Here is a 112,349-nt window from a genome sequence, read left to right as displayed (position 1 = left end):
GCGTGACAGGCACGCAACTTGGACGGATCGCGATGGAGCTTCTCAATCTCAATCCGACGCCGATCGCGTGGGAGGAGACCCTCGACGGCCTGAAACAGGGGCTTATCGACGGTGCTGAGACCTGGTCTTCGGCGGTTGCCTACGCCAACATGTCTCCTGTGGTCAGTCAGGTCATAGATCTGCGTTTCTTCTCTGGCTTCGAGCACACAGCGATGAATTTCGAAGTGTTCGAGGGACTTGAACCGCATCTGCAAGATGCGGTGATGGAGTCTGCCTATTTCACGCAGGCCCTGATCCAGGGTGCGCATGAGGCGGCTTTGGTCAACACGGTTGGCCATTCGGTGCCGCAGCTTCCCGGAACGATCTTTGTGAAGAACGGCACACGGTTTGTACCTCTCTCCGATGCAGAGCGCGAAAAGGCCGCCCGGATGTGTGCGCCAGAGCACGTTCCGGAACCGTGGGAGGCGTGGCGCGAGCGCATCAACGGTTGGGCCGGAGGTATTGACACCTACACAGAGGTTCACCGGATCGCGCGGGAAATCCCAAGCGATATACTGGTCGAAAATGTTGAGCCCCGCCGCTGGTGGCGTGGCTGACGGGCGCGGGGTCCTTGATTTGAGGTACCGCTACAGATCGGGGAGGGATGTTCTCAGAACATCTCTTCCTCCAATGGCCGCGCTATCGACCTTTGGAGTGGCAGGAAATTCGGTTTTCGTATCGCACTGGATGTCCGCCAACCCCGAACAGAAATCATGTTCGCGAAGGATCTTGTGATAGCTTCACTCATCATCGGACTGGCGCCAGAGACCTTTTAACCAATCGAACTACCGGTGTTTACCACTGAAGACCTATCTGAAAAGGACGACCCGCCTATGAGCACCGCGACGAAGATAGAGGCCGGAAAACCGCTTGAAACGCTAGCCCCGGAGGCGCTGAAAACGGCGCGGCGGTTATCTGGCACGATCCTGCTGGACGGAAAGCTAACCGGTGCCGCCACCGATCAGATGATCGAGGTGATTCACCCCGGTAATCTGCAGGTGATCGGTCAGGTGCCGCAATGTGGTGCGGCGGATGTTGATGCGGCGGTCCGGGCAGCAGCCACAGCGCTGACATCCTGGCGCCGCGTTCCAGCCCGCGACCGGGGACGGATGTTGCAAAAAGCAGCCGATGCCATCGAAGCAGAGGCAGAATTGGTCGCTCAGGTTCTGGCACTCGATACCGGCAATGCGCTGCGCACCCAGGCGCGCCCCGAAACCGCGTCCAGCTATGATTTGTTACGCATGTTTGGCGGGCTGGCGGGGGAACTAAAAGGCGAAACCGTACCCAACGCGTCGCCCGATGTGCTGCACTACTCCACCCGAGATCCGATTGGCGTCATCGCCGGAATTATTCCGTGGAATGCACCATTGTTTCTGTTCATGGCAAAAATCGCTCCAGCACTGACTGCGGGCAATACCATCGTCATCAAATCTGCCGAGCAGGCCCCGATCTGCGTGCTGTTTCTTGCTGAGATCATCAACAGGTTTCTGCCTGCTGGCGTGCTGAACGTCATTTCAGGGTACGGCGAAGAATGTGGCAAACCGCTGTGCGAACACCCAACCGTCCGCAAAGTTACGTTTACGGGCTCACTGCCTGTGGGACAGGCCATTGCCAGCTATGCCGCGCCCAAGCTGGCCACGGTAACGCTGGAGCTTGGTGGTAAGAACCCAAGCATCGTCTTGCCAGACGCCGATCTGGACCTGGCCATTCCCGGTATTATCGACGGCATGCGCTATACGCGACAGGGGCAGGCCTGCACGGCGGGGTCACGTGTCTTTGTGCATCAAGACATCTATGACCAGGTGATCGAAGGTGTGGTTGCCAGGCTTGGCGATATCAAACTGGGTAATCCGCTAGATGAAACAACCGATATGGGGTCGATCATTTCTGCAGAGCAGTTTGATCGCACCAAGAAATACATGGATATTGCACGGGTTTCTCCCGGGATGAGGGTTCTGTTCGGGGGTGAACTGCCAACAGACCCTTATCTTCGGGGAGGGTATTTCTTTCCACCAACGCTTCTTGATGGGCTGAGTCTGGACAATCAAGTCTGCCAGGATGAAATTTTCGGCCCGGTTGCAACGGTTCTACCCTTCACATCTTTTCACCAGATGATTGAGCAGGCCAATGATACCCCGTTTGGTCTGTCGGCAAATCTATGGACCCGCGATTTGAGCAGGGCACTGGAATATGTTGAACGTATTGAGGCCGGTTTCGTGCAGGTCAATCAATGCGCGGCACCGCGGTCCAATGTGTCCTATGGCGGCATCAAGATGAGCGGCCTTGGCAAAGAATATGCGCTCGACAGCATGTTGCACCACTTTACGAGTTCAAAAACCGTGTTGATCAACCGTGGCACATCGGCCCTCGGTGTCTGACACAACGCAAAAATCGGAGAATGTCATGAGCACGACTGTAGGTTTTATCGGGCTTGGAAACATGGGCATGCCCATGGCCGAACAACTGATCAGGGCGGGACACACCGTTCAGGCGCTGGATCTGTCCAAAGCGTTACAGGAAAAAGCGGGGGAATTGGGTGCCACGGTCGTGGGCAGCATCGCGGAGGCGGCGGACGGGGCCGATATGGTAATAACCATGCTCCCCGCAGGGCAGCATGTACGTAGCGTTTACTTGGATGAGGGCGGTCTGGTGGAAACGGCAGCGCCCGGAACGTTGCTGATCGACAGCTCGACCATCGACGTCGATACTTCGCGTGAGGTCGGCGCGGCCTCCGTTGCCAGAGGTCTTGAGATGATCGACGCTCCGGTCACCGGTGGTGTGATGGCGGCGCGCATTGGCAAGTTGAATTTCATTGTGGGCGGCACCGAAGCCTCTTTTGCCCGCGCGGCTCCTTATTTGGAGATCATGGGCGGCAACCTGCTTTATGCCGGAGAACAAGGCAGCGGCATTGGCGTCAAGATCTGCAACAACATGTCGCTGGGCATCTCGATGATTGCGGCAGCAGAAACGCTGATGCTGGCCAAGCGGTTGGGGCTGGACCTGAAACGGACATATGAAATTGTCACCAACGCATCCGGGCAGAATTGGGCGCTTAGCAACTACTGCCCACTACCGGGGCTGTTGGACGGAGTTCCCTCTACCAACGGATATATACCGGGCTTTTCGGGCGCGATGATGCGCAAAGACCTGCGCTTGTCGCAGGATGCTGCATTGTCGGTAAATGCCACCACGCCGCTGGCGGCACATGCTCTGGCGATTTTTTCGCACTTTTGCGATAGCGGACACGCAGAAACGGATTATTCAGGTATATCAAAACTTATTGGCGGTGATGCCTGGGACTACGAGGTCGATCCTTCAGTTCTTGGATGATCGAGTGAATTGCCAAATACGTATTTCTTGATTTTGAATTGCAGTCAAACTTTCGCAATGCTTCAGAAAGCAGCCATTTGCGCAAGCACAGCGAATTCAACCTTTGTCCACTTACCTTCATTCATCGATGACCGCCCCGGGCGCTTAATGAACGTCCATCACCCAGATTTCACAAAAGAACTCAGGCTCGGTTGTTGGCAACATTTGAAAGGAGTCACCACGGCATTTGACTGAAATCTTTCCCGCTGCTTCAAGCTCCGAAAGAACCTCCGCATAGCCACATTCCACCCACGGATCAGGGACGACGGCAAAGATGACATGACCGCCCGGGCGAACAATTCGGGCAAATTCCCGCAGACTGGCGCAGGGCATCTGAGAGGTTGTTCCGCAGGTTATGACGCAATCTATCGACCCGTTTTCAAAACTGGTCGGACGGCTAAGATCGCATTGGCGAACGGTCTCGTAGACCTGCTTCTTGCGGGCCACGTCCAGCATCCCCTCGGAATAATCAACTGCAATAAGTCGATGAAAACCCGCTTCCTTAAGTGCCTGCCCGACCAGACCAGTGCCGGCCCCGGCATCCAGAATAAGCGCGTCCTTTTCCAGAATCCGTGTTGCGACTTTGGTCGCCTCATATGGGACAAGATAATCCTCGTAAGAACCAACGTCGCCGTCGTAATCCTGTGCCCAAAGATCATAGCGGCGGCGCATTTCCTGATTGGTCTCTGCGCGAATGACCCAATCCACCCGCGCAGATTTGGTGTCGGGCAACTCGTTTCTGTCCATAATGACTATCCTTGCAAATGCGTTCACCAAATCCCGAAAACCGGTCCATCGGACGGTATAGGCTCTTGGCGGCGGCCCAACAACTCTCGGTTATCCATCAGGCCGGACTGCACAGGTGGCAACCGCCGCTTTGCCGGCTTCGCATTGATCTCCGATGCACCCGCCTCTCTTTCAAAGGCCGCGCACAGGTCAAAGATTTTTCTAAGACCGGATGAGGCTTCACCCCGGACGCCACCTGCCCCGGTGCCTGCTGACACCCGAGCATTTCGTCAAAATCGCCCCGGTTTATTGCGTCCGCTCTGTTAACCGCACGAAACACCGCTTTCGACACCGACGTAATACCGACAAAATACCGACGTTATACCGATTTTGATTTTTAAGCGTTTTCAGCGCGTTAACCCCGATTCTCCCGGATCAGCTGAATGCCGGGACTTTCGACAGGCAATCAACGCCGCTCAACTGCCACGATAGGTGGCATATCCGAAGGGCGATAGAAGCAGTGGCACGTGGTAATGCGCGGCCTCCGACATCCCAAAGCGCAACGGCACGATATCCAGAAACTTGGGCTCCTCGGGCGGCACACCCACCGCGTCCAGATACGCCCCGGCGTGGAACACCAACTCGTAGGTCCCGGTCTGGAATTCGGCTTCGGGCAGAATCTGCTCATCGGTGCGACCGTCATCATTGGTGGTCAGCGTACGCAGATGTTCACGGGCCTCGCCGTCGATCCGGAAAAGCTCGATCTTCAAACCCTCCGCCGGGCACCCCCGGGCGGTGTCCAGAACGTGTGTTGTCAGATATCCGGCCATGGTCTGCCCCCTGCACATATGTGTCGTCATTCAAGCGTTCCGCCCTTATTGCCGCGTTTGAACATGCGGGAACATGGGTTTCTTTCAAATAACTCTTTCAAGTAATTTTAGAAAGCTATTCGCATTGTTTTGTTCTAGAAAGAAATCAAAGGACAACCGGTCGGATGGGAGCCGTTTTTCGGGCAAATCCCTGCCTTTCGACCAGAAAACCGGAGGCATGCAAATGAAACGCTATCCCCGCAACCTGCGCGGATATGGGCAAAACGCCCCCGATCCCAAATGGCCGGATCAGGCAAAGATCGCTGTGCAATTTGTACTGAATTACGAGGAAGGCGGCGAGAATAACATACTGCATGGAGATGCGGCGTCCGAGGCGTTTTTGTCAGACATTCCCGGCACGGCCCCGTGGCCAGGTCAACGCCACTGGAACATGGAATCCATCTATGAATACGGGGCCCGCGCAGGGTTCTGGCGCCTGCATCGCCTATTCACCGGCGCCGATATTCCGGTGACAATCTATGGCGTCGCCAGCGCCTTGGCACGCAATCCCGAACAGGTTCAGGCGATGAAAGACGCCGGTTGGGAGGTCGCCAGCCACGGGCTGAAATGGGTTGAACACAAAGACATGCCCGAAGCCGACGAGCGCGCCGCCATCGCCGAGGCCGTGCGCCTTCATACTGAGGTTGTGGGAATGCCGCCGCGCGGATGGTACACCGGCCGGTGCAGCGCCAATACGGTACGTCTGGTCGCCGAACAGGGCGGGTTCGACTATATCTCGGACACCTATGATGACGACCTGCCCCACTGGATCGAGGTCGGTGAACGCAACCAGCTGATCATCCCCTATACACTCGAAGCCAACGACATGCGCTTTGCAACAAGCCCAGGCTGGATCACCGGCGAACAGTTCTTTCTTTATCTCAAAGACGCCTTCGATACGCTCTACGCCGAAGGGATGGATGGACAGGCCAAAATGATGTCCATCGGGCTGCATTGCCGCCTGATCGGACGGCCTGGAAAGATTGCAAGCCTCAAACGATTCATTGAATACATCCAAGGGTTTGACGGCGTCTGGTGCCCCCGCAGGATCGACATTGCCGAACACTGGGCCACATATCACACCCCGGCGCGTTTCGACCGTCCAAGCCAGATGGAAAGATCGGCATTTGTCGACCAGTTCGGCGGCATTTTCGAACATTCTCCCTGGATCGCCGAACGCGCCTTTGATCTGGAGCTTGGCGCCGCACATGACTGCGCCGCCGGTGTTCACAACGCGCTCTGCCGCATCTTCCGTACCGCAACCAACGACGAACGCCTTAGCGTCTTGATTGCCCACCCCGACCTTGCGGGCAAGCTGGCTGCGGCGGGCAAGCTCACTGCTGAAAGCACCTCGGAACAAGCTGGCGCAGGCCTTGACCTGCTGATCGACGCGGAACGTGAAACCTTCCAAGGCCTCAACGCGCAATATGTCGAGAAACATGGTTTCCCCTTCATCATCGCTGTACGCGATAACGACAAGGCGTCGATCAAAGCCGCGTTCGAACAGCGGATCAGCAACGATTCCGAAACCGAATTTGCTCAGGCCTGCCGACAGGTCGAACGCATTGCGCAACTTCGACTTCAGGACATGTTGCCATGACAAAGAAAAACCTGACGGTCAGCCCTTTGACGACAGACGCTTTTGCGCCCTACGGAGACGTCATCGAAGCGCGTGGCGAGCCAACGAAACTGATAAACCAGGGCATGTGCGGACGGCATCATGATCTGGCGAAACTGGATTTCTCTGACGGCCGGGCCGGGATCAGCCTTTTCGATGCCAAGGCCCGCCACTTGCCGCACCTTGTTGATATGGTCGAGCGTCACCCGGACGGAAGTCAGGCCTTCATGCCAATCTCCCAGGTGCAATTCCTGGTGGTTGTCGCGGATGATGACGCCGGAAAACCCATCAATCTCAAGGCCTTCGTGACGGCACCGGGGCAGTGTATCAACCTGCATCGCGGCGTATGGCATGGCGTGCTGGCCCCGATCGAGGCACCCGGACAGTTTGCCGTGGTGGACCGGATCGGCGACGGATCGAACCTGGAAGAACATTGGTTTGATGACCCTTACATCGTCGAGGCGCTATAGATGTAGGTCACATCCTACACATACCGCCGATTTTTCAGCAGGGAGTGGAGGAGACACCTATGACTGACACGTCAATCGGAACACCGGCGCAGCTGCGCGACCCGGATTATTTTCCTGGCCTTGGCCGCGCGATACCTTTGGGCATCCAACACGTTCTGGCGATGTTCGTCTCAAACGTGACACCGGCGATTATCGTGGCCGGGGCGGCAGGGTTTGGCTTTGGTTCCAATTCGCCTGATTTCCCCGAGCTTCTTTACCTGATCCAGATGTCGATGCTGTTTGCCGGTATTGCGACACTGTTGCAGACAATCACCCTGGGGCCTGTTGGGGCGGCCTTACCGATTGTGCAGGGCACCTCGTTTGCCTTCTTGCCGATCATGATCCCGCTTGTTGCGGGCAAGGGCGTTGACGGGCTGGCCGCACTCTTCACTGGCGTCATCCTTGGCGGCCTTTTCCATGCGGTGCTGGGTGCCTTTATTGGTAAGATCCGCTTTGCTCTTCCACCGCTGGTCACGGGACTGGTTGTTACAATGATCGGCCTGGCGTTGGTCAAGGTCGGAATCCAATACGCCGCTGGCGGGGTTCCGGCAAAACTGCAAGGCGCGGCTGAATATGGATCGTTGCTCAACTGGTCAGCGGCACTCGTAGTGATTTTCATCACCCTCGGCCTCAAGTTTTTTGCCCGTGGCATGCTGTCGATCTCAGCCGTTCTGATCGGTTTGGTTGCTGGTTATTTCTACGCGCTTCTTGTTGGCATTCTAAGCTTTGATACCATCGCCAGTTCGTGGTCTGGTGCCGCCGCTTTCGCCCTGCCCACACCGTTCAAATACGGCTTCGAAATCTCCGCCGCTGCTCTTATCGGGTTCAGCCTGATGGCATTTGTCTCGGCCGTGGAAACCGTCGGCGACGTGTCAGGCATCACCAAGGGCGGTGCGGGCCGCGAGGCCACGGATAAGGAAATCGAGGGGGCGACCTATGCCGACGGACTGGGGTCAGCGCTGGCCGGATGCTTTGGCGCGTTTCCGAACACGTCTTTCAGTCAGAACGTCGGCCTGATCGCCATGACCGGTGTGATGAGCCGCCACGTCGTTACCTGTGGAGCGATCTTTTTGATCATCTGCGGGCTGATCCCAAAAGTCGGTGGAGTGATCCGTACCGTGCCGATCGAAGTGCTGGGCGGCGGGGTTATCGTGATGTTCGGCATGGTCGTGGCCGCCGGTATCTCGATGCTATCGGACGTGGATTGGAACCGTCGCAACATGGTGATCTTCGCCATCGCGCTCAGCATCGGGTTGGGGCTGCAACTGGAACCTGATGCTGTGCAATATCTGCCGGACACCTTGCGTATCCTGATGACATCAGGCCTTTTGCCAGCGGCTTTCGTCGCCATCGCACTAAACCTTATCTTGCCCGAGGAACTGGCGGGTGAGTCGACCGAGGAAGTCTCTGGCGGGATGGCCGGACATGGCAAGGGATCTTTGCCGCAGGACGATAACTGATCACAAAAAAACGCGGGAACCAGGAAAGAAAAGCAAGAAGGGCGGTTTTGCCGCCCTTCTTTTGTGTCAGGCATCGCGTACCGGGCTGGGTTCTTCCATCGGTAGGTTGGTATTCTCCAACTCGCCCTCCTTGTGGAAGATCGGGTAGATGAACAGGAACGCCGCCGCGATCAGATACCCCATGCTGATGGCGCTGAGTTCGGGCCAATGCAGGCTGGCACCGTGGATGATCCCGAACATCGCCATGACCGACGCCGCAAGAGCAAAGCCACCGGCATTGCGGAAATCACCATCAATGATGCTGGCAACAATCGCACCCCAGATTAGCCCTGTCAGGATCGCCCCTTGGGACAGCGCCAGATGGCCGCTGTAATGTGCACCTTGCTGTAGCAATGCGGCAGTCAGCGCCGGATCACCAAGCTGGGGCATGCCTTCGATGCCCGACGCCCCAAGCGCACCCATCAATGATCCCCATTTGATCACCAGAAAGGCCGACACATGCGGCATCATCGCAATCGTAACAGCCGCCATATGGTCGGTCTTGACCGAATGCGCAGTGTTGGTGATCAAGCTGAGCGCCACGAAAACCAGCACCGGTGCAGCAGCCGCCACAGGGATCAGGTTGTTGAGGAACGCAAGCAGGCCGAAAAAGGCGGCTATGGGGATGACCAGGCCTACACCAATGACATAACCCGCATGTGCCCCCATACGCTTATAGGCCGGGTGCCCGATATAGGCGGTCGTTGGAAAGGGTGACCCAAAGATCGCCCCGATCATGGTGCCCGCACCGTCCGTCACCTGGCACAGTGCCACGGGGTAATGATCGCCTGCCGCCTCGGCACTTTCGACGTTATTCATGGTTTCGATGAAGTTGTAGATTTGCACTGGCACCAGCACGAGGAACAACTCGGGGTTCGCAAAAAGGTGCTGGATACCCGCAATAAGGTCACCGAAATAGGGCAGAGGCGGATAGAATCCGACGCCTTCAAAACTGAAGGACGCTTTGCCGATTACCAGCGCGACCAATGTGCCAACCCCGAGGGCCAGCAAACCAGCCGGAATGTTGTATGGCAAACGGAAACGGCCCACGAGCCCCCAGAGGATGATGATCATCGAAGCGAAGCCGACGAACGGATCTTCGAAAATCGTGGCCAGAGGCACGGTGCCGATGAATACCAGCGCAATACCGCAAAGCGTGCCCAGCATGCCGGCCCGTGGTGTGACTCTTTTCAGGAATGGCCCGATGATAGCGCCAAGCCCCGCGACGATACCGCCCATGAAGCCCGCACCGATGCCGACTTGCCACGCCAGCATCGCATCTTGTGTCGACCAGTAAATCGGCCCGATCACACCAAAAAGATAAACGAACATCACCGGTGTCGAGATCCCATAGGGCAAGGCCGTGACATCCCTGCCCTCTTTCTCGGCCACGCGTTTGGCAAGCCAGGTGTAGACGATGACACCCGCCAGAATGGCCACCGCAGCACCGGGCACGATCCGGCCAAAAACGATCTCGGCGGGCATCTGGAAAACGAATTGGCAGATGCCCGAAAGCACGATCAGGTTGATCAGGTTGTCGGTGAAAAGTGCCCAGAACGCGCTGAAGTCATTGCGCGCAAATAGTCTGTAGGAATAGCTCCCTTCCTGCATAGCAGGTCTCCTCTAGATTGGGTGGCCGGATCGGTGATCTCCCTCATCACCGGTCGGATCCGACCAGGTCCTTACCTTGCGTCGTGCAAGGCTTTTGCCGCCAAAGGGGCGGAATTCTCTGTGTCGCATGTCAGCGCTGTCATCACTTCGGCTACGACGAAGGCTGCGATGATTTCGGGGCGTTTATCGCTGCTTCCATTCACACCAATTGGGCAGGTTAACCCGTCGATGGTTTGCCCTTCGCAATGATCACGGCACCAGTTGCGGAATTTCACCCGCTTGGTGGCCGATCCGATCATCCCGACATAAGCAGCATCACCGCGCGACAGCGCCTGCGCCGTCAGCAGAAAATCCAGCGCATGATCATGGGTCAACACGATGAAGGCACTGCCGCTTGGCGCGGCTTCAATTTCTGCTTCCTGAAGCGCGGAATTGCGACGCTCAACCGCCGCGGTACAAAGCGCCAACTCCTCTGCCCGCGTGTCCGAAAGGATCGTACGCACCGGTAATTGCGCAAATAACCCCGCCAAGGCACGACCAACATGACCCGCCCCCATGATATAGACATGCGGCAAGGCGTTATCTGCGCATTCTGCCTCAGATAATGCCATGTCCCGGTCAGCTCGGCTCATACGGCTTATTTCCACCGCGACCCGCCCCCCACAGCACTGTCCGATTTCGGGCCCAAGCGGCACATCTTTTGTGGCCTTTTCATATCCCTTGGCCAGTAACGCGCGGGCCTCATCAATCATCATGTATTCCAGCTGCCCACCGCCAATCGTGCCCAGCGTCTCATTCAAGCCCACAAACATCTCAGTTCCGGAGTTGCGCGGCGCAGACCCGCGCACATGTACCAAACGCACCAACGCTACCTGTGTGTTTCGCTCAAGAAAGTCCTTCAATGGCAAGGCAGAACTCATGACGCCCCCCTCCCTTTCAACCGTTCAACCGCCATCAACACACATTCAGGTGTTGCGGGTGCATCCAATCGCGGGCATTCGCGGTAATCCGCCACGCTGGCAACGGCCATCGACAGTGATTCGAAGACGGATATTCCCAGCATGAAGGGCGGTTCCCCCACGGCCTTAGAGCGTTTGATCGTCATCTCACGGTTTTCAGACCAGTCCGCCAGCTTGACGTTGAAAATCCGAGGTCGGTCGGACGCCAGCGGGATCTTGTAGGTCGAGGGTGCATGGGTTCTGAGCCGCCCGGCATCATTCCACCAAAGCTCTTCGGTCGTCAGCCAGCCCATGCCCTGAATGAACGCGCCTTCAACCTGTCCCTTGTCCAAAACCGGGTTAAGCGAACGCCCCACATCGTGCAGGATATCTGTGCGCAACACCCGGTATTCACCGGTAAGCGTGTCAATCTCGACCTCGGAACAGGCGGCACCATAGGCGTAGTAATAAAACGGCCGCCCCTTGCCCGAGGCACGATCCCAATGGATCTTGGGCGTCTTGTAGAACCCCGCAGCCGACAGATGCACCCGTGCCATATAGGCTTGCTTGATGAAGTCGTTGAAGGCGATCACTTCGTCGCGGATTTGCACCCGATTGGGCAGGAACCGCACCTCTGATGGTTCAGCCTGCCAGCGTTCAATCGCGAAATCGACCAGCCGCGCCTTGATCTGTTCCGCCGCGTCCAGTGCGGCCATCCCGTTCAGGTCCGACCCGCTTGAGGCCGCCGTAGCCGAGGTATTGGGTACTTTCTCGGTCGTGGTGCCGGTGATCTTGATCCGGTCGACATCCACCTGGAATGTGTCCGCCACCACCTGCGCCACCTTGGTGTTGAGGCCCTGCCCCATCTCGGTGCCGCCGTGGTTTAGATGAATTGAACCGTCATTATAGACATGTACCAAAGCGCCCGCCTGATTATACCAGGTGGCGGTGAAAGAGATGCCGAATTTCACAGGCGTCAGTGCGATGCCCCGACGGATGACGCCACCCTTGGCATTCTGATCCAGAACCGCCGCACGACGCGCCTGATAGTCAGCGCTCGCTTCCAGTTCCTCAACGACACGACCAATGATGTTGTCTTCGACCTTCTGGTGATAAGGCGTCAGGTTACGGCCGTCGCCGCTGTAGAAATTGGCCTTGCGCACCTCCAGCGTGTCCTTGCCAAGCGCATAGGCGACCTCTTCGATGATCCGTTCAGCCGCGATCACCCCCTGTGGTCCGCCGAACCCGCGAAAGGCAGTATTGGAGACCGTGTTCGTCTTCATCGGGTGGCTTTCCAGCCGCACATGGGGATAGAAATAAGCGTTATCCGCGTGAAACAACGCGCGGTCCGTCACCGGGCCGGAGAGGTCAGATGAAAAACCGCAGCGCGCGGCAAAGCTGCCATCGACAGCCTGGATGCGACCGTCATCGTCAAAGCCTATATCGTAGTCGATGACGAAATCGTGCCGTTTACCGGTGGCGGTCATGTCCTGATCGCGGTCAGGGCGTATCTTGACCGCACGCCCCCATTTCTTGGCCGCAATCGCCGCAACCGCGCAAAAGAGGTTCATCTGGCTTTCCTTGCCGCCAAACCCGCCGCCCATGCGCCGCACATTAACCGTCACCGCATTGGACGGCACACCCAGAACATGGGCCACCATATGTTGCGCCTCGCTGGGGTGCTGGGTCGAGCAATGAACGATCACGTCATCATCTTCACCGGGAATGGCAAAAGCGATATGGCCTTCAAGATACATGTGATCCTGACCACCCACGACCAACCGCCCGGCAATCCGGTGTTCAGCCGCATCCAGTGCCGGCCCGGCATCGCCACGCGACAGGGTCAGCGGATCGGTGATATGGGGGTATCCGGCCTCCTGCGCAGCGACGGCATCAAGTGCGTGTGGCAGCGTTTCATAATCAATCTTCGCCAATTCCGCTGCGCGTCGCGCCATATCGCGGGTCTCGGCGATTACGGCAAACAGGGGTTGGCCGTTGAACTCCACCTTGTCGGTCGGGAAAACCGGTTCGTCATTACGCCCGGTCGGGCTGATATCGTTATGGCCGGGGATGTCTTCGGCGGTCAGCACACCCACAACACCCGGAACCGCGAGGACGGAGGAGAGGTCCATATTGCGGATCCGGGCGTGGGTCTCGGTTGAAACACCGAGATAGGCGTGGAGCGTGCCAACAGGTTCGCCGATGTCGTCGGTGTAAGTGGCTCTGCCCGTGACATGTTTGATTGCACTGTCATGTTGCAGGTCGGTGTGGACCGCGCCGTGGATTGTGGTTTCGTCTTTCATCATGACCTCCCTCACGCGCTCAGCCGGACAGACAGATCAGCGGCACCATCATGTTCCAGAAAGAAGCGGCGCAAGAGGTTTTGCGCCGCGCGCATACGGTAATTGGATGACGCCCGCCAGTCGGACAGCGGGGCGAAATCCCTTGGCAGCGCTTCGGCTGCGGTGTCAAACGTTGCTTCGCTCCAGGGTTGGCCAACCAGTGCAGCCTCCGCACTTGCCGCGCGTTTCGGCGTGGCCGCCATTCCGCCAAATACCACGCGTGCTTCAGAAATCCGGTCGCCCTCAACCTTCACACTGATACCGACAGCCACCGAGGAGATATCCTCGTCCCGGCGCTTGGAAATTTTATAGGCCGCATCAAGCTGACCTGAATGAGGAAGCGGAATACGGATGCTCTCGACAAATTCGCCAGCGGCGCGATCCTGCTTGCCATAATCGACGAAAAAATCTTCCAGCAGCAGGGTGCGTCGGTCACTGCCCCGGCGCAATGTAACCTCGGCACCAAGAGCGATCAGTACCGGTGGGGTGTCACCAATGGGCGATCCGTTGGCGATATTCCCGCCAATCGTGCCCATGTTGCGGACCTGCCATCCGGCGATCCGGTTCCAGTAGTCGCTCAGAAAGGGGAAGTGTTTTGCAACCAACGGCCCAAATTCGGAATAGGTCACACCAGCACCGATTATCATGTGAGTTTCGCCAATTTTTGTGGTTTTCAGATCATCCAGGTGGCCAATGAAGATCGCGGGGCTTATCGGACGCAGAAATTTGGTGACCCACAATCCGACATCCGTGGCACCTGCGACGATCGTGGCATCCGGATGCTCAACAAGAAGCGCTGCGAAATCATCCGCATTCGCGGGAAGAATGGCCCGGTTGTCCTTCGGACCAGTCACAACACGGCTGCCATCGCGAAGTGCTTTAAGCATTGAAGTGTTATGGCTGCGCTCCCGGTTCAGATGATCCGAGGCCGGTGTGCCATGTTGGCTGACAGCCTGAGCGGCGCGAATAATTGGCTCATATCCGGTGCACCGGCACAGGTTGCCTTGCAATGCGGTTTCGATTTCTCTCTCACTGGGGTCAGATATTTCCATCCACAGCGCATAGAGCGACATCACGAAACCCGGCGTACAAAATCCACATTGACTACCGTGATGCTCGACCATCGCCTGCTGAACCGGATGCAGCCGCCCCTCCGGACCGACAAGATGTTCGACAGTTACGATATGGCATCCATCCAGTGACGCCAGAAAGCGGATACAGGCGTTGACCGCCTCGTATTTCAGAACACCGTCATGCAAGCGTCCCACCAAGATCGTGCAAGCACCACAATCGCCTTCGGCGCATCCCTCCTTGGTACCGGTCAGGCGCTGATCCAGCCGCAGGTAATCCAGCAATGTCTGAGAGGCACTGACATTCGCCACTGACTTCTCTGTGTCATTCAGAACGAATCGAATTTCGTGGCGCGTTTCCATCAGGCCTCCTCCTGCGTGATGTTTTTTGCAATTTCTTCTAAAGACTACCGCAATTTACTATCAATGAATACGGTCGGAGTCGGCAAATACTTTATACGCTACGTTGAAAATAGAAGGTGATTGCTGTCTAATTGATGCGTCCAACATAAGCCGTCACGCGTGGAGAAAACTCATGCCCTACATTGAAAGCTTACGCGTTTTTACCCGTGTCCTTGAACTCGGCAGCATTACATCGGGTGGGCGTGATTTACGGCTGACGCCCGCCGTCGCCAGCAAGCGTATCAAAGAGCTTGAGAAACGCCTGGGCGTCCGTCTTTTCAACCGTACAACGCGAACGATTACACCAACCGAGGTTGGGCGCGTTTTCTATGATGAAGCAAAGAAAGTGCTGGGCTCACTTGATGATGCAGAATCCGCAGTTGCCAACTTCTCCGATAAGCCACGCGGCGTGATCCGGGTGACCGCACCGTTGAGCGTGGGCCGTCGCATCATCGCGCCATTGGTGCCGCAGTTTGTAAAAGCGTTCCCGGAAACACAGGTACAGATGCGATTGTCAGATCGGGCGATAGACATTTTGGCAGAGCGCTTGGATGTGGCTTTCTTCGTCGGAACGCCAAAAGAGTCAAATCTGAAACTGAAGAAATTGGCGGAATGCGATCGGGTTTTATGCGCCGCACCCAGCTACCTTGACCGTCATGGCACGCCCGAAACGCCCGGTGACCTTATGAGTGACGATCATAACTGCCTGCTACTCCGCTATCCCCGGTCACCCGAATATTTCTGGGTGCTGGATACTGAAGACGGTCCCAAAAAACTGGATGTCGCCGGGAAATTCGATGCTGACGATTCTGACGTGCTGACGCAATGGGCGCTCGACGGGCATGGCATCGCGAACAAACCGCGCTTTGACGTGGCGCATCATCTGGCAGCGGGCACGCTGATCGAAATTTTGCCCGACACACCCCCGATGCCCTCGCTCTTCGGCTGCCTCTATCCGCATCGCAAGTTGCAGGACCCGAAGATTCGGCATTTCGTGGACTTCATGGGCGCACAAAGCCGAAAGATGTTGGATCTTGCCGTCTAGAAGTCAACTTCGACTGCAATGCCCTTTTCGACAGCGCGTTTCACCACCGCATCGGCGACGGCCAAGTCCTGCAAACCTACACCTGTGCCATCAAATAGGGTGATTTCGTTATCCGAGCTGCGCCCCGGATGATCACCGTTGATTACGGCACCTATTTCATTGACCTGGTTTTTTGTGATCAAACCAGCCGCGATTGCATGCTGGCATTCACCAATACTGATGGATTGCGCGATTTCGTCGGTAAAAACCGTTGCCCGAGCCACAAGTGCAGCCTCCACCTCTTGCTTGCCCTTGGTATCGGTGCCCATGCAGGCAATATGCGTGCCACCCGTGACATCTGCGTCCCTCAGGATGGGGTCAAAACTGGACGTGATGGAAATGATGACATCGGCCTCTGCCCCCAATTGGTCCAATTCGACTTTCTCGAAGGGTAGTCCGGCTTCGCTGGCCACATCCTCCAAGCGGCTCAGCATTTCGGGATGGTAGTTCCAGCCAATCACCTTTTCAAAGGTGCGTTGCTCTAATGCAGCGCGCAACTGGAAAGCAGACTGATGTCCCGCGCCGATCATGCCGATCACGCGCGCGTCTTTCGGGGCGAGGTGTGAGATTGAGACCGACGAAGCCGCCGCCGTCCGCAAAGCGGTCAGTAAATTTCCACCAACAACGGCGCGGCACCTTCCGGTGTCAGCATCGAACAAGAACACCGTGGATTGGTGATTGGTCAATCCTTTGCCCTCGTTTCCAGGCCAATATCCTCCTGATTTCAAACCCAGATTAAGTCCATCTCGGTCAAAGCCGGACTTGAAGCCATAAAGCGCATCGGCATGGCCTATCGCCTCGCGGATCACCGGAAAGTTGCAGGCCGAGCGTTTCGACATGGACGCGAACACCTGCTCGACAGCGTTGAAACTATCCTCACGCGAAACCAGGTCGGCGATGGCGCCTTCGGGGACAATATACATATTCACCTCTTTGAAAAAAACGGCGAGAGCGGCCACGCCTGCCCTCGCCAGTTCAGGAAGAAATCAGTAAGCCTTACCACGCGCTGAAACCGGCCAGAGTGTTTCGACCTTGCCGTTGCGCACGCCCACATACCAATCATGGACGTTGCAGGTTGGATCGCAGTGACCGGGCACAAGGTGCAGCTTGTCGTTGACTTTGAGGACACCTTTGGGATCAGCGACGACGCCGTGTTCGTCCGAGCACTTCAGATACTCCACATCATCACGACCAAAGACAGTCGGTAGACCGCTATCAACGGATTGCGCCTTGAGACCTGCGTCAACTATGGCCTTGTCAGCCTTGGCGTGACTCATAACCGTAGTCAGGATGAAAAGCGCATTCTCCCATTCGCCCTCATCAATTCGCTTGCCATCCTTATCTAGAATACGCCCATAGTCGGCGTCCATGAAGGCGTAGGAACCGCATTGCAATTCGTTGTAAACCCCTGAACCACCTTCGAAATAATACGATCCAGTGCCACCGCCACCAACTATGTCACATTCCAGCCCCTGTGCCTTGAGGCCCTGTACCGCATCCGCTACCTGCGCAATGGCGATATCGAGTTTCTCTTGACGATCCTCGAATTTGTCCATGTGTTGCATGGCACCCTGATAGGCCTGAATACCGCTGAACTTCAGCCCTTGAGCGGCGTCTATGAGCTTGGCGATATTCACAACTTCTTGCGTGGTCACAACACCGCAACGCCCGGCGCCGCAGTCGATCTCGACCAGGCATTCGATTTCGGTGCCGTGTTTCTGCGCCGCTGCGGACAGGTCAGCCACGTTCGCCGGGTCATCGACACAGACCAGCGTCCGGGCACTCAATTTGGGCAGGCGTGCCAGGCGATCTATCTTGGCCGGATCGGTCACCTGATTGGATACCAAAACGTCCTTGATACCGCCACGGGCGAAAACCTCGGCCTCAGAGACTTTCTGACAGCACACACCGCAACTGCCGCCCAACTTTTCTTGCAACAGCGCTACATCGACCGATTTATGCATTTTTCCATGCACTCGGTGGCGCATACCGTGCGCCTTGGCCCAGGCACCCATCTTCGTAATGTTCCGCTCAAGCGCGTCCAGATCCAATACCAGCGCAGGTGTCTGTATATCGGCTGCATCCATCCCCGGCAGGGCCGGAACATCGTAGCCCACTTCGAGTTTCGAGATATCGGTTTGTGCGTTCATCGTCCTTTTCCTCTTCTCAATTAGCTGTTCATCCAGGGCAGTTTGTCCAGATCGACATTGCCACCGGTGATGATGACGCCAACGCGTTTGCCCGCGAAGACGTCACGATTCTTCAGAATGGTCGCCAACGGCACCGCCGATGAGGGCTCCATCACGATCTTCATCCGCTTCCAGATCAGTTTCATCGCATCCACGATCTCATCCTCGGTCGCGGTCAAAATATCGGTCACGTGGTTTGACACGAAATGCCAAGTCAAATCCTTGAGCGGAACTTTCAACCCGTCGGCCACGGTCACCGGCGCATCATCTGCAATGATGTGACCCGCCTTGAAGCTGCGATAGGCATCATCGGCCTGTTCCGGCTCCGCGGCATAAATTTCAACGCTCGGCGCTAGGTTCGAAAGCGTCAGACAGGTGCCCGAAACCATTCCCCCACCGCCGATGGGCGCAATCACAGCATCAAGCTTTTTGACTTGTTCATACAGCTCTTTCGAACATGTGCCCTGTCCCGCGATCACCCGAGGATCGTTGTAGGGATGCACGAACTCTGCCCCTGTTTCAGCGACTACCTCGGCAAAAACTGCCTCGCGACTTGTTGTCGAGGGTTCGCATTCCACAACGTGCCCGCCATATCCGCGCACGGCGTCCTTCTTGGCCTGAGGCGCAGTGTGCGGCATGACGACAGTACACGGGATACCGCGACGCCCGGCTGCATAGGAAAGGCAGGTGCCGTGATTGCCGCTGGAATGCGTGGCGACGCCCTTGGCGGCCTGCTCGTCATTTAGACCAAACACCGCATTGGATGCTCCGCGCGCCTTGAATGCACCCGCCTTTTGCAGGTTTTCACATTTGAAAAACAGCTCTGCCCCGGACAGCTCATTGATGAATTGCGAGGTCAGCACTGGCGTGCGGTGGACATAGGGTTTGATCCGCCCCTCTGCCGCCAGCATGTCTTCGATTGTCGGGATATACATCGTTTCGAAATCCTTCATCACGCCGCTTTCTGCAAAGCAGTGCCCGCATGGGAGCGATAATAGTCCTGCGCTGCCGCAACGCCTGAACCCAATTGGATATCAAGGCCAAGATCGACCATCACCATTTCAGCCGTAGCGATCCCCGAAAGCGCGAGAACGTCGGTCAACTGACCCAGATGTCCGATGCGGAAAACCTTGCCCGCAACCTCACCCAACCCAACCCCGAAAGCGACGCCGTATTTCTTGTCGGCATGTGTCACGATATCCGTGGCGTCGAAGCCATCGGGCGTGCGAATGGCGCTGACGGTGTCCGAATAGAGTTCGGGGCTTTGCGCACAAAGCTCCAGCCCCCAAGCTTCGGTTGCTGCACGTACACCTTCTGCGATGCGATGATGGCGGGCAAAAACGTTTTCAAGCCCTTCCGCCAGCAGCATTTCAGTGGCCATTTTCAGGCCGTTCAGCAAACCAACTGCCGGGGTGTAGGGATAAGCATTTGCGGCATACCCTTTCGCCATATCGCGGATATCGAAAAAGGTACGCGGTAGCGTCGCATTTTCTACTGCCGCCATCGCCTTGGGTGAGAATGCGATAATCGCCAGTCCCGCTGGCAGCATGAAACCTTTCTGGCTGCCGGTCACGGCAATATCTACACTCCATTCGTCCATGCGAAAATCCATTGACGCGATGGAAGACACGCCATCGACAAAAAGCAGCGCGGGGTGGCCAGCAGCATCCAATGCGCGGCGCACGGCGGCAATGTCGGATTTCACACCGGTCGCCGTCTCGTTATGAGTGGCCAGAACGACCTTGATCTTATGCTCTTTATCGCCGCTCAGGATCTCCTCGTAGCGATCAGCAGGCAAACCCTGGCCCCAAGGGGTCTCGACGATTTCGACCTCTAGTCCATGACGTTGGCACATGTCGATCCAACGGTGCGAAAACATCCCGTTGCGTGCTGCAAGAACCGTATCCCCGGGGGAAAGGGTATTCGACAACGCAGTCTCCCAACCACCTGTGCCGGTAGACGGAAAAACAAAAACCTCCGCAGTTTCGCTTTTCAGGATTTTCTTAACACCCGACAAGGCCGGATGCAGGATTTCTCCGAAAACAGGCGACCGGTGGTCGATTGTCGGCATGTACACTGCTTTGCGCAATTCCTCTGGCATATTCGTCGGGCCAGGTATGAAGACGGGATTCTGAAAGCTCATTTCGGTGCCCTCCTGTGGCGAGTCCGAAGAAACTTAACCCATGCAGCATCGTCAGGAAATTTTTTTGAAAAAATTTTTCACTTTTATCAAGACTACTTTTATATTATATATTTCATCAACTTATGTTTTTTCACTAGTCAAAAGATATTTTCATAACTAAAAAAATATAGTAACATTTCTTCCCGAAGGATGCTAAAATGACCCAACAACCGCGCCGGAAAGGCCGCCCCAAAGGCTTTTATGCAAAGCCCGCCCAATCCACGATTCAGTCGCTGGATCGGGCGCTAGATGTGCTTGACCTCTTGGCAACGAGCACAGGGCTTACATTGACTGAAATTGCCACTGCGCTTGACCAATCCCCTGCAACGATCCACCGCGTGCTTGCAACGCTAGAGGCGCGCGACATTGTCGAAATGGACCCGCAAACCCAAAGCTGGCACATCGGCAGCGCGACCTACCGCCTTGGCTCGGCCTTTCTGCGCAGAAGTGGGGTGGTGGAACGCAGTCGCGCTGCAATGCGACGATTGATGGAACAGACCGGCGAGACATCAAACCTGGGGATAGAAATGAATGGGAACGTGATGTTCATCAGTCAGATCGAAACCAATGAGACCATTCGTGCCTTTTTTCCACCTGGTACAATATCGCCGATGCACGCCTCGGGTATCGGTAAGGCGCTTCTCAGTCGCTATTCGGAAGATCGCATTAATACGTTCGTGCATAATCAACACTTCGAAGTTTTCACCGCCAAAACAGTTGTAGCGCCCGATGCCTTAAAAGATGATTTGCGCGCCGCGCGCGACAAGGGCTGGGCTTTTGACAACGAGGAAAAGACAACCGGCATGCGTTGCGTTGCGGCACCCATCCTGAACACATTCGGCGAAGCCATTGCCGGGATTTCCGTTTCCGGGCCAACCAGCCGAATGTCCGAAGACAGGATCGAGGAAATCGCAAGGCTGGTCTGCGCCGCCGCAGATGAGGTTTCGCGCGGTATGGGTGCGCCGCCCATTTCCGAAGATTAACGTGCGGTCAAAGCCATGTGCCTGTTGACGTCCTTGTAGAGCAGATACCGAAACGGCCCGGGCCCACCTGCATAGCACGCTTGCGGGCAAAACGCGCGCAGCCACATGTAGTCGCCAGCTTCGACCTCGACCCAGTCCTGATTGAGCCGGTAAACCGCCTTGCCCTCCAACACATAGAGCCCGTGTTCCATGACATGGGTTTCTGCAAATGGAATAACCCCGCCCGGCTGAAACGTCACGATCGTTACGTGCATGTCGTGCCGCAAATCCACCGGGTCGACAAATCGTGTCGTGGCCCAGACACCATTGGTGTCCGGCATTGGTGTTGGGGTGATGTCATTTTCATTTGTGACGAAGGCGTCAGGCGCATCCAACCCCTCAACCGGTTGATAGGCTTTGCGAATCCAATGAAAGCGGGCAGCCAAATGACCATTGTTGCGCAACTTCCATTTCGTCATGGGCGACAGATAGGCATAGCCGCCGGTCTCCATTTGATGGGGCGTCCCGTCGATTGTCAGTGTGACAGCGCCCTCGACAACAAAGATGACCGCCTCTACCCCGGATTCGGTCTCTGGCCGTTCGCTGCCCCCACCCGGTTGCACTTCGGCGATATACTGCGAAAAGGTTTCAGCAAATCCGGACAGTGGGCGCGAAAGCACCCAAAATCGCGAGTCTTCCCAAAACGGCAAGAAGCTGGTGACGATATCACTGAACGTGCCCTTTGGTATCACCGCATAGGCGTCAGTAAAAACCGCCCGGTCTGTCAAAAGCTGCGTTTGCGGTGGCAGGCCGCCTGTTGGTGCGTAATAGGTGCGGTTGCTCATCTCAAAGCCTGCTCTTTAGGGACAATTCCTGATCAATAAGAGACCAAGCCGTGATGTGTTCCAACAGAATTCGTCACTTGTAAGTGCTGAAGGTTTCTCAGGATTTTTTTGAAAACCCCATTCTGTCGGCCTGACTCTGTCAACGTCTTGACCGAAGTCGAGAGGGCGTCGCACCAAATTGCCGTTTAATGGCCCGGGTAAGAGCTGCCGGGGATTCATAGCCGCAGCGCACCGCAATTTCGGCCACACCGAGGTTTGTCCCCTCAAGCATTTTGCGCGCTGACGCCAAGCGCAGATGGCGATAAACCGTGCCTGGCGGGGCCCCCAGACCAGCCCGAAACCGGCGATCCAAGGTGCGCGGCTGGCAAGAAAGGCGACCTGCAAGCGTCTCCAGCGGCAAAGGTCGCTCCAGATTGTCACGCATGACGCTCATCGCCCTTCGGACCAACGGATCGCGTACGGATTTCTGATCCCGGCTTATGCCGACGGGCGGATCTTTGTGTATAAAGAGCGCCTCGACATCCAATCGCGCGGCGATACCCTGATGGTCGCTGATCAGATCCAGCGTCAGATCTAGCGCCGACATGGCCCCGGCGCAGGTCATCATCGGGCCGTCTCGGGCAATTCGCGACTGTTCGGCTGCAACCTCAAGAAAATGCTCGGTAAATCCGTCCAGCAAATCCCAATGAACGGTTGCACGCCTGCCGTTCAGCAGCCCGGCCGAGGCCATCAACCAAGGCCCGGCGTCCAACCCCACGGTCACCTGCGCCAACTGCGATGCATGCCGCAAAGCCCGTCGGGTCACAGCAGTGTCATGCTTCTGGTGATCGTAGCTGGCTGTGACAAAAAGATAATCGCACGGGGTCAGCGCCGAAAGCGGTGCGTGTGGCAATACCTGCATCCCACTGGAAGACAGTACCGGCGCGCCGTCCGGCGTCAGAATTTGCCAGTCGAACGCCAGCGACAACGTTTGTGTATTCGCGGCCCGTAATGGTTCAAGACAATTCGCCAGACACAGGTTTGAAAACTGATCGAAGATCAGAAAGGCGATGCGCACAGGCGTTGGCGATGTTTTTGTCCATTCATGCATATTTTTTGACCGATACAGCAAACTATTTCCGGCTATCACGGCAGTACGCTTTCGCCAAGTTCTTATCAGGGAGACTCAGATGCCGCTTGCCATGAACCGAGAGGTTTTCATCACCTGCGCCGTTACTGGTTCGGGCTCCACCCAGGATCGTAGCCCCCATGTGCCACGTTCGCCCCAACAAATTGCTGACAGTGCGATCGCTGCGGCCAAGGCGGGGGCGGCGGTGGTGCATTGCCATGTGCGCGACCCGGAAACCGGGGTGCCGTCACGTGATCCCAAACTTTACCGTGAACTGACCGACCGTATCCGGGATGCCGAGGTGGATGTCGTGCTGAATCTGACGGCAGGCATGGGTGGCGACATGGTGTTTGGCGGCGTGGAAAAGCCTCTGCCCGTGGTGGAGGGCACCGACATGGTCGGCGCGACGGAGCGAATGGTGCATATCGCTGAATGTCTGCCGGAAATCTGCACGCTGGATTGCGGCACGATGAATTTTGCCGAAGCCGATTACGTGATGACCAACACGCCCGGCATGCTGACCGCCATGGGCAAGATGATGACTGATCTGGGTGTAAAGCCCGAGATTGAAGCCTTTGACACCGGCCATTTATGGTATGCAAAACAACTGGTTAGCGATGGCATTCTGGAACCCGATGCGCTGGTGCAGCTATGCATGGGTGTGCCGTGGGGGGCGCCGAATGACCTCAATACCTTCATGGCGATGGTCAATAATGTGCCCGCCGACTGGAACTGGTCGGCCTTCTCGCTGGGGCGCGACCAGATGGCTTATGTTGCTGCCTCGGTCCTGGCGGGGGGCAATGTGCGCGTCGGACTTGAGGATAACCTGATGCTGGATCGCGGCGTGCTGGCCGAAAACTGGCAACTGGTCGAGCGCGCCCGTGAGATCATCGAACGGCTGGGCGCGAAGGTCATCGGCCCCGAAGAAGTACGCCAGAAACTGCGCCTGACCAAACGCGCACCGGCATGAAAAACACCCCAAATCGGCACGTCGGTATAACGTCGGTATTACGTCGGTATTACGTCGGTAATTCCACAGCCTTATGCGCGGCGCCGGGATGAGCGCGCAACGGGTTCTGATCACCGCCGGGGCCTCGGGCATCGGGTTGGGATTGGCACGGCGCTTTGCTGAACGGGGTGACTGCGTGGCCATCTGTGATGCGGATGCGGACGCCGTGGCGCAGGTTCAGGCCGAATTCCCCGGTTTCATCGCCCGCCAGGCAGACGTGACCGACGAAACGCAGATGAATGCGTTTCTGGGTCAGGTCGAGGACGCCTGGGGCGGAGTCGATGTGGTCTGCGCCAACGCAGGCGTCGGCGGACCCGCAGGCCGGATCGAGGATCTGGAATACGGGGCCTGGCGCGATTGCGTGGCGGTGAACCTTTTCGGCGCCTTCCTGACCTGTCGCTGGGCCGCGCGGGTCATGCGGACGCAGGGTTCGGGGCTGATCATCCTCACTTCCTCAACCGCGGGGATGTTTGGCTACCCGTTGCGCTCACCCTATGCCGCCGCAAAATGGGGCATCGTCGGCCTGACCAAAACGCTGGCGATGGAACTGGGCCCCGCAGGCGTGCGGGTAAACTGCATCTGCCCCGGCGCGGTCGAGGGTGACCGGATGGAGCGCGTGCTGGCAAACGAGTCGGCGGCCACGGGCACACCGGTAGAAGAGTTGCGCGCCTCATATGTGGATTGTACCTCGCTCAAAAGCTGGGTGAGCGTCGACGATCTGGCGGATATCGCGCTGTTTCTGGCCTCCCCCGCTGCGGGCAAAATTAGCGGTCAGATTCTGGCCGTGGACGGACATACGGAGAGCATCAACTGATGACCAATACAGCGGCAATAATCGGCGGTGGTGTGATTGGCGGCGGATGGGCCGCGCGATTCCTGCTGAACGGATGGAACGTGCGTGTCTTTGACCCCGATCCCGAAGCTAAACGCAAGATTGGTGAGGTGCTGGCCAATGCGCGCCACGCGCTGCCAATGCTTTACGACTACGCGCTGCCGGCTGAGGGCATGTTGAGCTTTCACGACACGATCGCAGAGGCGGTTGCAGGGGCGGCGTGGATACAGGAAAGCGTGCCAGAGCGCCTTGAGATAAAACATAAGGTATTTCAAGAGGTTCAGACGCATAGCTTATCTGATGCTGTAATTGGATCATCAACCTCGGGATTCAAACCTTCTGAGTTGCAGGACGACGCTGCGCGACCCGAACAGATCCTGGTAACGCACCCTTTCAACCCGGTCTATCTGCTGCCGCTGATCGAAGTTGTGCCAACTGATAAGAACACGCCGGAAGCCATTGAAAAAACACAAGAGATTCTTTCAGGTCTTGGCCTCTATCCGCTGCTTGTCCGCAAAGAGATCGACGCCCATATCGCCGACCGTTTTCTGGAGGCGGTCTGGCGTGAGGCACTGTGGCTGGTCAAGGATGGGATTGCCACCACCGAAGAGATCGACAATGCGATCCGCTATGGGTTTGGCATCCGTTGGGCGCAGATGGGTTTGTTCGAAACCTATCGCGTGGCGGGGGGCGAAGCGGGCATGAAGCATTTCATGGCGCAGTTCGGCCCCGCGCTGAAATGGCCCTGGACCAAGCTGATGGATGTGCCGGAATTCACAGATGAGCTTGTCGATCTGATCGCCGGGCAATCGGATGATCAATCCGGACATCTGAGCATTCGGGAGTTGGAGCGCAAGCGTGACAACAACCTGATCGCGATGATGCGGGCGCTTAAGCAACAGGGTAATGCGGCGGGACGCCTGATCAAGGACCATCAGAAATCGCTGCGTCCAGTGCTGGACGATGCCAACCCGATTGTTTCGATGCGCCGCACTGTCCCCGTGGACTGGACCGACGTGAACGGGCACATGAACGAGGGGCGGTATGGGCAACTCTTCTCGGACGCGGCTGAGGAAATCATGGCCCATGTGGGCGCCGATGATGACTATATCGCGGGCGGGCTGAGCTATTTTACCGTTGAAACCACGGTAAAATATCTGGCTGAAACCCATGCCGGCGAAGAGATCGAGGTGCATACCCGCATCACCGAAGGCAAGGGCAAGAAACTGCGCTGTTTCCACGAGATGAAGCGCGCAAGCGACGGTGAATTGATGGCGACCTGCGACCAGTTCATGCTGCATGTCAGCCTGGAAACCCGGCGCACCTGCGATCCGGCAGATCACGTACGCGAAAAAGTCGAGGCGCTGGCCGCGCTCCACAAGGAGGATTGAGATGCAGTTTGGATTGACCGAAGAGCAGGACATGATCGTCTCGACCGTGCGCAGCTTTGTCGAGAACGAGATTTATCCGCATGAGGCCGAGGTGGAGCGCACCGGCATCGTCCCCGAAGATGTCGCCGAGCGCATCAAGCAGAAGACGATTGATCTGGGGTTCTATGCCTGCAACTTTCCCGAAGAGGTGGGTGGCGCGGGGCTGAATCATATGGAATTCGCACTGGTCGAGCGCGAGTTGGGGCGGGGCTGCATGGCGCTCAACCATTTCTTTGGCCGCCCGCAGAATATCCTGATGGCCTGTCAGGGTGAACAGCGTGAACGCTACCTGCTGCCTGCCGTGCGCGGTGAACGGATGGACGCGCTGGCCATGACGGAACCGGGGGCCGGGTCGGACGTACGGGGAATGAAATGCTCGGCCCGGCGCGATGGCGGTGATTGGGTGCTGAACGGCACCAAGCACTTTATCTCTGGCGCGAATCATGCTGATTTCATTATCGTTTTCGTGGCAACCGGTGAAGATGACACACCGCGTGGTCCGAAAAAACGCATCACCACTTTCCTTGTTGATCGCGGCACGCCGGGCTTTACCATTCGGGACGGGTACAACTCTGTCAGTCATCGCGGTTACAAGAATTGCATCCTTGAATTCGACGATTGCCGCCTGCCCGATGCACAGGTTCTGGGTGAGGTTGATGGCGGGTTCGCGGTGATGAACGAATGGCTTTATGCCACGCGGATCACGGTTGCCACCATGTCCGTCGGGCGCGCGCGGCGCTGTTTCGACATGGCGCTAAGCTATGCCGCTGAGCGCGAACAGTTCGGCCAGGCCATTGGCAAGTTCCAGGGCGTGAGTTTTCAGATCGCGGACATGATCACCGAAATTGACGCCGCCGACTGGCTGACGCTTTCGGCCGCCTGGCGGCTGGACCAGGGATTGCCGGCGAACCGCGAGATCGCCTCGGCCAAGGTTTATGCGTCCGAAATGCTGGCGCGGGTCACGGATGCGACCTTGCAGATCTATGGCGGTATGGGGCTGATGGACGATTTTCCGATCGAACGTTTCTGGCGCGATGCGCGGGTCGAACGGATCTGGGACGGCACCAGCGAAATCCAGCGTCACATCATCAGCCGCGAGCTGTTACGGCCCTTGGGTGCCTGAGACATGGCCGCACGATTTGCCCCAAGCGACAAGGCGCGGGCCTTTCTGGCCGATCCCGCGAACCGCATTACGTGGGATTTCAATGCCGAAGAGCTGCCTGCGATGCGTGCTTCTGACCGGGCAGAGGCCGAAAAGCGTGCGCCACGTCTGGCGGAACAACATGGTGTAACGCTCGGCTGGCAGGACATTGCCGGGGTTCCGTCGCTGCTGATCACGCCCGAAAAGCGGTGCGGCGACGATCAGGTGCTCTATCTCTTTGGCGGTTCGTTCATCATGGGCGGCCCACTGGAGGATCTGGTGATCAGCGCAACGCTTGCCGGACAAAGCGACATGCAGGTAATCTCACCCGCCTATGCGCTGGCCCCGGAAGCCCCCTTTCCCGCGGGGTTGAACGATGTGCTGAAAGTGGCGCGACATGTTCAACCAAGGGCAGTTGTCGGCGAATCTGCGGGCGGTAATTTCGCGCTATCAGTGGCCCGACAGCTTGTGGACGACGGTGCCGGGATCGCAGCACTTGCCCTGTTGTCGCCCGCCGCAGATATGTCGCCGGCCTTCGACCCCGATGATGCAGCCGATGATCCGACGCTTTATCCGCCATTGGTTGCGACGATGCCCGGCATATATGCGCCCGAGACCGACCCCTTTGATGACCGACTGTCGCCACTTTACGGCAATTTCGGTCCCGATTGGCCGCCCTGCCTGATCACGACCGGAACACGGGACAGGTTTGCCGGCCCCTGCGCACGACTTGCGCGCGCCATGCGAGAGGCGGGCGCCGAGGTGGACCTGCGGCTGTGGGACGGAATGTGGCATGTCTTTGAATATTATGAGGGCATTCCGGAAAGCGCTGCATCTCTGCGAGAAATCGCCGCCTTCCTTTCCGCGCATTGCAGGACGGAACGATGACCCGGCTGGTTTGCAGGACTATGGCGATAGGGGGTCGACAATTCTCCGGAGGTGGCGATGCGTGATCTGTCGCGGTTGCTACGCCCCAAATCCATCGCCGTCATCGGCGGGGGTGCGTGGTGCACATCGGTGGTCGAGCAATGCCTGAAAATGGGCTTTGCCGGGGAAATCTGGCCAGTGCATCCCAAGCGGGCCGAAGTTGGCGGTGTCGCCGCCCTGCCCGCGCTTGCCGACCTGCCCGGGGTTCCCGATGCCAGCTTCATCGGCGTCAATCGGCACCTGACGATCGAGACCGTGCGAGCGCTGCGCGAGATGGGTGCCGGGGGCGCGGTGTGCTTTGCCAGCGGTTTTCGCGAGGCGCAGGCTGAAACCGGCGATGGGGATAGCCTGCAAGCCGCCCTGCTGGAAGCGGCGGGTAATATGCCCATCGTTGGTCCCAATTGTTACGGGTTCATCAACTATCTGGATGGTGCACTGTTGTGGCCGGATCAGCATGGCGGATTACGCACGGAAAATGGCGTGGCGATCCTGACTCAAAGTTCGAACATGGCGATTAACCTGACCATGCAGGCCCGTGGGCTGCCGCTGGCCTATGTTGTCACCGTCGGAAATCAGGCCCAGATCGGGCTGGCGCAGATTGGCCGGGGCTTGCTGGCTGACCCGCGCGTGACCGCGCTTGGCCTGCATATCGAGGGCATCGGAGATTTACGCGCATTCGAAGCTTTGGCGGCTGAGGCGCACCGGCTGGGCAAACCGCTGGTTGCGTTGAAAGCGGGAAAATCCGAGCAAGCGCGCGCTGCGGCGGTTTCACATACCGCGTCACTGGCCGGGAGTGATGCGGGCGCACGGGCATTGCTGACGCGGCTTGGGATTGCACAGGTCAACAGCCTGACGGCGCTTCTGGAAACGCTCAAGCTATTGCATTTCGCCGGGCCGTTGCCTTCCTCCCGCATCGTTTCAATGTCTTGCTCAGGCGGCGAAGCCAGCCTGATGGCCGATAGCGCCGTGGGGCGCGAAATCAGCTTTCCCCCCCTTACGAAGGATCAGCATGACGGCCTGCGCGCGGCGCTTGGCCCGATGGTAGCACTGGCCAACCCCTTGGATTACCATACGTTTATCTGGGATGACACCGAAGCGATGGCCGCGACATTCACCGCCGCCCTGTCTGCGGATATCGCTTTGGGCTGCCTGATCACGGATTATCCGCGCTCCGACCGGTGCGACACTGCGGCCTGGAACTGCACGATCGCTGCAGGGCAGCGCGCCAGCCAGGCCGCCGGAACGCCACTGGCCATCGTATCGACCTTGCCCGAAGCCCTATCCGAAGATGTCGCGGCCCGCATGACCGAGGCGGGTCTGATTCCGATGCATGGGCTAGACGATACATTGACGGCGATCGAGGCGGCAGCTTTTGTTGGCCGCGCCGCGCCCTGCCCCGATCCATTGCTATTGCCCGGTCCTGTGACAGAACCGCGATTGCTGAACGAAGCCGATGCCAAGGCGGCGCTGGCCGAGTTTGGCCTGGAAACGCCCAGATCCGCGCGCGCAGCCATGCGAGAGGCCCTGCCCGACGCGGTGGCCGGGCTGTCGTTGCCCGTGGTTTTGAAAGCCGAAGGGTTGGCACACAAGACCGAGACAGGCGGCGTGGCCATCGGACTGCAAACCGCCGAGGCGGTCATCGACGCGGCAGCAAAAATGCCGGCTGAGAGTTTCCTGGTGGAAGAGATGATCAGCGGAACGGTTGCCGAATTGCTGATCGGTGTTGTGCGCGATCCGGCGCATGGCTTTGTCCTGACGCTGGCGGCGGGCGGCACCCTGACCGAGATTTTGCAGGACAGCACATCGCTGTTGCTGCCCACGACCGAAGACGAGATTTCCAACGCCCTCGACCGATTGCGCATCGCCCCACTGCTAGCTGGGTATCGCGGAAAACCCGGGGCGAGCCGCGCAGCGATCATCACGTCGGTGCTGGCGGTGCAGGCCTATGTCAGCGCCCATGCCAAGTGTCTTGACGAGGTCGAGATAAACCCGCTTATCTGCACGCCAACCCGGGCGGTTGCTGCGGATGCCCTGATCAGGATCGGAGAAGACGAATGACAGACAGCCCCATCAAGACCGAACGGCGCGGCGCGATTTTCGAGGTGACGCTGGACCGACCCAAAGCCAACGCGATTGATCTGAAAACCAGCCGGATCATGGGGGATGTGTTTCAGGAATTCCGCGATGACCCGACCTTGCGGGTGGCAATCATCACCGGCGCGGGCGAGAAGTTCTTTTGCCCCGGTTGGGATCTGAAAGCTGCTGCCGATGGCGATGCGGTGGACGGGGATTACGGCGTTGGCGGGTTTGGCGGCATCCAGGAAATGCGTGCAATGAACAAGCCGATCATCGCCGCCGTGAATGGCATCTGCTGTGGCGGCGGGCTGGAACTGGCGCTGAGTGCCGACATCATTCTGGCCGCGGATCATGCCAGTTTTGCCCTACCGGAAATTCGGTCTGGCACGGTTGCCGATGCGGCGTCAGTCAAGTTGCCCAAGCGCATCCCCTATCATATCGCGATGGAAATGCTGCTGACCGGGCGGTGGATCGACGCCGAAGAGGCCGCACGGTGGGGCATGATCAATCGCATCCATTCGGGGGCGGAATTGCTTGAAGAAGCGCGCGCGCTGGCCGATCATCTGGCCTCGGGCCCGCCGCTGGTTTACGCCGCGATCAAGGAAATCGTGCGCGAGGCCGAAGCGATGACATTTCAGGATGCCATGAACCGCATCACCCAGCGCCAGTTCGGCACGGTCGATGTGCTTTATGCGTCAGAGGATCAGATGGAGGGCGCGCGCGCATTTGCCGAAAAACGAGATCCCGTCTGGAAAGGCAAATAAGCGGGCCTTGGCCGGCCCTCTGGGTGCAACCCAGTGGCCGGGCTTATCTGTGGCCGTTCTGAAGCTGGCCTGAGCGCATGTTGCCCTTGCCCCGGTTACTGCTTCTTTTCAGTTGGCGTTTCTTTGCGATCACCTCGTCGCGGGGCAGCCAGATATAGCGCCGGTCTTCCAGTGTTTTTGACCAGAACACCTCTCCGCCCTTGCGCCAGGGATCAAGTATGATGCCCTGGCGGAAATCATCACCCTTGCGGCTGATGATCGCTGTGCTGTGTTCTAGCCGGATGTTGAACGAATTGGCCACGGCGCGATGCATATCAAGCGTCTTGAAGTTTTCCTGCTTCAACCGCGCCTCGATATCCTGCGCCCAATGCCAGCAGAGGCCACGGGGTTTCTTGCCCAAGTTCACCTTGGTGTTGTGGATCAGCGGGCCGTCGGTGATCTGGTATTCCTGCGCCAATTGGTAGGTATAATTATACGTGACCCGCGCTGCACGCATGGCTTCTTCGGCGTTAACTTCGGGCCCCAGCGCCTGAATTTCCTGCGCCAGCGCGGCGATTTCCTGTGCAGTTCCGGGGGCGGGCAGATTGGCGCGCGCAGTGGCGATGTCTCCGATCAGGAGAAATGACAACAAGAGGAGGCAACTTGTGACGATTTTCATGGCACGCTGGCAAATCCGACTTCTTTCCTGTCAGAGCTAGCCGCAATAGGCTCGCTTGTCGAGTGAGCGCGGGCTGACAATTCCGTGTGGATCATGCGTGTGGTTTCTTGCGACGCGGCGCTGACCAGAAGTGATCACCTTCCCGGCATGGCAACAACACGATCGCCGCCGCGCAAGGACGCGTCAAAGAGGACATGTTGCCCGCGCCCCCGGTCCTTGGCCGCGTAGAGCGCAACATCAGCGTCATCCATCATCTGCTCAAGTGCGGGCATCTTGTAATCGCAGCTGAGTGTTGCACCGATACTGGCGGAAATCCGGCAGGTCTGGGCGTTGAAATCAATCGGCTCCTCCAGACGGGCGATCAGTCGGTCGGCGATTTCCGATACCCTTGGGCGGTTGGTCAACCCGGCGAAGATCAGGACAAATTCATCGCCACCGGTTCTGACAATGGTATCTTCGCTGCGGGTTTCATTGACCATGATCTGCGCAACGCGTTGCAAAACGTAATCCCCGGCCGCGTGACCCATATTGTCGTTCACAGCCTTGAAGTAATCGAGATCCAGGTTCATCAGGGCGAAATCCTGCTCGGTCTCCATCATGCGGTTGAGCACATGATCCATCGCGCGGCGGTTTCTGAGCCCGGTCAGGGTGTCGGTAAATGCCTGTTCTTCCGCTGCGACCTTTGCGCCTTGCAGGCGCAGGTTCAGTTTGCGCGATGCCTCCATCGCGGCGGATTTAGCTTCGACCAGATACAGCATTTCGACTGCCAGATCGGTGGCGGCAAAATCTGCGCTGGTCAGCGAGAAATCGTTCACCGCATCCAAGACCGAGATGCCGAAAGACAGATTGATGATGGCACCACCCGGGGGACCGAAGGTGGTGTCCTTGCCCAGCGGCACAAGGATGCCCTTCAACTCGGTCCGGGGTGCGGCGCGAAGCTTTAGATGAAGTTTTACACCTGCCATCGCGCGAAGGTCTTTCATCGTTGTTGCGGCCCGTGGGCGCTTCAGCTCAAACGCCTCAAGGAAACGTGCGCCAAGCGCATCGCCGGAAGCGAAAAGCTTGTGCGTAGAGGCACCAGCATGAACGATGTGGCCGGTATGATCCACCACCGCATGCATGGGACAAATCACATTCAGCAAGGTGCCAATGTCATGAAGGTTGTTAACGTCACTCATCCTGCTCGTACCCCCAGTTCGAAATCGCGGCCCGAGGCAAAGGCGGTTTCCAGCAATCGCACATCAATGATTTCGCGCCCGTCGCGCCCGCCCTTGTGTTCCAAAAAGACCAACGCGCCGTAATCGTCGGCCATTGCCCTGAGCAGACCGGTGACGACATGTCCGAACCCCGGCATGCGCACCTGATCGGAATGTACGGTCAGGCAAAAGAAATCGGTCGCAAATTCACGCAGTTCCAGACCGGGTAGATCCAGATCTGAAACGGCGAGTTGTGTGCGTGCCGGAAGGTCATCAAGTGAATGCAGAAAATCAACAAAATTGACACCGCTGAACCGCAGCAACCGGCGCAACGCCTCACAACTTGGATGCGACACCAGATAGGTGCCGATATCTTCCAGCACGTCTGCCGTGGGTTTATCCAGGCTGCTGGACAATTCGTCCAGAAGACGTGCCGTCAGTTCGTCGTCATAGGTCAGCATGGATTCGAATTCGGTGAACCCTAAATCCAGTTTTTGTGTGAGGCCAATCCACACATCACGACCATAAGTGTCGCGCACAAATCTTTCTATCGACCTGTTAATTAACCCGTGCATTTCCCGCTCCATTTTCCTTGGTGCAAGATGACATTGCGGGGTTAACAAGCGCCCAACAGTTTCAATTGTCTGCATTAGTTCAGGACGGTCATCGCACAGGCAAAAAAGCCCTCCGCTGCGTGTCGATCGTCATAAATAACAGGGGTTGTATCACTCTCTATCCGACCGCCAATTTACGCGCCAATCGGTTCTGATGCTCAATTGTGCGCGCCAGATCAATCGTGCACAGGCTGCCGTCGCGTACGACCTGCCTGCCCTCGATCAGAAGATCGTGCACCTTTGTGGTCCCTGCCAGCAATAGCGCGGCCGGATCCCAGCTTCCGGCGGCCTCAATGCCGGTGACATCCCAGATCGCAATATCCGCGCGTTTTCCGATGCTTACCTGACCGCAATCGTCCCGGCCCAGAACCTGGGCGCCGCCACGGGTTGCGATTTCCAGCGCCTCACGTGCACTCATGGCGTCGGCACCATTTGCCACCCTCTGCAACAACATTGCCTGGCGTGCTTCCTGTGCCAGGTTGCCCGTATCGTTGCTGGCGGAACCGTCTACGCCCAGCCCCACGGGCACGCCCGCATCGCGCATGGCGCGCACCGGGGCGATCCCCGATCCCAAGCGGCAATTCGAACACGGGCAATGGGCCACACCAGTCTTTGTCCGGGCAAAAAGTTCGATCTCTTTTCCATCCAATTTTACGCAATGGGCGTGCCAGACGTCCTCCCCGGTCCAGCCCAGATCCTCGGCATACTGGCCCGGACGACACCCGAACTGCGCCTGTGAATACGCGATATCCTCGTCATTTTCTGCCAGGTGAGTGTGCATCCGGACGCCCTTGTCGCGGGCCAGAAGGGCAGCGTCGCGCATCAACTCACGGCTGACGGAAAAGGGTGAACAGGGTGCCACGCCAACCCGACACATCGAACCTTCGCGCGGGTCATGGAAGGTGTCGATCACGCGAATGCTGTCTTCAAGGATCGCCGCCTCACCCTCGACCAGCGTGTCGGGCGGCAGGCCACCGGCGCTTTCGCCGATGCTCATCGCGCCGCGTGTTGGATGAAAACGCAAGCCGATTTCCTGCGCGGCCTCAATGGTGTCTTCCAGACGGGCGCCATTGGGAAACAGATAGAGGTGATCGGAGCTGAGCGTACAGCCTGAAAGCGCCAGTTCGGCCAGACCGATCAGCGCCGAAACACGCATTTCCTCAGGGCCGAAGCGCGCCCAGATCGGGTAGAGCGTTTGCAACCAGCCAAAGAGCAGCGCATCCTGCCCCCCCGGCACGGCACGGGTCAGCGACTGATAGAGATGGTGATGGGTGTTCACCAGACCCGGTGTCACCAGACGACCCCGCGCCAGAATAACCTCACCATTGGTCTGCAACCCCTGCCCGATTTCAGCAATAACACCATCCCGGATCAGGATATCGGCATGTTGCAGCTCTTGTCGCGCGTCGTCCATTGTCAGGATGTGGTCTGCATCCCGGATCAGAATTTCCACCATCGGAATTGCCCTTTTCAACTGTGCCGACCCCCTCGGACACATCTGAGCAAGAGCGGCGGAAAGGGGCAAAGAACCGCTCTGTTCGGGAATGGTAGCGCCGGGCGGCGCGGCTAATCAAGCCACGCGCGAGAGAATTTCCAAGGCAGCGTCATGTTGCTGGCGACCGGCAGCCGCCAATATCCGGCCCCCTTGATGCGCCGGGCCACCCTGCCAATTGGTGACGATGCCACCCGCCGCTTCGATCACGGCCAATGGCGCCTGAATGTCATAGATCTGCAAACCGGATTCGATCACCAGGTCAATCTGACCCGCCGCCAAAAGCGCATAGGCATAGCAATCCATGCCATAACGGGTGAGTTTGACCTTGCTGGCCACCTCTTTGAACGCCGCGCCTTCCTCTGGTGTGCCGACCTCGGGGAAGGTGGTATAGAGCACGGCGTCACCAAGCGGGCTGTCACCGCGTACCCGGAGCTGACGCTCTCCCAGTGGGCCGATGACACGGGCCTGTCCCAACCCGCCTTCGAACCGTTCACCGATATAGGGTTGATCAACCACGCCGTAGATCGGGCCGTTGTCATCCGAAAGCGCGATCAACACCCCCCAGGTCGGTGTGCCGGACATGAAACCGCGCGTGCCATCAATCGGGTCCAGCACCCAGGTCAGCCCGCTTTCACCGGGTTGGGTGCCGTATTCTTCGCCTAGAATACCGTCTTGCGGGCGCATTTGTGCCAGCACATCGCGCATCGCCCGTTCGGTCGCACGGTCGCCTTCGGTCACGGGGTCAAACCCCTGCCCGGCCTTGTTGTCAGCCGTCAGGCCCTCTGATCGGAAATAAGGTAAAACTGCTGCCCGCGCAGCATCTGCCACCGCATGAGCGGTGGCAATAATGTTTTCATTGTCCATAAGGCTCTGTTCCCATGCTGCGTTTTGCAGCATGAGTAGACAGAATTCAGACCAGTCTCAAGCGACGTCGCTTAGAACCCGCGCCAGATCGAACAGGCGGCGGCGTTGGTTTTCCGGGATCGCGTAATATGACCGCACCAGATCAAGCGCTTCCTTATCCCCCAAAAGGTCGGAAGGCACCGAACTGCCATCCTCACGTTCTGTGCTTTCGCTATCCAGCCCTTCAAAGAAAAAGCTGACTTCGACGTCAAGAGCGTCGGCAATATCCCAGAGCCGGGAAGCGCTGACGCGATTGGCCCCGGTTTCATATTTCTGGATCTGCTGGAATTTGATTCCAACACTTTCGGCCAGTTGCTGCTGTGTCATTCCGACAAGCCAGCGGCGATGGCGAATACGTTTACCGACGTGTACGTCGACGGGGTGCGGCATGGTTATTCCTTCCTTTAACTGCCCCAAGCAATCGAAGCCTGAAGCATCGAGTGCGGTGGGGGTAATATTTACCGTTCATCACGCCGCGCATCCCTGCAGCGCGCCGCAAAGGTAACATTATGCGGTTAAAATACAAGAAATTTTACTATACGATAAAGTGACCTATCCAAATGAGAAACAATCTAGACTTGCACCTATCCTTAAGGTTAGGGGGCTTGCAATTGGCTATGGCCGTTTGACAAGGCCGCTCCGCTTCGTTTACGCCCGCAAAGAGCACGTAAACATAGCCACAAAATGTGAAGAGCCCCACAATGCGCGCCTTTCAGATTCAATCTTTCGACCATCCGCCACGCTTGTCCGAGATACCGATGGCCGAGCCAAAAACGGGTGAAATTCGATTAAAAATAAGCGCTTGCGGGCTTAACTTTGCCGATCTGTTGATGGCGAAAGGCACCTATCAGGAAACGCCCGAGCCGCCTTTCACCCTGGGATTGGAAGTTGCCGGCGTCATTGACGCAATCGGCCCCGAGACGTCGGCGCCACCGGTCGGCACGAGGGTCGCCGTTTTCGGTGGCCAGGGCGGTCTGGCCGATTATGGGTGCTTTCCGGCAGACCGGGCTGTTGCCTTGCCGGAAACATTGAATTTCGCAGACGCCGCCGCTTTTCAGATCGCCTATGGTACCAGCCATGTGGCGCTGGACTATAAGGCGCGGCTGCAACCCGGGGAAACCCTGCTGGTGCTGGGGGCCGCTGGCGGCGTCGGCCTGACGGCCATCGAAATCGGCAAGCTGATGGGCGCGCGGGTGATTGCCTGCGCGCGCGGCGCGGACAAGCTGGAGGTCGCTCGCGCTGCCGGGGCGGATCACCTGATCGACGCCAAGACCGAAGACATACGCGCGGTCTGCAAATCGCTGGGCGGGCTGGATGTAGTCTATGATCCGGTCGGCGGTGATCAATTCAAGGCAGCCTTCCGCGCCTGTAACCCCGAGGCGCGCATTCTGCCGATCGGTTTTGCCAGTGGTGACGTGCCGCAAATCCCGGCCAATCACCTGCTGGTCAAAAACATCAGCGTCATGGGCCTTTACTGGGGAGCATATCTGAAATTCCGTCCCCAAGTGGTCACCGAAAGCCTCAAAACCCTGCTTGAATGGTACGAGGCCGGACGCCTCAAACCCCATGTCAGCCATGCCCTGCCGCTGGAAAAGGCTGCGGATGCGCTGGAATTGCTGCGCAGCCGCAAATCAACCGGCAAGGTTGTCGTTACGATTGATTGACGACGGCGGATTCACTGGTACAAAACGCATTTCTGACCATCACCGCCAGCTGCTCGACCAACTCATTCCGCGGCATGCGCCCGCCGTACATGTTTATTTTCTGAACGCCCAGGTCGGGCAGGTTAGCGGCCGCAGGCACCATCTCAAGATGTCGAGGCGCGCTGCCTTCCAATATGGTTGTGACGGCCAAATCGGCACTTACCGTCGCCTCGATCGCGCCGTCAGAGTTTGAATCAATCGCATTTTCCCAATCGATTTCCGCCCGCTCAAGCTTTTCGATGGCTCCGGCGCGAAACAGGCAATTGCGGCAATTGGCCAGTTGCAAAGGCCGTTTCTTCCACACCACGCCATTTTGTGCGCCATACCAGCGAAGAGGTACTTCGGTCATGACCTCCCCACCGGGGCCGACGATGGTTTCGGTGGTCAGGATCAGATCCATCTCACCCTGCCCATAGGATTCGATCAAGGCGGTCGAATAGGACGAGTTCAACAATACCTTGACCCTGGGAAAGGCGGCATTGAACTGTTTCAGAACCCGCGGGATCACCGGGTAGATGATGTCATGCGGCACGCCAAAGGTGATCTCACCCTCCCAGACCTGATCGGTCAGACGTCCAACCACTTCGTCATTCAGATCAACCAGACGGCGCGCATAGCTAAGAAGCTGCTCACCCGAGGGTGTCAGGGCAATCTTGCGGTTGCTGCGATCCAGCAAATCTATGCCCAGAAGTTCTTCGAGCCGCTTGAGCTGCATCGACACGGCCGATTGCGTCAGGTTCAGCGCCGACGCGGCACGGGTGACACCGCCATAGTCGGAGACCGCAACGAATGACCGCAGTGTCGTGATGTCCAGATTTCTCATTCATCACACTCCTTGATGATATCCCTCACAAACATTCGTTTTCAATATGGCATGAATTCTGAGAAAAGATCAACATATGAAATGAAAGACGAACGAACCATCAGAGAATCGAAAGGAAACACCATGACATTCCTGTCCCATTCCAGCCCCATCCGTCGCCCTGCACCCACCCTGGGTACGTCGCTTAGGGATGTATTGTCGGTCTACCGTCAACGCCGCGCATTGGCACAGCTGGACGACGCTGCTTTGCTTGATCTTGGGATCACCCGCGAAGAAGCCGAGACGGAATCCCGGCGGCACTTCTGGGACATGCCCGAAAATTAAGCTGATTGGCGGGCGAAATACTCTGTTTCCTTCACCGGAAAACCTTGAAAACATGGACCAACTAACCGATATTAAGCGCAACGGCTCCTTTGAGGGGCCTGACAGTTCACTTATCGGAGGTTTAGATGGCTGAATTTGACACAATCCGGGGCGTCGCAGGCACGCGTACCGCCGAGATTGATCAGGGCCTGCGCGCCCATATGAACAAGGTCTACGGAACGATGTCCGTGGGCATGTTGATCACATTCGCGGCTGCTTGGGCCATTGGCAATAACGCCGCGATGATGGAAACACTCTTCACCGGCATGACCCGCTGGGTGGTGATGTTCGCCCCGCTGATCATGGTTTTCGCCTTTGGCGCCATGATCAACAAGCTGTCAGCCGCTGCGGCGCAGCTGTTCTTCTACGCTTTCGCTGCGGTGATGGGCGTTTCGATCAGCTACATCTTCGTGGTCTTCACCGACTTCTCGATTGCGCAGGTTTTCCTGACAACGGCAATCGCTTTCGCCGGCCTGTCGCTTTGGGGGTACACCACCAAGAAGGACATTTCCGGCTGGGGTAGCTTCCTTATCATGGGTGTGATTGGTCTGATCGTTGCGTCGATCATCAACATCTTCTTGGGCTCGCCCGCGATCATGTTCGCAATCTCGATCCTGGGTGTGCTGATCTTTGCCGGTCTGACGGCATATGACACGCAGAACATCAAGAACACCTACTTGGCCCACGCCCACAACGGCGATTCCGAGTGGCTGGGCAAGGCCGCGATCATGGGCGCGTTGAACCTGTATCTGGACTTCATCAACATGTTCATGTTCCTGCTGCAACTTCTTGGAAACCGCGAATAATCGCTGGAACATCTGTAAACGTAAAGGCCGGTCCAAGGGACCGGCCTTTTTGATTCCGGCCTTTTTTGACCAAAACAAAACCGGGCAAAACGCGCCCGATACAAAGACGAAACAAACGAAACCCTAAGAAACACTGCACGACATCCACCGGAAACACCCGGCCTCTAGGTTCTCCGAAATCAAGGAAACCGGAGCGCCGTCATGCGAACCCCCTCTCAGAACCTTATTCGCAAGATCACCCCGGCCCGTATCGGCCTGGGCTTTGCCTGGATTGGCGTTCTGATCTACGCATCGTCAAGTGCCATCGCAACGCTGCTGGTCGATATTGGCGCGGCCAACCCTGTGGCGGCCGGGCGCAATGCCATCACCTTTACCAATCTGCTTTTCCTTGGCTCGCTGATTTCACTTGTGCCGATGGTCGTGCTGTTTCGCAGCGATTGGACGCGTACCAACCTGCGCCGCCTGTCGCGCCAGGATTGGGCATTGCTGACGCTTTCAGCCTTTCTGTCATCCGCGCTGACGCCGGGCTTGTCCTTTTTCGCATTGGAGCATTCCAGCGTGACAAATGTTGTGCTGGTCAGCCGGATCGAGCCGCCACTGTTCCTCCTCGCCGCAGGCCTTCTGCTGAAAGAGCGCATCGACAGACGCGCCCTGGCCGCCGGTCTGGTCGCCCTCATTGGTGCATTGCTGATGATCTTGCTGCGCGAAACCGGCAATCTCTGCGTGCTTGGTGTGGGTGAGGTTGCGGCAGCGGCAGCCACACTATCCTATATCGCGTCGGCCATCGTGGCGCGGCGTGCGTTGCGGGCCATTCCGATGGGCATCTTTTCAATCTACCGCACGACGGTCGGCACTGTGATCTATTTCGTGCTGATCGCCGCGCTGAAAGGGCCGCAGGAGTTTCAGGACATCCTGTCACCCGTATTGCTGAAATGGGTCTGGGTCTATGCGATCATCGTCTTTGTCTTTGGCCAACTGGCATGGTTCTTTGCCCTGAAATACGCGCGCTCCGGCGATATGGCCCTTGCCTCGTCCTTCTCACCGGTCGCGGGGATCATCTTTGCCATGCTTTTGCTGGGCGAGGACCCCGGCGCCGGACTACTGCCGGGCGGTGCACTGATCCTGTTGGCGATCTGCATCGGTCAGATGAAGACACCCGCATTGCCCACGCTGACCCGAATCTGGCGCAGGCGCCCGACCTTCACGACAAGCGACATAGCACAGGTGTTGGTGCCGGTCGCGGCCCTGCCGGGCGGATCGTTCAAGGGGTATAACGGCAGCTACTGAGTCAATCAGGGTCGTAGATATAGCCGATCCCGCGGACCGTCTTGATGATTTGGGGCTTCTGCGGGTTCGGTTCGATCTTGCGGCGCAGGCGCGAGATGCGGATGTCGATACTGCGATCGAAGGGATCCCAGGACCGATCATGCGCCTGCTCAAGAATCTGGTCACGGTTCAGGACACGGCCCCGGTTGCGGGCAAAAAGGCTGAGCAGGTTGAATTCCATCGCCGTCAGCGGCACCTCATCCCCGCTGGCGGTTTTCAACTGGGCGGCGGTCAGATCCAGCGTGAACGCACCAAAAGGAGCGGTGGCTGGTGCCTCGCCCGTGGCTGGTTTCTGGACAGGTTCGGATTTTCGGCGCAGCACCGCCTTGACCCGTGCCTCAAGCTCTCGCAGGTCGACGGGTTTAGCCAGATAATCATCGGCCCCCATCTCAAGCCCGACGATCTTGTCGATCACTTCCCCCGCAGCGGTCAGCATGACCACCGGCACCTGATTGCTGGTCCGAAGGGTGCGCAATGTGGTCAATCCATCCTCACCCGGCATGTTGATGTCCAGCAGGATCAGGTCGACATCCGATTTATCCAATGTCGCGCGCAATTCGTCGCTGTTGGCAGCCGCGACAATGTCGAACCCGCGTTTTGACAGGTATTCCTGTAACATCTCGCGCACGTCGCGTTCGTCGTCACATACCAGGATGGTTGCTGTGGAGGTCATTCCGGCTCCTGTTCTGCTTTTGTTATGATGTCAGACACAAAGGCCCTGAGTTCCTTTGGGGATACGGGTTTTTCGACACATGGACGCTTTGCCTCGGCCAGAAAGGTCTGCGACGCCCGCCCCATCGTATCACCGGTCACGAAACCTGTCTTGTTGATCAATTGCGGAAATTCCCGCTTGATGACGTCGAAGAATCCACGGCCATCGGTTTCAGGCATGTTGAGATCGCTCAGAACCAGGCCATAATCATGCTTTTTCATACTTGCGACCGCCAGTGTCGCGTTGTTGAAAACATCAACCTCGTATCCGCTGCGCGTCAGGATTTCTGCGTTCAATTCGGCCACGTCGTCTTCGTCATCCAGGATCAGGATGCGTATTCTGCTGGTGGCCGCGTCGGACATTCGGGCAGTTTCCGGTTGCGGTGAGGTTTCGATCTCCAAAGGTAGGAAAATCCTGAAACGAGAACCCTCACCCGACCCCGAAGACAGTGTGATGCGACCATTATGCGACTGCACGATCCGGTGACAGAGCGCCAGTCCGATCCCTGTCCCCTCTCCCACATCCTTAGTTGTAAAAAACGGCTCGAACACACGACTGCGGAGGTTCTCGGGGATGCCCGGCCCGTCATCTTCAACGGTGATCTCGATGCCCTGCCCGTCTTTGGTGGCTTTCGTTGATACGGTAATACCTGAGCCGGTCGCGCTGTCGCGCATCGCCTGTTCGGCGTTCAGGATCAGGTTGATGAAAACCTGCGTGATCTGATCGGGGTCGGCGCAGATTTTGGGCAAACCGGCAGCCAGACGTGCCTCCATTTCGACACCCGCACCTTTGTCACCGTAACGTGCGACATCTACGGCGGTCTGGATGATCTCGTTTATGTCGACACGCTGCATCCGGGCGGGTTGTTGCCGCGCCATCGTGAGGAATGTCTTGACGATCTTGGCACAACGCTCGGCGGCATCGCTGATCTTGTCGACCTGCCGAAGGGTTTCGGCATCCTTGCAATCCTCGCGCAGCATCAGCGAATGGCCGACAACCACCGAAAGCGGATTATTCAGTTCATGCGCGACCCCGGCCAGCAATTCGCCCATCGCCGACATCTTTTCATTCTGATAAAGCTGATCCTGCTGTTGGGCCAGTTCCTCTTCGATCCGCAGCTGATCGGTCAGGTCGCGCGTATGCGACACGATCACCTCTTCGCCATCATACTGGATCAACCGGGCCGACACCGCCCCCCAGAACCGTTCACCTGCCGCATTTAGGTATTGCGCCTTGAACTCCGTGACTGATCCGTCGCGCCGCAACTGTTTCAAATACCCGGCGCGGGTATCCGGATCCGCATAGAACTGCTTGGAAGTATCGACGCGGCCAAAGAGCGATATCGTCTCGGGGCTGCTGAACAAAACCTCGCCGGTTTCCGCTTTGGTCATCTGGATCGGTGCAGGACAGGCTTCCAGCACCTGCCGGATCAACGCTTCACGTTCCTGCTGATCGGTCAGATCCATAATCGCGGTCACGACATATGTTTCGCCCTCGAATTCGACCAGCCGACCCCATGATGTCGTCGCGCAATGCTTGCCCTCGGCATTTCGGAGCGTGATGTGATAATCATCGACTCGGCCGTGTTTTTTGAGTTCGGCAATGTAATTATCGCGATCCTGCGGGTTCACATAATGCGCCAATGCGTTCGCTGTCTGACCAAAGAGAGCCACCGCACCGGGTGAACGGTAAAGGATGCGCCCATCCTCAAGCCGCGCCATCACCACCACCATCGGGCTTGTATCCAGAACCGTCCGCAGGATGCGTTCCTGTTCACGGGCGATCGCCTCGGCCTGACGACGCTCGGTTATATCGATATTCGCAACGACAAAACCGCCCTGCTTGGTTGGGCTGAACTGGGTTTCATAGACCGACCCGTCGGTTAGTTCGACAACCCGTTTCTGCGTGGCATGGGTATCCTTGAACACGCGTCCGGTCGCCAGACGTTCGTCAATATACTCTTCGACCCGTCCCAGGGCATCCGTATATTGCCCGCGCTCTGCGCCAGCTCTGACCAGATCCTCCCAAACAGCGCCGCGGTCGATCAGATCGGCCACCAAGGGAAACATGTCAACGTAGCGCTGGTTGCAGGTCACAAGCCGGTGGTCGGCATCATAGACGGCAATGCCCTCTGATAATGCCTCGATCGCGTCCCAGACCAGGTCGGCAGCAGCTGGATTTCGTGTGAAGGATTTGGCGTCAGTCCCGATTGTCATATTCCTTGTCTATCGGCCCAATGTTTCAACCGGTTTTCGGCGAAAGGATGTTTTGTTTCAATTGTATCAGTCACGGTCGGCCCAGTGTTGAATGGAGTCACCATAACCATTTGTAAAAAATGAACTTTCACGTTCAAGAACATTCAGCGCCCCAAGTTTCACCAATGAAACAAAAAGCCGTTTGCAAGACAACAGATTGCAACTTTGAGCGTCCAGAACCGGTCTCATCGCAACACCCTGATGGGAAGGAAAACCAGCCATGTCATACATCAAAAATTCGATTTTAGATACGATCGGTAACACCCCAATCGTCAAGATCAACAATATCGCCCCGGATGGTGTTGAGCTTTTTGCCAAGCTCGAAGCGTTCAATCCGATGGGGTCCGTCAAGGACCGCCTGGCAATTGGCGTGATCGACGCCGCAGAACGCGATGGGTCGCTTCAGCCCGGGCAGACGATCATCGAGGCCACCAGCGGAAACACCGGCATTGGCCTGGCGATGGTTTGTGCACAAAAAGGATATCCGCTGGTCGTGACCATGGCCGACAGCTTTAGTGTCGAGCGCCGCAAACTGATGCGGTTCCTGGGTGCAAAAGTGGTTCTGACCCCCGCCGCCCAAAAGGGAAGCGGCATGGTTGCCAAGGCGCGTGAGCTTGCGCAGACACATGGCTGGTTCATGTCCCGCCAGTTCGAAAATCCGGCCAATGCCGATATTCACAGCCGCACCACGGCGCAGGAAATCCTGCGTGATTTCGGCGACAACGGGTTGGACTACTGGGTAACGGGATTTGGCACTGGTGGGACATTGACCGGCGTGGCACGCGTTCTCAAGGCGCAAAGCCCTGCGACCCGGATCGTCGCTGCCGAACCGGAGAACGCGCAGCTATTGGGCAGTGGCATGGTGCAGCCCTTCAACGCCGATGGCAGTGCTGCCGCCAGCCACCCGGAGTTCAACCCCCACCCGATGCAGGGCTGGTCACCCGATTTCATTTCGGATCTGACCAATCAGGCTTTGGTCGGGGGCTACGTTGATCATATGCAGCCCGTTGCCGGCGGAGATGCGTTGGCGATGGCCAGGGCCTTGGCCAGCAAAGAGGGTATCTTTTGCGGAATCACCGGTGGCGCGACCTTTGCTGCGGCGCTTGAAGTCGCCAAAACGGCCCCCGACGGTTCGAAAATCCTCGTGATGTTGCCAGATACCGGCGAACGCTACCTGTCGACCCCCTTGTTTGAAGACGTGCCGGTTGAAATGACCGAAGACGAAATCGCGCTGTCACAGTCCACCCCGGGTGCCCGGTTCGACACGCCTGTCGCTGCGGCGTCAAGCGCGCCGGCTCAGGCTCTGGCCGAAACTGTCAACGCCTGACCCTTCCAGCCCACGCGGAGCCATCAGAAATGAAACAGATACATTCCTTCCCGGACCTGACCGGTCCCCTGGCCACCGCATCGGCCTATGCCAACAACTATCGTTGCAACAAGACCAACCTGCATCCGACAGCCACGCTGGCCCAATTACGCAACGCTTTTGGCGGGGACCTCCCCGCCAAGGGTCAAGCCGGAGAAGAGGTTATTGCCGATCTCATCCGCGCGGCTGAGCCGGGATTGGTGGGCAACACCCAACCCGGATTTCACGCCTGGGTCATGGGCAGTTCGCACCCAACCGGTGTGGCGGCAGACTGGCTGACATCTGTCTGGGGTCAGAATGCGGGCATCTTCCAGTGTTCGCCTGCCGCCGCCACCGCCGAGGAAGTGGCCTGTGGCTGGGTACTGGATATTCTTGATCTGCCGCGCGAGGCCTCGGTCGGAATAACCACCGGTGCCACAATGTCTGGCTTTATCGGGCTTGCCGCTGCGCGGGACGAGGTGTTGCGCCGCGCCGGGTACGATGTGGCTGAAACAGGTCTGCAATATGCCCCGCCCGTCACGGTTTTCGTTTCCGAGGAAACGCATGTGTCGAACCTGGCCGCCCTGCGTTACCTGGGCTTTGGCAACCAGAATGTCGTCGAGATCGGAACCGATGATCAGGGGCGGATGATGCCCGAAGATATGGCACATCGCATGGCGCAGGTCGGCGGCCCGAAGATCATGATCGCGACCGCCGGACATATCAATTCAGGCGCGTTTGATGATTTCCGCGCGCTGGCCGATCTGGCAGACCGGCATAACGCCTGGCTGCATGTCGACGCGGCCTTTGGCCTTTGGGCACGGGCCAATGTGACCACCCGCAGCCTGACAAACGGGATTGACCGGGCTGACAGCTGGTCGACCGATGGTCACAAGTGGTTGCAAACGCCCTTTGACGCGGGTTTTGCCATTGTTCGGGACAAAGATGCGCATCGGCGTGCGATGGACATCTCGGCCAGTTATCTTTCCGATGCCCCTGGTGACGGTCGCAACGCGACCCATTACAACCCCGAGCTTTCGCGACGCGCCCGCGGCTTTGCCGTGTGGGCCACGTTGAAAACGCTCGGGCGCGACGGCATTGCCAATATGGTCCGCAACCATTGCGACTGTGCCAGTTTACTGGCGGAAAAGCTGAACCGCATTCCCGGTATCACCGTTCTCAACGATGTCGTGCTTAATCAACTGGTGCTGTCTTTCGCGCCAAACAGGAACGGAGGGGCCGATGACATGGCCCTCAAAATGGAGCAGGCGATGAACGCAGACGGCAGGCATTTCTTCCGTTGCGCCAATTGGCAAGGGCAACGCGTCTTGCGCGTGTCGATCATTAGCCATGAGACAGGCCCGCAGCACATTCAATTACTGGCGCGTAAGTTTCAGCGAATCTGGGCTGAGGTCAGTCATTAGCCTGGAAGGTCAGAAACAGCGTTACCACTGCCCGAGCCAACAGCCTTCTGGGATACCAGATGTGTCTTCAACCCTCGAAAACACTCGACATCTTGTCCATAGTCTCGCGCGAGTAAGAGGGTTGAACGTCTCACCCTCACGTCAGGGTGTAATCATGTTGACGCCGGGGATGCGCTGAATGGCAAACACATCCTCATCGTAAAACTCTGTCATCCGGTCAACCAGTTCTTCGGTCCATCCAGGCACGTCCAGTTCTTCTTCGATCGCGTCATCATCCGCGAATTTGTCAAGGAAGGCAGCAATGACCCGGCGTTTCTGAACCTCTGTCATATTTGGATGCGACGCGACATATGCCTTGAAGCGCTCCATGCCTGGTTCCGACATGATCTCTTCCAGCAGGGCGAATTCTCCGTCAAGAACGGCCATGGAATCAAGGCCCGCCATTTCGCGCAGGATCTCGGCCCAGATCAACGGCGTATCCTCGTTGCACCAGATGGTAATGGGCATATCGTGATAGGACGCGCGCAATCGCAGGATCATGTCGGACCACCGTATCTCTACCGGATCGATCCCGCGCAGGAATTCGGACATGGAGGTGAAGTTCGTCGCCTCGTACATCGCCGGCAAGAACGATGCCAGATTGCGGATGGAAAAGAAAAATTCGATCCTGTCATGTGGGAACATCTGGTGGAAATATCCCAGTCGGGCCTCCGCTGAGGAATATAACGTCCCACCCCCCGCGGCCATCTTGGGAGTGCCAAGAAAACTGGGACCAGAAAGGATCAGGCGCTCGGGCTCCTGCGTGGGGGCGACGGCGTCCATCACCAGATCGCGCGCGTCTTCCCCCAAAGACGTTTTCGCAGCATTTCTCAACAAACCACGGATCAACTTGCGATAAAGGCCCGGGCTGGGAACTTCCGCACCATTCTTGGCCAGCAGATCGCGATTCCCGACCAGACAATCGATCAGACGATCTTCATCCGTCATATGAGCGCCTGCGTGAAGAACGACCTGCATCCGGTCCCCGGTTTGATAAAATACAGGCGCAATATACGTGGTTTTATGAGTAGTTAAACAGCATAACACATGTCGCCGCACCGTTCGGTGTGGCAGGAACATCGCGCAGGCACGGATTTGGACGAATAACTACATTTTACTTGAGAATTCGTCTTGAAATGGCAATTGTTCCTGCGTATTGAAGCGCGCGTGCCCCTATAGCTCAGCTGGTAGAGCAACTGATTTGTAATCAGTAGGTCCGCGGTTCGAGTCCGTGTGGGGGCACCAGCAAAATCAATGACTTAGCGGAAAACTCGCCCCGTCACCTTGGAGCATACACGCGTTTTGGGGGACATATGGGGGACAAGTGGCGCGATTTCAGTGCATTTATCGGCATATCCGGGCACCTGCACAGTTGTCCGCAATCTGGCACAACTAACATGCCCGTCTCAGCCGAATTGAACTCGAAGTTTCCTAGAATCGAAAAAAGCTGCTCTTGATAGCAAATTCTTAATCTTTCGGATGCAAATGATTAATCTCTACTAAGGGGAAACTAACATGGGTGCATTTGCTTTATTATCAGCCATCACTGGCTTTGCTTGTTTGGTATTGCTTTATACGTTCACGCTATTGTTTCGTGAGTTTTATAAGGCATCCACCACCAAGCCTGACGTGCACCGAAAGGCTTAGGATAACCTGGCCTTCGTTAAGCTATTGCGATTAGTAGCTGGATTCCGAAAATCTTTGAAATTCGGCTTAGGGAAGATTCCAAGCTTGCTCGGGGACATATGGGTGACAATAAGTGTGGTTTCGTCCCCTCTTTAACAGGTAAGCCGATAGCAAATACTTAATACGTCCTGTGTAATCACGGATATCCACAATGAGGGATTGTCGAGGTTATGTTGTTGGTATTCACAGTTATGTCCGGCGTTGCTGGAATGACTTTGTTGTTTGTTCTTGTAGTTTTGCTCCGCGAGATATGGATGCCGCCCAAGGAAAGGTGCAAAGCCCAACTTCATTGTCGAGAAGAAGCTGCACGGCTACTGCACAGTGGGGCACCTGACGAGAAAATTGAAGAATGGATTGTTGCCGCCGAATGCCCGCTTGCCGCAAAGAAGAAGTGTAACGATGGGCTACCTGGCTATGGATTGGCGTTCTGACCCGAAGATGCCTCGTGAATTATGTTTCACTTGTAAAGAGGCACATGGGGGACAATTGGTGTGGTATCTAGCATTCCATCATAACGAATAGGGATGGGATATGAGGATTATTGCCTTTATCTCATCAGCGAGGTCTCGCTTTTCAATCAATTCAAGAACTTCTTTCGAAATCATAGCAATGCTCCCTTTGGATACATGAATTGTGAAACCTAGGTTCCTGGCCAGCAAGCACTAAGTGACGATCCTAACCCGATGACAAAACGTTTGGAGTTTTGGAAGGTTTTTGAATCTACAAGCAAAAGTTGCCGTTCATGCCTAGTGCAGTAATTGGTACTTTGGGCTCTAAGCGGAAATTCAGGCAATCTTAAAGTGAGCATGCTAGTTGCTCTGACAAAGCAGCCATTCGAGAGAATCTCAATGCACCAACACTCGATGACTTTCGTCACAATACTAGCTTATTCATCCAAGCTTGTAATGTTATTCGCGTTTATCTTTTAGCGGTTTGCACAGAGCAATTGTTTCTCAAAGTGAGACCAAAACTGCCGTAACTGCCAATTTCACTAAAGCGACCTAGCCACCACCAGCTTCGGCTCATCGGGAAAGCTCCTGATGTCGAACCAGGTAAACCGCGTGCCATCGGCATTGCACTTGTTCCCCCACACCAAGCCATCGGCCCCCTGTCGGATCAGCGCTGCCCGGAACGCACGCAGGTCAATCAGATACCAGCTCTCAATGGCGGTCTGAGCGGCGTTGGCATGGCCGTAGAAGAGCCAGTCGCCTTTGCCGTTCACTATCTTGGAAAGCTCCGTCTCTACCCCTGAAGTGACGCGAGAGCGGATGGTGAACTGATGCGGATAAAGATTGGCATAACCCGGTCGGCGCACCCGTGCGGCGATCCGCATGTCACGGGCATCGAGCATGAGTAAATCCGTGGCTTGGTGCCAGTCCAGTGGATCCGGTGCGGTCTCCAGAAGGTGGCTGCCCACAATACGTTTGATCTGCGGCAGGAACTGGTCTGACCACTGTCTATTGGTTTGGTAGTAATTCATTCGTCAAAAAATCCCCTACATGGGGTAAAAAGTTCACTTGAACAAACTAGGAAAGGTCGGGCACCTCCACCATGCCCTCGGCAACGGCTATCGCGTCGTCGCATGCGCGGCCCAGGGCGCTCAGCAGCACGGATAGATATTCCCCTGGTTGAGGGGAAGTTTCTTCCGCCTGCGCTTGTAGCTTGGCCAGCGCGGCCAGTCCTTTGACCTGTTCAATCGTCTCGCGCAGGTACTCGTATTCATCCATTGTCAGAGGCATGTAGAATTTTCCCTATCGCTTAACTCGAGTTTCATAGTCGTGTGGTTGATTGGGCGCATACCGTTTGATTGTGGTTTGGAGTTAGAGGCCTTGTATGCTCCCATGTGCGGGGCTTCTAATTTCCAAAATACTCCTTTCTCATAATAGCGACGTTGATACCCCGAGCCTCAAACGTTTCGATGTTCGCTTCGACATAGGCGGGCTTGGTGCCCAGTGATTTTTCATCTGCCAGAATAACCCTATCACCACGGCATAAAACCTTGCGCAGTATCTTGAGGCCGGGACGGTCTTTCACACGGCCCTTTGGCTCATCAGTGAACACGTGCTCTGCCCCGAGATAGTGAAGCCGACGGATGCCTGCCGCCACGCGGCTTGGGCGGTCAGCAACCGCGTATCCGAACACGCGCCCCTGACCCTCTCGGAAAGCCTCGGGATGGCAGACGCCGCAGGTCATGCGGTCAACACGCTTTCCGCCCATTCTCGCAGACGGAGCAGTGGCTGCATGTAGGGCTGTTCAAGTTCAGCTTCGTATTCAGGTGTGCCTTTACGCTCATCTGGCCGCTCATTGTTCCAGACAATCATCGCAACAAGCGCGGCTTGTGGTATGGATTCCGGCGTCTTCTCCGATACCGCGTTTTCAATCGACATATAGCGCTCTTCCAGTTCCACCATGTGCGACGCTTCCCAGTCGTCAGTGTCGGAGCGTTGTAGCCACTCTTTGAGTGCATCGCGCCATTCCTGGTACATGGCATAAGCCGGATCAGCATGTGCAGTGATTTTGGTATCTTGAACAGTCATGCGGCCAGTCCTTTCTTGAGCGTCGTCCGAAGGCTATACAGAACTGCGATTTCAGGGTGACACTCGCTATTGTTGTCACCCCAATCAGCAATCCAGTATTCGACTTGCGCCATCATACCTTCACGGGTTTTCGCGACGGTATTGCTAATCAGTGCGGACAGCCTGTCCGTCTCCGCCTCTGCGGCGCGAACGGCTGGCATGTCCCAGTCTTCATCGGGACCTGCTGCCGCTCTGCACCATGCTTCACGGGTTGCCTTCCATTCCTTGAACCAGGCCATGTGAGGATCGGTCTCGACAGTGTCCATCTCCTCGAATGCGCGGATCAGTTCGCAAGTGCGTTTGATCGCGTCCTGGTAGCCGCGCTTGTAACTGGCTGACTCATCACCTTCGATTTCTGCGGCCATGGTTGAGACGATGACAGCGCGAGAATCCGTTGCATCGCATTGCATGTCTGATTGTTGTTTACCCATGATACTTTTCTCCGTTGCTATCGGCTGGTTTGGTCATTCGGGCTCATCAAAGAAGAGCTTCTGCCTTTGTCGGAAGCTGGCAATCGGGTCGCCCAGATAGTTCAGGTTGAGCCTGGGAAAGGTTCTCTTCATGAATGCGGCAAAGCGAAAAAACATCGTTCTTTTTCCTTCAAGCTGAAAAGTGATGCACCGCGCCATTGACGGCGATGCGGGAGATGGTGGCGAGGTTCACAGAGCGCGGCTCAGACGCCTCTGCGTCCCAGACGGGCATCAGGTGCGGGTGACGCTTGGCGCGCGTCAGCGCGGCCTTACGGGCGCTCTCTGAAGCTGTCTTGCCCTTGAGGTGGAACTTGAGCTTGGCGGGTTGCACGCGCATGACACGTTCGCTGCCGTCTTTCTTGGTGAAGGTGACCGAGACAAACTGTCCCTTGGCAGCGGCAATCATCCGGCGCTTGGCTTCCATTTCCGCCTTGGCTTTTCCCTCGGCCTCGCGGGCGCAGGAAGCGTGATAGGCACTGCGCAGGGCAGACAGGCGGGTGATACCTTCGTGGCCCAGATAAGAACGGTTTTCCAAGGTTTCGATTTCGGAAGCGATATTCACAGACGGGCGCAGAACCAACGCGGCGCGCTCGGCGGCAATCACTGCCCGGCGCTTCATCTCAGCCCATGCACGGCGCAGGGCATCGGGGAACAGGTTGCGGAGTTCAGACGCAGGCAGACGGTTTGACCAAAGCTGCTTGCGGGCAAGGATCCAGGCGAGGGAAAAGACTTTTGAGCGGTTGATGGTCATGGTCATGGCATTTTCTTGTTTTTGTGTGTCTTGTGAACTAAAATAGGTCAAAAGCAACCCAATGTCAACCATATTGGGTCACAATTAAACCAAAAGAGGTCAAAATGTTAGTCGGGGCGCAGATCAGAATGGCAAGGGGCTACTTAAAGTGGTCTGTAAAAGAGCTCGCCGACCATGCAGGGGTCGCTGAATCCACGATAAAGAGAATGGAAAAGAGCGATGGATTTCCTGATGCACGTGGCTCCAATATAGAGGCGGTTCATTCCGCTCTGATGGAGGCTGGCATCGAATTCATCCCCGAAAACGGTGGTGGCCCTGGAGTGAGGTTGAAGAAGCGAGATTAGAGCGAATGTTGGCTAATGAGGATGACTAAGGCGCTGTCGTATTGCCACGCATTACTACCATGGGTGACGTGATGACAGTCTGTTTCCTATTTTGGCATTGATCTGTCTCATGGTTTCAATTGTTTTACGATGATACCTAGTTACCAGTTTTCTCGTTTTTCTATGCCCTGTGGAGATTGGTCTAAGAATGTCGAAAATAGAAAAACTAGCCGCAAAGCTCTGCGATGAAATGATGGTGGAAGCTTCTTCGGGAAACCTAGAAAACATCAAGAAAACTATCGCGATGTTGATTGAATTCTCGGGCTATGAAGTTGCCCGAAACAGCAATAGCGATGCTGCCATAACTCTCCTTAAATTGGCGAAGTGTTTTGAAGACGCGTTCCCTAAAAATCGACCTGAAAGCAATGCTGTTTCATTATCTACAAGTTTTTGAATTCCGTTCGTCACAGAACAGGTCGCAATGGATGCAGCGCTGAAAGTTCTTGAAAAGGAGTTTAGCCTTAGCAACTCAGTTAAGTCTCATGCTCTTATTTTGAGCAGGGGAAAACAGCTCCAGAATTGTGTTTTCAAATTCTTCCAACGTCTCGGGGCAATCAAGTGAACTCTCGTTCCCACCTTCATTCTCTACAGGCCTGGTAGGCAAATTGCGGGTGAACGTGTTCAAATGTGTAATTCGGGATTTCTTAATCTTGGGCATAATTGAAAACCATTTTTGAGTTGATACCACTTTGTAAAGCCGCACTACTTCCTTAGCTATTCGGGGATTCCCGTAACCACCTCATCAAAAGCTCAAGTGCATTTGTATGATTGTTCTGGACTCAAATGCTGACAAAGCCGCTATTCGTTGGCTGCTTTGAAAGTGTTTCAGCTATTAGATGGCGTCCAATCTCGGTCATTTAGTTTCAATGAGTAAGCACTGCTCTCTGGTGTGCTAACTCGCCCAGAGAAAGAAGCGGTTTGCGGTTCTTCGCATGCCGTTCTGCCAATTTGGCAACATCGCGACCCTTGGGTATGAAGCGGGCTGGAATTGGTTGATAGCCAACCTCTGCGACCTCGGGGAAAATAGCGAGTATTTCCTCTCGTGACTCAGCCCCCACCATTTTCAAGGCTTGGGGGCCAGTGAACATGCTTTCAGTGGGTGCGTTTTCAGCGTAGATAATCTCGTGCTGGTTAAACAGAAGATGAAAGTAGGTGACTGAACGAGTTTCGCCTGCAATCTCAATGCCGGGTAATGCGATGAGTTTCGTTGCCGGACAAAGCACCTCGTCAACGTCAAACATTCTCCTGACGATTTTTGATCTCACAAGCATGCGATGTTGCGGTGAGACAAACAGGTCCTTCCTGGGCAATCCATCCCCGAGAGAGCCGGGCACAAATCTCACGGGCAGCAATTTGGGTGAAAGCATCAAGTCGACAGGCCGCAGGAACCGGCGACCGATCCAGCGGATCGGTTGCAAGCCGTGGTCACGTGTCTTTACCAGGTCACCGACCGACAACTCGTCGACTTTCTTACTTCTGCCAAGATCAACCTCGACTGATGTACCCTGAGCAAAACATACAAAAGTGAGCTCTGCATTTGGTAGAGAATCGCCGTCGTTTGGATCGTAGAAGCCAACACTATTGACTGTGAAAGTTTCAATCCGACCTGTCTCAAGCGCAACGTTCGATGGGTTGGCCGGGTCGCTCCAAGACACGACGAATACCGATCCGTCGGCGGTTTGGTTGACAATGAAGTTCCCGGTATAATCGGACGTACCATCTGTATAGGTAATCGTAGCCTGGATAATGAGAACATTCTCAAATCCGCTTGTGGTCGTCGAACCTTCGTCAACAGAATACGACATTGCATCGCCATCGTAATATGAAGCCGTGCCATCGCCCCCGTAATCATGATGGGTCACAACTGCCAAGTTGGTTTGGTGAGCGGGCGTTCCAGCTGACCCAATGGTGTGACCGACCAAGCCTACACCATTATCAGAATAGAAATTTGTATGGGCACCCAAATATAGGGCCTCATTTGTGTAGTCGACCACTGCAGATTCCTCATCGCTCAGGAACATCGGGCGCGCCGACCCAACTGCGTTTCAAAGGAGTCCCGGCGTCTCTTAGTGAAATCCACAGTAAAGAAACATGATGAATATGAGGTAAAACCCAAAGCTTTACTGACCGACGGCAGCTAAGTCCGCAGAGCAGCCATTTTCCAGATAAGCACGTTTTGTTTATCAATTGATTCTAGTTGTCAGCGTTGTGTGAGGGCCGCTAGCTAAACCCACCGCTGCTCCCACCAAGCACCAGTTGCTCTCACACATCTCCCGGTCATTTTTTAAGATGCGTCTGATGGCCGCGAGGCTTCGTTTAGGCGTCGCTAGACAAAACCCAGTTCAAAACTTGAATGTCCAGGTGACGGCCAGACCTAATGCAATCACCAGTGCGGTGTAAGAGCCGAGCACCCAAGCCGCTGCTGTTGGCAAAAACAACGGCGTTGAAGCAATCAAGCCGTATATCATAGCCACGCCAATCAGTAAAAAATAGCTGTAAACACGGCTCGGGCTATGATGTTGCCGTGCCCGTCGTCTTTTTTACTCAACTATTGTCTCCCATAAATGGCAGCTGAACTTGTTAACAATGCTGGAGCTTCAGTGCCCTAATGGGAAATAGCAATGAACATCAAACGGTACGTAAGGTAATCTATATGAAACGTATCCACCTCGAGCAGCTTAGTGACGACCAGTGGCGGGCAACGTCCCCGGATGACCATGCCGTGTTTGTCACTGCGGATAGCCCGCAACGTGCAGCCGAACTTGCGATGGAACAGTACAGAGAAATGGTTCGACTGCGGAAAATGCGTGGCGATACGACAGCGCCTTAGACATTCTAGATAACCTCGACGGATTGACGAACAGTTGAGCCAGGTATTTCGAACCGGAAAGTGGATTTCACTCGCGCTGGCTTGCGCCTCAAAGAAATTTATTGGTAATCGAGCAATACCTAAATCTAAAAGTCGCAAACCAGCTGTGTTTATCGCTAACATGTTCGTGTTTAATAAAAAGTTAACCGAAGTGGATTCTCTAAAATCTCTTTTCATCAAGCGTTTAGCGATTTGCGCTCCGCCGAAATGCCAAACGAAAAGTGTTTGCTGTGAACGTCGGGATTATCTTGTTTCTCTAAGTACAACACCAGATCCAGCAGCTAAATCCCCGTTGTCAAAGAGAGGGATTCTTTGGGCATCAATAGGCCTAACTTTCGCAAGAGTATCGTTCCGGCGCATCTGCATCAGGCACGGGCGCTCCGTGTAGAAAGCGCTCCATAATGGCGAGCATCTGGGCTTGGGTGAGGTTTCCGCCGACAAGTCTTCCGCACATGGGCAGAGACGAACCGCCTAAATCTCATTCTCCAAGACGAAGAGAACAGTTGAGGTGCCGAACCACGTGCTAGACGCCATTGGTGACCCAGTTCCCAGATTTTCGAGGATGTGGTAAAGTCACACAAGCAGCGGCTTTCAATTTGTAATCCGACCGTGATTGGTGCGGTTGTTGTCACAGGCTATTAATTCGTTTTCAGCCCTGTTGGGCGCATGCTCTTACAAGATATCTTGTTGGCTTCGAAGCCTCTGCCCCGCTAATTTCTTAAGGAACTTATCATGCGACAATTCGCGAGTAAAAGTTCAAGAAAAGGTCCCGCGAAACAAGATCAATCGGCATTCAATTCAGGTGCGCGGCGCTCGACGGGCTCAAGCCCAAACGTTCATGATCGCGCTGATTCAAATCAGCAAGAATTCGGACTACCGGCTGAAGAAGAAGCTTTAGAGCATAAATCGGAATTCGGCGCCCGCCTGGACCAACAATCTAACCTCAAACAATCCTTGGAGGCGAGCCCGCGTGTGGTTCAGCAGTCCGCACTTAAAGATGCAGCTACCCAAGGTACAACAAATTCAAATTCTGCTGTGATTCAACGGCTGGTCGGATTCGAATTTGAAACCAACTGGCAATTGAGCCGCGCAGAAAAGGATAAAGATAATGCTGCTGAACAACCACCCGAACTTAAACGTGACGATGTAATCATAGACGAAGCGCAAGCCTTCAAGCTTGCCGCAGAAGAAGTTCCCGGTAAGGAATACACGGTCGCTGAACTCAAAACGCACGCAGTGAGTGAGACGGACCGCGATTCCTTCGATTCTGTATTCGACAGATTCATGGAGTTTGGAGCAAAACTTGAAGGTCTTGAGGGTAAAACACCACTCAAGGATATTGCGAATATGAAGGTAGGGTACGAGGATGTAGAAATTACACCAAAAAAACCACTGACAGCGCAGCCGCAGGTTACAGGCGGTATCCGGCTTGATCGAATTGCGCATTTCTTGCAGGCAACTGACCCAGCAGACAAATTAAGTGCCCGCAAATACGTACAAGAAACGGGCGAAGCGGCGCTATCATTGCAAAGCGAAAAGGCCGAAAAACCCAAAACAGAACAGAAGAACTCTTACTCTGGTCTGGTCGCATTGCTCGCGCAATATGTTATCGCGGCAAGTAGAGCTGGCAAAGATGTGGCCTATCCCAAAGGCGCTATTCCCATCCTGTCCCGCATGTCCATTCCTGATCTGATTTCAGCAATTGAAAAAGAGTATGGCCTTAAGATTGAAGCGGAGCAGCTGATTGCCGATGTGATGAATGTGGTTGGTACTGTCGATGAAACAGCAGCAAATCCCTATGCATCTTTCGTCGAAGAGTACAAAGCGCTTTGGCTAAGCCTCAACAAAGACGTTGAAAAAGCTGAGTGGGAAAAATCCACGAACAAATTGTTCGATAAATTCAAAGACACGATGGATATCGAACTCTGGCAGGGTCTCAGAGGCAAAACGCTGTCTCGATACGGACAGAGATTCAGTGCCAATCCCAAAACCAATCAAAAAGCGCTCGACAATTCCCTCAAAGGCCTAGAGGCACCAATGTTCTCTTCAGAGTCACGGACAGAGAATTTAAAAATCCCATCCCTGACCTCAGGTCAGTGGCTTAAGGAACTCAAAGATCACGACCTGATCACATGGGGCTTTGAAGTTCTGCCAAAAAATCAGGCAGGTCGCGCATTTGGAATTGAAACGGTAGGTGAAGAAGAGAAACCAGGTGTTCCATTGGAGGTAAGAAGTCTGGGCGCTGTGGAGTATCATGAATGGCGAGAATTGGCCCAGTATCTGTTCGATGTTGTAGCACGTATCAACGCCCCTGATGAACCAGTCGCCCCGGACCGTAAAGCACGCGAATTTGAGGGTGAAGACTTGTTGAAGGTCAAAGCGCAGAACAAAGAAGCGCCTGCCAGTGTAATGAGCAAGCAAAAGCCCTCGGTTTTTTCACAAGACCCCTCCGCAGCATCAAAGATAGACCTGAGAAAAAGCTATTAGCCACAGTTTGCCCGCGTAATCCAAAACAGACTAAATCCCTTTCAAGAGCCATCTAGGTTTCAATCAGTCACGCTCTCTTTGTAGAGAAGCCCCCACCGTCCCCGTCAGATACCGCGACATTATCCGTTCCACGCGAGGCGAGTTGAGCCCGCTCGGCCTACCGAGAAGCACCTTCATCAGTTCCGGGTCTTCGATGGCATCCACGAGGATTTGCCGTGCTCGGTCATTGGTCAGACGTTGCAGAAACTGCTTTGCCCGTCCTGATGCCATGTTGGCAATTTGCAGGCTTTCACCAGCACCACCTGAGTGCATGTTAGCCGACCGATGTATTTGCACTCACATGAAGTGTTACAGTGTGCATTTGACTAAAAAACCTCGGTGCTGAGCTGTTCCGAGTATAAGGTTGATACTAAGCAGCCAATTGGAGCGCGAAAAATGTACAAGGCATCAGACCGAGATGAAGCCCCCCAAGTCCTGAGCAACCTGACCCTCGGCTTTTCCTCTGATCCATTCATGCGTTGGTTGTATCCAGAGCCGAAAGAATTTCTACGCCACTTCCCGCTCGTGATGGATTTCTTTGGTGGACGTGCGTTTGATCACGGCAGCGCCTTCCGTAACGATGAATTCACGGCGGGGGCGCTCTGGCTTCCCCCAACTATACACCCTGACGAAGAGCAGCTTGTTACTTGTTTCGAACAAACGGTTTCTAAGGACAAGCATGATGCGTTGTTCGAAACGTTCGGGCAGATGGAAAAATATCATCCCAATGAAGATTGCTGGCATCTGGCGTTTATTGCAGTTGACCCTGCTCACCAAGGCAAAGGATCGGGTTCGGCCTTGCTAGAAGCCTGTCTTAAGCATTGTGACGAGGACGGAAGGCCCGCCTACTTGGAATCAACGAATCCAGCAAATTTATCGCTATATAAACGACATGGTTTCGAAGAGATGGGCTTAATCAAAGCCGATCAAGCGCCACCTCTTTTTCCAATGTTTCGAGTTGCCCGATAACGGCTGATTTAACGTCCACTTTGTCCGCAAACCAAACCAATTTGACCAACCGTTAAAGCAAATCGGCATCGTGTTCTAAAACAGCCACCCTTGTATTCTTGTCAGATAGCTGCTCCTGAATCTCCGCCATGTATTCCTCGACAAAGCGCTGGCTGAACTCTGAGGAGTTCTCTTTCGGCCCACGCTCAACTTGGAATGAATGTCCATCACCCCAATATGCAATCGCATGGGTGCAATCCGCCTCGGTCTCACCTCCTATGAACTTGACGGTGGGAATTATCACTTCGAGCCCTTTGCTGTTGAACTTCTCCAGGCGTTCCAATCTTGATTTGATGTTCATTGTTCGCTCCATTCCAGACCTGCTGCTTTTTCCAAACTCTCATCGCTAATTGATCCTGTCGCGAGCAATTCCTTAGCCAGCCTTTCACTGCCCGCAGCCAGGGCGTTTTCTAGTTCTTCGTTTGTCATTTCGTCCAGTTGCCCATTGAGAACCTTCATCGCGTAGACACGGCGGCGAAATGCGTTTTCGGTTTCTTCCTCACCGCGAATAATATCCCCAAAGCCGGAATTGATAATTACCGCCGAACCAAGCCAATCGTCACCGCTGGGTTTGCCATTTTCAGCACCAACAAAACTGATGAAAATGATAGATGGCACATTAGCCGAAGGCATGGCGTTTTCCAGCTTTTCCAATCTGCGCTGAAGAGGCTTCATTCTGAGAACTCCAAAATCAACTTGGCAAGTTTGCCAACAGTGTCATCCGACAGAGCTAGTTCCTGCACTCTGCTTTTCACGGCGTCCGGGAGAGGTTGAGGGCAGTGAAATCCTGCGACAATGATCGTGATTACTGATTGCCCTGCGACCCAATCTGGGGTCATGGCATTCCAATCCAGGCGAGATGCAACTTCCTCCAACCTCTCCCACAACTTGTTGCCGTCTGGGTTTCTCGCTGCAATTTCTGCAGCTCTCAGTTCCAGCTTTAGCAATCGGCTGTTCAGCGCCTTCATTCGCCTAACTCCACAAACGCCGTGGTTTCTTCGGCTACGCGAAGCTTAAATTCTTCCTCGCTCTCGCGGTCGTCGCGCGCGAAAGTGCCCGCTGGCGACAGCGCTCCATAAACCCTTGGGCCTTCGTCGGTCTTTTCCACGAGATGGTGGATCACCGTAATCTGCTCACCGGCGACCGGCACCTGTGCCTCAAGTTTCTGTAGCCTGGTAATCAACCTGCTCATTTCCGGTCCTCCAATGCCTCAATACGTTTCTCTAATTCCGACGTTTCCAACGTCCGACGATAGCTCTCCACCAGCCCCATGACACTTGTGGCCTCCAGTGGTGTAAGCTCACCATCAGACACGGCCTGCAGAACCGCCTGAGCGGCGTCTGCGGCCTCGCTGGCTGATTGCATAGAAGGCAGGTCAAAGCTGACGGGGGTGTCTTTTCTCGGCGGCGCTATCCGCTCCAGGCAAAGGCGCAGCGCCGTCGTGTCACCCTCAAGTGCCAGATCCACTGCCTTTCGGGTCAGACCCTCGGCCTCGCCTTGCAGCAGTTCCTCGACTGCCCTGGTTGTCCTGTGACGCGCACCTTTTGGCCTGCCGGGATTGCCCTCAGAGAATGTCCCATCCGTATTTCGTCCGTTATTACGGGTCATGTTGCTTCCCTTGTGCTGAATACTTCACCACTCCGGGTCACGACCGAGACATCGATATCGATCCGCGCCGGATTGACGAATGACCTGATTTCCGCAGCGTATTCTTGTGCTGCTGTCAGGCGCAGCATTGGAAGAAGTGAATCTATTGCGTGACGCAGGCGGGTTCGGGCGTCTGAGGCAGTGCCAGCCGTCGAAACGACATAGATAGCGGCTTCGACGGCCATATCGCGAATGTGGTCGGCTTGGGTCATTTCAACTCCTCCCAATCTTGCGTGCGCCCATCCCAGCATTGGCCGCTTGGGCCATGCTTTTCCCACACCGAGAGCTGACGCCACGCATCGAGAGAAACGACCTTGCCGGTGTGAGTGACGGGTCGACCTCCGGGGGAAGTGCCGTGAGGGGAGATACCCCCTTCACAGCTATGCGCTTTCTTCGGGTTCGACGTATTAGGTATTTCGGAATAGAGGGTCTGGCTCCCCGCTAAACTTGCTAAACTCGCTAAACTTTGCCCGCCTTGGTGGGGTCGTTTAGCAGGATTAGCGGGATTAGCAGCATCGCCATCCCTGCTATTCTGATTTTCAGCTTCCAGCGCACGGGCAAGTGCGGCCTTTACATCAAAACCCATTTTAGCCCCCTTTCTGCACGCTGTAGGCTTCTCGGCGGGTCTTGCCCCGCACCACCGCTCCGGCATTCAACGGCACCAGCCAACCTGCCTGAACCAATGTCGATATGGCGTGACCTGCGGCCTTGCGGTTACGCAGACTGTTCGGTCCGTATTGCAGAATGTCCCCCGGCAATACTTCGTCTTCGTTCCAGCCATCCAACAACCAGCAGCGCAGCTTTTCAGCCTGGGCAATGTCTGGCGGTATCATGGCTCCATCCGCCAGTCGCGCTGCTTCGCTCAAGTAGTATTCGGCCAGAGTGATCGCATTGGCCATCGTGTCGGGTTGCACCTCTGCAGCGTCAAGGTCAGCCCAGAGGGTCAGCACCCCGGCAATTCGCGCGGCCTGCTCCTGCGCTTTTGACGCATAGCCTGTGATGATGCTGAATTCGCCGCCGTGTGCCTGCTCCCGCTCAACATGGTCAGAGAACTCGATAAGCAAGCTGCGCGCGGCGGATGACAGATGCAGGCCGCGCGGGTCCAATTCGCGGGTTTCTGGATCGCGCATTGGCATGGCGCGCGTCAGGATTGCTGAAAGTCGAGCCGCGAAGGCATCAACCGGAGCCGTATCAAAACGCAGCACGGATGACAGCCGCGTACCGATTGTGCTGGCCGGTTCACAAATCAGGCAGCGAGGTAAAAAACCGATACCCCCCGCCAACGCATCTGACATGACGCCCTGCGCCACCTCTGGCTGCACCATCAGGTGCAGGGCCAGCCGCTTGCCGTAAAGCGTTGTCGCCCCATCTCCGGCGCGCGTTCGTCGAATGGGAGAGCCATCCCACAGGCTGTTTAACCCGGCCAGCGTCTTTTGCTTGTTGTCGGAGTTCATGCCGTGACCACCGAGGAACTGTCCGCCCTCATCGGAAAAGAGACCTTGGGAAGGCTGTCCCTCGATAAAAAGCTTGGTCAGACCCTCAAAAGTTGGCTCGGTGGCGGTACGGGATTGGGACGGTGGTGCAGACGGTTCCCCACCAAGCGCAGCCAGATCAGCCCTGGCCGCGTTCCGGTCGCCACCCTTCTTTTTCATGCTGCCGGTTATCGCATCACGGGACTGCCGCCACAGTGCAACGTCGTTCTGCCATGTGGTCATGGCTTCCCGGCGGTCGGCCTCGCGTTCACGTTCATGCTCGCGAAGCGCTTGCATAAACTGGCGGTCGCAACTCGACTTGCGCTCGCCGCTTCTGGCAATGGTCAGGGCATACAGTGAAGTAGGGGCAAAACCTGCCAGGGTCTCCACATTCGCAAAGCCTTGCACAGCCAGTGAAGCAACTGACAGCGCGCTTTGGGCCGGGATTGCCAGCGGCGCGCCGGTGCTTGCCCGCACTGCCTCCACGGTGGACTTGATTGGCCCCAGTGCTTCTGCTGGGTAGGGTTGGCCCGATGGCGTCTCCCGAAGGAGCGGTTGTGGCCCTTCCGGCTGGGTATTGTGCCCATTCAGGCCAAAGGTCATACCATTCTCCCGGCAGGCAGCATCAATTTTGGAAAAGGACGTCATTACGCTGCCCTCCCAATGAAATCCAACAGGGTGGCGCGTTCGGCATTCTCAATCTCCTTGAGGTATGCCAGTTCGCCAGCGGGCAGATGACGCTCAATTGCACCACGCACCATGGCCCTGAGAGTGTCGGGTGGGATTGCGTCCAGTTCAGCGGCACAGTCATAGGGCCAGCGTTTGTCAGCCATAGTGCCGCGCTTAGGTGCCCTGGTTGGCAAGCCTAGATCCAGAACCTGCTCGTAGGTTAAACCCAGAGCATTGAACGAAACGGGCACACCATAATCGGCACCGAAGCGTTCAACCTTTTCCTGAAGTGATCTGGTCGCATCCGATCCAGATCGGTCAAAGTCATACAGGCTATAGACTATAAGTTTTCGCCCGGTGCCTGCCAGTCGCGCAACTGCTTCATGGGCGAAGGTCTCCGATGTAAAACCACCGCTGGGCATCAAGGGTACGTCGTATTCAGCGGTAACTGGGAAGATCACGCCAGCCAAGGCGGATTTTTCAATCCAGATTTCAACTTCTTCACCAGAATCTGACCATAAGTTCTTTCGATACAACCGGGCCGTTTCTTGCAACGCGTTCTCCCAGCCATCGAAGGTGGTGGGTTTGCGCATGTACCTTGTTGCATCAGCGACTTTATCATAACCCAATTTACCAGCTCGACGAAGTTGCAGAACCTGACGCTGAACTTTCGAGTACCCGCGTTCGGTCTTGTCGATGCCGGGAATACCGGCAACCTCGGCTTGGTAGTACAGGCCCCGGCTCGTGACGGGACCGTGTTGATTTGCATAGTCGATCAGGAACGCAGCACGTTCGTCCATTTCGGCTTTGGTAGCGCGACGGCGTTTTATGGGGCTAGCGGCATAAACTGTCATTACGCAGCCCTCCGCTGAACGTGGTTGAGAAACGCGGACTGGTCATTTGCTGAGAGGCGGTTGAACCCGGCGAGGGTGCAGGCCTTGATATCCGAATACCCGGCCCAAGAAGCCCAATGGGCAGCCTCGTCCGCAGAGGACAGCAACGGAGGCAACGGCGTATCACCTTCAGCAAACACCGCTTCCACAACCATTCTGGCCTGATCAGTTTGGAGGGACTTCAAGGCCGCGAAACTCAACGCGGCCCTTTCTTCTTCTGTCAGGCGTGCCGCCCAAACTGCTGAGGCAGCCTCCCATGCGTCATACCCGCCGATGGTCAAGGCATAGACCATGCAGCGGGCGGCGCGTTTGTGAGTGTCGGCGATATATTTGTGTTTGGCATTCATTACATGCACTCCCCAAATGCGAGGAGTGCAATATTGCGGGCGGTCGCCTCGGACACGCCCGTGGTCCAGCGAATACGACGCGCCTGTAAATCTATCGCTGGTATAACGTCCGTAACCCGCGTGGTGCGGATCATGTTGGTAGGTGACTTTGCTTTGGTGATTGTCATCCTGCTCAATCCTTCTTGCAGGACAGACGCAGAAACGGTATTCTAGGTGCACCACACACCCTAAGAAAATGCCCCTGTTCGCCTGTCGGATGGGGGTTTTCATTTAGGCGGCTTCAACTTTGACACCGGTTGCATCGAGATAGGCGTCAAGGTCAGTTTTCTCGATACGGGTGGCTCCGCCGAATTTGGTGAAGTTTAGGTGGCCGTTCTTGTGAGCCTCGTAGAGAGTGCTTCGGCTAAGGCCGCTGTAGTCTACGGCCTCGGTGATTTTGTAGAAACGCTTGGTCATAGTCCCTCCGCTTCCGCTCTATGCAGGGGACCGTTTCCCCTGCTTCATGTGGACACGAGGGGATTTTGGATGAGAGCCAAACGTATGTCGTAACGGAACTATTATTTTTCTTCCGGCATGAATGGAAAGCCGGGTTTTGAAAGTTCCTCGGGGTACATCCAATCAACCGAACTTGACAGAAACGCAATGGGGTCGCTCTCATAGCTTTGAAGCATCGCCGAAACATACTCTTTCATGTCTGCCCGGATTTGTTTGTCTCGCTCGGCGCTTGCATTCCAAATTTGTTGAACCGAACGGTAGCTCGCAGTGATTTTCCAATCACTCAGAACATCCGCTACGGCATCACAAACACTTTCCGGTTTTTCATTTTCAGGCTTGGAAGTCGAAGACTTCGTCATACTCAGCTTTTTGGCTTCGATTTCTGAAGCGAATTCAATTTGTGCAATAACACAAAGGAAATAAGTCAAGAAACGCTTGCTCCACGTGCTATCTCTACGCAGAGGCTTGGGAGCGCTTATTTGATCTGCAAAATAAAGAGCAGCAAATGTCAGCAAACCTTCTGGTACGTCTTCACGTAGGGCAATCCTATGCGCCAATATCTTACGCGCCAATCGCCAGGCTGCAGCATTCTCCTCTTGCCAGGCTAGCCTTAACAGCTCGTGTCCAGCATCCTCTGAGCATACGTATGCGCCTTGCGGAAAGGTTCTCGAAGTGGGAAACCAGTTTACGCCTAGACGCTTTTCAAGAAGCAAGTCTTCTAGATTTTGCACCGGTAAAGCTAACTCGCCTGGTTCGCCCAAAAAATGCATGAATTGCCGCAGCTTGTTCCGTAGATTTTCGTATTCGTGATTCATTGAGATAGTCTCACCACATTCACTTCTACACCCGTCACCATCTCCGCCCACCGATCCAGCGCAGCGGCACGTTGGGGTAGCAGGTCTGACTGTTGGTAAACGCGCGCAACAGCACTAGGCGCACTGCCCGACGCGGAGTGGCTCTGTATGCGGTCGACAACTCCTTCGGGCACCCCTGCCCCGGCTAACGCTGTCGCCATTGCTCTACGCAAGTCGTGCAATCGCCAATGCGCAACATCATCCCCAAGCAACTTGTCCAGGTTTCGCTTTGCTTTGGAAATGCCAGACGATGGCGTTTTCCCGGTAGTGGTGAAGACGAATTCGGAACCGTCGCGACCACCTGATAATTCTTCGAGTTCTGATTGGGCCGGATCAGACAAATGCGTAATGTGTGGCTTTCCATCCTTGGTCTGCGAACCTGGCAACGTCAGTTGATGGGCCTTCAGATCCACATTCGACCAACGCAGCGTTGCAATTTCACCCCGCCTCTGACCAGTTAGAATTAACAACCGAAACATCGGCCCCCAAAGCGGGCCAAGTTCGAACGTTACCTGATATATGCGGCGGGCTTCATCCATCGACAACACACGGTCGCGCGCCTTTTCTCTACCAGTGCCCTCCAGATCAAAACCCACATCTTCTTTCAGGTAGTCGCGGCGTGATGCCCAATGCGTAAATGCACGGAGATATGCACGCAGACGATTTGCATAAACAAACTTACCCGCCGCAGCCTTCTCATCAACAATGGCTTGCAGGTTCGCCTTGGTTAAATCGTTGGCTGGTAAGTGCGGATGATCCGACAAGACCTTGCGGAGCTCTCTTGCGCGCTCCTGACCTGTTCGAAGTGTTGAAAGCTTCAATCGTTCATAAATGTCGAGTACTTCGGAAACGGTCATCCTGATTGCAACAGCCCGCTCTTCGGCAAGTCTGGTACGCTCGGCCAATTCTACACGGTCAACGCCCTGCCCCGCTTCCAGCTCGATTTCGAGAGCGCGCTCACGGGCTGCGCTAAGACCAACCTGCACAGGTATGCGCTGGCCTGATGTAGTCCAGGTGCAATATGCCCCGAGAGTGTGTTTTCGTTTAGGGCCACCCTTCACCCTTTTTTCGTATACCCAGGACGCTTTCCGCATACCCACCCTTAATTGCAAGCCAGGTCTCAACGTGTCCGAATACGTCACGCGGCCACCCTCAGATGGTTTGATCGTTTCCAGGAAGCGGTCTGTGAGTCTCTTACGCATATCTAATTGGGGGACATATGGGGGACAAAAATGACTGGCTTATGGTGGATGGTTACGGACAACTGTAGACAATTCCTGATTGGGGGACAAGCCACAAGATCATTATTTTAAAGAGAATTTTTCTTAAAATTCAGATACGAAACGATAAACATGGACAAGCACGGACAAATTCAGGAATCTGGATGAAAACTGATTTGTAATCAGTAGGTCCGCGGTTCGAGTCCGTGTGGGGGCACCATTAAATCAAAAACTATTTTTTAATATCAACTAAGTAATTGATTTTTGCGACAGTAAATCCATCTATCAACCTCCCCTCCAAACCCATGTATGCTTTGGCTTTCTGGGAAAGTCCCACGCAAATCACTGGATTCTGGCTTTACTTGGACAAGCTCAAAGGAGGATCCGCTTGGTTGGATCACCTAATTTTTTGCAGTGAGAACCAGGCCCGGTCGATAAGCGGATGGGATCTGCTCTTCCGGCAACAAACATGTCAAATCGTCTTTATCGTCGACCGCCAGGAATGAAGCTGGCCGGAACCTGGGCACGTGTTTTTGAATTCACAGAAACCCTGGCGGAAAAGCGGGGCGACCTGCGCCGCCCCGGCAGATTTCTCAGAACAATGCGTTTTCGTCGCTGAGATCAGCAATCTGGGTATCAATCAGAGTGACGGTGTTACCCTCCCCCAGATCAATCAGTACATCGGCACCGTCCTGAACAGCATTCAGTTCACCGACACCGGTCGCCGTAAAGTCGAGAACATCCAGACCAGCTTCGAAATCAGTTATGACGTCGATGCCACTGTCCTGGGCAAAGAGGAACGTATCAGCCCCGATGCCCCCTTCCAGCTTATCGTTGCCACGTCCACCATCAAGGATGTCGTCACCAGCGCCGCCGACAAGGACGTCATCCGAACCGGCAACGCGGTCAATCACGATTTCAAGCAGTTGCTCATTGCCGCCATTGCGGGTGAAATCACCCTCAACCGGGTCGATGATCGTTCCGGCAGCAGTTGTGCCCCCCAGAACATTCTCTGGCTCACCATTGGGATTGCCTTCTGACCCGTTGAAACCCGGATGCAGACCAACCACGCCGTTTTCTGCAATACCCTGAACACGAGCGGTCTGGTTGAGGAATGCTGCGCCCTCCTCGTTGTTGACCTCGGTCCCCGCATCCAGAACATCACGGCCAAAGCGCTCGATCGTGATTGGCCCGATGAAATTGCCATCTTCGTCAAAGATCCGATCGGCTAAGGCATCATCCGGGGCCGCAAGAAAGGCATCGTTCGACGGGATCACCATCGTTGCCCAGGTAAAGAAGCCCTGCCCGACATCATCCGCATTGACGTTCAGTGTGAACGAAGCGGTTTCACCCGGATCGATTGGGCCAGGTGCTCCTGCCCCGCCGATGATCGTGGCATCAACGCCGTTTAGGCCGGTTTGCGCGCTGAACTCAGCCGCGATCCCTTCGATCGAACCATCCTCGGCCAGCCGTTCAAGCCCAAGGCTTGCTGCTTCACCAGCATTGAACAGATCAAAGTTGGAACCGCCGTGGAACCCGAACCACAGCGGGGTCAGGAACGTACCGCCTTCATCCAGCGTATTGGTCACCGTAACGGTGATGGCCTCGCCATCGCCCACGGCATCCCCGCGCAGGATATCGTTTCCGGCCCCACCCAGGATCACATCGTCCCCGGCACCACCGGCAATCAGGTTGTCGCCGCTGTCACCGATCAGCCGATCTGCCTGTGCCGACCCGGTGATGTTTTCAACATTCTTGATCTGATCTTGAACGGTAATCCCGTTGACGTCATAACTGGCGTTTCCGGTCTTCAGGTTGACGTTGACGCCCACGCCGATGTCCGAGAAATCGACCGTGTCGATCCCGTCGCCACCGTCGACGCTGTCATTGCCGCCGCCACCGCGAAGCACGTCATCGCCCTGGCCGCCCTCCAGCACATCATCGCCACCACGCCCCGCAAGCAGGTCATTACCGTCATTGCCCGTCAGGACATTGGCACCGCCATCACCGAACAGTTGGTCATCATTGGTCGACCCGTCCAGGTTCTCGAAATTCGAAAAGTTCTCGAACACCGTGACACTGGGCGCAGGCTGATAGGCAGCACTGCCCGAACCAAGATCGGCGATAACGTCGGCGCCGATGCCCTGGAAACTGTTGGTGTCACTTCCTGCACCGCCATCCAGAATGTCCGTACCACCGCCGCCAGCAATGAAATCATCGCCCGCGCCACCGTCAATCGTGTTGGCGGCGGCACCCGTTGCGATGATGGTGTCATCGTTCTGCGAGCCTGTGATGTTCTCAATGTTCTGGAACTGCTCGGAAATGATCGGGTTACCGCTGACACCGCCTGCAATATAGTCAGCGGTGCCGCTGCCATCGGCATTCAGCGTGACATTGACCCCGGCAAGCGCAGGATTTGCCGCCGTGGCGTTGATGTTGGCAAAGCTGTTGGTGTCGTTACCTGCGCCGCCGTCAATAACGTCGGTGCCGCCACCGCCCAACAGGATGTCATCGCCATCGCCACCTTCCAGGGTATCGTTACCACGACCACCTGACAGCAGGTCGTCATCGCCCAGACCTTGCAGGCGGTTCGCGCCGGAATTGCCGGTGATCGTGTCCGCGTCATTCGACCCTACAACATTCTCGATGCCGGTAAGGGTATCCCGTTCAACCGCTTCGTCAAAGACATTGCCATCGCCGCTGTCAGCCTCTGGCGACAATGCAATACCGGTCGTGTCACCGCCAGCATCCTGAACGATATCGGTGATCACCGGACCGTTCTGACCCGCAGGTGCATTGTGCAGATGGATCGCGCTGACACCTGCCACGGGCAACAGGTCGGAAGTCGCCAACCCGGTGACCAACAAGGACGAACTGTAGGTAATACCGTTGCCGTCCACGCGAATGATAACCGTTCCTTCGCCAGTGGCGGCACTGTCGGATAGCGGGCCAGGTTCTTGGGCGCTGTCCAGCGACGCCTGCAGCGTAATGACACGCACACCGTCGACGTTTTCATCCGATTGGACAATCAACTGGCCACGAATTTCACCGCCATTAAAGTCGTTCGTATGGATGTTGTAGTAAAGGTTGTTTGCCAGCGCCTGTTCCAGCAACTGCTCAGGCGATTGTCCGGTCGTCAAAGACGCCAGGGGGGCGTCATCGACAGTGACCGTGAACCCGGTTTCACGCTCGGCAAAACCATCGGCCAGATTGACCGTCACAGGTACGTCCTGATCGTCATAGCGCACGGTATCAATGCCGGACCCGCCTCGCAGGTCGTCATTGCCAAGCCCGCCAACCAGCTCGACCCCGTCACTGCTGCGCGTGCCAATGAAACCGTCATCGCCATCCGACAGGACAACCTTGCCATCAATCACGCCACGATTGACGACTTTGACAGACCCACCGGCATCGCTTGCGTCAATTGCCGTCTCCAGACCGCTGATCGTACCCCGGTTGGAAATAATACCGCCAAGCGTCACGCCATCTTCGATGCGAATACCCACAGCGGCAGCACTGTCTTCTGACCCGGCAATAACACCTCTGTTGCCAATGTTGCCCTCAAACGTGGCACCTTCGACATTCGAGAAGATCCGCACACCATCACCAACCGTGTTGCCTTCCTCTGCATCGCCGCGACCCAGGATCTCGCCTCGGTTAAAGACAGCGCCGTCAACAACGTCCCCATCTTCGTTACCGGTTTGCAGGGATACGCCCGATCCGTTGTTGCCTTCACCCGCGTCGATACGGCCCTTATCGAAGTTTCTGATGATATAATCTTCGGCGGTGCTGTCTGCATAAACGGTGCCATTGCGCTGATCACCCGTACCGATGATATCGCCCGAGTTTCTGATCTCCACTCCTGAGCCATCAATATTGACCGCGCGGCTGTCCGAGCTGATGACCCCACGGTTGTTAACGCGGGCATCATGGTCGCCGGTGCCAAAGTAAAGACCATTATTCGCCCCTTCGATCACACCTTCACGGCCGTTGCCGATATTGCCATCGAAACTCACACCATCGGAAATGCGAATGCCAGCCACCGCGCCGGCCTTGCCTTCAGACGAAATCGTGCCCCTGTTAAAGATATTACCGTCAAATGTGGTATTCTCCGCCCCGGCAAAAACGCGGATTCCGTCACCGGCGGTTCCCTGATCGGCGGCATCCTGGCCGCGTCCCTGAATGTCACCGCGGTTGCGAATTACGCCATCAACTTCTTCGCCCGCTTCGTCACCGATCTGCAACGCGATCCCGGCACCATTATTGCCTTCGCCTGCATCAATCACGCCACTATCCTGGTTCAGAATCCGAAAATCATCGGCAGTGCCATTGGTATAGATCGTGCCATTACGCTGATCGTCAGTGCCGACAATCTCACCAAAGTTTCTGATATTGGTGTTCTCGCCGCCAATGTTCACCGCCCGGCTGTCTGAACTGATGGTGCCACGGTTTGACAGGAAGCCACCGGAATCGCCGTTATTGACGAAATTGACCGCATTCACCGCGCCGGTGATCGTGCCGGAATTGGTGACGGCTGCATCTTCGCCCGACACTTGAACGGCCGTTTGGTCAGAGTTGATTTTTGCGCCGGGGCTGTTACCGACCCGCACGTCATCACCGTCGACCTCAATCGCATTTGCCCCGGCCGAGGAGATCTCGCCGTTGTTGCGCAGCGTGACATCATCATTGCCGAACACGAAAGCCGGCACGCCATCCGTCAGTATTTCTTCGTCACTGCCAACAGTGAAACGTTGACCGTCCACACTGCTTGCGATGGTTTCCTGAAAGTTCACGGCCTGGGGGGATGTCAGGGCTGATGTTGATCTGAAATTAGCTTCGAGACTGGGGATTTGCCCCAAATTCGCTAAACGAGAGAAAGACATGGTTCGTTCCTTTTCTTCAGTCGATTGGTATCTGGGACAGGGCAAAATGAAGAACACCGGTGCCATCAGGAACCATCCAGGTCTCGGATGCTCCAATGCGCGACGCAATGATCGCTGCAACGAGATGTTCTGACATTTCGGTCGCCCCGCTTACTCGGTAAGAAAGGCGCCATTCGCCCTTTCTGGACATCGACCTAGAAGAGAAGCAGTCAAACGGGTACAGAAGTACGTGAATGACATGTATTCATAAATTTGATAAGTTGCTTGAAAATCCGGAGCGAATAACACGGTATGCCCAGTTTTATTCATACACAAAAATGTTACGAATTGAGGCCGGTTTCGTGTGCGCCTTCCTGCATCAAAGGCACGCATTTCTTGGTCTGTTTCCGCCCCCAGGCGACACAGCGCTGGTGCCAAAGCCATTCTTTTTCAAAATCAGCAGGTCACTGATGAACAGCGCCACCTCACCCGAATCCCAAAAAGAAATCCTGCTACAGAATTGGGATTTGTATCGCTACTTTCTCTCGGTTGCCCGGGTTGGCAGTGTTTCCGAAGCGGCAAAGCAGCTTGGGGAAAGCCAGCCAACGATCAGCCGGAAACTGAAAGATCTGGAAACATCACTGGGTGTTCAATTGGTCGAACGCACGACCGCCGGAACCACGATGACCGCAGCAGGTGAGCTGGTTTTAAACCATATTCAGAATATCGAACGTGAAGCGATTGGCATGTCCCAAGCCTTGCGCGAGGATGGTCAGCAGATGTCGGGCAAGGTGGTCGTGGCGGCCCCCGAAGGCTTGGGCGTGACGATAATCGCGCGCAGCCTGCCAAAATTTCGGGTTCTGCACCCCGGTATCGACCTCGAACTTCGGATCGGTGCCAGTAAGCTGGACCTGATCCAGCGTGATGCCGACATCGCGATCCGAATAGGCGATCCGCTGCAGGCATCCGTTTTGGGGCGTCGTATCAACACCGTCACCTTTGGCCTTTATGCGCAAAAGAGGTATTTCAAGCAAAACCCCATACCCAGGACAATAGACAACCTGCGGGACCACCAGTTTGTGGAATTGACGGTCGGCCGTGGAAAGCTCCCCCAGGAAATCGAGCTGGAACGGCTGCTGCCCGTGCCGCGGCGGGTCCTGCGTACTGACAACATGCAGGTTCTGCTCAACGCGGTGCGGGACGGTATCGGTATCGGAGCCCTGCCCAGCTACATGATTTCCCCAGCGATGAACCTGCATCACATTTTCCCGCAAAAATTTGCCCCCAAGGCCGAACTCTGGATACTCATGCGCCGCGAATTGAGAGATGTCGCTCGCATGCGGGCAACTGTTTCGTTCCTTACAAATGTGGTGAAGCAAGCAACCAGTCCTTAAAGATCATCAACGACATTGCGATGGAAATCTAGAATGACGTGCCCGATCATTGCAGCAACCTTACCGCCCTGGCCTCCGCGTAATCACAGGCATTGCATCTTCACTGAGATCAAGGACCAGGACGTCGTTTGATCTGATCTGGCACGCGGTTACTGGCGCACCCGTCTGATCCATTTTGCCTCACATGGGCGCAAGATTTGGCCGGGTTGTCGGGGCATTTGATACATGTGACCGGGACTTGGCGCCGCTCACAGAATATTTCACTTGGCCTTCTGCAACCATATCTACTATCGGCGCTTTCATGACCTTCGATTACGACAAACTCTATGGCAAGACGCCGGATGCGCTAGGGAAACCCACCCGGGTGTTCGTCGAATTTTTCAATCAGATTGAGCGCACCGGTTGCCGGGTTCTGGATGTTGGATGCGGGCAAGGCCGGGATGCGTTATTCATCGCCCGGCAGGGTCACAAAGTCGTCGGGGTAGACCTCTCTCCCAATGGGATCCAAGATCTCATCGCTGCTGCGATCACGGAAAACCTGGCCGTGGAGGGCGTTGTCGCCGACATCACGGCCTACCAGCCCGAAGGCACGTTTGATGTCATTCTGATAGATCGCACCTTGCACATGCTGACCAAAGAAGCGCGATTGTCGGTCTTGGCGCAGTTGCTCATGCATGTTGTCGAAAATGGCTGGCTGCTGATCGCGGACGAAGCGTCGAACATCGATGAATTTGAAAGGCTGATTTCAAGTCATCAGTCCGACTGGGAAATTACGCTCTCAAAGCGCGGTTACTTGTTCGCCCATCGGTTTTGAGATGCACTTGCGCCTCAAACCACATACCGCCTCCTTCAGCCTGTGCTGAAAGGGCGCGCGCCGATCTACGCGGGGCCAACGCGATGTCCTCAGGTCATCACAAATCGCCCCTTGAAGACGGTCAGGGAGGGCGGGTGGGATCGTCTGAAAGGGGCGATCGCTGCCGCTACAGCATCGCAGGCACGACCTGATCAGGGGGGCGGTGGCCGTCATCGAAGGTCTTGATGTTCAAGATCACCTTCTCACCCATCTCAAGCCGCCCCTCAATCGTGGCCGATCCCATATGCGGCAGCAGCACAACATTTTCCAACGCCCGCAGCCGCGGATTGATCTCGGCGCCATGTTCATAGACATCAAGGCCGGCCCCCGCGATCTCGCCGGTGCGCAGCGCACGGGTGAGGGCATTTTCATCAATCACCTCGCCGCGTGACGTGTTCACGATCACCGCATCGGATTTTATCAGCTTCAGGCGCCGCGCATTCATCAGATGGAAGGTCGAGGGCGTGTGCGGGCAGTTGATGCTGATCACATCCATCCGTGCCACCATCTGATCCAGGCTTTCCCAATAGGTCGCACCGAAATCTTCCTCGGTCTCGGGGCGCAGGCGCTTGCGGTTGTGATAATGGATCTGCATGCCAAAGGCCGCCGCCCGGCGCGCCACGGCCTGACCAATCCGGCCCATGCCCAGAATGCCAAGTCGGCGCCCGGCAATCCGCCCGCCCAGCAAGGCGGTGGGTGCCCAGCCATCCCAATCACCCTTTTGCATCACGGCAAGCCCTTCCGACATCCGCCGGGTCACCGCCAGGATCAGCCCCATGGTCATGTCAGCAGTATCATCTGCCGACACACCGGGCGTGTTCGACACCAGGATACCATGCTGACGCGCGGTGTGAACGTCGATATGGTCCACACCCGCGCCATAGTTGGCGATCAGCTTCAACTGGTCGCCGGCCTGCGCGATCACCCCGGCATCAATCCGGTCGCTCAGTGTCGGCACCAGTACATCGGCCGACTTCACGGCCTGGGTCAGCTCCGCCCGGCTCATCGGTTCGTCGCTGTCCCGCAGGGTGACATCGAAAAGCTCCCCCAGGCGGTTCTCTACAGGTTCGGGCAGGCGTCGCGTTACGACAACACTCAGACGTCCAGATGGCATTCAGCCCCTCCTTGTCCTTTGCAATTTTGGCGCGTTGATGCCAGAGTGACGCAGGAAAGGTCGGGGCACAAGAACCCCGGCGAAAATGTTTGAGCAGAAATCGGACATAGGTAATGAAATCGTTGTTTTTTTGTGCTGTGGCGCTGGTATTTTGTGTCAGCGCCGTGGCCCAGGCGCAGGATCGGGGGCCGGTCACCAATCTGCCACTGCCGCGATATGTGTCGCTGAAGGCAAGCGAAGGCAATGTGCGGCGCGGCCCCAGCCTGACCCACCGCATCGACTGGGTGTTCAAACGCAAGGACGTCCCGCTTGAGATCACCGCCGAGCATGGTCACTGGCGGCGGGTGCGGGACCGCGATGGCGTTGGCGGCTGGATTCACTATTCGCTACTGTCCGGCGCGCGTACGGCAATCATCGAACATGACATGCTTGAACTGCTATCCCAACCGGACCAGCAGTCAATGATCGTCGCCCGGCTGGAACTCGGCGTGATCGCCCGCGTCATGGAATGCGGCCAGAGCTGGTGCCGCCTGTCGGCCGCCGGATACAAGGGCTGGGCCCCGAAAGCCCGGCTTTGGGGGGTTGAGCCAGACGAAATTCTCGACTGATCCCGCCGGTTTCCGCGCGGCCCGATGGCGATCACTTCTTTTCGGCCAATTTTTTCGTTTTCCACTCTTGAACCGGACCAAAGTCCAGAGTAACTAGCACGTCACGATTGGGGTGTGGCCTAGCGGTAGGGCAACTGTTTTTGGTACAGGAGATCGTAGGTTCGAATCCTACCACCCCAGCCAACCACTTCCAGAAAACCTGTGATACCAGACGCGCGGTCAAATAACTGCGTGGTTTCCGTGGGTTGTGGCAGAGGTTGATCCAGGCAGACGCAAATGTTTCGGGGAACAGGCCGCTGATGGCCCATTCGACTGGAAAGCCGATTTCCGCGATACGCGAAGCCGGGAGGCAGAGGGTTGCGATGCAACCGTTGCCAACGCACTCAGTTGAAAAAACTCGGGATGCCTGAATTGAGAGTCAGCGCCGTTCGACACCTTGCTCTCGGTGACGTTCGTTGCGAGCCATGCGGCGGCGCCTCGTGGTTGCTATGACCCCATCCTGTTTTACAATTCAATGGACGGCGCCAGATTGAGCACCGAAGGCCCTAAAAAGCCTGTCGATCAGGTGCTTAAATCACCTGCGCCTCGAACTCTCCAGACGACCTCTCTGGCGCGAGTGCCTGCCCTGCCCGCACCGATATCCTTGATGTTTCAAACAATATTTGCGCGCGCTGCCCTGAAGGCAGATCATTCAGGGGTCGCAATCATATTCCAAATGGCCCCATCGGACCCGCTCAGTTGCTCCAGTCTGCAAACACCTCAAACCCGCGCGGTTCGGGCGCCCCGTCAAGGTGATCGCTGAATGCGGCCCAGGCCTCGGCCACGCGCCCCGCATTGGCGTCCGACAGCGCCTTGCTTTCAACCAAGGCCACGACACATCCTGATCCATCGTCATTGATCGAATTCGTAAATCGCAGCATCCCCGGCATCCCCATGATCTGCTCTTGCATCTGAGCAACCATCGCCTTTGCCGCGACAATCGAATTCGGTTTCATTTTGTAGTGTGTTACTCGCATAAACATTTTTTATTTCCCCAAGTTTGTTTTTGGCCACCCAACAGACCACCCCCGAAGATAGCACGCGGTGTATAAATCACGAAATTCGCGCCCCAATCACCTGACGCCGACAAGGCCCGGCCGAACCAGAGAGTTGCAACTTTTCGCGTACACAATTGCAACTGTGTACACCGCGGTGGCTTCAAATAATTTGATCAAATTATATTGGCAAGCGATCAGAAACCCTCTATCCTGCCGCAAATCTTTCTCATAGGTGTCCCGATGGACCTCAGCCAGTACCAGACTTTTCGTGTCGCTGCCTGCGACCTCAATGGCCGTATGCGGGGCAAACGCGTGCCCGGAGATTACGCATCAAAGCTTGCCAAAGGCTCGGTCAGGATGCCGCTTTCCGCGCTCAATGTCGATATTTTCGGGGCCGATATCGACGGCAGTCCGCTGGTGTTTGAAACCGGTGACGCCGATGGCATCCTGATGCCGACCGATCGCGGCCCGATGCCGGTGCCGTGGCTGGCGGTCGATCAGCCGCTGGTGCCGATGGTCATGCATTACGATGATGGCACCCCGTTCGAGGGCGATCCGCGTCACGCGCTGGTTTCGGTACTGGATCGCTTTGCCGCGCGTGGTTGGCAGGTGGTCGCCGCGACCGAGCTTGAGTTTACCCTTGTTGATGACAGCGGCGATACGCTGGAGACCGTGCGCGACCCGCGCAATGGCCGCCGCCTGACCGCACCTGGCGTGCTGTCGCTGGCGCAGATGGACGCGTTCGATCCGTTTCTCAGCGCGCTCTACCAGGGCTGTCAGGACATGGGCATCCCGGCCCAGACCGCCACCAGCGAAGCCGGGATCGGCCAGTTCGAGATTACCCTAAATCATCAGAACGCCCTGCGCGCCGCCGATGATACCTGGGCCTTCAAGACATTGATAAAAGGGCTTGCGCGCCAACATGGCTTTGCTGCCAGCTTCATGGCCAAACCCTTTGCCGATGATGCGGGCAATGGCATGCACCTGCATTTTTCGGTGTTGGACGCCGAGGGCCGGAATATCTTTGACGATGGCGGCGATGCGGGCACCGACCTGATGCGCGCCGCCGTGGCGGGCTGCGTTGCGGCGATGCCCGGCTCGACGCTCATATTCGCGCCCCACGCCAACAGCTACACCCGTCTGGTGCCCGGCGCGCATGCCCCCACCGGGGCTGGCTGGGCCTATGAAAACCGGACCGCCGCGATCCGCATTCCGGGGGGACCGCCAGTGGCCCGCCGGATCGAACATCGCGTCGCCGGGGGCGACATCACCCCCTACCTGATCTTTTCCGCCATCCTTGGCGCGGCGATCACGGGCATAGAGGACGGCATGACGCCCCCTGCCCCGCTGACCGGCAACGCCTATGAGCAGGACCTGCCGCAACTGGCGCCGGACTGGAAAACCGCCATTGACCGGTTCGAGACCGATCCGATGGTGGCCCGCATATTCTCGCCCGGGATGATCCGAAATCTGGTGATGACCAAACGACAGGAATTGCGTTTGATGTCGGCCATCCCCGAGGACGAACACTGGAAAACCTATCTGGAAACGGTTTAACCTCGCCCCACGTCACACCACGGCATCCATAATTTGATCAAATCAAGAGAACACGAGATGAAAATCGGCATCCTCATCACCGGCCACGCCATTCCCGAATTCGAGCAGGATTTCGGCGGCGATTACGATGCAGTCTTTGCCCATATGCTGCGCGGTCATGGGTTTGAATTTACAGGTTACAACGTGGTTGACGGCGAATTCCCCGAAGGTCCCAAAGCCGCGGATGGCTGGCTGATCACCGGCTCGAAACACGGCGCGTATGAGGATCACGACTGGATCCCGCCGCTGGAACAGCTCATTCGCGACATCTATGCGACCAGCCGCCCACTGGTGGGGGTTTGCTTTGGCCATCAGATCGTCGCCCAGGCGCTTGGCGGCAAAGTCGAGAAATTCGGTGGCGGCTGGTCGGTGGGTCACACCACATACAAGATCGAAGGCGAGGATATGGCAATCAACGCCTGGCATCAGGACCAGGTCACCGAATTGCCACCTGGGGCCAAGGTGATCGGCTCGTCGGATTTCTGCGAAAATGCGGCGCTCGTTTATGACAACCGCATCTACACCATCCAGCCCCACCCCGAATTCACCTCGCATATGGTCGGACAATTGCTGGATACGCGCGGACGTGGCGTGGTGCCCGATGACCTGATCGAAAACGCAAAAACCAAGCTGGACAGCCCCATAGACAGCGACAAAATCGCCACCCGCGTGGCCGAATTCTTCAAACAAGGAGCCTGAGACATGGCCGACTGGAAAGACAACCTGCCGCAAGCGGCCAAAACCTATCTTGAAGGCCGCCGCCTGGACGAGGTCGAATGCATCGTCTCGGACCTGCCCGGCATCGCCCGCGGCAAGGCGGTTCCCGCGTCGAAATTCGCCAAGCAGGATTATTTCCACCTGCCGGATTCGATCTTCTACCAGACCATCACCGGCGACTGGGGCGAGGCCGCTGACGAAGAAGAAGGCTTTATCGAAAAAGACATGATCCTGCGCCCGGATTTCACCACGGCCACCGCGGCCCCCTGGACCGGCGACTGGACCCTGCAGGTGATCCATGATGCCGAGGACCGCAACGGCAACCCGATCGCGTGCAGCCCGCGCAACGTGCTGAAACGTGTCGTCGACCTCTATGCAGAACGCGGATTGAAAGCCGTGGTCGCACCCGAGATGGAGTTTTTCATCGTCGCGCCCAATATCGACCCCGCGCATGAGATCAAACCGATGATGGGCCGATCGGGCCGCCCCGCCGCCGCGCGTCAGGCCTATTCGATGACCGCCGTGGACGAATTCGGCCCGGTGATCGACGACATTTACGACTTCGCCGAGGCGCAGGGGTTCGAAATCGACGGCATCACCCAGGAAGGTGGTGCCGGGCAGTTGGAGATTAACCTGCTGCATGGCGATCCGGTCAAACTGGCAGACGAAGTATTCTATTTCAAACGCCTGATCCGCGAGGCCGCGCTACGCCACAACGCCTTTGCCACATTCATGGCCAAACCCATCGCGGAAGAACCCGGATCGGCGATGCACATTCACCACTCGATCCTCGACATCAAGACCGGTGAGAACATCTTTTCCGGTCCCCAAGGCGGTGAAACCGATGCCTTCTATAATTTCATCGGCGGCTTGCAGAAACACATGCCATCGGCCATCGCCGTGCAGGCGCCCTATGTGAATTCCTACCGTCGCTATGTCAAAGACAACGCAGCCCCCATCAACCTGGCCTGGGCGCGTGACAACCGTACCACCGGCATCCGCGTGCCGCTGTCCGGACCCAAGGCGCGGCGCGTCGAGAACCGACTGGCAGGGATGGATTGCAACCCCTATCTGGCCATTGCCGCCAGCCTCGCCTGCGGCCTTCTGGGCATGATGAACGAGACGCGGCCCGACAAGCAGTTCAAGGGCGATGCCTATGCGGGCGACTCGGAAATCCCGCAGGTTCTGGGCGACGCGCTTGATCTTTTCGACGAGGCGACCGAGCTGCATCAGGTCCTTGGCCCGGAATTCGCCCGCGTCTATTCGATCGTGAAACGCGCCGAATATGATGAATTCCTGCAAGTCATCAGCCCTTGGGAACGTGAACATCTGCTGATGAACGTCTGATCCGGGGCCATTCCCCGGCATTTGAATATTTTGAAAAGGTGAAGGCATGAACCTGCTCTACGCCAATGATCGTCCGGGCACCTATCCCGATAGCTGGTATGCGGCGACGGCCACGCAACTGGACCCGTTCGAGCGGCTGAAAGGCCAGACAAAGGCCGATATCTGCGTCATTGGCGCGGGCTATACGGGTCTGTCGGCGGCGCTGCATCTGGCCGAGGCCGGGCGCGACGTGGTGCTTCTGGACGCGCACCGCGTGGGCTTTGGCGCCTCGGGGCGCAATGGCGGGCAACTGGGCAGCGGTCAGCGGATGGCTCAGGACGGGCTGGAAAAGCTGGTTGGCCAGGATGACGCCACCAAGCTGTGGGAACTGGCCGAGGATGCCAAGGATCTGGTAAAATCGCTGGTCGCCAGACACAAGATTGACTGCCACCTGAAACCGGGTATTGCGCATGCCTGTTTTTCTGCCCGCGAAGTGGCTGAAGAGCATGAATATGCAGAACACCTGCAAATCCGGTACGGCTATGATCAGATCGAGGCACTGGACCATGACCAGCTTCAGGCCATCTGCCCGTCCCCGGCTTATGTCGGCGGCACACTTGATATGGGCGCAGGCCATCTGCACCCGCTGTCCTATGCGCTTGGTCTGGCCCGCGCCACCGCAACCGCCGGTGTCCGCATCTTTGAGAATTCCGAGGTGCATGACATTCAGCCCGGCGCCAAAGCAGTGGTACGCACCAATCACGGACAGGTCGAAGCGGATCACGTGATCCTCGCCTGCAACGGCTATCTGGGCGGATTGAACCGCAAGGTGGCCGCGCGGGTTATGCCGATCAACAATTTCATCGCCGCGACAGAGCCCTTGGGCGATGAGGCCACCAAAGTCCTGGCGCGTGATGTGGCCATCGCAGACACAAAATTCGTGATCAACTATTTCCGTTTGAGCCACGACAAGCGATTGCTGTTTGGCGGCGGCGAAAGCTATGGCTACAAATTCCCTTCGGATATCGCGGCGACCGTACGCAAGCCGATGCAACAGATTTTCCCGCATCTGGCCGATGTGAGAATCGACTATGCGTGGGGGGGGACTTTGGGGATCACGATGAAACGGATGCCCTATCTCGCACGGCTCGCCCCCAACGTCCTCTCGGCCTCAGGGTATTCCGGCCACGGGGTTGGCACCGCCACCCATGCGGGTCAGTTGATGGCCCAGGCCATCGCCGGACAGACCGATGGGTTCGACACGATGGCGCGTATCCCCACCAACTCGTTCCCGGGGGGAACCATGATGCGGTCTCCGCTCCTGGTGCTGGCAATGACCTGGTACGCCATGCGCGACCGTCTTGGTGTCTGACGGACCCTTTCGCAGGCCACATCCCGAAAACGTACGTTTTCCGCGTACATTCCGTACGCTTTGTACGTTTTAGAGCGTTTCCAGTTTTCGTTGAAACAAGCATCATCGCTTTTGGCGTTCGAGCATAGCGAGAGGCAGCGAACAAGCGATTCAATGAGAACTGGAAACGCTTTAGCCTTGTCTCTTCGTGGTCTCGCTCAGCAAGAAACTGCGCGGGATCGGGACGTCAAAGAAGTTTTACTTTGCAGGTCAGTTGATTTGATTTAGAAATTCCGAAAGAAACTTTCAGGATTCCCGAAGATGACGCTGCCCCCCAATGTTTACGATGCCGAACCCATCCCTGCCGCTGCCCGCGCTGAGATAGATAAGATGTTGGAAACAGGTGATCTTTTCCGGTACACAGCTCCGGAAAACGCTCCGGTCACATTGCTGGAACGCGAATTTGCGCAGATGATGGGCAGCAAATATGCCCTTGCGATATCCTCCTGTTCCGCCGCGCTTTTCCTTTCACTCAAGGCGCTTGATCTTCCACGCGACGCCCGCGTCCTGATCCCGGCCTTCACGTTCGCCGCCGTGCCATCTTCGGTCATTCACGCCGACTGCATTCCGGTTTTGTGCGAGGTTGGAGATAATTATCGCATTGATATCAATGACTTCGAATTGAAGCTGGATGACAGCATCAGCGCAGTGATCATCAGCCACATGCGGGGCCACACCTCGGATATGGATGAGATCATGGCGCTTTGCCATGCTCGCGGCGTCCCTGTCATCGAAGATGCGGCACATTCGCTTGGCACAACCTGGAATGGTCGCAATATCGGCACCATCGGCCGCGTGGGGTGCTTCAGCTTTCAGTCCTACAAGCTTGTAAATGCAGGCGAAGGCGGGATCATGATCACCAACGATCCCGATCTGGTCGCCCGTGCTGTCATCATGTCCGGTGCGTATGAGCATAACTGGACAAAACACTTCACTGCCCCCGACCCGAACTTGGACGCGGCCTTTGCAAAAACGCAAAACAAGCTGCCGCTCTATAACCTGCGCCTCAGCAATCTTTCCGCCGCAATCATCCGCCCACAATTGGCCGAAGTGCCGCGCCGGATGCATGACGGACGCCGAAACCACGACTATGTAGCGGCACGCTTGAACAGCTCACCGTGGCTGGAAGTTCCTGAAAAGCTTGAGAAAGAAGACCGCGCGCCGGATTCGATCCAGTTCAACCTCGTGGGCATGAACGAGGATGAAACCCGCGCCTTCGCCGACGCCGCAGCAGCGCGGGGTGTAAAGGTTCAGATCTTTGGCCTCTCAACCGATAATGCGCGGGCCTTCTGGAACTGGCTATTCATTCCAGGCGATGTACCGGAACTTCCGCAAACCCGCGCCATGCTGATGAAGGCCTGCGACACCCGCCTGCCCGCCCGCCTGAAAACGGCCGAGCTGGATGTGATCGCAGATGCCATCACCGACGCCGCCGCCGAAATCATGACCCCCGCCCGCGCCTACGGCACCTGATCGGCTTTACCCTCGCCCCCGCATCCGACAATATGGCCGGCGGGGAGGCCGGAAATGGATGATCTTTCAAAAGGTGCGGCTTGGATCAAAGGTCAGATCGTTCCAATTGCCAAGGCGACCATCGGGGTCACCGACTGGGCCGTCACCCATTCGGATGTGACCTATGATGTTGTGCCTGTGTGGAATGGTGCATTTTTTCGGCTGAACGATTACCTGGAACGCTTTCAGGCTTCAATTACGGCGTCCCACATGGATATCGGGATGGACACCGATGGCATCGCCATTGCTTTGCACGAAATGGTTGGCAAATCCGGCCTGAAAAACGCCTATTGTGCAATGGTCGCCGCTCGTGGCACGCCATTGATCCCCGGCAGCAGGGATCCGCGCGATTGCGGCAACCATTTCTACTCATGGTGCGTACCTTATATTCATGTGGTGAAGCCGGAAATTGCTGAACAAGGCGTCAAGATCTGGCTGTCCGAAGACACCCGTCGCATCCCACCAGATAGTGTGAATCCGTTGGTAAAGAACTATCATTGGGGTGATTTTACCGCCGGGCTATTCGAAGCTAAAGATCGGGGGTTTGAGACGGTGCTGCTCCCCGATCATGCAGGAAATGTCACCGAGGGGCCGGGATTTAACATATTCTGTTTAAAGGGAAATTCAGTTTCTACGCCAAGCAAAAACGTGTTGCACGGGATTACCCGCCGGACAGCGTTGGAGCTTTGTCAGGAAGCCGGTTTCGAAATCGCCGAGCGCGACCTTTCCATCGAAGAGTTGATGCAGGCTGACGAAGTGTTCCTGTCGACCTCTGGGGGCGGCATCTCCCCGGTCAGCCAGATCAGTGATCGGGTGTTTTCAAACGGCACAGCCGGGCCGGTCGCCACCAAACTTCGACAGCAGTATTTCGACCTGTTGGATCATCCGGACTACAGGACAAAAGTGTCTTATTGACACTTAGGCAAGAGCCATTTCCGACAACAGACGTCGCTGGATTTTGCCCGAAGGCCCCTTGGGCAGCTCATCCATGAAATAGATATGATCCGGGCATTTGAACTTGCCCAGTTTTTTCACACAAATCGCCAGCAACTCCGCCTCGGACAGGGAAGACTTTTCATCTATCTTCACCGCAGCCTCGATCCGTTCACCATAGCTGTCGCAGGGGCAGGAAAATGCGGCAGCCTCAATCACATCCGGGTGTGAATAAAGCGCCTCGTCAATCTCGCGCGGGGCGATATTTTCGCCGCCTTTGATGATTAACTCTTTCAACCGTCCGGTGATGTACAGAAAACCGTCCTCATCCATACGTCCCAGGTCGCCAGTGCGCAGCCAGCCGTCAGGCGTGAACGTATCTCGGGTTGCATCAGGGTTTTTCAGATATTCCAGCATGACGTTCGGGCCGCGCACGGCCACCTCACCCTCTTGTTCTGCAGGCATTGTTGCAAATTCCGGTGACAGGATGCTCACCTCGTTGCCATAGGCGATACCGGGTGAGCCGATTTTACGAATGCCAGGCGGCAGCGGGTTTGATAAAATCTGCGCGGCGGTTTCCGTCAATCCCATCGTCTCGATCACAGGCACGCCAAAGCGCGTTTCAAACGCTGTCTGAACATCCGGCGACAGGGGCGACGAGGCCGAGCGGCCAAACCGCAGGCGCGCCTTGGTTTCCGCGTCAGGGTTCACGTCGGAATGCAACAGATGTGAGATGATCGTAGGCACCACGGAAAACCACGTGGCCTTTGCCCGCCCGGCGCTTTCCCAGAAACGACTTGCGGAAAACTTGGGGCACATCGCCAGCGACCCACCCGAGACCAGCGCGCCCATCACCGTCACGCAAAGACCGTTGATATGGCAGATCGGTAATACGCAAAATCCCCTGTCTTGCGATGAAAGCGCATGCGCGATGGCGGTCGTCCAGCCACCAGCCAATAGGCTGGACTGAGTGTGAACCACGCCTTTCGGCCGCCCGGTCGTACCCGAGGTGTACATCAGCAACGCATGATCACCTGGGACAACATCGTGCAACGACGTCGACGCAGTTTCGCCAGGATCAAGGCGTTTGATCCGCCCTTCCGACGCCTGCTCGAACAGTAGCACTTGCCCCTCACCTACAAAGGCGACGCGGCATTCAGAATGCTCCAACGCGTATGAAATGGCCTCGTGCCCGGCAACCAGGTTGATCATCGTCGCCCGGAACCCACCATAAAGTGTTCCGAAAAGGCATTCGACTGCCGCCCGCCCGTTGGGCATCATGATAGCCACGCTTTCGCCATGAGCGATGCCTTGTGCCGTCAGAGCCGCTGCGATGCGGGCAGCAGTGTCGCGCAGTTCAGCCCAGCCCAGGCTTTCTTCTCCCTCCGGAAAGATAAAGGCGGTGCCGTCCCCATCTGCGCGTTTGTCAATCCAGTCGCGGAGCGTTCCGGCTGGTGGTACGTCTTTTGAAAGGTTCATTTTCCCGCAACACTCCAATAAGCGGCGAAAATATCTTCGACCTTGGGTTCGATCGGTGGAATTTCGCGGATCACCTTTGTCGTTTGCATGAAGTGGCGCCAATGTAGATTGTCGTCGATCGAGTTACCGCCCCAAGTGCCACACCCCATGCTGAGCGAAAACGGCATGCCGTTGTTGAACGCACCACCGGTCGCGAAACAATGGGCCTGATTGACGATGACCCGGCAGGTAGGAATGGTTTCGCCCAATGCCATCGCGCGACTGTCTTCAGCACTATGCAGCCCGATGGAATGCCCCGCACCCATATGGTCCAAAATACGCGCGGCGATCGCCTGCGCGTCATCAAAATCTCTGGCGCGATAAAGTGCGGCAACACGGCTTAGCTTTTCACCCGAAAGCGGATGATCTGGACCAATCCCGTCAGTCTCCACCGCCAGAAACCTGGTGCCTTCTGGAACCTTCCCACGCATATCCAGCGCGTCGAGCATCGGCTCCGCATCCTGCGCAATCACGGCCCGGTTGAGATGCCCGTCGGGCCAAAGCTTTGCGATGATCCCATCCGCGTCGGCCGCGGGCACAAGCGCCCCGCCCTCTCTTGCCAGTGCGGCGACGAAAGCGTCATAGACAGCATCCACAACCACAATCTCATTCTCCGACGAGCAAGAGGTGGCATTGTCAAAACATTTCGAGGCAGCAATCTTGGCCGCCGCCGCCTTCAGATCCGCGGTTTCATCCACGATCACTGTAACATTGCCGGCGCCCACTGCTACTGCGGGTGTACCGCTGGAATAGGCACGGCGCACATTGTCCTGGCTGCCGGTCACGACCAACAGATCGGCGGCCTCCAGCATCCGTTGCGTTTTGGCCTTGGACCCTGGCGCGGGGATCATTTGCACCAGATCATGATCCAGTCCGATCTTGTCGAATTCGGCATAGATATACGTCAGTAGCAACTCGCAACTTGGGATGCCCTTTGGCGAAGGCGACAGCACAATCGCATTGCCGCATTTCAAGGCATTAATGATGTTATTCGCAGGTGTCGCAGCCGGATTGGTCGAGGGTACGACAGCACCGACAACACCAACCGGGCGGGCAATCTTGGTAATGCCGGTATCCGGGTTATCGTCAATCACACCGCAGGTTTTCGCACCGGCAATATCCCGCAGCAGCCCCAGGGTTTTGCGATGGTTCTTGGTAATCTTGTCGGGCACATTTCCCAGCCCGGTGGTTTTCACAGCCAGTTCCGCCAGTGCCTGATTTCGGCTTGGTTCCATGATCGCCCATCCTGCGGCCGAGGCCGCGGCATCGTAGCGTTCCTGCGTTGCATCCGCTGCAAAAGCTTCTTGCGCAACACGGGCGCGGGCCATGATTTGATCGACAATTGTAAGATCATCCTGAGCGTTCATGGGGCTATCCTGTCTGGTTGGGGAAAGGGCGGGTATCGCCCCTTCCAGTTTCGTTAAAATGCTTTGGTTCAAAGGCCTGCCAGCAGCTCTTCCAGGGTTGCCTGACGCGCCGCCCACATCTCTTGCACCTCTTCGCGGGTCATGATGTGCATGGGCGAACCACCTGCCTTCATCTTCTTGGCAACCCGCTCATTTGCGAACATTTCAGGCACGGTCGCAGACAGCTTGTCGATCACTTCCTGCGGGGTGCCTTTGGGCACCATGACACCACGGAAGTTCACGCTCGCATTGTCAATATCAAGGCCCTGCTCTTTCATCGTGGGCACATCGGGCAGGAATTCGTTCCGCTCAAGATCGAAGACACCGAGGATCTTCACGTTACCCGCTTCTTGGGCACGGAAAGCGTCTGAGAGGTTGTTGACGCCTGCCATCACTTCGCCTGCAATCACAGCTTTCATCGCAGCGGCACCACCACCCTTGGTCGGGATATAGGCCATCTTGACGCCTGCGGCCTTTTCAAGCTGAAGCGCCGCGATGTGGTGACCCACAAAAAGGCCCGCGCCCGAGAATGTCAGCTTGCCGGGGTTTTCCTTGGCATAAGCCACGGCATCTTCCATCGAGGTCATCTCGCTGTCAGCGGCAACCACAAACACAGCCGGGTCTGCCCCCCAGTTTGCAATAGGTTCGAAAGTGTCAGCCGAATACTCCACACCGCCCTTGATGGACTGCGCAATGAAATGCGGAATGTTGTAGGCGGCCAGCGTGTAGCCATCGGACTCTGCCTGCGTCGCGAACCAGTTCCAACCGACGCGGCCACCGGCACCCGGCTTGTTGATGATCGCAATTGGCATGCCCAAAGCGTCTTCGTTGCCCGCTGTCATGGTGACGATCCGGGCCTGGAAATCAGTCGCTCCGCCGGCGCCATAGCTGACCATCATCATGATCGGTCGATCAGGGTAATCCTGCGCCTGTGCAGCATTGCCGCCCAAGGCCATCAGAGCCATCGCGGCCCCAGCCAGTAGTTTCTTCATTGTCGTTTCCTCCCTTGGAACTCTGGTTTTGTTGGTTGATTAGAACAGTATTTCACGTGGCGTGTAGACCTTGAGCAGCAACCCGAAGACGCCATACATCACTGCGATAAAACAGGCAGTGATGATCGCCCGCTTGGTCCAGCTTTTAACCTGATTATGCGGGGCGGGATCATAGAGCGAAAGCAATACGAAAAAGGCCAGGCTGGTCGCTGTGTAAAAGCCAAGGCTTTTGGCCAACCAGAAAACGTAGATCAGCGATACGATCAGTCCGGGTGCCAGATTAAGTGCCATTGTACGCGTTACGCCGTTGCCTACCTTGGACCAGCCCATCAACGCCTTCAGAAAGGTCCAGCCAGCCAAAGCCACGAAGGCAGACGAAATCAATCGTGGGAACAGAAATGCCTCAGATGGTTGTTGGGTGAAGCTGACCCAGGCGATCCAGCAACCAACCAGAAAGACGATACCTGATGGAATGATGTGTTGCGTGCGGCTCATGCCGATGCCTCCTCATTCTGGGCTTTGTTCTGCTTCAGTTCCATGACCACCGAATAGGCAATCGAGGCGATGACAATGGCTATCAGGACGATGTTCAAGGCGCCGGACAGGAAGTAAGTACCCATACCGTCGGTAGCATTTGCGATCATGCTGCCTTGAATAAAATTCGCCTCGGCGATCGGGCCAAGGATCAGTCCAAGCACCAGCGGTGCAGCAGAAAACCCGAAGCGTTCGAGGAAAAACATCATCACGCCCAGCGATGCCATGACGTAGACATCGCCCATTGAGCTCTGCACCGAATAGGCCCCAAAGACCGAAAGACCCAGCACCACCGCAGCCATCACAGATTGCGGCACCTGCGCTACCTTCGCCGCCAGGCCCGCTACGTAAAGGCCAAAAATACACATTAGTATTTGCCCGATCAGCATCGAATTGATGAAGGTCCAAGCAACGTCCGGGTGATTGTCAAACAGGTCTGTGCCCGGGAAAATTCCATGGATCAATAGCCCACCCAGCAAAACCGCCGCGGTGGGAGAGCCAGGGATAGAGAGTGTCAACAGAGGCACCAGGCTGGGTCCAACCATCGCGTTGTTCGCGCTTTCAGCCGCGATTACACCTTCGGAATGTCCGGTGCCGAATTTTTCCCGTTCTGGACTGAATTTCTTGGTCTGGTCATAGGCTACCAACCCGGCAATCTGCCCACCGACCCCGGGGATCAGCCCGATGATGGATCCGACGGCCGTGCCAATCGCCATAGCGCGTTTGCGGCTGAGAAGCTCCCTGACGGCATCCATGATCGCGTGCTTTTTCACCTCGATCACTTCGATATTGTCATTTCGACGCCCCTTGGCGAACATCGTCAACACCTGCGGGATCGCAAACAAGCCGATCAGCGCGGCGATGATGTTAATGCCGCCGCCCAAGGACGAATGGAAAATGAAACGCTGGGCGCCCATAATGTCGTCAAATCCGATTGTCGCCAGCCAAAGGCCAATGCACCCCGACAGCAAACCCTTAACCACAGATGCGCTGTCGAGCGACCCAATGATCGTAACACCAAGAATTGCCAGCCAGAACAGATGCGATGGTCCAAACGCCAGCGCCCATTGTGCAAGCAACGGAGTAAGAAAGATCAGCAAAAGAACCCCGAAAACACCACCCACCGCCGATGCAAGGAAGGACAGTTGCAAAGCCCTCGCGCCTTCGCCCTTCTTGGCCATGGTATGACCATCAAGCGTAGTGGCGATATTTGCAGGTGCCCCCGGGATTTTTAGCAAAATGGCACTGACGGCCCCGCCCGCCACCGTCGAGGTATAGGCGGCCCCCAACAGAATCAGGCCCTGTACGGCCTCAAGATGGAAGGTGAACGGGATCAACAGCGCGACAGCCATTGTGGGTGACAGACCCGGCGTCGCCCCCAGGATTAAGCCGCCAATCGTGCCGACCAGCAGCAAAAGAAAAGAAACCGGCGCAAAGACATCACCGAAGTAATAGATGAATTCCATTGGTGCTCCTCCCGGTCATGTGCAGCCATACGGCCAATTGACAAATCAGGGTAAGCGATGAAAATAGTATTGCAAATGTTTTCATAAAATTGATGTTTTGGAAGATCAAATGGCTGAAAAAAAACAACAAAAAGCGGATATTGTTGATGTAGCAAAGGCTGCCCGCGTCTCACCTTCGACCGTTTCACGTAGCTTCAACCATCCCGAAATGGTCAATCCTGCGACTCGCAAAAAGATCAATCGCGCGGTTGAACGGTTGGGATACATCCGAAACCGGGCGGCACAAACCATGCATGGTCGCCGCAGCGGGACTATCGGCCTGATCGTTCCAACCATAAACCACACCATCTTTTCCGAAGTAATTCAGGCCTTTTCCGATGCAATCGACGCGGCGGGTTTCACCCTGCTTATCGCCTCGCACGGATATGATCTGGATCGGGAATATGCGATGATGCGCAAACTGCTTGAGCACAGGGTCGACGGTATCGCGCTGATTGGCCTTGAACATACCCAGGCCAGTTTCAACCTCATCGAACAACAGGCAATACCTGCCATTGCCATCTGGAACCACAATGCGACGTCCAGCATGTCGTGCGTCGGTGCCAACAATCATGATGCAGGATACATGGCTGCGCAGCATCTGCTGTCGCTTGGACATCGCGACATTGGCTTGGTATTTCCGCAAACGACTGGAAATGACCGTGCCCGAGAACGGCTTCAAGGGGCAGTCGACGCTTTGGAAGAGGCCGGAGCGATTGTGCCCGAGCATTGGCGATCCGAAGCACCCTATTCTATCGCCCAGGCCAAGCGGGCGACCTTGATGCTGCTTGAAACAGCGCCGCATCCCACTGCCTTGTTGTGCGGTAATGACGTGATCGCGCAAGGCGCACTCTATGCTGCGCAAAAGCTGGGCTTTGCCGTCCCTGGAGAGATCTCAATCATCGGGATTGGTGATTTCAAGGGGTCAGAAGACCTTGAGCCGGGACTGACCACGATTAACATTCCGGCCCATGACATCGGTACGATCGCCGGCGAAAACTTTACCCGGATGATTACAACCAACGACACCGAAATCCACCGTTTCAAATGCGAACTGTCCTGCGTAATCCGCAATACCACTGCGCCCAAACTATAGAAACTTCGTACGCACGGAACTTTTTGTTTATTTTTCAACAACCTAAACCCAACCCTGATATTGTTCAGGTGCCATTGGCGACACGCTGTCGCAAATAAGCGAGACCAGCGAAAGTTTCCTAGACACCCTGACCCGGTCGGGCGCGATTTTCGCGACCCCCTCCCAACAATGCGGATTATAGTAATGTCGACCTATGCCCCCGATACGCCCGCTGCGCCATCGCGCACCGTGCACGGGCTGATCTGCATTGAAGTTGGTATGCTGTTTTTTGTTGTCCAGGACGCGATGATGAAGTCGCTTCTGGCGGTTTATCCGGTCTGGATGCTGATATGCATCCGCTCCTTGGTCGCGGCTCTCATATTATCGCCGTTGATACTCGTGCTCGGGTCTCCTCACCGTTTTCTGACGCCTTTCTGGCCGCTACACCTTGTACGCGCGGCGCTTTTTGCCCTTGGGTTTTCACTGTTTTATTCAGCGTTTCCGTTCATGGGACTGGCTGAGGTCACAACGATCTTTTTCTCAGCGCCTTTGATCACAGCCTTGCTTGCCTCATTTCTGTTGAAAGAAACGATAGGGCCACACAGGATTGGCGCTTTGGTTGTTGGCTTTCTCGGGGTGATCATTGCGATGAACCCCACAGGTGACGCGTTCACTTGGGTCTCCATTTTGCCGCTCTTGTGTGCGGTGGCCTACGCGTTGGGCCAAATCCTTGCACGATACATCGGCGACCGGGATTCCACGCTGACCATGGGCCTTTATACCTTAGTGCCTGCGGCGCCGATGATCATGTTGATGGGTTGGTCGTTAAACCAGATTGTCGATTTGGGCCCCGAGTTCCAGCACCTTCGGTGGGCGTTCCCGACCGAGGCGCTTTCGGACATTCCCAGATTGGCATTGTTGGGAGGCGTCGGCATGGCTGGATACCTCTTCATTTCCCGAGCCTATCAAGTGGCCAATGCCAGTTTGATCGCGCCCTTTGATTACAGCTATTTGCCGCTTGCCGTGGTCCTGGCCTATGTGCTGTGGAACGAAGTTCCGCCAACCGCGACCTTGATTGGCATGTGCCTGATCGTCGCCAGCGGGCTCTATCTGGGCTACCGCGAACTCCGCGCGGCGCGCGATGGAGATGATCAGCCGGTGGTGGCTGAAACCGTATTCGCGCCGGGCAACCCACTGTCGCCGCAATATAACGATGAAGATTCGCCCTTATGAGCCAAGCCACGACCGTTCAACAACTCCCGGAAAGCGGTACACGCGGTCTGCTTTTGGTTTTTCTGGCAGGTATCTTGTGGTCAACGGTGGGTCTGGGCATCCGATTAATCGAAGACGCGCTTGTCTGGCAAATCCTGCTCTATCGATCGGTCGCACTGTCACTCCTGATTTACGTCGTGATCCGGGTACGCACCGGCCAAAACCCATTCGAGCGCGCCTACCATACAGGAATACCGGGCGTCGTTGGCGGGCTGTCTTTGGTTGCCGCCTACGCGGGGGGCATCTATGCAATCCAGACGACATCAGTGGCAAACGCCATGTTGCTATTCGCAAGCGCACCCTTCATGGCAGCAATACTTGGCCTGCTGATCCTGCGCGAGGCTGTGCAATTCCACACCTGGCTTGCCATAATGCTGGCCTGTCTCGGGATCGCTGTCATGGTTTGGGATAAATCCGGCGGAGGCGCGATGGTCGGCAATCTGGCCGCCCTAGGTTCGGCCTTCGGGTTTGCAGTGTTCACCATTACGCTCAGATGGGGAAAATCGGGCGAAATGCTGCCTTCGGTGTTTCTATCCGGCCTCTTCGCGATCCCCATCATGGCTGCAATCTGCATCATGCTTGATCTCCCCCTGACCCTCAGTTTACGCGATAGTACGATTGCGGGCTGCATGGGTATATTCCAGGTTGGCGCCGGGTTGATCCTCTACACGATTGGCTCCAAGACTGTACCAGCAGCGGAATTGACACTCGTGTCGCTTGCAGAGGTTGTATTGGCGCCGCTATGGGTGTGGCTGGTGTTGGGGGAGTCCGCCACATTCTTCACCTTGGTCGGAGGCGCCATTTTGCTTCTCGCGATCGCGGGCAATGCCGTTATGGGTGCCCGACGGAAACCACCAATCACTTTGGTCTGAAACGTTTCGCTAAAATGGGCGGTCCCTTGGAAAGCCGGAAAGTCAAAGGCATAATGTTGCACGATGCTGAAAGATCTTGCCTTCGACCATGCACCAGTTGGATTGGCGGTTTTGGAAAACCGGATCATCCGACATTGCAATCTGCAATTCGCAGATACCTTTGGTGGCACACCTGAGGAATTCAATAACGTCCCCTTGGCACATTTCTACCCTTCAATCGAAGATTATCGCCGCATCGGCGAGCGTGGCCTCGCTGCGATGTACGAAACAGGACGCTATAGCGACGAGCGGGTGATGAAACGGAGTGATGGAACCCTTTTCTGGTGTCGGGCCCGCGGTCAGTCGCTTACGCAGGATGATCCTTTTCGCCGCGGAATCTGGTCATTTGCCGACTTGTCGGACGAGCGCCCATTGGTCAAGCTGACGCAACGCGAGCGCGAGGTGGCTATTCTGACCTGTCGCGGCCTGACCTCAAAGGAGATCGGATTGGAATTAGGTCTTTCCTATCGCACGATCGAAGTCTACCGAGCCCGCCTTTTGGAAAAATTCAACGCCCGGAAACTGGCGGAGTTGGTCGCAAAACTTTCCGGCATGCCACTCTGAAAATGACCCAAGGGAAAGAATTTCACACCACCCCTCGCATTTTTTGTCCTGATACCCCATTTTGCAATGTAATTGCCCGCTTTTATCATGCCACTGCTTAGCCTATACACGGTAAAAAACAACGCGGTCGCCAAGTAATAGCAGGATCACCGCAACTGGCCGAGGACCCAGATGTCGAAAAAAAACCACGATGATGATGTCGCCTTTATCAAAGCGCTGGCGGAGATGCTGAACGAAAATGATCTGACAGAATTGCAGGTCAAGCGTGAATATGGCGATGCCGATTGCCTGAATGTCCGGGTCAGCCGCCAAAAGGTAGCAATTGCAGCGCCGGCACCGGTGGCCGCAACCCCAGTTGCCGCCGCGTCGGCCCCTGCAGCCGCAGCCCCGACAGAGAAATCAGCGGATTCTGCCGAAGATCCGGCTGATCATCCAGGCGCGGTAAAGTCCCCGATGGTCGGCACTGTCTACATGCAGGCTGAACCTGGCGCATCGTCATTTGTCAGTCCCGGTCAACAGGTCAGTGAAGGCGATACATTACTGATCATCGAAGCGATGAAAACCATGAACCACATCCCAGCCCCGCGCGGTGGTACGGTGAAACGCATCTTGGTGGATGATGGTGCGACGGTCGAATATGGATCGCCGCTTATGATCATCGAATAAGGGCAGATCCATGTTCGACAAGATCCTAGTGGCCAACCGGGGCGAGATCGCCCTTCGTGTGATCCGCGCTGCGCGCGAGATGGGCATTGCCTCGGTCGCGGTTCACTCCACGGCGGACAGCGATGCAATGCATGTGCGCATGGCGGACGAATCCGTTTGTATTGGACCCCCACCTGGTAGCGAAAGCTATCTGTCGATCCCGTCGATCATTGCCGCTTGCGAGGTAACCGGGGCGCAGGCAATTCATCCCGGATACGGATTTCTGAGCGAGAATGCCAATTTTGTTCAAATCGTCGAAGATCACGACCTGACATTCATCGGCCCGACCGCTGAACATATCCGTATTATGGGCGACAAGATCACCGCAAAGGAGACCATGCGAAATCTTGGTGTGCCCTGCGTTCCCGGCTCAGACGGTGGCGTGCCAACTTTGGCCGAGGCCAAAAAACTAGGCAAAGAGATGGGTTACCCCGTCATTATCAAAGCCACCGCTGGTGGCGGCGGACGCGGGATGAAAGTCGCCAAAAACGAAGGCGAGATGGAACATGCCTTCATGACTGCGCGCTCGGAAGGCAAGGCAGCATTTGGCAATGACGAAGTCTATATTGAGAAATACCTGACCACACCGCGACACATTGAAATTCAGGTCTTTGGTGATGGCAAGGGTAAAGCGGTTCATCTGGGAGAGCGTGATTGTTCGCTGCAACGCCGCCACCAGAAAGTCTTCGAAGAAGCTCCTAGCCCCTGCATCTCGCAAGAAGAGCGCGATCGGATCGGTAAAACCTGTGCGGATGCCGTGGCGCGTATCAACTATGCAGGCGCTGGCACTATCGAATTTCTCTACGAAAACGGGGAGTTTTATTTCATCGAGATGAATACCCGACTTCAGGTCGAACATCCGGTGACCGAGGCGATTTTCGGCGTCGATCTTGTGCGTGAACAGATCCGTGTTGCCGAAGGGCTACCGATGTCATTTACACAGGACGATCTTCGGATCAACGGACACGCCATCGAAGTCCGGATTAATGCCGAAAAACTACCGGAATTTGCCCCACGCCCTGGTAAAATCACTCATTTCCACGCCCCCGGTGGATTGGGTGTAAGGATGGATTCGGCACTATATGATGGCTATACCATCCCGCCTTTTTACGACAGCCTGATCGGTAAGTTGATCGTGCATGGCCGTGATCGTGAAAGTGCATTGACCCGCCTCAACCGTGCGTTGGGTGAGTTGATCGTTGATGGTGTCGATACGACAGTGCCGCTGTTTCACGCACTGCTGCAAGAGCCCGACATCCACAGCGGCGAATATAACATCCACTGGTTGGAAAAATGGCTGGAAACCAATCTACAAGGCTGACCGGGCTTTGACATCACCATGAGTGATCTGGATTTTTCCCTCACACCGGAAATCCTGCTGCGGGCCTATACGATGGGCATCTTCCCGATGGCCGAAAATCGCGATAACCCCGAGATCTACTGGGTCGATCCACGCCAACGCGGCATCATGCCACTTGACTGTTTCCATCTGTCGCGTTCGCTACGAAAGCGCATCAGAAAAGCAGAGTACTCCGTTGAAATAAACGCAGATTTCAAAGGGGTCGTTGACGCGTGCGCAGACCGGGAGGAAACATGGATTAACGCCGAAATCCGTGAACTATATTCAGAGCTTCACGCTTCCGGTCACGCCCATTCGCTTGAAATTCGCCACGATGGGCTCCTGACAGGTGGCGTTTACGGGGTCGCCATCGGTGGGGCATTCTTTGGAGAAAGCATGTTTTCCCGCCAGACAGACGCGTCAAAACTGGCTCTGGCTCATCTGGTAGACCACCTAAAACGTTGCGATTATACGCTGTTTGACACGCAATTCATAACAACACATTTGCAATCTTTAGGGGCGCGGGAAATCAGCCGAACTTCCTATCACTTACTGCTGGAAGAGGCCTTGAAACAACCGGCGAACTTTAACAAGCTTCCGCTTTGTCAAAATCCTCATTCACTATTACAACGTAGTACCCAGACGTCGTAGCGCGGGTGTTCCAACGCATTCAAAGCCGGAGACGACGCAATCATCCACCCATCAAAAACGACGTTATCACCGGGCGTATCACTGATTGTCAGAAAGGCGTAGGCATCTGTTGCGGTGCCCTGAGGATACCTGCATTCACGTAGCCTGACGGTCAAACGGCCGATCTCTGCAGATTCGTCCGTCGATAGCGACATATCCACAATATCACCATCAACCTTGTCGAGGCCCCGCAAGACGACTCCAGTTCCCTGGGAAACACTTTCCTGAGCCGCAACTGTCCCCTGTGTTACACTCAGCAAAAAGGCAAGTAACCATTGCCTCATTCAGCGGGTTCCTCATCGCCTTCGCCCCCTACAAATTTCATCAGTAGCGAAACGAGGCTGACCGACCCTTGTGTAAATTCAATCTCGGTGCCTGGTTCCAGATAGAAAGGTGATCCACCCGGCAATAGTTCAACATAATTGCCACCAAGCAAACCTTCTGAGGAAATCGCGACAGCACTGTCATCGGGCACTTCGATACCTTGCTGAACACTGAACTCCGTCGACGCGCGGTACGTCGCAGGATCCAGGGTGATGCTGGTTACACGGCCTATCTTGACGCCGGCCATGCGCACATCGGTGCCAACATTAATACCGTCTGCACTTCGGAAACTTGCCGTGAGTTGGTATTCTGATCCGCTTGCAGAAAAGCCAGTTGCCTGGCTCGCATAAACCAAAAAGCCAATGGCCACTGCTAAAACAGCACCTCCAACAATCACTTCAGTAGTATTTTCAGACATTTACCAGCCTATTCAGGGTCCCAAGCCTCGTAGTCACGACGATCTGCCGGAGCGCTTCGGCGTATCGAACCCGCTGGCGCATAGGCCAACGCAGTGCCCGTTAGGTTTTCTTCGTGCTCTTTTTCCCACGATTTGTGCGAAAGTGGTTTCTCCGACGGCGGTTCTTTGAATGTGTGATGCAGCCAGCCATGCCAGTCAGGGCTTACGCGAGTGGCCTCGCATTCCCCGTTGAAAATGACCCATCGGCGCTTGTCGTCACGCGTATGGTAAAAGGTATTACCCTGTTCATCCTCTCCCACTTTCACACCCTTGCGCCAAGTGTAAAGTTGAGTGTTGAGCGTTTGCCCATTCCACCAAGTGAAAGCACGTAGCAGGGTATTCAGAATGCCCATCGGGTCCTCCGCCAAACTTATCACCTGATATGCCGTAATTGATAGTAAAGGTCCAGAGGTGCCGAAAAAATTGCACTTATCCAGGCCATCCATAATTGGCGTCAGGTACTCTCGAATCGAACGGTCGAATGCGGCGCACCAAGTTTAAAATAACTCGCGACTGACCTCAAAAAAATCCGCGCAATCAATAGGTTATATCCATCGAGAATGCAGGTTACTGAGAAAACCTATAAGGATAAGATGCCCAACCTTCATCGAGCGACAAACAAACTTGATGAGCATTTACAGCGAAGGAAAGCCGCCTAGCCCGCGCTTGCCTCTTCTTTCTTCGCATCAGAATAGATCATCAACGGGTTAGCATCTGCGCTAACAGCCTCTTCGTTCACAACCACTTCGGCTACATTTTCCATTCCTGGCAGATCGAACATCGTGTCCAAGAGGATATCTTCCAAAATCGAGCGTAAACCACGCGCGCCCGTTTTGCGTTTGATTGCGCGTTTTGCGATGGCGCTCAGCGCATCCTCAGTAAAGCTCAGTTGCGCGTCTTCCAACTCAAAGAGGCGCTGATATTGTTTGACCAGGGCATTTTTGGGCTGCGTCAAAATCGTAACAAGCGCGTCTTCATCCAAATCTTCAAGCGTTGCGATGACCGGTAAGCGACCGACAAATTCGGGGATAAGGCCAAATTTCAACAAATCTTCCGGCTCAAGATCAGTGAAAATTTCACCGACACCGCGATCATCTTCATCGCGGACATCCGCACCAAATCCCATAGCGCTGCCTTTGCCTCGCTGTGCGATAATTTTATCAAGGCCCGCAAAAGCGCCGCCACAAATAAACAGAATATTGGTCGTATCTACTTGCAGGAATTCTTGTTGGGGGTGCTTGCGACCACCTTGCGGCGGTACAGCAGCAACCGTACCTTCCATCAATTTCAGCAACGCTTGCTGAACCCCCTCGCCAGAGACATCACGAGTAATCGACGGGTTCTCAGACTTGCGGGTGATCTTATCGACCTCATCAATATAAACGATCCCTCGCTGCGCCCGCTCGACATTGTATTCACTCGATTGCAGCAGCTTGAGGATAATGTTCTCAACATCTTCCCCAACATAGCCGGCCTCGGTCAGAGTAGTCGCATCAGCCATAGTGAAGGGCACATCAAGGATGCGCGCCAACGTTTGGGCCAGCAGAGTCTTACCACAGCCCGTGGGTCCAATAAGCAGAATATTGGATTTCTGAAGTTCAACTTCACCGGCTTTGCCAGAATGGTTGAGGCGCTTGTAGTGATTATGGACCGCCACGCTCAACACGCGCTTGGCCATCGACTGGCCGATCACGTAATCATCTAACACTTCACAAATTTCTCGCGGCGTCGGGACACCTTCGCTTGATTTCAGGCCAGCGCTCTTGGTTTCCTCGCGAATGATGTCCATGCAAAGCTCGACACATTCATCGCAGATGAAGACCGTCGGACCTGCAATCAGCTTGCGTACCTCGTGCTGACTTTTGCCGCAAAAGCTGCAATAGAGGGTGTTCTTGCTGTCACTGCCAGAACTATTCGCCATAACTTACCTTTCGGGGCCTAGACCGCGGTTTTGACCTGTTGTCAGGTCAGTTCGTTCACCTATTTCTTGCCAGCTTAAGACAGCAATTAGGTGTCCACAATCTCAAAATGTGCGAGCCCGGTTTGACACCGGGCCGTTAATTTATTCTTCATCGTCTGATGTTTTGGCGCGATTCTCGACAATTTCATCAATAAGACCCCAAGATTTAGCATCCTCAGGCGACATGAAGTTATCTCGCTCAAGCGCTTCTTCGACTTTTTTCAGTGTCTGGCCGGTATGTTTCACGTAAATTTCATTCAGCCGTTTCTTGAGTTTCAGCGTTTCTTCCGCGTGAATCATGATATCCGTTGCCTGACCCTGATATCCACCTGACGGCTGATGCACCATTACCCGGCTGTTGGGCAAAGAAAAGCGCATACCCTTTTCCCCGGCCGTCAGCAGAAGGGAACCCATGCTAGCTGCCTGACCGATCACTAAAGTACTGACCTTAGGCTTAATGTATTGCATAGTGTCATAGATCGACAGACCACTGGTGACCACGCCACCCGGGCTATTGATATACATGGAAATTTCTTTCGACGGGTTCTCAGCCTCCAGATGCAGAAGCTGCGCCACGATCAGGCTGGACATACCATCATGCACCGGGCCCGAAAGAAAAATGATCCGCTCCTTCAGAAGGCGCGAAAAGATGTCATAAGCCCGTTCGCCACGGCTGGTTTGCTCAACCACCATGGGCACGAGGGTGTTCATGTAAGTCTCAAATGGGTCTCTCATATCCGCCTGCCTGCTGTTTGTCGCCGCGATCTTAAATGATCATGTCCTAAAGGAGTCTTAGTGTTGCGCCCAAATGGCTGCAAGGGGGCGCGCACGGATTTGCTCAATCAACTAATTGTTCACACTTCCACCTTAACCATAGGTACCCCGCAAAAAGACATTAGTTGGCTCTTAGGCCCTTAAAGCTTTTCCTGAGAATACTTTCGCAATTCGGCACGAGCGACCTGGCGCCTGTGCACTGCGTCCGGTCCATCGGCAAGTCTGAGCGTCCGCACATGCGTCCACATTGCCGCCAGCGGCACATCCTGGCTTATTCCTTGTGCTCCAAACATCTGAATGGCGTCGTCAATCACCTTAAGCGCGACACGGGGAGCCACAACTTTGATCTGGCTGATCCAAGGCGCGGCCGCCCGCGCATCGCCCTGATCCATCATCCAGGCAGCCTTAAGGCATAATAGCCTTGCCTGCTCTATTTCCATGCGCGCTTCGGCGATAATGTCAAAGTTTGCGCCAAGCTGGGCAACCTTCTTGCCAAATGCCTCGCGTGCCAAAGATCGGCGGCACATCAGTTCAAGCGCAGTCTCTGCCTGACCGATCGCGCGCATGCAGTGGTGGATGCGGCCCGGACCCAACCTTCCTTGAGCTATCTCAAAACCGCGCCCCTCACCTAGCAGAAGATTTTCCGCCGGTACGCGAACGTCGGTAAAACGAAAGTGCATGTGCCCGTGAGGAGCATCATCCGCACCGTAAACTTGCATCGGACGCAATTTTTCGATGCCCAAGGTATCGGCGGGCACGACAATCATAGAATGCCGTTGATGTTTCTGTCGATCATCTGCTCCGGTGCGCACCATAACGATATAGACAGCACATCGCGGGTCACCGGCGCCCGTCGCCCACCATTTTTCACCATTCAATACGTACTCATCACCATCACGGATACAAGACATCGCAATATTGGTGGCATCAGAACTCGCGACATCCGGCTCTGTCATCAGATAGGCGCTACGACTTTCGCCCGCCAAAAGCGGCTCTAGCCATTTCTTTTTCATGGAATCCGTACCGTAGCGCTCGAAAACTTCCATGTTACCGGTATCGGGTGCGTTGCAGTTGAAAATCTCTGCGCCCATCGGCGTACGGCCCATTTCTTCGGCAAAATACGTATATTCCACGGTAGTCAAACCAAGACCTCGAGCACTGTCAGTCAGCCAGAAATTCCAAAGCCCACCTTTTTTTGCCCGCGCCTTCAAGCCTTCAAGAATTTCGGTTTGCCGTGCTGTGAACTGCCAGCGATCTGCCTTTGCTATTTCCGCGTGATATTCTGCTTCCAACGGCATGATTTCATTGGATACCATCGCGGAAACGCGCTCCAGCAAAACCTTGATTTCAGGCCGAATTCCAAAATTCATATCCATAGCGCCGTCCTTTTTCTTGAGTGCCGATCATCCCAAATAGGAATGCCCTCAGCGACATGGGTGCTTCAGGTTGCAATTTACTAAAATTGTCAAACCCTGACCCCTAAAAGCGCAAAGTACGGCCACAAATCAAAGTGATAATGCCGCTAGCCCGCCAACTGCACCAGTAGAAGGTGCAGAAAGAGGTGTTTGACGGGCCTGTGTTTTGAGTTGAACGAGTAACAGGAAACAACATGCAGTTGATGCGCGAAAAAAACAGGGGAACTCCGCCTTGCGAGCTTGGGTTGGATGCCGATGCCGCCCCCGTCAAACAACACCGCTTGGAAGGGTCACAAGCCAAGCAATTTTGTAATCGCGACATTCGCGCCATTACCTGCTTTACACCCCGAACAGGCATTTCAACCTTGAATGGCCTCAAAGCTGTAGAGACGCTGGAAGTTGGTGACCGTGTGCTGACGCGTGATCGTGGTTTCCAGGCCGTCCGCTGGGTTGGTCAGCGACGCCTGTCCTTTGACGCTATACCGAACAACCCGAATTCCCTCCCTGTTCTGATCCGTGCGAATGCTCTTGGCCCCGGAACGCCCGAACGCGACATGATCGTATCTCCTCGTCACAGGATTTTGACGACCGAAAAGAAACTCTTGTCGCCGATGGGGGAAGCCGAAGCGCTGGTCGAAGCAAGTGCGCTGGTTGGTCAACCCGGGGTAATGTGCGTTATTCCGCATTACTTGACCTATATCCATGTATTATTTGATCAACACGAGGTGATTTTGTCAGATAACCTCTGGTCGGAAAGCTTTTTTCTGGGACGCCCGACGATTGAGGCACTATTAGAAGATCAAAACACTGCCATCCAGGATATATTCCCTCAAATCGCGACCAATCCCGAAACATCACCGCAACAACTGGCTCGTCCTTGTCTCACCCGTGAACATATCCAGAAACTATGTGCATGAATTGCAGTTAGAAATTTTTCCTAATTGTCCATAATTTAGCTGCTGGTACACGTGGTTCGAACATTCACATTCAAATATCGCGCCCAAAAGCTGACAGTCTTAGTGCATTTCAGGCTCGCCAAAATGTAACCGTAAAGATGGCGTACACGGCCAGCAACTCCAGTCGACCAATCAACATTGCGCCTGTAAGTATCCACTTGGCGGTATCATTGAGTGAGGCAAAATTGCCTGAGGGTCCAATCGTGTCCCCCAAACCCGGCCCGATGTTGGCCAAAGCAGCAGCAGCACCTGAAATCGCCGTAGTGAAATCAAGCCCTGTCAGGCCAAGTGCCACAGCGACAAGACCCAAGGTAACCACGAAGAAAACAAAGAATGACATGACCGAGTTCAGGACGTCATCCCCAATCGCTTTGCCTTGATAGCGTGGTGTGAATACACCGTTGGGAGAGCGGATACGTCGCAACTGTGCGCTGATCGACGAAAAAAGCAGCTGGTACCTAAAGACCTTTATAGAACACGACGTTGACCCGGCGCATCCTCCGATGAGACCCGTAAAAAACAGCAATGCTACTGGGAATGCGCCCCACAGCATATAGTCATCGCTCGCGTATCCCGTGCCAGTCAGGATCGAAACGGTATTAAACAGCACTTTGCGAAACACAGGTTCAGAAAAGGATTCCAACTGCCCGAACTGCCATGACGTCAGAAGCAGAACCAGCGCCAGAGTTGTCAGGAAAAACCCTCTTACCTGGGGGTCAGTCAGCAGAGGTCGAGCGGTTCCCGCTGTAATCTGAACAAACCGGACAAAAGGCAAGGCCGCAATCAACATGAAACCTACCGAAACATATTCGGTCGCGGCACCGAATGCTCCGAATGATACGTCATAGTTGGCAAACCCGCCGGTCGCCACTGTGGTCATGGCGTGCACAGTCGCGTCGAATGCGTTCATCCCGGTCAACAGGTAGCTAAGGATGCAGCATAGAGTCAGGCTGAGGTATATGACCGAAATACGAGAGGAAATTTCGGTAGCGCGTGGTAGAATCTTGCCAAAGGTATCAAAGCTTTCAGTGCGGAAAATCTGCATCCCGCCAACCCGCAACTCGGGCAGAAATACCATGGCCACAACGATGATTCCGATGCCGCCAAGCCATTGCATGACACCCCGCCACAGCAACAGGCCTTTCGGTAAGGCATCAAGACCGGAAAGAACCGTCGAACCTGTCGTCGTCAGACCCGACATCGCCTCGAATACAGCATCGACAATCCGTGCTTCGGTCGCACCCAAAATAAAGGGTAATGCGCCAAAAATTGGCAACGCTACCCAAACACCTGTGGTCAGAAGAAAGGTTTGCTGGATCGTCAGCCCCTCACGCACCCCGTTGCGGCAGGCCAGAGCGACCAAACCGCCAATCAGCACGGTCAGGATGCCACTTTCCGCAAAAACGGGCCAATGGCCTCGCCCCTCGGCAATATCCACCAGCATCGGCAGAAACATGGCAAGTCCGAGCGCCATAACCATCAGGCCGATGACATATCCGACAGGGCGCAGGTCAATCATGAAGCGCAGATTTGGCCCCGCATGCGGCGGGTGTCAAGCGCGATTGACCTATGCCCTCTGTTCCCGATCCTGATCGTCAGCTTTTGGGAACGCCTTTGCCAGCCCCAGGCATTGCTGGCGGCGTCGACGGTGCGCGATGTGCTTTGTCCGTCTTTTGCTGCGGTTCTGACAGCGTACTTGCCGCCTCGTCCGTCTTTGCAACCTTTACGGTTACCTGAGGCGAAGTCTTTTTAGCAGTTGCTGACGCCTTTGTTTTTACAGGTGCCGTAGTTTTGGTCGCGCGCGATTTAAACTCAGGCATTTTCGCAGCAGGTTTTTGAGGTTTTTCCGTTGCATTATTCGTTATTGGCAACTTGGGTTTTATCTTTGAAATCGCTTGAACTTTGGGCGCTACTGGTTTTTCAGCAACCTCGACAGGAGCAGGTGCCACTGCCCGCACGGATGGCTTTTTTCCGCGTTTTGCCGTCACTGCTTTTTCCAGTTGAGCATCGGTGGGTTTGGCGGCTTTCGCTGAAATTGGCGTTGCCGATTTAACAGCTTTTACGGATTTCGTTGCCGTTTTCTTGGGTTTGAGAGTTTCTTTTAATTCAGTTTGTTTTGGTTTTGATGCGGGTTTGCGCATCTCGGCGGGCGTTGCAAAGAAGTTGGAGGTCAAAGCAACCTTACCAAGCTCCTGCGCCACGCGAAGTTGGCTTTCTATTACATAGCCAGCTAGGCGGATGCTGGCGGCAGATATTTCTAAGTGGGTCGAGACGGGATTCATTTTCTATTCCTGGTTGTTGAGTCGCTACCGACAAAACCGGCATAGGCGATTCACACCTTTGCCGTGACAAGGTCAACATGAAAAGAAAGCCTTTGCGGATAGCCGCCATAATTATTGGCTGTTTGGCGAAAATTTCAGCAATAGGTTCACTTGCAGTCGAAACCTGTTAACCCACATGAAACAAGGTGTTAAACAGCTTGGGGTCAAGACTGTCAGCCGCAAATGTTTGCCCCTCTGTCAGTACACTGACGGCATCATGGCTGTGCAGGCTTTCCTGATGGCTTGCTACCACCCGAAAATCACCGATCCGCTCGTCTTCCTGCAACTTTTGGCAGAAAAGCCTAGCCGCATCCTCGACAAATATCGGATTGGCTGCATTTAGCTCGGCAAAGGCCTGTTCATCTTCGCGCTTTACCATCACTTGCGTCTCTGTCGGCACAGCCGAGCGCGCCATGTCGATCAAATCCTCAAACCAAAGACAATCTGGCCCCAAAACCTCGACCGACAAACGGGCGACAGAGCGCTGCGAATGCGGTGTCGCCAATTGACCACGCGACTGCCTGGCATGCTCACTAAGTTCCAAAGAGCAAGGACAGGTTGACGAGTAGACGTAATCCAAATGCATAAACTTGCGATGTTGCCCGTTTTTCTCCACCAATTCCAACGCGATGTCGTAAAACTGAAATCCTTCCAAGCCTGAACGCAAAGACTCTATCTTCATCGGATAGGAAAACCGCATTTGTATGCGTGCATCGAAACTGTCCAGATCGTTGATATAATCTCTCAGCGCGGCCTCGATCACCTCGAAGCTGAAGGTTTTTTCGGCGTGCTTGTAGAAGGATCGCATGATCCGCGACATGTTGATGCCCTTTTTGCCAGCCTCAAGACTGACCGTACCGGTTACCGAGGTTTCCAAGCGCAAATCATCGTCGTCGCGGGCATGAAACCTAATCGGCAGTCGGAAATTCGAAATCCCCACATGTTGCAAATGTTGTTTTGCGCCGCGGATCAACGAACTTGGGCCGTTTTGTAGATCTGGTAGAGACGCACGGTATGCGTCATCAACCGTAAACTCTTCGGGATAGGCACGTGCCAAAGCGGGATAGTTCGCCACTTCACCACCTGGTAGCAAACGAGCGATCGCGGGCTCTAGATCAGCAACTTCCTCAGGCGTGGCTGACTGCGCCCAGGCGCGTAACACGGCCAACGCCTGGGCGGCCTCATCACGCTGGGGCGCTTTGTCCACATCAGGGTGCTGTATATTCATGGCGTTTCCTTAGATCCCGCTTCCAAGAACAGATATATAGCTCGCCACAGGAAAAAGCTAATCATGCCATTCATTTCCAGCTGAGATATATCTATCTGTTTCGACGGATATTCGCGGTTTATCGCACGAGTGCTTCGTCACAATTCTAGCAACGCAGCCAATCTAAACAGCCTGCAACGCCTGTAAGACATCCCCTATCAGATCACCGGTATCCTCGAGACCAACGCTCAACCGCACCAAACCTGAGGTGATACCAAGCGCGGCTTTCTGATCGTCGGGCAATCGTTGATGGGTTGTTGTCGCCGGATGCGTGATGATTGATTTGGCGTCACCCAGATTGTTCGAGATCAATATGATGCCAAGTCCGTTTAAAAACTCGAATGCGGCGTTCTTGCCACCCGACAATTCCAACGACAGGACCGTACCGCCCTTTCCCATCTGACGCGCAACAAGATCATGCTGTTTGTGGCTGGGATGTCCCGGATAGATGACACGGGTTAACTTTGCATGACCCTGCAATGCGTCCGCCAGAGCCAGTGCCGACGCCGCCTGAGCGCGCACCCGCAAATCGATTGTCTCCAGCCCTTTCAGCATGATCCAAGCCGTGAACGGCGACATCGAACCACCGGTATGTTTCATGTATGGCTCTACCGTACCTCGTATGTAGTCACGGCGCCCAAGAATAACACCGCCAAGCGCACGACCCTGGCCGTCAATATGTTTGGTGGCCGAGTATACGACAACATCGGCCCCCTGTTCGATCGCTCGGGAAAAGACCGGCGTGGCAAAGACGTTGTCGACGACAACCTGCGCGCCCACTGCATGCGCCAAACTGGCAACAGCCTCGATGTCCACCACTTCCAGCGTCGGATTAGCGATGGTTTCAAAGAAAACAACTTTGGTATCACGACGGATGGCGGCGCGCCATTGATCCAGATCGGTGCCATCCACAAACGTGACCTCAACCCCGAAACGTGTCAGGATTTCTTCAAGCACATATAGGCATGATCCGAAAAGTGCGCGCGCTGCTACGACATGATCACCCGCTGACAACATCGACGTCAAAGCGCCCGAAACCGCTGCCATACCGCTGGCGGTGGCAAAGGCAGCTTCGGTGCCTTCCAACGTCGCAATACGCTCTTCGAACATTGCGACGGTCGGATTGCCGTAACGGGCATAGATGAATTCGTCCGGGCCGCTTTCCAGAAACCGGGCTTCAGCCGCTTCGGCGCTGTCATATACAAACCCCTGGGTGAGGAATATAGCCTCGCTCACCTCGTTATACTGGCTGCGGCGTGTCCCGCCATGAACCAGATTGGTACGTGTATTCCGATCATCAGTCATTGTCGTCCTCCGGGCTGCCTAAGCCCACAAAAAAACTCCTGTCGCGGTCAAGCGAAAGGAGTTCCTCCGTCTGACCTCTTTAGCGGTGTTGTTTAACGTGGCCCGCAATCCGGTAACAAATCGCCACGTCGCTTGTTTAACGCTGTGGGTTCTGGGCGTCAACTGCGTGTCAGTGCCTTAACCCGGGCTTCAGTAAATTTAATGTAACGTTCGCCCATATGTTCTTTAACAGATGTATCGGATCAAAACGCAGTGCCACTCCTTAGGATCAACGCATGCAAGGACGGGGCCGAGTTACACGGTAGTCGGCGCCCTTTATCGCCCGTCCTGGCTCGCGGACTGTGGCACCCGGGGCCGGTGATCCTGATGGTCCACGGATACAAGTATGCGCCTTACCACCCTTCGGCCTGCCCGCACGAGAAAATCTTGGGAATGCAAAACCGAAAGGATTGCAGAACCTCGCTAAGCTGGCCGAGGGGTCTGGGATTTGGCAGCGGCGTCAGCCACGAAGGCATGGGTATTGCTTTTGGATGGCCAGCACGCGGCACAATCTGGCAGGCGTATCGAAACGCCGAAATGGCAGCCAAATCTCTGGCCCAGTTGATCGCGATGATACACAAGCTGGCACCGAACCGTGAAATCCATGCGTTTGCTCATTCCCTTGGTGCGCGCGTGGTACTTAGTGCGTTACCTCACGTGCCAACCAGTAGTTTAAATCGGGTCATTTTACTGTCAGGCGCTGAATTCGGTAGCAATGCTGAAAAGGCTCTGGACTGTCCTGCAGGGCAAACCGCTGAGATTATCAATATCACGAGCAGAGAAAACGATCTTTTCGACTTTATGCTCGAAAAACTAGTATCGTCACCACACCGCAACGACCGGTCACTGAGTCAAAATTTGCCGACGCGGGGCAACACGCTAACGCTGCAAATGGACAATCCAGAAACGCTTGGAACACTGCGACGGTGCGGCTTCAAAATCGCTCCTCCTGTCCGACGCATCTGCCACTGGTCCTCTTATATGCGGCCGGGTGTTTTTCATCTTTATCGTGCATTGCTGCGCCGAAGCGATTTAGTTGATCTGACGCATCTAAAACAGGTCATGCCACCAAAAGCTCAGCCCCGCTGGTCCAGGATCATTCCTTATCCGCTTCCGAAATTCCACGGGTTTAGCAAGCATAATCCGCGCTAGGGCACACCCTGTCAGCGATCCCGTATCAGGCGTGAGTTTGCTGATCAGATGCCGTGGGTAGAACGGACAGAACCATCAGCCAATAAAACGCATGCAATACTAGAAATAAGATGGGCATTGCACTGATCCAAACAGCAAGGGTTTCAAATGCGATCAAGGCTTCGTTCACCCCAATCACTACTGCTGCGACAACCGCATTGATACGCAACAAACTGACTGGCGCACTAACTTGCTGATCCATACGCCCCTCGGGCACAACACGCTCCAACATCTCGCGCTCTCGCAATATGCCCCAGACCATAACCGCCAGGAAAAACACGCAGAACAAAGTCAGGACTCGCTGGGTAAACAATGGACTGCCAAGCCATAGCTGCACACCTGCGACTACGATAATGATACCAACAGGGAACATCAGCATTCTGGGCTTGCCCCGCTCCACGTTTTGCAGGCTACGCGCCGCACTGGGCAGGTTGCGCCAGATCGTATATGCCTGCGCCGTGACGCAGCCAATGACGAATGACTGCTCTTCGGTCATACCGCAATAGCGCAAACCAACCCACAGCATGATCATCATAAGAACGGGCAACAAGTTGACCGGCTGTATCGGGGGGATCGACGTGGCGAGAAACCAGAAACGGGTTGTAATACGCTTAATCATGATCTGACAGCTATGCCCGAAATACGGCTTAATATCGGCAAGGATATGGGCATTCGGGGGTATTCAAAGCTCGCTAACCCAAACGGCCTAGCTTAGTGCGTGTTATTCCGGCTCGTCTTCACCGGTTCCGTGCTCTTCAAACAAACGCCCTTGCGTCATGAAAAAAAGGAAGATCGCCGCCGTCAAACCGAAGGTTTTGAAGTAAACCCAAATTTCTTCACTCTGTGTGCGCCAGATCAGCTCATTCAATACCGCAAGTATCAGGAAAAAGGCCATCAGACGCCGGGTCAGAATCATCCAACCTTCATCGGTCAGTGGCATGAGGCCCTCCATGACCGATTGCAGATAGGAATGCCCGCGCAACAAGCCGAGACCCAATACTCCACCAAATAGCAGGTAAATGATCGTTGGTTTCATCTTGAAAAACCTGGGGTCGTTGAACCATACGCTGAGACCGCCAAACACAACGATCAGCACTGCCGTAACGACTTGCATTTTTGACAAATGCCCAGTCAGTTTCCACAAAACCGCCATCGACAGAAGAAAGACGGGGATAAAACCGGCGGTGACCACTACGAACCCGGCATATTCCGTCCCGGCAATGGTGAACGTCCGATCCTTGAGCCAAAGATAGGCAACAAAGAAGGCCAGCACTGGCCCCAGTTCCAATGCGGTTTTCGTTTTTCCGTCGATCTGTTTCTCGGCCATGGCCGCGCGTCTCCTTCGTTACCCGCCCACCTCAACTATCACAGCGCCCGCCGCAATCAATGCCATCAGGGCAATTCGACGCGGGCCAACGGTTTCGCGCAGCACTAGCCAGCCGATAAGTGCAGCGAAAACCACCGATGTTTCGCGCAAAACGGCCGCCTCACCCACCTTGTCCAGCCGGGTCGCCAACATGATTGATCCGAAAGACGAGAACGCCACCAGCGCGCCAATCAACCCGCGTTTCAGCAGTGGTCGAAGGGGTGGACGGTCAGGCATCCCGCGCCACCGCAAATAGGCAAAAGCTGGCAAAGTCATACCCTCAAACATGAAGAACCATGCCAAAAAGGAAAACGGGTCCGCTGTCGCCCGAATCCCATAAGCGTCGTAGGTGGTATAAAGCGCGACCAGAAGTCCCGTAAGCACGGCCAATCCCAAAGCTGTCGGCAGCGTGTCGCGCTCTGTCACCAGAAAGATCAGATTATAAACGGCCAACCCAAAAATTCCCGTCAAGAGCACGGCGACGCCCACCCATTGCATGGCGGTAAAGGTCTCGGAAAAGATCAGATAAGCCCCGATAACAGCAAATAGCGGTCCGGTCCCACGCACCACAGGATAGACCACCGTGTAGGCCCCCTTGGTATAGGCCTGCGCTTGCAGCATTTTATAGATCACATGGATTACAACTGCGCCTGCAAAGATCGGCCACATATGCGCTTCGGGCAGCGGTACGACAAAAAAAGCGAAGGGCGCAGCCAACAGAAACAGCCAAACATCAATCGCGCCACGTGTTAGCCAAGGATCAAACCGCCCTTTTTGCAAGGCTCCGAAAATCGCATGCAGAAAGGCTGCCACCAAGGCCAGCCCAAGCGCCAACTGGTGTCCGGCTGGCGTCCCTTCGAGTGATATCAGCCAATCGCTCAAATCCTTTTGTCCGGGCTCGTCTGCGTTGTTTCAAGCCTTGGCAGGGCTTGCATCAGGTTTCTAGCCCGGTCAGGGCTGCCGCAAATTCCTCTGGGTCAAAGGGCGCTAGATCGTCGATCTGTTCACCCACCCCGATGGCATGGATGGGCAAGCCGAACTTGTCTGCCAGAGCCACCAAAACACCACCTTTGGCCGTCCCGTCAAGCTTGGTCATCACAAGGCCGGATACATCAGCCAACTTCTGAAACGTATCAACCTGGCTTAGCGCATTCTGACCGGTCGTGGCATCCAGAACCAGCAAGGTATTATGCGGCGCGCTCTCGTCTTTCTTGCGGATGACACGGACGATCTTTGCCAGTTCCTCCATCAGATCGGTACGGTTTTGCAACCGCCCAGCTGTGTCGATCATCAATAGGTCGGCGCCGTCTTTCTGCGCCTGCTCCATCGCATCAAATGCCAAACTGGCAGGATCCGACCCTTCGGGCGCTGTCAGAACTGGCACGCCGGCGCGATCACCCCAGACCTGCAATTGTTCCACCGCTGCCGCACGGAACGTATCGCCGGCGGCAATGACAACAGATTTTCCTGCGGCCCGAAACTGGCTGGCCAGTTTTCCGATCGTCGTTGTCTTGCCGGACCCGTTGACCCCAACCACCAATACAACCTGTGGCTTTTTGGGATAGAGCGGCATCGGCCGGGCAACAGGATCCATGATCCGGGTCACTTCTGCGGCCAACAACTCTTTGATTTCCTGGGTTGAAAGTCGTTTCCCCATCCGACCTTCTGCCATATTTGCAGTGACGCGCAGGGCCGTATCCACGCCCATATCTGCGGTGATCAACAGCTCTTCGAGCTGTTCCAGCATATCGTCATCCAGCGCACGGCGGAAAATTGTTTTTTGCTCTTTTCGGCCCAGCAGACGCCCCAGAAGGCCAGGCTTCTTCACATCAGCCGTGGGTTCCGGTTCCGGTTCCGGTTCCGGTTCCGGTTCCGGTTCCGGTTCCGGTTCCGGTTCCGGTTCCGGTTCCGGTGAAACGAACTCGTCTTCTTCCAGAGCTGCAAGCACCTCTGGCTCTGGCTCTGGCTCTGGCTCTGGCTCTGGCTCTGGCTCTGGCTCTGGCTCTGGCTCTGGCTCTGGCTCTGGCTCTG

Annotated in this window: 111 protein-coding genes, 2 tRNA genes and 1 riboswitch (1 of these 114 running past the window's edge); of the genes, 47 read left to right on the top strand and 66 right to left on the bottom strand. The window is 55.7% G+C overall.

Going from position 1 to position 112,349, the window contains the following annotated elements:
- The 3 genes from Q1B27_RS19725 to mmsB form a co-directional block, all read left to right on the top strand.
- Positions 1-596: the 3' end of a TRAP transporter substrate-binding protein gene (locus Q1B27_RS19725; RefSeq protein ID WP_299850247.1), read on the top strand. It extends 637 nt beyond the left edge of the window; only the last 596 of its 1,233 coding nucleotides appear in the window; its start codon lies beyond the left edge, outside the window; the stop codon is at positions 594-596.
- A gap of 276 nt (positions 597-872) precedes the next feature.
- Positions 873-2,417 carry an aldehyde dehydrogenase family protein gene (locus Q1B27_RS19720; RefSeq protein WP_299850246.1) on the top strand — a complete coding sequence of 515 codons (1,545 nt, stop codon included), beginning with the start codon at positions 873-875 and terminating at the stop codon, positions 2,415-2,417.
- Entirely contained in the window at positions 2,392-3,369 is a 978-nt protein-coding gene (gene mmsB, locus Q1B27_RS19715; protein WP_367181367.1) for a 3-hydroxyisobutyrate dehydrogenase, read from the top strand. The genes Q1B27_RS19720 and mmsB overlap by 26 nt, the downstream gene beginning before the upstream one ends.
- A 144-nt stretch (positions 3,370-3,513) precedes the next feature.
- Here mmsB and Q1B27_RS19710 read toward each other — a convergent pair whose 3' ends face one another.
- Positions 3,514-4,155: a class I SAM-dependent methyltransferase gene (locus tag Q1B27_RS19710; protein WP_299850244.1), complete on the bottom strand. Its 642-nt coding sequence runs from the start codon at positions 4,153-4,155 to the stop codon at positions 3,514-3,516.
- Positions 4,156-4,610: 455 nt separating this feature from the next.
- Entirely contained in the window at positions 4,611-4,964 is a 354-nt protein-coding gene (uraH, locus tag Q1B27_RS19705) for a hydroxyisourate hydrolase (RefSeq protein ID WP_299850243.1), read from the bottom strand.
- Positions 4,965-5,187: 223 nt separating this feature from the next.
- Here uraH and puuE point away from each other — a divergent pair, with 223 nt between their 5' ends.
- Genes puuE through Q1B27_RS19690 form a run of 3 tightly spaced genes read left to right on the top strand, consistent with a single transcriptional unit; the run spans position 5,188 to position 8,590 of the window.
- Complete coding sequence (gene puuE, locus Q1B27_RS19700; protein WP_299850242.1) at positions 5,188-6,603, top strand: allantoinase PuuE; 1,416 nt, start codon at positions 5,188-5,190, stop codon at positions 6,601-6,603.
- On the top strand, positions 6,600-7,091 hold the full coding sequence (locus Q1B27_RS19695) for an ureidoglycolate lyase (RefSeq protein ID WP_299850241.1): 492 nt from the start codon (positions 6,600-6,602) through the stop codon (positions 7,089-7,091). The genes puuE and Q1B27_RS19695 overlap by 4 nt, the downstream gene beginning before the upstream one ends.
- 59 nt (positions 7,092-7,150) lie before the next feature.
- Positions 7,151-8,590, top strand: coding sequence for a nucleobase:cation symporter-2 family protein (locus Q1B27_RS19690; protein WP_299850240.1), 1,440 nt, complete (start codon positions 7,151-7,153; stop codon positions 8,588-8,590).
- A 66-nt stretch (positions 8,591-8,656) separates the two neighbouring features.
- On the opposite strand, the gene Q1B27_RS19685 is transcribed toward Q1B27_RS19690, so the two are convergent.
- The 4 genes from Q1B27_RS19685 to xdhA all read right to left on the bottom strand — a co-directional run bounded on the left by Q1B27_RS19685 (position 8,657) and on the right by xdhA (position 14,953).
- Positions 8,657-10,240: a xanthine/uracil/vitamin C permease gene (locus tag Q1B27_RS19685; RefSeq protein WP_299850239.1), complete on the bottom strand. Its 1,584-nt coding sequence runs from the start codon at positions 10,238-10,240 to the stop codon at positions 8,657-8,659.
- A gap of 71 nt (positions 10,241-10,311) precedes the next feature.
- Positions 10,312-11,160 (bottom strand): xanthine dehydrogenase accessory protein XdhC, encoded by an 849-nt coding sequence (gene xdhC / locus Q1B27_RS19680; RefSeq protein ID WP_299850238.1) that lies wholly within the window; start codon positions 11,158-11,160, stop codon positions 10,312-10,314.
- On the bottom strand, positions 11,157-13,481 hold the full coding sequence (gene xdhB, locus Q1B27_RS19675) for a xanthine dehydrogenase molybdopterin binding subunit (RefSeq protein ID WP_299850237.1): 2,325 nt from the start codon (positions 13,479-13,481) through the stop codon (positions 11,157-11,159). The genes xdhC and xdhB overlap by 4 nt, the downstream gene beginning before the upstream one ends.
- Before the next feature lie 11 nt (positions 13,482-13,492).
- Positions 13,493-14,953, bottom strand: a complete 1,461-nt coding sequence (gene xdhA, locus Q1B27_RS19670) for a xanthine dehydrogenase small subunit (protein ID WP_299850236.1) — start codon at positions 14,951-14,953, stop codon at positions 13,493-13,495.
- 172 nt (positions 14,954-15,125) lie between these two features.
- Here xdhA and Q1B27_RS19665 point away from each other — a divergent pair, with 172 nt between their 5' ends.
- Positions 15,126-16,037 carry a LysR family transcriptional regulator gene (locus tag Q1B27_RS19665; protein WP_299850234.1) on the top strand — a complete coding sequence of 304 codons (912 nt, stop codon included), beginning with the start codon at positions 15,126-15,128 and terminating at the stop codon, positions 16,035-16,037.
- Here Q1B27_RS19665 and bhcD read toward each other — a convergent pair.
- The 4 genes from bhcD to bhcA all read right to left on the bottom strand — a co-directional run bounded on the left by bhcD (position 16,034) and on the right by bhcA (position 20,408).
- On the bottom strand, positions 16,034-16,999 hold the full coding sequence (gene bhcD / locus Q1B27_RS19660; protein ID WP_299850232.1) for an iminosuccinate reductase BhcD: 966 nt from the start codon (positions 16,997-16,999) through the stop codon (positions 16,034-16,036). The two genes, Q1B27_RS19665 and bhcD, sit on opposite strands and share 4 nt — an antisense overlap.
- Before the next feature lie 63 nt (positions 17,000-17,062).
- Positions 17,063-18,226, bottom strand: coding sequence for a 3-hydroxy-D-aspartate aldolase BhcC (gene bhcC, locus Q1B27_RS19655; RefSeq protein ID WP_299850230.1), 1,164 nt, complete (start codon positions 18,224-18,226; stop codon positions 17,063-17,065).
- Between the two features lie 20 nt (positions 18,227-18,246).
- Complete coding sequence (gene bhcB / locus Q1B27_RS19650) at positions 18,247-19,218, bottom strand: beta-hydroxyaspartate dehydratase BhcB (protein WP_299850228.1); 972 nt, start codon at positions 19,216-19,218, stop codon at positions 18,247-18,249.
- Positions 19,218-20,408: an L-aspartate--glyoxylate aminotransferase BhcA gene (gene bhcA, locus Q1B27_RS19645; protein ID WP_299850226.1), complete on the bottom strand. Its 1,191-nt coding sequence runs from the start codon at positions 20,406-20,408 to the stop codon at positions 19,218-19,220. Before bhcA ends, bhcB begins: the two co-directional genes overlap by 1 nt.
- Positions 20,409-20,605: 197 nt before the next feature.
- Between bhcA and bhcR the strand changes: the two genes are divergently transcribed.
- Positions 20,606-21,430, top strand: coding sequence for an HTH-type transcriptional regulator BhcR (gene bhcR / locus Q1B27_RS19640; RefSeq protein WP_299850223.1), 825 nt, complete (start codon positions 20,606-20,608; stop codon positions 21,428-21,430).
- Here bhcR and Q1B27_RS19635 read toward each other — a convergent pair.
- Entirely contained in the window at positions 21,427-22,254 is an 828-nt protein-coding gene (locus tag Q1B27_RS19635) for a bifunctional allantoicase/(S)-ureidoglycine aminohydrolase (RefSeq protein WP_299850220.1), read from the bottom strand. The genes bhcR and Q1B27_RS19635 overlap by 4 nt on opposite strands.
- A 139-nt stretch (positions 22,255-22,393) precedes the next feature.
- A complete protein-coding gene (locus Q1B27_RS19630; RefSeq protein WP_299850216.1) occupies positions 22,394-23,344 on the bottom strand; it encodes a GlxA family transcriptional regulator in 951 nt (316 codons plus the stop codon).
- A 79-nt stretch (positions 23,345-23,423) separates the two neighbouring features.
- Here Q1B27_RS19630 and Q1B27_RS19625 point away from each other — a divergent pair, with 79 nt between their 5' ends.
- The 7 genes from Q1B27_RS19625 (at position 23,424) to Q1B27_RS19595 (ending at position 31,541) form a co-directional block, all read left to right on the top strand.
- Complete coding sequence (locus Q1B27_RS19625) at positions 23,424-24,332, top strand: 3-keto-5-aminohexanoate cleavage protein (protein WP_299850213.1); 909 nt, start codon at positions 23,424-23,426, stop codon at positions 24,330-24,332.
- Between the two features lie 88 nt (positions 24,333-24,420).
- Entirely contained in the window at positions 24,421-25,185 is a 765-nt protein-coding gene (locus Q1B27_RS19620) for an SDR family oxidoreductase (protein ID WP_299850210.1), read from the top strand.
- Entirely contained in the window at positions 25,185-26,594 is a 1,410-nt protein-coding gene (locus Q1B27_RS19615; protein WP_299850208.1) for a carnitine 3-dehydrogenase, read from the top strand. Before Q1B27_RS19620 ends, Q1B27_RS19615 begins: the two co-directional genes overlap by 1 nt.
- Position 26,595: 1 nt before the next feature.
- Positions 26,596-27,756 (top strand): acyl-CoA dehydrogenase family protein, encoded by a 1,161-nt coding sequence (locus tag Q1B27_RS19610; protein ID WP_299850206.1) that lies wholly within the window; start codon positions 26,596-26,598, stop codon positions 27,754-27,756.
- 3 nt (positions 27,757-27,759) lie between these two features.
- A complete protein-coding gene (locus Q1B27_RS19605) occupies positions 27,760-28,662 on the top strand; it encodes an alpha/beta hydrolase fold domain-containing protein (RefSeq protein ID WP_299850204.1) in 903 nt (300 codons plus the stop codon).
- 57 nt (positions 28,663-28,719) lie between these two features.
- Positions 28,720-30,759, top strand: coding sequence for an acetate--CoA ligase family protein (locus Q1B27_RS19600; RefSeq protein WP_299850202.1), 2,040 nt, complete (start codon positions 28,720-28,722; stop codon positions 30,757-30,759).
- Positions 30,756-31,541, top strand: coding sequence for a carnitinyl-CoA dehydratase (locus tag Q1B27_RS19595; protein WP_299850200.1), 786 nt, complete (start codon positions 30,756-30,758; stop codon positions 31,539-31,541). Before Q1B27_RS19600 ends, Q1B27_RS19595 begins: the two co-directional genes overlap by 4 nt.
- Before the next feature lie 43 nt (positions 31,542-31,584).
- Here Q1B27_RS19595 and Q1B27_RS19590 read toward each other — a convergent pair whose 3' ends face one another.
- The 6 genes from Q1B27_RS19590 to Q1B27_RS19565 form a co-directional block, all read right to left on the bottom strand.
- Entirely contained in the window at positions 31,585-32,199 is a 615-nt protein-coding gene (locus tag Q1B27_RS19590) for a hypothetical protein (RefSeq protein WP_299850198.1), read from the bottom strand.
- Between the two features lie 134 nt (positions 32,200-32,333).
- A complete protein-coding gene (locus tag Q1B27_RS19585; protein WP_299850196.1) occupies positions 32,334-33,377 on the bottom strand; it encodes a GGDEF domain-containing protein in 1,044 nt (347 codons plus the stop codon).
- Positions 33,374-33,970 carry a heme NO-binding domain-containing protein gene (locus Q1B27_RS19580; protein ID WP_299850194.1) on the bottom strand — a complete coding sequence of 199 codons (597 nt, stop codon included), beginning with the start codon at positions 33,968-33,970 and terminating at the stop codon, positions 33,374-33,376. Before Q1B27_RS19580 ends, Q1B27_RS19585 begins: the two co-directional genes overlap by 4 nt.
- 157 nt (positions 33,971-34,127) lie before the next feature.
- Complete coding sequence (locus Q1B27_RS19575) at positions 34,128-35,465, bottom strand: 8-oxoguanine deaminase (RefSeq protein WP_299850192.1); 1,338 nt, start codon at positions 35,463-35,465, stop codon at positions 34,128-34,130.
- A 114-nt stretch (positions 35,466-35,579) separates the two neighbouring features.
- The gene (gene hisN, locus Q1B27_RS19570; RefSeq protein WP_299850190.1) at positions 35,580-36,368 is read right to left on the bottom strand and encodes a histidinol-phosphatase; all 789 of its coding nucleotides are present in this window, start codon (positions 36,366-36,368) and stop codon (positions 35,580-35,582) included.
- A 57-nt stretch (positions 36,369-36,425) separates the two neighbouring features.
- Positions 36,426-36,797 (bottom strand): helix-turn-helix transcriptional regulator, encoded by a 372-nt coding sequence (locus Q1B27_RS19565; protein ID WP_299850188.1) that lies wholly within the window; start codon positions 36,795-36,797, stop codon positions 36,426-36,428.
- A 311-nt stretch (positions 36,798-37,108) separates the two neighbouring features.
- On the opposite strand from Q1B27_RS19565, the gene Q1B27_RS19560 reads away from it, so the two are divergent.
- The gene (locus Q1B27_RS19560) at positions 37,109-38,071 is read left to right on the top strand and encodes an NADPH:quinone oxidoreductase family protein (protein WP_299850186.1); all 963 of its coding nucleotides are present in this window, start codon (positions 37,109-37,111) and stop codon (positions 38,069-38,071) included.
- Here Q1B27_RS19560 and Q1B27_RS19555 read toward each other — a convergent pair.
- A complete protein-coding gene (locus Q1B27_RS19555; protein ID WP_299850184.1) occupies positions 38,058-38,933 on the bottom strand; it encodes a LysR family transcriptional regulator in 876 nt (291 codons plus the stop codon). The two genes, Q1B27_RS19560 and Q1B27_RS19555, sit on opposite strands and share 14 nt — an antisense overlap.
- Before the next feature lie 123 nt (positions 38,934-39,056).
- On the opposite strand from Q1B27_RS19555, the gene Q1B27_RS19550 reads away from it, so the two are divergent.
- From Q1B27_RS19550 to Q1B27_RS19540, 3 genes are all read left to right on the top strand, one after another.
- Positions 39,057-39,257: a DUF1127 domain-containing protein gene (locus Q1B27_RS19550; RefSeq protein ID WP_299850182.1), complete on the top strand. Its 201-nt coding sequence runs from the start codon at positions 39,057-39,059 to the stop codon at positions 39,255-39,257.
- A 125-nt stretch (positions 39,258-39,382) separates the two neighbouring features.
- Complete coding sequence (locus tag Q1B27_RS19545; protein ID WP_299850180.1) at positions 39,383-40,102, top strand: Bax inhibitor-1/YccA family protein; 720 nt, start codon at positions 39,383-39,385, stop codon at positions 40,100-40,102.
- 201 nt (positions 40,103-40,303) lie between these two features.
- Positions 40,304-41,389 (top strand): DMT family transporter, encoded by a 1,086-nt coding sequence (locus tag Q1B27_RS19540; RefSeq protein ID WP_299850178.1) that lies wholly within the window; start codon positions 40,304-40,306, stop codon positions 41,387-41,389.
- Between the two features lies 1 nt (position 41,390).
- Here the strand turns inward: Q1B27_RS19540 and Q1B27_RS19535 are convergent, their stop codons facing one another.
- Positions 41,391-42,101 carry a response regulator gene (locus Q1B27_RS19535; RefSeq protein ID WP_299850176.1) on the bottom strand — a complete coding sequence of 237 codons (711 nt, stop codon included), beginning with the start codon at positions 42,099-42,101 and terminating at the stop codon, positions 41,391-41,393.
- Positions 42,098-44,356: an ATP-binding protein gene (locus tag Q1B27_RS19530; protein WP_299850174.1), complete on the bottom strand. Its 2,259-nt coding sequence runs from the start codon at positions 44,354-44,356 to the stop codon at positions 42,098-42,100. Before Q1B27_RS19530 ends, Q1B27_RS19535 begins: the two co-directional genes overlap by 4 nt.
- A gap of 259 nt (positions 44,357-44,615) precedes the next feature.
- On the opposite strand from Q1B27_RS19530, the gene cysK reads away from it, so the two are divergent.
- Positions 44,616-45,722, top strand: coding sequence for a cysteine synthase A (cysK, locus tag Q1B27_RS19525; RefSeq protein ID WP_299850172.1), 1,107 nt, complete (start codon positions 44,616-44,618; stop codon positions 45,720-45,722).
- A 29-nt stretch (positions 45,723-45,751) separates the two neighbouring features.
- Entirely contained in the window at positions 45,752-47,164 is a 1,413-nt protein-coding gene (locus Q1B27_RS19520) for an aminotransferase class V-fold PLP-dependent enzyme (protein WP_299850170.1), read from the top strand.
- 141 nt (positions 47,165-47,305) lie between these two features.
- Here Q1B27_RS19520 and Q1B27_RS19515 read toward each other — a convergent pair whose 3' ends face one another.
- Positions 47,306-48,151: a hypothetical protein gene (locus Q1B27_RS19515; protein ID WP_299850168.1), complete on the bottom strand. Its 846-nt coding sequence runs from the start codon at positions 48,149-48,151 to the stop codon at positions 47,306-47,308.
- A gap of 221 nt (positions 48,152-48,372) precedes the next feature.
- Here Q1B27_RS19515 and Q1B27_RS19510 point away from each other — a divergent pair.
- Together Q1B27_RS19510 and Q1B27_RS19505 are read left to right on the top strand one after the other, a co-directional pair.
- Positions 48,373-48,448 (top strand) — tRNA-Thr (locus tag Q1B27_RS19510).
- A gap of 617 nt (positions 48,449-49,065) precedes the next feature.
- Positions 49,066-49,320, top strand: coding sequence for a hypothetical protein (locus Q1B27_RS19505; RefSeq protein WP_299850166.1), 255 nt, complete (start codon positions 49,066-49,068; stop codon positions 49,318-49,320).
- 560 nt (positions 49,321-49,880) lie between these two features.
- On the opposite strand, the gene Q1B27_RS19500 is transcribed toward Q1B27_RS19505, so the two are convergent.
- The 7 genes from Q1B27_RS19500 to Q1B27_RS19470 form a co-directional block, all read right to left on the bottom strand.
- Positions 49,881-50,369 carry a hypothetical protein gene (locus Q1B27_RS19500; protein WP_299850164.1) on the bottom strand — a complete coding sequence of 163 codons (489 nt, stop codon included), beginning with the start codon at positions 50,367-50,369 and terminating at the stop codon, positions 49,881-49,883.
- A gap of 46 nt (positions 50,370-50,415) precedes the next feature.
- Positions 50,416-50,628 (bottom strand): hypothetical protein, encoded by a 213-nt coding sequence (locus Q1B27_RS19495; RefSeq protein ID WP_299850162.1) that lies wholly within the window; start codon positions 50,626-50,628, stop codon positions 50,416-50,418.
- 115 nt (positions 50,629-50,743) lie between these two features.
- Positions 50,744-51,106 (bottom strand): hypothetical protein, encoded by a 363-nt coding sequence (locus Q1B27_RS19490; protein ID WP_299850160.1) that lies wholly within the window; start codon positions 51,104-51,106, stop codon positions 50,744-50,746.
- Complete coding sequence (locus tag Q1B27_RS19485; protein WP_299850158.1) at positions 51,079-51,426, bottom strand: hypothetical protein; 348 nt, start codon at positions 51,424-51,426, stop codon at positions 51,079-51,081. The genes Q1B27_RS19490 and Q1B27_RS19485 overlap by 28 nt, the downstream gene beginning before the upstream one ends.
- Positions 51,423-51,896 carry a hypothetical protein gene (locus Q1B27_RS19480; protein ID WP_299850156.1) on the bottom strand — a complete coding sequence of 158 codons (474 nt, stop codon included), beginning with the start codon at positions 51,894-51,896 and terminating at the stop codon, positions 51,423-51,425. The genes Q1B27_RS19485 and Q1B27_RS19480 overlap by 4 nt, the downstream gene beginning before the upstream one ends.
- A gap of 33 nt (positions 51,897-51,929) precedes the next feature.
- Positions 51,930-52,052 carry a hypothetical protein gene (locus Q1B27_RS19475; protein ID WP_299850150.1) on the bottom strand — a complete coding sequence of 41 codons (123 nt, stop codon included), beginning with the start codon at positions 52,050-52,052 and terminating at the stop codon, positions 51,930-51,932.
- 13 nt (positions 52,053-52,065) lie between these two features.
- A complete protein-coding gene (locus Q1B27_RS19470; protein ID WP_299850146.1) occupies positions 52,066-52,692 on the bottom strand; it encodes a hypothetical protein in 627 nt (208 codons plus the stop codon).
- Between the two features lie 98 nt (positions 52,693-52,790).
- Between Q1B27_RS19470 and Q1B27_RS19465 the strand changes: the two genes are divergently transcribed.
- Both Q1B27_RS19465 and Q1B27_RS19460 read left to right on the top strand, forming a co-directional pair.
- A complete protein-coding gene (locus Q1B27_RS19465; protein ID WP_299850143.1) occupies positions 52,791-53,030 on the top strand; it encodes a helix-turn-helix transcriptional regulator in 240 nt (79 codons plus the stop codon).
- A gap of 187 nt (positions 53,031-53,217) precedes the next feature.
- Positions 53,218-53,463 carry a hypothetical protein gene (locus Q1B27_RS19460; RefSeq protein WP_299850141.1) on the top strand — a complete coding sequence of 82 codons (246 nt, stop codon included), beginning with the start codon at positions 53,218-53,220 and terminating at the stop codon, positions 53,461-53,463.
- 469 nt (positions 53,464-53,932) lie between these two features.
- On the opposite strand, the gene Q1B27_RS19455 is transcribed toward Q1B27_RS19460, so the two are convergent.
- Positions 53,933-55,090 carry a Hint domain-containing protein gene (locus tag Q1B27_RS19455; protein ID WP_299850139.1) on the bottom strand — a complete coding sequence of 386 codons (1,158 nt, stop codon included), beginning with the start codon at positions 55,088-55,090 and terminating at the stop codon, positions 53,933-53,935.
- 632 nt (positions 55,091-55,722) lie between these two features.
- Between Q1B27_RS19455 and Q1B27_RS19450 the strand changes: the two genes are divergently transcribed.
- The 3 genes from Q1B27_RS19450 to Q1B27_RS19440 all read left to right on the top strand — a co-directional run bounded on the left by Q1B27_RS19450 (position 55,723) and on the right by Q1B27_RS19440 (position 59,433).
- Positions 55,723-55,899: a hypothetical protein gene (locus tag Q1B27_RS19450; RefSeq protein WP_299850137.1), complete on the top strand. Its 177-nt coding sequence runs from the start codon at positions 55,723-55,725 to the stop codon at positions 55,897-55,899.
- Positions 55,900-56,670: 771 nt separating this feature from the next.
- The gene (locus Q1B27_RS19445) at positions 56,671-58,425 is read left to right on the top strand and encodes a hypothetical protein (protein WP_299850135.1); all 1,755 of its coding nucleotides are present in this window, start codon (positions 56,671-56,673) and stop codon (positions 58,423-58,425) included.
- A gap of 435 nt (positions 58,426-58,860) precedes the next feature.
- Entirely contained in the window at positions 58,861-59,433 is a 573-nt protein-coding gene (locus Q1B27_RS19440) for an N-acetyltransferase (RefSeq protein ID WP_299850133.1), read from the top strand.
- 52 nt (positions 59,434-59,485) lie between these two features.
- Here the strand turns inward: Q1B27_RS19440 and Q1B27_RS19435 are convergent, their stop codons facing one another.
- The 15 genes from Q1B27_RS19435 to Q1B27_RS19365 form a co-directional block, all read right to left on the bottom strand.
- Positions 59,486-59,773: a hypothetical protein gene (locus tag Q1B27_RS19435; protein WP_299850131.1), complete on the bottom strand. Its 288-nt coding sequence runs from the start codon at positions 59,771-59,773 to the stop codon at positions 59,486-59,488.
- Positions 59,770-60,147: a hypothetical protein gene (locus Q1B27_RS19430; RefSeq protein WP_299850129.1), complete on the bottom strand. Its 378-nt coding sequence runs from the start codon at positions 60,145-60,147 to the stop codon at positions 59,770-59,772. Before Q1B27_RS19430 ends, Q1B27_RS19435 begins: the two co-directional genes overlap by 4 nt.
- Complete coding sequence (locus Q1B27_RS19425; RefSeq protein WP_299850127.1) at positions 60,144-60,440, bottom strand: hypothetical protein; 297 nt, start codon at positions 60,438-60,440, stop codon at positions 60,144-60,146. Before Q1B27_RS19425 ends, Q1B27_RS19430 begins: the two co-directional genes overlap by 4 nt.
- On the bottom strand, positions 60,437-60,664 hold the full coding sequence (locus Q1B27_RS19420; protein ID WP_299850125.1) for a hypothetical protein: 228 nt from the start codon (positions 60,662-60,664) through the stop codon (positions 60,437-60,439). The genes Q1B27_RS19425 and Q1B27_RS19420 overlap by 4 nt, the downstream gene beginning before the upstream one ends.
- The gene (locus Q1B27_RS19415; protein ID WP_299850123.1) at positions 60,661-61,080 is read right to left on the bottom strand and encodes a DUF5681 domain-containing protein; all 420 of its coding nucleotides are present in this window, start codon (positions 61,078-61,080) and stop codon (positions 60,661-60,663) included. The genes Q1B27_RS19420 and Q1B27_RS19415 overlap by 4 nt, the downstream gene beginning before the upstream one ends.
- A complete protein-coding gene (locus Q1B27_RS19410; RefSeq protein ID WP_299850121.1) occupies positions 61,077-61,331 on the bottom strand; it encodes a hypothetical protein in 255 nt (84 codons plus the stop codon). Before Q1B27_RS19410 ends, Q1B27_RS19415 begins: the two co-directional genes overlap by 4 nt.
- Positions 61,328-61,705 carry a hypothetical protein gene (locus Q1B27_RS19405; RefSeq protein ID WP_299850119.1) on the bottom strand — a complete coding sequence of 126 codons (378 nt, stop codon included), beginning with the start codon at positions 61,703-61,705 and terminating at the stop codon, positions 61,328-61,330. Before Q1B27_RS19405 ends, Q1B27_RS19410 begins: the two co-directional genes overlap by 4 nt.
- A 1-nt stretch (position 61,706) precedes the next feature.
- A complete protein-coding gene (locus tag Q1B27_RS19400; protein WP_299850117.1) occupies positions 61,707-63,239 on the bottom strand; it encodes a YfjI family protein in 1,533 nt (510 codons plus the stop codon).
- Positions 63,239-64,114 carry a hypothetical protein gene (locus Q1B27_RS19395; protein ID WP_299850115.1) on the bottom strand — a complete coding sequence of 292 codons (876 nt, stop codon included), beginning with the start codon at positions 64,112-64,114 and terminating at the stop codon, positions 63,239-63,241. Before Q1B27_RS19395 ends, Q1B27_RS19400 begins: the two co-directional genes overlap by 1 nt.
- Entirely contained in the window at positions 64,114-64,500 is a 387-nt protein-coding gene (locus Q1B27_RS19390; protein WP_299850113.1) for a hypothetical protein, read from the bottom strand. The genes Q1B27_RS19395 and Q1B27_RS19390 overlap by 1 nt, the downstream gene beginning before the upstream one ends.
- The gene (locus Q1B27_RS19385) at positions 64,500-64,667 is read right to left on the bottom strand and encodes a hypothetical protein (RefSeq protein ID WP_299850111.1); all 168 of its coding nucleotides are present in this window, start codon (positions 64,665-64,667) and stop codon (positions 64,500-64,502) included. Before Q1B27_RS19385 ends, Q1B27_RS19390 begins: the two co-directional genes overlap by 1 nt.
- A 103-nt stretch (positions 64,668-64,770) precedes the next feature.
- Positions 64,771-64,956, bottom strand: a complete 186-nt coding sequence (locus Q1B27_RS19380) for a helix-turn-helix domain-containing protein (RefSeq protein ID WP_299850109.1) — start codon at positions 64,954-64,956, stop codon at positions 64,771-64,773.
- A gap of 101 nt (positions 64,957-65,057) precedes the next feature.
- A complete protein-coding gene (locus tag Q1B27_RS19375; RefSeq protein ID WP_299850107.1) occupies positions 65,058-65,810 on the bottom strand; it encodes a hypothetical protein in 753 nt (250 codons plus the stop codon).
- Positions 65,807-67,051 carry a site-specific integrase gene (locus Q1B27_RS19370; RefSeq protein ID WP_299850106.1) on the bottom strand — a complete coding sequence of 415 codons (1,245 nt, stop codon included), beginning with the start codon at positions 67,049-67,051 and terminating at the stop codon, positions 65,807-65,809. The genes Q1B27_RS19375 and Q1B27_RS19370 overlap by 4 nt, the downstream gene beginning before the upstream one ends.
- Positions 67,052-67,662: 611 nt before the next feature.
- Entirely contained in the window at positions 67,663-71,952 is a 4,290-nt protein-coding gene (locus tag Q1B27_RS19365) for a spondin domain-containing protein (RefSeq protein ID WP_299850104.1), read from the bottom strand.
- A 449-nt stretch (positions 71,953-72,401) separates the two neighbouring features.
- Here Q1B27_RS19365 and Q1B27_RS19360 point away from each other — a divergent pair, with 449 nt between their 5' ends.
- Together Q1B27_RS19360 and Q1B27_RS19355 are read left to right on the top strand one after the other, a co-directional pair.
- Positions 72,402-73,325, top strand: a complete 924-nt coding sequence (locus tag Q1B27_RS19360; protein WP_299850101.1) for a LysR family transcriptional regulator — start codon at positions 72,402-72,404, stop codon at positions 73,323-73,325.
- A gap of 238 nt (positions 73,326-73,563) precedes the next feature.
- Positions 73,564-74,139, top strand: coding sequence for a bifunctional 2-polyprenyl-6-hydroxyphenol methylase/3-demethylubiquinol 3-O-methyltransferase UbiG (locus tag Q1B27_RS19355; RefSeq protein WP_299850099.1), 576 nt, complete (start codon positions 73,564-73,566; stop codon positions 74,137-74,139).
- A gap of 166 nt (positions 74,140-74,305) precedes the next feature.
- On the opposite strand, the gene Q1B27_RS19350 is transcribed toward Q1B27_RS19355, so the two are convergent.
- Positions 74,306-75,292, bottom strand: coding sequence for a D-glycerate dehydrogenase (locus Q1B27_RS19350; RefSeq protein ID WP_299850097.1), 987 nt, complete (start codon positions 75,290-75,292; stop codon positions 74,306-74,308).
- Between the two features lie 113 nt (positions 75,293-75,405).
- On the opposite strand from Q1B27_RS19350, the gene Q1B27_RS19345 reads away from it, so the two are divergent.
- Both Q1B27_RS19345 and Q1B27_RS19340 read left to right on the top strand, forming a co-directional pair.
- The gene (locus Q1B27_RS19345; protein ID WP_299850095.1) at positions 75,406-75,900 is read left to right on the top strand and encodes an SH3 domain-containing protein; all 495 of its coding nucleotides are present in this window, start codon (positions 75,406-75,408) and stop codon (positions 75,898-75,900) included.
- Between the two features lie 108 nt (positions 75,901-76,008).
- Positions 76,009-76,083 (top strand) — tRNA-Gln (locus Q1B27_RS19340).
- A 551-nt stretch (positions 76,084-76,634) separates the two neighbouring features.
- On the opposite strand, the gene Q1B27_RS19335 is transcribed toward Q1B27_RS19340, so the two are convergent.
- Positions 76,635-76,922, bottom strand: a complete 288-nt coding sequence (locus Q1B27_RS19335) for a hypothetical protein (RefSeq protein WP_299850093.1) — start codon at positions 76,920-76,922, stop codon at positions 76,635-76,637.
- A gap of 255 nt (positions 76,923-77,177) precedes the next feature.
- Here Q1B27_RS19335 and Q1B27_RS19330 point away from each other — a divergent pair, with 255 nt between their 5' ends.
- The 6 genes from Q1B27_RS19330 to Q1B27_RS19305 all read left to right on the top strand — a co-directional run bounded on the left by Q1B27_RS19330 (position 77,178) and on the right by Q1B27_RS19305 (position 84,414).
- Positions 77,178-78,494, top strand: coding sequence for a glutamine synthetase family protein (locus tag Q1B27_RS19330; RefSeq protein ID WP_299850091.1), 1,317 nt, complete (start codon positions 77,178-77,180; stop codon positions 78,492-78,494).
- A gap of 57 nt (positions 78,495-78,551) precedes the next feature.
- Positions 78,552-79,232, top strand: a complete 681-nt coding sequence (locus Q1B27_RS19325) for a type 1 glutamine amidotransferase (protein WP_299850089.1) — start codon at positions 78,552-78,554, stop codon at positions 79,230-79,232.
- 3 nt (positions 79,233-79,235) lie between these two features.
- Positions 79,236-80,597, top strand: a complete 1,362-nt coding sequence (locus Q1B27_RS19320) for a glutamine synthetase family protein (protein WP_299850087.1) — start codon at positions 79,236-79,238, stop codon at positions 80,595-80,597.
- Between the two features lie 46 nt (positions 80,598-80,643).
- Positions 80,644-81,948, top strand: a complete 1,305-nt coding sequence (locus tag Q1B27_RS19315) for an FAD-binding oxidoreductase (protein ID WP_299850084.1) — start codon at positions 80,644-80,646, stop codon at positions 81,946-81,948.
- 300 nt (positions 81,949-82,248) lie between these two features.
- Positions 82,249-83,460, top strand: a complete 1,212-nt coding sequence (locus tag Q1B27_RS19310; protein ID WP_299850081.1) for an aminotransferase class I/II-fold pyridoxal phosphate-dependent enzyme — start codon at positions 82,249-82,251, stop codon at positions 83,458-83,460.
- Between the two features lie 54 nt (positions 83,461-83,514).
- Complete coding sequence (locus tag Q1B27_RS19305) at positions 83,515-84,414, top strand: aminotransferase class IV (protein ID WP_299850078.1); 900 nt, start codon at positions 83,515-83,517, stop codon at positions 84,412-84,414.
- Between the two features lie 3 nt (positions 84,415-84,417).
- On the opposite strand, the gene Q1B27_RS19300 is transcribed toward Q1B27_RS19305, so the two are convergent.
- The 5 genes from Q1B27_RS19300 to Q1B27_RS19280 all read right to left on the bottom strand — a co-directional run bounded on the left by Q1B27_RS19300 (position 84,418) and on the right by Q1B27_RS19280 (position 90,348).
- On the bottom strand, positions 84,418-85,911 hold the full coding sequence (locus tag Q1B27_RS19300) for an AMP-binding protein (RefSeq protein ID WP_299850075.1): 1,494 nt from the start codon (positions 85,909-85,911) through the stop codon (positions 84,418-84,420).
- Positions 85,908-87,317, bottom strand: coding sequence for an aldehyde dehydrogenase family protein (locus tag Q1B27_RS19295; protein ID WP_299850073.1), 1,410 nt, complete (start codon positions 87,315-87,317; stop codon positions 85,908-85,910). Before Q1B27_RS19295 ends, Q1B27_RS19300 begins: the two co-directional genes overlap by 4 nt.
- A gap of 68 nt (positions 87,318-87,385) precedes the next feature.
- Positions 87,386-88,348 carry a tripartite tricarboxylate transporter substrate binding protein gene (locus Q1B27_RS19290; RefSeq protein WP_299850071.1) on the bottom strand — a complete coding sequence of 321 codons (963 nt, stop codon included), beginning with the start codon at positions 88,346-88,348 and terminating at the stop codon, positions 87,386-87,388.
- A 39-nt stretch (positions 88,349-88,387) separates the two neighbouring features.
- Positions 88,388-88,843: a tripartite tricarboxylate transporter TctB family protein gene (locus tag Q1B27_RS19285; protein WP_299850069.1), complete on the bottom strand. Its 456-nt coding sequence runs from the start codon at positions 88,841-88,843 to the stop codon at positions 88,388-88,390.
- Complete coding sequence (locus tag Q1B27_RS19280; protein ID WP_299850067.1) at positions 88,840-90,348, bottom strand: tripartite tricarboxylate transporter permease; 1,509 nt, start codon at positions 90,346-90,348, stop codon at positions 88,840-88,842. The genes Q1B27_RS19285 and Q1B27_RS19280 overlap by 4 nt, the downstream gene beginning before the upstream one ends.
- Positions 90,349-90,457: 109 nt before the next feature.
- Between Q1B27_RS19280 and Q1B27_RS19275 the strand changes: the two genes are divergently transcribed.
- The 7 genes from Q1B27_RS19275 to aat all read left to right on the top strand — a co-directional run bounded on the left by Q1B27_RS19275 (position 90,458) and on the right by aat (position 96,904).
- Positions 90,458-91,483 carry a LacI family DNA-binding transcriptional regulator gene (locus tag Q1B27_RS19275; protein ID WP_299850065.1) on the top strand — a complete coding sequence of 342 codons (1,026 nt, stop codon included), beginning with the start codon at positions 90,458-90,460 and terminating at the stop codon, positions 91,481-91,483.
- Between the two features lie 183 nt (positions 91,484-91,666).
- Positions 91,667-92,695, top strand: a complete 1,029-nt coding sequence (locus tag Q1B27_RS19270) for a DMT family transporter (RefSeq protein ID WP_299850063.1) — start codon at positions 91,667-91,669, stop codon at positions 92,693-92,695.
- Positions 92,692-93,606: a DMT family transporter gene (locus Q1B27_RS19265; protein ID WP_299850061.1), complete on the top strand. Its 915-nt coding sequence runs from the start codon at positions 92,692-92,694 to the stop codon at positions 93,604-93,606. Before Q1B27_RS19270 ends, Q1B27_RS19265 begins: the two co-directional genes overlap by 4 nt.
- A gap of 66 nt (positions 93,607-93,672) precedes the next feature.
- Entirely contained in the window at positions 93,673-94,209 is a 537-nt protein-coding gene (locus tag Q1B27_RS19260; RefSeq protein ID WP_299850432.1) for a PAS and helix-turn-helix domain-containing protein, read from the top strand.
- 171 nt (positions 94,210-94,380) lie between these two features.
- Complete coding sequence (gene accB, locus Q1B27_RS19255) at positions 94,381-94,875, top strand: acetyl-CoA carboxylase biotin carboxyl carrier protein (protein WP_299850059.1); 495 nt, start codon at positions 94,381-94,383, stop codon at positions 94,873-94,875.
- A gap of 10 nt (positions 94,876-94,885) precedes the next feature.
- The gene (accC, locus tag Q1B27_RS19250) at positions 94,886-96,235 is read left to right on the top strand and encodes an acetyl-CoA carboxylase biotin carboxylase subunit (RefSeq protein ID WP_299850057.1); all 1,350 of its coding nucleotides are present in this window, start codon (positions 94,886-94,888) and stop codon (positions 96,233-96,235) included.
- A gap of 18 nt (positions 96,236-96,253) precedes the next feature.
- On the top strand, positions 96,254-96,904 hold the full coding sequence (aat, locus tag Q1B27_RS19245; protein WP_299850055.1) for a leucyl/phenylalanyl-tRNA--protein transferase: 651 nt from the start codon (positions 96,254-96,256) through the stop codon (positions 96,902-96,904).
- On the opposite strand, the gene Q1B27_RS19240 is transcribed toward aat, so the two are convergent.
- The 6 genes from Q1B27_RS19240 to Q1B27_RS19215 form a co-directional block, all read right to left on the bottom strand.
- A complete protein-coding gene (locus tag Q1B27_RS19240; protein WP_299850053.1) occupies positions 96,868-97,227 on the bottom strand; it encodes a DUF2155 domain-containing protein in 360 nt (119 codons plus the stop codon). The two genes, aat and Q1B27_RS19240, sit on opposite strands and share 37 nt — an antisense overlap.
- Entirely contained in the window at positions 97,224-97,685 is a 462-nt protein-coding gene (gene mlaD, locus Q1B27_RS19235) for an outer membrane lipid asymmetry maintenance protein MlaD (protein WP_299850051.1), read from the bottom strand. The genes Q1B27_RS19240 and mlaD overlap by 4 nt, the downstream gene beginning before the upstream one ends.
- A gap of 8 nt (positions 97,686-97,693) precedes the next feature.
- Entirely contained in the window at positions 97,694-98,077 is a 384-nt protein-coding gene (locus tag Q1B27_RS19230; RefSeq protein WP_299850049.1) for an NADH:ubiquinone oxidoreductase subunit NDUFA12, read from the bottom strand.
- A 302-nt stretch (positions 98,078-98,379) separates the two neighbouring features.
- Positions 98,380-99,645, bottom strand: a complete 1,266-nt coding sequence (clpX, locus tag Q1B27_RS19225; RefSeq protein WP_299850047.1) for an ATP-dependent Clp protease ATP-binding subunit ClpX — start codon at positions 99,643-99,645, stop codon at positions 98,380-98,382.
- A gap of 141 nt (positions 99,646-99,786) precedes the next feature.
- Positions 99,787-100,419, bottom strand: coding sequence for an ATP-dependent Clp protease proteolytic subunit (locus Q1B27_RS19220; RefSeq protein ID WP_299850045.1), 633 nt, complete (start codon positions 100,417-100,419; stop codon positions 99,787-99,789).
- Positions 100,420-100,598: 179 nt separating this feature from the next.
- Positions 100,599-101,834: an acyl-CoA dehydrogenase family protein gene (locus tag Q1B27_RS19215; protein WP_299850043.1), complete on the bottom strand. Its 1,236-nt coding sequence runs from the start codon at positions 101,832-101,834 to the stop codon at positions 100,599-100,601.
- Between the two features lie 233 nt (positions 101,835-102,067).
- On the opposite strand from Q1B27_RS19215, the gene Q1B27_RS19210 reads away from it, so the two are divergent.
- Positions 102,068-102,790 carry a Hint domain-containing protein gene (locus tag Q1B27_RS19210; RefSeq protein ID WP_299850041.1) on the top strand — a complete coding sequence of 241 codons (723 nt, stop codon included), beginning with the start codon at positions 102,068-102,070 and terminating at the stop codon, positions 102,788-102,790.
- A gap of 109 nt (positions 102,791-102,899) precedes the next feature.
- Here Q1B27_RS19210 and Q1B27_RS19205 read toward each other — a convergent pair whose 3' ends face one another.
- The 4 genes from Q1B27_RS19205 to metZ all read right to left on the bottom strand — a co-directional run bounded on the left by Q1B27_RS19205 (position 102,900) and on the right by metZ (position 107,722).
- Positions 102,900-104,348, bottom strand: a complete 1,449-nt coding sequence (locus Q1B27_RS19205) for a TrkH family potassium uptake protein (protein WP_299850039.1) — start codon at positions 104,346-104,348, stop codon at positions 102,900-102,902.
- 76 nt (positions 104,349-104,424) lie between these two features.
- Positions 104,425-105,111, bottom strand: a complete 687-nt coding sequence (locus tag Q1B27_RS19200) for a hypothetical protein (protein ID WP_299850037.1) — start codon at positions 105,109-105,111, stop codon at positions 104,425-104,427.
- Between the two features lie 166 nt (positions 105,112-105,277).
- The gene (gene folE2, locus Q1B27_RS19195) at positions 105,278-106,378 is read right to left on the bottom strand and encodes a GTP cyclohydrolase FolE2 (protein ID WP_299850035.1); all 1,101 of its coding nucleotides are present in this window, start codon (positions 106,376-106,378) and stop codon (positions 105,278-105,280) included.
- 162 nt (positions 106,379-106,540) lie between these two features.
- The gene (metZ, locus tag Q1B27_RS19190; RefSeq protein ID WP_299850033.1) at positions 106,541-107,722 is read right to left on the bottom strand and encodes an O-succinylhomoserine sulfhydrylase; all 1,182 of its coding nucleotides are present in this window, start codon (positions 107,720-107,722) and stop codon (positions 106,541-106,543) included.
- A gap of 58 nt (positions 107,723-107,780) precedes the next feature.
- Positions 107,781-107,859: riboswitch (SAM riboswitch) on the bottom strand.
- Between the two features lie 229 nt (positions 107,860-108,088).
- On the opposite strand from metZ, the gene Q1B27_RS19185 reads away from it, so the two are divergent.
- Positions 108,089-108,913: an alpha/beta hydrolase gene (locus tag Q1B27_RS19185; RefSeq protein WP_299850031.1), complete on the top strand. Its 825-nt coding sequence runs from the start codon at positions 108,089-108,091 to the stop codon at positions 108,911-108,913.
- Between the two features lie 25 nt (positions 108,914-108,938).
- Here Q1B27_RS19185 and Q1B27_RS19180 read toward each other — a convergent pair whose 3' ends face one another.
- The 4 genes from Q1B27_RS19180 to ftsY form a co-directional block, all read right to left on the bottom strand.
- The gene (locus Q1B27_RS19180) at positions 108,939-109,571 is read right to left on the bottom strand and encodes a hypothetical protein (protein WP_299850029.1); all 633 of its coding nucleotides are present in this window, start codon (positions 109,569-109,571) and stop codon (positions 108,939-108,941) included.
- A gap of 102 nt (positions 109,572-109,673) precedes the next feature.
- Complete coding sequence (locus tag Q1B27_RS19175; protein ID WP_299850027.1) at positions 109,674-110,279, bottom strand: inner membrane-spanning protein YciB; 606 nt, start codon at positions 110,277-110,279, stop codon at positions 109,674-109,676.
- Positions 110,280-110,297: 18 nt separating this feature from the next.
- The gene (locus tag Q1B27_RS19170; protein ID WP_299850025.1) at positions 110,298-111,200 is read right to left on the bottom strand and encodes an EamA family transporter; all 903 of its coding nucleotides are present in this window, start codon (positions 111,198-111,200) and stop codon (positions 110,298-110,300) included.
- Between the two features lie 52 nt (positions 111,201-111,252).
- Positions 111,253-112,349 (bottom strand): signal recognition particle-docking protein FtsY (gene ftsY / locus Q1B27_RS19165; RefSeq protein ID WP_299850023.1); only part of this gene is annotated, 1,097 nt, incomplete at its 5' end.

The organism is uncultured Roseovarius sp. (assembly GCF_947489715.1).
Classification (GTDB): Bacteria; Pseudomonadota; Alphaproteobacteria; order Rhodobacterales; family Rhodobacteraceae; genus Roseovarius.
The sequence above is the reverse complement of the archived record's forward strand: the minus strand, read 5'-3'. Positions and strand labels throughout refer to the sequence as shown.

What these genes read in the sequence shown, in the direction of transcription:
- Q1B27_RS19720 (WP_299850246.1), top strand. Translation starts at nt 873, where the DNA reads ATGAGCACCGCGACGAAGATAGAGGCCGGAAAACCGCTTGAAACGCTA.
- Q1B27_RS19710 (WP_299850244.1), bottom strand. Translation starts at nt 4,155, where the DNA reads ATGGACAGAAACGAGTTGCCCGACACCAAATCTGCGCGGGTGGATTGG.
- uraH (WP_299850243.1), bottom strand. Translation starts at nt 4,964, where the DNA reads ATGGCCGGATATCTGACAACACACGTTCTGGACACCGCCCGGGGGTGC.
- puuE (WP_299850242.1), top strand. Translation starts at nt 5,188, where the DNA reads ATGAAACGCTATCCCCGCAACCTGCGCGGATATGGGCAAAACGCCCCC.
- Q1B27_RS19695 (WP_299850241.1), top strand. Translation starts at nt 6,600, where the DNA reads ATGACAAAGAAAAACCTGACGGTCAGCCCTTTGACGACAGACGCTTTT.
- Q1B27_RS19690 (WP_299850240.1), top strand. Translation starts at nt 7,151, where the DNA reads ATGACTGACACGTCAATCGGAACACCGGCGCAGCTGCGCGACCCGGAT.
- Q1B27_RS19685 (WP_299850239.1), bottom strand. Translation starts at nt 10,240, where the DNA reads ATGCAGGAAGGGAGCTATTCCTACAGACTATTTGCGCGCAATGACTTC.
- xdhC (WP_299850238.1), bottom strand. Translation starts at nt 11,160, where the DNA reads ATGAGTTCTGCCTTGCCATTGAAGGACTTTCTTGAGCGAAACACACAG.
- xdhB (WP_299850237.1), bottom strand. Translation starts at nt 13,481, where the DNA reads ATGAAAGACGAAACCACAATCCACGGCGCGGTCCACACCGACCTGCAA.
- xdhA (WP_299850236.1), bottom strand. Translation starts at nt 14,953, where the DNA reads ATGGAAACGCGCCACGAAATTCGATTCGTTCTGAATGACACAGAGAAG.
- Q1B27_RS19665 (WP_299850234.1), top strand. Translation starts at nt 15,126, where the DNA reads ATGCCCTACATTGAAAGCTTACGCGTTTTTACCCGTGTCCTTGAACTC.
- bhcD (WP_299850232.1), bottom strand. Translation starts at nt 16,999, where the DNA reads ATGTATATTGTCCCCGAAGGCGCCATCGCCGACCTGGTTTCGCGTGAG.
- bhcC (WP_299850230.1), bottom strand. Translation starts at nt 18,226, where the DNA reads ATGAACGCACAAACCGATATCTCGAAACTCGAAGTGGGCTACGATGTT.
- bhcB (WP_299850228.1), bottom strand. Translation starts at nt 19,218, where the DNA reads ATGAAGGATTTCGAAACGATGTATATCCCGACAATCGAAGACATGCTG.
- bhcA (WP_299850226.1), bottom strand. Translation starts at nt 20,408, where the DNA reads ATGAGCTTTCAGAATCCCGTCTTCATACCTGGCCCGACGAATATGCCA.
- bhcR (WP_299850223.1), top strand. Translation starts at nt 20,606, where the DNA reads ATGACCCAACAACCGCGCCGGAAAGGCCGCCCCAAAGGCTTTTATGCA.
- Q1B27_RS19635 (WP_299850220.1), bottom strand. Translation starts at nt 22,254, where the DNA reads ATGAGCAACCGCACCTATTACGCACCAACAGGCGGCCTGCCACCGCAA.
- Q1B27_RS19630 (WP_299850216.1), bottom strand. Translation starts at nt 23,344, where the DNA reads ATGCATGAATGGACAAAAACATCGCCAACGCCTGTGCGCATCGCCTTT.
- Q1B27_RS19625 (WP_299850213.1), top strand. Translation starts at nt 23,424, where the DNA reads ATGCCGCTTGCCATGAACCGAGAGGTTTTCATCACCTGCGCCGTTACT.
- Q1B27_RS19620 (WP_299850210.1), top strand. Translation starts at nt 24,421, where the DNA reads ATGAGCGCGCAACGGGTTCTGATCACCGCCGGGGCCTCGGGCATCGGG.
- Q1B27_RS19615 (WP_299850208.1), top strand. Translation starts at nt 25,185, where the DNA reads ATGACCAATACAGCGGCAATAATCGGCGGTGGTGTGATTGGCGGCGGA.
- Q1B27_RS19610 (WP_299850206.1), top strand. Translation starts at nt 26,596, where the DNA reads ATGCAGTTTGGATTGACCGAAGAGCAGGACATGATCGTCTCGACCGTG.
- Q1B27_RS19605 (WP_299850204.1), top strand. Translation starts at nt 27,760, where the DNA reads ATGGCCGCACGATTTGCCCCAAGCGACAAGGCGCGGGCCTTTCTGGCC.
- Q1B27_RS19600 (WP_299850202.1), top strand. Translation starts at nt 28,720, where the DNA reads ATGCGTGATCTGTCGCGGTTGCTACGCCCCAAATCCATCGCCGTCATC.
- Q1B27_RS19595 (WP_299850200.1), top strand. Translation starts at nt 30,756, where the DNA reads ATGACAGACAGCCCCATCAAGACCGAACGGCGCGGCGCGATTTTCGAG.
- Q1B27_RS19590 (WP_299850198.1), bottom strand. Translation starts at nt 32,199, where the DNA reads ATGAAAATCGTCACAAGTTGCCTCCTCTTGTTGTCATTTCTCCTGATC.
- Q1B27_RS19585 (WP_299850196.1), bottom strand. Translation starts at nt 33,377, where the DNA reads ATGAGTGACGTTAACAACCTTCATGACATTGGCACCTTGCTGAATGTG.
- Q1B27_RS19580 (WP_299850194.1), bottom strand. Translation starts at nt 33,970, where the DNA reads ATGCACGGGTTAATTAACAGGTCGATAGAAAGATTTGTGCGCGACACT.
- Q1B27_RS19575 (WP_299850192.1), bottom strand. Translation starts at nt 35,465, where the DNA reads ATGGTGGAAATTCTGATCCGGGATGCAGACCACATCCTGACAATGGAC.
- hisN (WP_299850190.1), bottom strand. Translation starts at nt 36,368, where the DNA reads ATGGACAATGAAAACATTATTGCCACCGCTCATGCGGTGGCAGATGCT.
- Q1B27_RS19565 (WP_299850188.1), bottom strand. Translation starts at nt 36,797, where the DNA reads ATGCCGCACCCCGTCGACGTACACGTCGGTAAACGTATTCGCCATCGC.
- Q1B27_RS19560 (WP_299850186.1), top strand. Translation starts at nt 37,109, where the DNA reads ATGCGCGCCTTTCAGATTCAATCTTTCGACCATCCGCCACGCTTGTCC.
- Q1B27_RS19555 (WP_299850184.1), bottom strand. Translation starts at nt 38,933, where the DNA reads ATGAGAAATCTGGACATCACGACACTGCGGTCATTCGTTGCGGTCTCC.
- Q1B27_RS19550 (WP_299850182.1), top strand. Translation starts at nt 39,057, where the DNA reads ATGACATTCCTGTCCCATTCCAGCCCCATCCGTCGCCCTGCACCCACC.
- Q1B27_RS19545 (WP_299850180.1), top strand. Translation starts at nt 39,383, where the DNA reads ATGGCTGAATTTGACACAATCCGGGGCGTCGCAGGCACGCGTACCGCC.
- Q1B27_RS19540 (WP_299850178.1), top strand. Translation starts at nt 40,304, where the DNA reads ATGCGAACCCCCTCTCAGAACCTTATTCGCAAGATCACCCCGGCCCGT.
- Q1B27_RS19535 (WP_299850176.1), bottom strand. Translation starts at nt 42,101, where the DNA reads ATGACCTCCACAGCAACCATCCTGGTATGTGACGACGAACGCGACGTG.
- Q1B27_RS19530 (WP_299850174.1), bottom strand. Translation starts at nt 44,356, where the DNA reads ATGACAATCGGGACTGACGCCAAATCCTTCACACGAAATCCAGCTGCT.
- cysK (WP_299850172.1), top strand. Translation starts at nt 44,616, where the DNA reads ATGTCATACATCAAAAATTCGATTTTAGATACGATCGGTAACACCCCA.
- Q1B27_RS19520 (WP_299850170.1), top strand. Translation starts at nt 45,752, where the DNA reads ATGAAACAGATACATTCCTTCCCGGACCTGACCGGTCCCCTGGCCACC.
- Q1B27_RS19515 (WP_299850168.1), bottom strand. Translation starts at nt 48,151, where the DNA reads ATGACGGATGAAGATCGTCTGATCGATTGTCTGGTCGGGAATCGCGAT.
- Q1B27_RS19500 (WP_299850164.1), bottom strand. Translation starts at nt 50,369, where the DNA reads ATGAATTACTACCAAACCAATAGACAGTGGTCAGACCAGTTCCTGCCG.
- Q1B27_RS19495 (WP_299850162.1), bottom strand. Translation starts at nt 50,628, where the DNA reads ATGCCTCTGACAATGGATGAATACGAGTACCTGCGCGAGACGATTGAA.
- Q1B27_RS19490 (WP_299850160.1), bottom strand. Translation starts at nt 51,106, where the DNA reads ATGGGCGGAAAGCGTGTTGACCGCATGACCTGCGGCGTCTGCCATCCC.
- Q1B27_RS19485 (WP_299850158.1), bottom strand. Translation starts at nt 51,426, where the DNA reads ATGACTGTTCAAGATACCAAAATCACTGCACATGCTGATCCGGCTTAT.
- Q1B27_RS19480 (WP_299850156.1), bottom strand. Translation starts at nt 51,896, where the DNA reads ATGGGTAAACAACAATCAGACATGCAATGCGATGCAACGGATTCTCGC.
- Q1B27_RS19475 (WP_299850150.1), bottom strand. Translation starts at nt 52,052, where the DNA reads ATGTTTTTTCGCTTTGCCGCATTCATGAAGAGAACCTTTCCCAGGCTC.
- Q1B27_RS19470 (WP_299850146.1), bottom strand. Translation starts at nt 52,692, where the DNA reads ATGACCATGACCATCAACCGCTCAAAAGTCTTTTCCCTCGCCTGGATC.
- Q1B27_RS19465 (WP_299850143.1), top strand. Translation starts at nt 52,791, where the DNA reads ATGTTAGTCGGGGCGCAGATCAGAATGGCAAGGGGCTACTTAAAGTGG.
- Q1B27_RS19460 (WP_299850141.1), top strand. Translation starts at nt 53,218, where the DNA reads ATGTCGAAAATAGAAAAACTAGCCGCAAAGCTCTGCGATGAAATGATG.
- Q1B27_RS19455 (WP_299850139.1), bottom strand. Translation starts at nt 55,090, where the DNA reads ATGTTCCTGAGCGATGAGGAATCTGCAGTGGTCGACTACACAAATGAG.
- Q1B27_RS19450 (WP_299850137.1), top strand. Translation starts at nt 55,723, where the DNA reads ATGAAACGTATCCACCTCGAGCAGCTTAGTGACGACCAGTGGCGGGCA.
- Q1B27_RS19445 (WP_299850135.1), top strand. Translation starts at nt 56,671, where the DNA reads ATGCGACAATTCGCGAGTAAAAGTTCAAGAAAAGGTCCCGCGAAACAA.
- Q1B27_RS19440 (WP_299850133.1), top strand. Translation starts at nt 58,861, where the DNA reads ATGTACAAGGCATCAGACCGAGATGAAGCCCCCCAAGTCCTGAGCAAC.
- Q1B27_RS19435 (WP_299850131.1), bottom strand. Translation starts at nt 59,773, where the DNA reads ATGAACATCAAATCAAGATTGGAACGCCTGGAGAAGTTCAACAGCAAA.
- Q1B27_RS19430 (WP_299850129.1), bottom strand. Translation starts at nt 60,147, where the DNA reads ATGAAGCCTCTTCAGCGCAGATTGGAAAAGCTGGAAAACGCCATGCCT.
- Q1B27_RS19425 (WP_299850127.1), bottom strand. Translation starts at nt 60,440, where the DNA reads ATGAAGGCGCTGAACAGCCGATTGCTAAAGCTGGAACTGAGAGCTGCA.
- Q1B27_RS19420 (WP_299850125.1), bottom strand. Translation starts at nt 60,664, where the DNA reads ATGAGCAGGTTGATTACCAGGCTACAGAAACTTGAGGCACAGGTGCCG.
- Q1B27_RS19415 (WP_299850123.1), bottom strand. Translation starts at nt 61,080, where the DNA reads ATGACCCGTAATAACGGACGAAATACGGATGGGACATTCTCTGAGGGC.
- Q1B27_RS19410 (WP_299850121.1), bottom strand. Translation starts at nt 61,331, where the DNA reads ATGACCCAAGCCGACCACATTCGCGATATGGCCGTCGAAGCCGCTATC.
- Q1B27_RS19405 (WP_299850119.1), bottom strand. Translation starts at nt 61,705, where the DNA reads ATGGGTTTTGATGTAAAGGCCGCACTTGCCCGTGCGCTGGAAGCTGAA.
- Q1B27_RS19400 (WP_299850117.1), bottom strand. Translation starts at nt 63,239, where the DNA reads ATGACGTCCTTTTCCAAAATTGATGCTGCCTGCCGGGAGAATGGTATG.
- Q1B27_RS19395 (WP_299850115.1), bottom strand. Translation starts at nt 64,114, where the DNA reads ATGACAGTTTATGCCGCTAGCCCCATAAAACGCCGTCGCGCTACCAAA.
- Q1B27_RS19390 (WP_299850113.1), bottom strand. Translation starts at nt 64,500, where the DNA reads ATGAATGCCAAACACAAATATATCGCCGACACTCACAAACGCGCCGCC.
- Q1B27_RS19385 (WP_299850111.1), bottom strand. Translation starts at nt 64,667, where the DNA reads ATGACAATCACCAAAGCAAAGTCACCTACCAACATGATCCGCACCACG.
- Q1B27_RS19380 (WP_299850109.1), bottom strand. Translation starts at nt 64,956, where the DNA reads ATGACCAAGCGTTTCTACAAAATCACCGAGGCCGTAGACTACAGCGGC.
- Q1B27_RS19375 (WP_299850107.1), bottom strand. Translation starts at nt 65,810, where the DNA reads ATGAATCACGAATACGAAAATCTACGGAACAAGCTGCGGCAATTCATG.
- Q1B27_RS19370 (WP_299850106.1), bottom strand. Translation starts at nt 67,051, where the DNA reads ATGCGTAAGAGACTCACAGACCGCTTCCTGGAAACGATCAAACCATCT.
- Q1B27_RS19365 (WP_299850104.1), bottom strand. Translation starts at nt 71,952, where the DNA reads ATGTCTTTCTCTCGTTTAGCGAATTTGGGGCAAATCCCCAGTCTCGAA.
- Q1B27_RS19360 (WP_299850101.1), top strand. Translation starts at nt 72,402, where the DNA reads ATGAACAGCGCCACCTCACCCGAATCCCAAAAAGAAATCCTGCTACAG.
- Q1B27_RS19350 (WP_299850097.1), bottom strand. Translation starts at nt 75,292, where the DNA reads ATGCCATCTGGACGTCTGAGTGTTGTCGTAACGCGACGCCTGCCCGAA.
- Q1B27_RS19345 (WP_299850095.1), top strand. Translation starts at nt 75,406, where the DNA reads ATGAAATCGTTGTTTTTTTGTGCTGTGGCGCTGGTATTTTGTGTCAGC.
- Q1B27_RS19335 (WP_299850093.1), bottom strand. Translation starts at nt 76,922, where the DNA reads ATGTTTATGCGAGTAACACACTACAAAATGAAACCGAATTCGATTGTC.
- Q1B27_RS19330 (WP_299850091.1), top strand. Translation starts at nt 77,178, where the DNA reads ATGGACCTCAGCCAGTACCAGACTTTTCGTGTCGCTGCCTGCGACCTC.
- Q1B27_RS19325 (WP_299850089.1), top strand. Translation starts at nt 78,552, where the DNA reads ATGAAAATCGGCATCCTCATCACCGGCCACGCCATTCCCGAATTCGAG.
- Q1B27_RS19320 (WP_299850087.1), top strand. Translation starts at nt 79,236, where the DNA reads ATGGCCGACTGGAAAGACAACCTGCCGCAAGCGGCCAAAACCTATCTT.
- Q1B27_RS19315 (WP_299850084.1), top strand. Translation starts at nt 80,644, where the DNA reads ATGAACCTGCTCTACGCCAATGATCGTCCGGGCACCTATCCCGATAGC.
- Q1B27_RS19310 (WP_299850081.1), top strand. Translation starts at nt 82,249, where the DNA reads ATGACGCTGCCCCCCAATGTTTACGATGCCGAACCCATCCCTGCCGCT.
- Q1B27_RS19305 (WP_299850078.1), top strand. Translation starts at nt 83,515, where the DNA reads ATGGATGATCTTTCAAAAGGTGCGGCTTGGATCAAAGGTCAGATCGTT.
- Q1B27_RS19300 (WP_299850075.1), bottom strand. Translation starts at nt 85,911, where the DNA reads ATGAACCTTTCAAAAGACGTACCACCAGCCGGAACGCTCCGCGACTGG.
- Q1B27_RS19295 (WP_299850073.1), bottom strand. Translation starts at nt 87,317, where the DNA reads ATGAACGCTCAGGATGATCTTACAATTGTCGATCAAATCATGGCCCGC.
- Q1B27_RS19290 (WP_299850071.1), bottom strand. Translation starts at nt 88,348, where the DNA reads ATGAAGAAACTACTGGCTGGGGCCGCGATGGCTCTGATGGCCTTGGGC.
- Q1B27_RS19285 (WP_299850069.1), bottom strand. Translation starts at nt 88,843, where the DNA reads ATGAGCCGCACGCAACACATCATTCCATCAGGTATCGTCTTTCTGGTT.
- Q1B27_RS19280 (WP_299850067.1), bottom strand. Translation starts at nt 90,348, where the DNA reads ATGGAATTCATCTATTACTTCGGTGATGTCTTTGCGCCGGTTTCTTTT.
- Q1B27_RS19275 (WP_299850065.1), top strand. Translation starts at nt 90,458, where the DNA reads ATGGCTGAAAAAAAACAACAAAAAGCGGATATTGTTGATGTAGCAAAG.
- Q1B27_RS19270 (WP_299850063.1), top strand. Translation starts at nt 91,667, where the DNA reads ATGTCGACCTATGCCCCCGATACGCCCGCTGCGCCATCGCGCACCGTG.
- Q1B27_RS19265 (WP_299850061.1), top strand. Translation starts at nt 92,692, where the DNA reads ATGAGCCAAGCCACGACCGTTCAACAACTCCCGGAAAGCGGTACACGC.
- accB (WP_299850059.1), top strand. Translation starts at nt 94,381, where the DNA reads ATGTCGAAAAAAAACCACGATGATGATGTCGCCTTTATCAAAGCGCTG.
- accC (WP_299850057.1), top strand. Translation starts at nt 94,886, where the DNA reads ATGTTCGACAAGATCCTAGTGGCCAACCGGGGCGAGATCGCCCTTCGT.
- aat (WP_299850055.1), top strand. Translation starts at nt 96,254, where the DNA reads ATGAGTGATCTGGATTTTTCCCTCACACCGGAAATCCTGCTGCGGGCC.
- Q1B27_RS19240 (WP_299850053.1), bottom strand. Translation starts at nt 97,227, where the DNA reads ATGAGGCAATGGTTACTTGCCTTTTTGCTGAGTGTAACACAGGGGACA.
- mlaD (WP_299850051.1), bottom strand. Translation starts at nt 97,685, where the DNA reads ATGTCTGAAAATACTACTGAAGTGATTGTTGGAGGTGCTGTTTTAGCA.
- Q1B27_RS19230 (WP_299850049.1), bottom strand. Translation starts at nt 98,077, where the DNA reads ATGGGCATTCTGAATACCCTGCTACGTGCTTTCACTTGGTGGAATGGG.
- clpX (WP_299850047.1), bottom strand. Translation starts at nt 99,645, where the DNA reads ATGGCGAATAGTTCTGGCAGTGACAGCAAGAACACCCTCTATTGCAGC.
- Q1B27_RS19220 (WP_299850045.1), bottom strand. Translation starts at nt 100,419, where the DNA reads ATGAGAGACCCATTTGAGACTTACATGAACACCCTCGTGCCCATGGTG.
- Q1B27_RS19215 (WP_299850043.1), bottom strand. Translation starts at nt 101,834, where the DNA reads ATGGATATGAATTTTGGAATTCGGCCTGAAATCAAGGTTTTGCTGGAG.
- Q1B27_RS19210 (WP_299850041.1), top strand. Translation starts at nt 102,068, where the DNA reads ATGCAGTTGATGCGCGAAAAAAACAGGGGAACTCCGCCTTGCGAGCTT.
- Q1B27_RS19205 (WP_299850039.1), bottom strand. Translation starts at nt 104,348, where the DNA reads ATGATTGACCTGCGCCCTGTCGGATATGTCATCGGCCTGATGGTTATG.
- Q1B27_RS19200 (WP_299850037.1), bottom strand. Translation starts at nt 105,111, where the DNA reads ATGAATCCCGTCTCGACCCACTTAGAAATATCTGCCGCCAGCATCCGC.
- folE2 (WP_299850035.1), bottom strand. Translation starts at nt 106,378, where the DNA reads ATGAATATACAGCACCCTGATGTGGACAAAGCGCCCCAGCGTGATGAG.
- metZ (WP_299850033.1), bottom strand. Translation starts at nt 107,722, where the DNA reads ATGACTGATGATCGGAATACACGTACCAATCTGGTTCATGGCGGGACA.
- Q1B27_RS19185 (WP_299850031.1), top strand. Translation starts at nt 108,089, where the DNA reads ATGGTCCACGGATACAAGTATGCGCCTTACCACCCTTCGGCCTGCCCG.
- Q1B27_RS19180 (WP_299850029.1), bottom strand. Translation starts at nt 109,571, where the DNA reads ATGATTAAGCGTATTACAACCCGTTTCTGGTTTCTCGCCACGTCGATC.
- Q1B27_RS19175 (WP_299850027.1), bottom strand. Translation starts at nt 110,279, where the DNA reads ATGGCCGAGAAACAGATCGACGGAAAAACGAAAACCGCATTGGAACTG.